This is a genomic window from Caballeronia temeraria (genome assembly GCF_001544795.2).
Taxonomy (GTDB): Bacteria; Pseudomonadota; Gammaproteobacteria; order Burkholderiales; family Burkholderiaceae; genus Caballeronia; species Caballeronia temeraria.
In genome coordinates, this window is record NZ_FCOI02000003.1 from 56,553 (window position 1) to 169,230 (window position 112,678).

Below are 112,678 nucleotides of genomic sequence, written 5' to 3' on the forward strand. Positions count from 1 at the left end.
CGAGCGCAACGCGCACTGAGCGCCGGGCGGGCGCGATGCGCTTCGCCCCGCTCATTCAGCCGGAACGATGCGGTTCGAACGTGCCTGACCGACGAACGCTTCTGCACATCTTCATCGCGTAACCCGTGCAGCAGCACGATCTTCGCCGCGATACTCGCGAGCAGCGAAAGCGCGCCGATGGTCTCGAGCAAGGCGGGAATCATGATGGTCTCCCTTTACGTCGGCGCACCGGTCAGCGGTGCGAAAGCATCGGCCCGTAAGTCTTCACGAAAAAGGCAATCGTGATGGCGGCACTGACGACCAGCGTACCCGCGCGGATCCAGTGCGGCGGCGCGCGCCGGCCGATTTGCGCGCCGCTGTAACCGCCCGCGATCGCCGCGAGGAGCATCGCGATCGTCTCGGGCCAGCGCACCGCCTGCGCTGCCGCGAAAGTCAGCACGGCCACCGAATTCGCTGCGCTCACAAGCAACGTGCGCGGCGCATTCAGGCTCTTCAGGTCGCGCGAATCGAGCAGTCCCCAAACCGCCATCATCATGATCCCGACCGCGCCGCCGAAGTAGCCGCCATACACGCCGAGCGCGAACTGGAGCGACAGAACCGACGCCGCGCCGATATGCCAGCGCCGCCGCAGCGTCTCGCCGAGCTTGCGGCCGAACGCAAGCGTGACGCTCGCGCACAGAAGCAGCCACGGCAACACGAAGGAAAATGTCCTGGACGACGTGGACAGCAGCAGCGCCGCGCCGACGAAACCGCCGACGAGCGTCGTCACGAGCATTCTGCGGATCGATACCGAGCCGACCGGGCCGAGTCCTTCGCGATACGCCCACGCGCTCACCACGCCGCCCGGAAAGAGCGCAACCGTGCTCGATGCGTTCGCCTGAACCGGTGGCAAGCCCGCTGCGATCATCGCGGGGAGGCTGACGAACGAGCCGCCGCCGGCCAGCGCGTTCATCGCACCCGCAAGAAAACCGGCGCCTGTGACGAGAAGAAAGGGTTCCATGCGACAGATGCTAACGACGCTGCCCGCCGCTTACAATCTGGCATTTCCAATGCGAGGCTTCGGTTGATCCGAAGGATGCGCGATGCGTTTCGATCTGACCGACATGCGGCTTTTCCTGACCGTGATCGAGCGCGGCAGCATCACGGCGGGCGCGCAGGCCATGCACCTCGCGCTGGCATCGGCGAGCGAGCGCATCGCGGGAATGGAGGCGGCTCTCGGCGCGCCGCTGCTGGAGCGCAACCGGCGCGGCGTGCAAGCCACCGCCGCCGGCGATGCCTTCGTGCGCCACGCGCGCGCGATTCTCGGCCAGGTCGAGCAGATGCGCGGCGAACTCCGCTCGTTCGCGACCGGTCTGAAAGGCCGCATCCGGATGATGTCGAACACGGCGGCGCTGGCCGCCTTCCTGCCGCCGCGCCTTTCGCGTTTTCTTGCTGCGTACCCGGATCTGTCGATCGATCTCGACGAACGTCCGAGCGTCGACATCGTGCAGGCGCTCGCGGAAAGCCGCGCGGATCTCGGCGTCGTTTCGGATACCGCCGATCTCGGACGGCTGGAGACGCATGTGCTCGCGCAGGATCAACTGGTGGTCGTCGCCAACCGCGCGCACCGGATTGCGGGAGCGAGTGCGGTGGCGTTTGCGGAGATTGTCGGCGAGGCGTTCGTCGGGCTGTCGGATGCCGCGCTCGAATTGCATCTGGCCGAGCGCGCATCGCGGCTCGGCAAGCAGATCAGCTATCGCATCCGCATGCGCAGTGTCGACAATGTCGGCATGCTCGTCGAGGCGGGCATCGGGCTCGCGATTTTGTCCGAGGCATCGGCGCGCATGCTGGAGCGGCCCGCGCTCGCTGTCGTGCCGCTCTCCGAGCCGTGGGCCGCGCGCCGCCTGCATCTGTGCACCCGCGACTTTCGCGCGCTCACGCCGCACGCGCGCCTGCTCGCGGATACGTTGATGGACGGCGCCGCCGCGAGCTAGAACGGCCGCCCGACGATGAACGGATCGACCGCGCCGATAGCCTTCAGATCGCGATTCGCATACGGCAGCTTGTGCAGCACATAGCGCAACGCATTGAGCCGCGCGCGCTTCTTGCAATCGGAGCGCACGACAGTCCACGGCGTATCGGCGCTGTCGGTATGCGCGAACATGGCTTCCTTGGCGTCGGTGTAAGCGTCCCACTTGTCGAGCGACGCGAGATCGACCGGACTCAGCTTCCATTGCTTGAGCGGATGAATCTCACGCTCCTTGAAGCGGCGGCGCTGTTCCGCCCGGCTCACCGAAAACCAGAGCTTGATGACGTGCGTGCCGCTTTGCGAAAGATGCCGCTCGAACGCGGGCACCTGCTGCATGAAGTCGTCGTATTCGCGCTGCGTGCAGAAGCCCATCACGCGCTCGACGCCCGCGCGGTTGTACCAGGAGCGGTCGAAGAGCACGATTTCGCCCGCCGTAGGCAAGTGTTCGACGTAGCGCTGGAAATACCATTGACCGCGCTCGCGCTCCGACGGTTTTTCCAGCGCGACCACGCGCGCGCCGCGTGGATTCAGATGCTCCATGAAGCGTTTGATGGTGCCGCCCTTGCCCGCCGCGTCTCGCCCTTCGAAGAGAATCATGACGCGCTGGCCGGTGTCGCGCACCCACGCCTGCAACTTCAACAACTCCACCTGAAGCCGATACTTCTGCTTCTCGTACGCGCGCCGCGACATCAGATTCCGGTACGGATAGCCGCCATCGCGCCACGACGCCGACAGTTCGTCGTCGGGATGGACAGCGGCGTTGCCGGTTCGCAGCATGGCGTCGCCATCGAAGAGATGGGTGCGCAGGGCCGACACTTCATCCGGCGACATACCGCCGATCAGGGTTCTGACGGTATCCACGAGCGATTCCGCCTGTGCGCCGTCTTGCGAGTCGAATCGCTTCAGGATGTCATCCAGGCTATTCGTCAGCAGGCCGTGCGCCGCTTCGACCGCGCGGCCCGTTTCTTCCTGTTCGATGGAAAGCGGTTTCGTTCGTGCTGCGACGTCGCCATCGCTCGATTCAGCAGTGTTACCTGGCGATATCAACTTCATTCCTTCCTCAAGGTTGTTGCTCCGATGTCTCTGTCTCTCACGCCGCCTCGTCTTCAAGCGGCTTCGTGCGCCTTTCTCAGAACCGCGTAAAGCTTGTCCTTCAGCAGCAGCTTTTCTTTCTTCAGCGATTCGATGGCGAAGGTATCCGCGGGCGTCACACCCGTCTCCATGTTGTGGATCTGGTGGTCGAGTTCGTTGTGACGCTCGAAGAGCCGGGAGAAGTGGCTGTCCTCGGTCTTCAGACGCGAGATGAGATCGCGATACTCGGGAAACATGCTTGATCCTCCGGTCGTTGAAAATGAGTCGTTCGAAGTACATATTACCGAGCGGACGAACCCTTTTCTTAGACGAATATCAATCGACGGCGCGTTACAGCGTCGCAGATCGCGTTCGAATGCACTTAGGCAAAACCATCTTCCTATCGGGTATCTTCCTTGCACACAATGTTGGCGCTGGCCGGGCATTTGCGCGGCCGGCCGAACCAAGGAGGCCGTCATGAAGAAAGACCGCAATCGCGCGCCGGGGCGCGTCCTGCACATTGCGTTGATCGCCGGCGCTGCTGGTCTGTGCGTTGCCACGACAGCCCACGCGGATAGCCAGGCCGCAAAGAAGATGGGACAGATGGGCGTCATCAATCAGACATTGCAGCCGAAGCCCCTGAAACCGGCGACGCCCAACACGCCCAATGCCGCGACCACCACGCCGAACTACAACGCGAACTCGAACTACAACCCCAATGCCGGCAACACCGCCAACGGCGCCGTGCCCGGAACGCCGGGCGCCGCGGGCACGCCCCCGCGAAAGTAGCTGCACTTTCACCCCATTCGGGCCGCGCGCTGCATCGCGCCGCGGCCTGACTCTCCCTCTTTCGACAACGACGAACGCGCGCGCGTGCACGCGCACATTCGCGCACGTCCGATCTTTTATACTTGGCTCACGGCCCAGCGTCCAATGCGCACATTCCTGAGTCCATGAAAAAGATCAAGCCCGGTCTCGTGCTCGAACTCGTCGCCAATCTGCTGCTTCCGTGGCTTGCGTATCGGCTGGCGCTGCCGTATTGGGGCGATGTCGGCGCGCTCTACGCATCGGCCGCGCCGCCGCTCGTGTGGAGCATCGTCGAATTCGCGCGCTCGCGCCGCGTCGATGCGCTCTCCGCGCTGGTGCTGTTCGGCATCGCGCTGTCCATCGTGATGCTCGCGATGGGCGGCAGCCCGCGCATTCTGCTCGTGCGCGAATCGCTCGCGGCGGGCGCGACGGGCATCGTCTTTCTGATCTCGCTTTTTTTCGAGCGCCCACTCATCTTCTATCTCGCCCGCGCCACCGTCACGCGCGAGCAGGAAAACGGCGCCGAGCGCTTCGAGGCGTACTGGAGCGAAAGCGCTTCGCTGCGCCTGTCGTTGCGGCTCATGACGCTCGTGTGGGGCGTCGGACTTTCGCTCGAAACCGTACTGCGCTTCTGGTTCGCGTGGACGTGGCCCGTCGAGCGCTATCTTGTCGTGTCGCCGGTCGTGAGCTACGTGATCTACGGCGGCTTGCTCGCGTGGACGTTCTGGTTTCGCGCGCGGCTCATCCAGCGGCAGGGCGAAAACACTTCATCGCGAGACGGTCTCCTCGGCTAAATCAGGCGAGCGGCGCGCACGTCGCACTGGCGATGTGATCCGCGATCGCCGCATTCACCGCGCTTGCATGCGTGAGCGGACCCATGTGTCCCGCATCGGGCACGACGATCAGCTTCGCCGCCGGCATCAGATCGGGCAAGGTTTCCGCGATCAGGCGCGTCGGCGCGGGTGCGTGCTCGCCGCGCATCACGAGCGTGGGAATGCGCAGCTTCGCATACGCGCTCGCCGGCGTGGGCTCGTGGATCAGCGCGCGAAAATCGAGTGGCGCTTTCGGCACCCAGCGTGTGAGCATCGCCTGCACGGACGGCCGTAACGCGGACCACGCGCCGTGCCCGCCCCAATAGTCGACGAACGAACGGGCCGCGCCGCGCAGATCGCCCGCGACGACGCCCTCGGCGGTGCGCGCCGCGATCGTGAGAATCTCGGCGAACTCCGTTGCGCCGCGCGCGCCCATGCCCTTCAGCAGATGAAACGCCGATGGCTCGTAAAGCGTGATGCTCGCGACGCCGTACGGCCGCTCGAGCGCCGCGCGCAAAGCGACGCCGCCGCCATACGAATGCCCGACGAGATGCACCTTGCCGCGCTGGCGATCGATGATCTCGACCGTGCGTGCCGCTTCGTCCGCGAGCGTGAATGCCCGCTCGCCGCTCCACGGGCCGACGCTGTCGCAACCATAATGCTCGGGCGCGATCAGCGTATAGCGCGGATTGTCCGTATCGGGTGAATTGAGCCCGTCGAGCATTTCGCCGAGCTGACGCCATTGATTCGCGCCCGCGCCCGAGCAATGCAGCGCGATGACCGGCGCGGCGGTACGTTCGTCGTTTGAAGCTGTCATCGTTCGTTCTCGCTTGGTGAAAGGTCAGGCGTCGGCATCGCACGCGCGCATGCGGCGCTCCAGTTCGCCGATATCCACGCACGATGCGAGATAGGCATCGCGGCGGCTATGCTCGGCTTGATCCAGCAACATCCCGGTCCAGCGGATCAGATGCGGCACCATGATGTCTCTTCCGATATTGATTAGGTATCCCAACATAATTTGCTCCACTTTCGCCGACGGGTCCTGTCATGAAATGCCGGCAGAGCGATCGTGTAAAACCGGTGAATCCGAGGGTCGCTAAGTCGGCGGGTGCCGGCATGCAATGCAGGCACCGTGCCAGTTTCGCGAAACCTCGTGCTGCAAGGCCTGAAGCGAATCCAGCGGCGCGCCGGACGACACGAATGTCGGGCGCGGGCCAACGCTTCCCGTTCCGTCAGTCGGCGGACGTCGAACAGGTCGCCGGAGCTTGCCGGAAACGGCTCCTTGCGTGAGATACGGCGAAAACCGCGAAAATATTCCCGTCGCGCGGGGTCAAGCTTGGGCGTCGCCGCGCCGTAAACGGGTCTGATAGCCGCGCTTGCCCGTCGATCGGCCTCCTGCGGACGGCGCGATAAGATACGGCAGCGTTCGACCTTTGCGTCCTGCCATCGCTCATTCGGAGACAAACGGCGTGCACAGTCGCCATTCGCTCACTTTCAGGATGACGTTGTTCATCGTCGTCGTCTGCGTGCTTCTGGTCGGCACCGATCTCTGGCGCAGCGTCGCGGCGCGCCGCGTGCAGCTCGACGAGATGACGACGGCGACGTCCAACCTCGCGCGCGCGATGGCGCAGCATGCGAACGACACCTTCAAGGAAGCCGATACCACGCTCATCGGCATGGTGGAGCGCGTCGAGGAAGACGGCACGTCGCCGGAGGCGCTCGCGCGTCTGCACCGCTCGCTCGTGTCGCGCGTCGAGCAATTGCCCCAGTTGAACGGGCTTTTCATCTACGACAAGAACGGCGCCTGGATCGTCAACTCGCAAGCGAAGCTGGAATCGCGCTTCAATAACTCGGATCGCGAGTACTTCGAATATCACCGCACGCATACCGATCAGACTTCGCATATCGGGCCGCCGGTCAGGAGCCGCTCGACGGGCAAGTGGATCGTGCCGGTATCGCGCCGCATCGATGCGCCGGATGGCAGCTTCGCGGGCGTCGCGCTCGCCACCATCGACATCGACTTCTTCTCGCGTTTCTACGACAGCCTCGACCTCGGTCAGTCGGGCGCGGCGGTGCTCGTCCTGAATTCCGGCGTGATGGTCGTGCGCCGTCCGTTCGAGGAGCGCTTCGTCGGCAAAAATGTGAACGACACCGCGCTTTACCGATCGCATATCGAACAGGGGCGCTCGGGCGTGTTCACGACGCGCTCGTCGCAGGATCACATCACGCGTCTGAACAGCCTGCGGGAATTGCAGGACTATCCGCTCTTCGTCGCGGCGGCGCTCGCGGAAGACGAGATCCTCGCGCCGTGGTGGCGCGACACGCTCTGGCATGCCTCGGTGACGACCGTGCTTGCGCTCGTCATCGCGATGTTCGGCGCGCGGCTCGTGCGTCAGGTGACCGCGCGCACGCGTATCGAGCAGGCGCTCGCGCGCAGCCTCCAGACGACTCAGACCGTGCTCGACACCGCGATCAGCCCGATCATCACCGTCGATGAACGCGGCGCGATCCGCTCGTTCAACCTGGCGGGGGAGAAGGTATTCGGCTACAAGGCGAGCGAGGTCATCGGCCAGAACATCCGCATGCTGGTGCCACCGCCGCATCTGGATGCGTATAACGAATACATCATGCAATTCAAAGGCGATCACGGCGTCGCGACCGCCGATTGTGAACTCGCCGGGCAGCGCAAGGACGGCACATCGTTTCCCGCGCATGTCTCCACGGGCGCGATGCGTCTCGATGGCGCTCTGCATTTTGTATCTGTAATTACGGATATTTCCCGGCAGCGGAAGGAGCGCAGCGAGCTGGCGCACGCGCGCGACCAGTTGCTGCTCGCCGCGGACATCGCCGAACTGGGAATCTGGTCGTGGGATATTGCGACGGGCAAGCTGCACTGGAACGCGCGTATGTTCGAGCTCTATCAATATCCGCCCGCAATGCTCGACAACGGCCTGCATTTCGAGCATTGGCGTCTGCGCCTGCATCCCGAGGATCACGACACGATCATGGCGAATCTGCACGCGGCGGTTGCGGGACGCATCGACTCGCTAGCGCCGTTTCGCATCGTGCTGCCCGACGGCACCACGCGACGCATTCAGAGCGGCCTGCGCATCCAGCGCAACGCGAACGGCACGCCCGTTGTGATGACCGGCGTAAACTACGACGTCACCGATCAATACGAGCTGGAGTTCCACCTGCGCAACGCGAAGGAACAAGCGGATGCAGCGAGCGCGGCGAAATCGTCGTTTCTCGCTAACATGAGCCACGAAATCCGCACGCCGATGAACGCCGTGCTCGGCATGCTGCATCTCGTGCAGCTCACGGCGCTCAACGCGCGTCAGCAGGACTACGTGACCAAGGCCGAAACCGCGGCGAAGTCGCTGCTGAATCTGCTCAACGATATTCTCGACTATTCGAAGATCGAGGCGGGCAAACTGCAACTCGACAGCCATCCGTTCGAGCCGGAAAAGCTGATGGAAGAACTCGGCATCGTGCTTTCGGGCAATCAGGGCACGAAGGACGTGGAAGTGCTGTTCGATCTCGATCCGACCCTGCCGGCGATGCTCGTCGGCGACAGCTTCCGGCTTCAGCAGGTGCTCATCAATCTCGCGGGTAACGCGCTCAAGTTCACGTCGGCGGGGCAGATCGTCGTGAGCGTGCATCGGCGCGATGACGCGCATGACGATGCCACCGGCGATGCCGTGCGCGTGCGTATCGCGGTGAGCGACAGCGGCATCGGTATCAGCGAGGAACAACTCGAACGCATCTTCGAAGGCTTCACGCAGGCGGAAGCATCGACCTCGCGCCGTTACGGCGGCTCGGGACTCGGGCTCGTCATCAGCAAGCGTCTCGTCGCGATGATGGGCGGTCAGCTCGAAGTCGAAAGCCGCGTGGGCGAAGGCAGCCGCTTCTGGTTCGATATCACGCTCGGCGTGCAAACGACGGGCCTGCTCGTGCGTGACGATAGCGCAATCCTCGAACGCGGCGCGCGCATTCTCATCGCCGACGACAATGCGATCGCGGGCGAGATCATGTCGCGCACGGTGCGCTCGCTCGGCTGGCACGCGGACGTCGTGACGAGCGGCACGGAGGCGGTCCAACGCATCCTCGACGCTGCGCTGAACGATGCGCCCTACGACATCGCCCTGCTCGACTGGCGCATGCCGGGACTCGATGGCCTAAATACCGCAAAACGAATCAGCACGATGACGGGCCGCGCTACGCCGCCTCTCGTGCTGCTCGTCACCGCGTTCGGCCGCGAAGTGCTGAGAGAGTCGCAGGAAGGCGGCGCCGCGCCCTTCGCTGGTTTTCTCACCAAGCCCGTGATACCAAAGCAACTCGCCGCCGCGATCCGTGCAGCGTTGCCTCGTGGTATCGAAACGATGCCGCCCGATGCGCCGCCCGCGACGAACACCATGCGCCGCCTTGCAGGGCTCTCGTTACTCGTGGTCGAGGACAATGCGCTCAATCGACAGGTCGCCGAGGGCCTGCTGCTCGCGGAAGGCGCTTCCGTGACGCTCGCGCAGAGCGGCCGTGAAGGCGTCGATCGCGTCGTGGCCGCGAACATGCACTTCGATGCCGTGCTCATGGACGTGCAAATGCCCGATCTCGACGGACTCGAGGCGACGCGCCTCATTCGCGCGGACGGCCGTTTCGCCGCGTTGCCGATCATCGCGATGACGGCCAATGCATCCGGCGCGGATCGCGACGCGTGTATTCAGGCTGGCATGAATGAACACGTGGGCAAGCCGATCGATGTCGAACGGCTTGTTGCCGTGCTGCGCACACATGCAGGACACACGCCGATAACGTCGGATGCACAGCACGCGGTTGCGGATGAACATGAGTCGATCATCGAGCCGCGCGATTCGATCGTCGCGCGCTTCGGCGGTAACGTCGAGCTGATCCGCAAGTCGATCGACGGCTTCGGTGCACAGACCGCGCAACAACTGGCGCTGCTTGCCTCGGTGCTCGCAGCGCATGACACGCAAGACGCCGCATCGATACTGCATACGATAAAGGGCAGCGCGGGCACGATCGGCGCTGCATCGCTCGCAACACTCGCAAGCACGCTTGAGACCGATGCACAACTTCTGGATTCCGCGCGCGCAGAACTGCCGCGCATGCAGCGATTGCTTGCATTGAGCGTAGCGCAACTCGTCGATGCATTCGGGCTGCCGCAATCGCCCGCGGAACATGCAACGAACGCATCATCGCTCGAAGACGATGAGTGGCGTGCGCGTCTCGCTGCTATCGTCGAATTGCTCGATGCATCCAATCTGCAAGCGATCGGGCTCTCAGAGAATCTGTCGGCGCATGCGCCGAATGTGCATCGCGAAGACTTCGAGCAGTTTCTCGCGCGTGTGCGCGCACTCGATTTCGCGCGCGCTTCGGAAATCGCGCGCGATATGCTCGAGCAGGTTTGAGAGCGACGAGACGTTACGAGCTAGCGGCCTCGTCCGTCGCGAACGTATAGCGGAAAAGGATGGATGTTCGTGCCGCCCGACGATTCCAGCAGCGCGCGCAATTCTTCCCGCGCCTTGCGTGCCGAAGTCAGCGCGCCTTGCACGCGCGCCTGCAGCACGGCGGGTCTGGCCGGCTTTGCGATGACATCGGCCGCGCCTGCATCGAGCGTGCATTGCTCGGTTTCGACATCGCGCGCATCGCCCAGCACGATGATTGGCACGTGAGCGAGTTCCGACAACAACGCGCGCACGGCTGTGCAAGGGTCATCGCAGCAACGCGTATCCAGCACGATCGCATCGGGCTCTTTGCTTTGCGCGAGACGCAACGCCGCATCGCAATCTTTCACGAGGTCGAGTGCGCCGATAGCGTCAAGCGCATGACGATGCGCCTCGATCGTGTCGTTTCCAAGGATGCCAAATACGCGCACGCCCGTGGGTTTCGACGCCGCCGCCTTGCCCTCTTCGTGTCGACGCGCCAGCGCCTCCATCACGCGTTGCCGCAAACGAAGCTGTGCCCGCACGCGTGCTTGCAGGCGCGGCGCGACGAGCGGTTTGATCACGTAATCGGCTGCGCCTATGTTGAATGCGTCGACTTCGAGAGCGGGGGCATCGTGACTCGTGACGAAGATCACCGGCACGCGTGCGAGCTTTGTATCTCTCTTGAGGACCTCGCAGACGTCGAAGCCCGTCATGTTCGGCAGATTGGCGTCGAGAAGAATGAGATCAGGCGTCGACTCGCGCGCCAGCGCAAGCGCGGCCTCGCCGGTCGTGGCGAAGCGCTGGTTGGGGAATTCCGCGAGCATGCCCCCGATGACGCGAATCATCGCCGGATCGTCGTCGACGAGAAGCAAACGCGGCTGATACGTTGAAGCGGAGTTCTCTGCAGTATCCATGTTCGAACAGGTAATCATCAGACGATAAGCACTGGGTGAACTGTACGCCCGCAACGAGTGCGCGGCAAGTCCGAATTTAAATGAAGGTATTAATTATCTGATATTTCAGCGCTCGGAAATTTCGATTGTGCTGATAGTTGCAGCGCTGAACATATTCATAAGCGAATAAGTAATTTGTTCCTTGCCCTTGCCGGGCCGCTTTTTCAGGCCGCACAAGGGTTAGCCGATTAACGCACGCGCGTTCGATGGAATTTAGCACGGGCGTCTCGCAAAAAATGCTATGACGTTTTTAATCGATTCCGCCGATCAATGTAAACATTCAAAAACGGCTTATCGTTTGCGAGGCTTTTTAGTTTGCGGCATCCGGGCGCATACTCACTGACATATCTAAAAAAGCCGGGAAAAAGCCATGTACGGGGAAGCCAGAACGCTCTATTTCGTCGGTCGCGCGGTATCGGACGATCTGTCCGAGCGCTTGTGCGCTCGTGGCTGGACCATCGAGCGCATCGATCCCGCGAAGCCGCCCAAATCCGCCAAACACGGCAAACGTGCTGCGGCGGGTATCGTCGATCTCACATCCCGCGGCTTTGCCAAAGAAGCGGCCACACTCACCGGAATGCTCGCAAGTTATCAGATCGGCTGGGTGGCGACTGTCGATGCCGAGCATGTCGATAGCCCGGATATCTGCCGCCTGATTCGCGATTTCTGTTTCGACTACGTGACGGTGCCTTCCACCGCTGACCGCATCGTCGATGCAGTCGGACATGCATACGGCATGGTATCGCTGCACGACGCCGCAAGCGATCCGCGCAAGGAAGAATGCAAGGAAGGCAACATGGTCGGCTCTTGCGACGCAATGCAGGCGCTGTATCGCTCGATTCGCAAAGTCGCAATGACCGATGCGCCCGTTTTCATCTCCGGCGAATCGGGCACGGGCAAGGAACTCACGGCCGTCGCAATTCATGAGCGCTCAGTGCGGCGCGAGCAGCCATTTGTCGCGATCAACTGCGGGGCGATTCCGGCGCATTTGCTGCAATCCGAGCTCTTCGGTTATGAGCGCGGCGCGTTCACCGGCGCGAATCAACGCAAGATAGGCCGAGTGGAAGCCGCCGACGGCGGCACGCTCTTTCTCGATGAAATCGGTGATCTGCCGCTCGAAAGCCAGGCTAGCCTGCTGCGCTTTCTGCAGGAACGAAAGATCGAACGCCTCGGCGGACAAGGCTCGACCGATGTCGATGTGCGCATCATCTCGGCGACGCACGTCGATATGCAAACGGCAATGCTCGAAGGACGTTTCCGCGCGGACTTATACCATCGCCTGTGCGTGTTGCAGATCGACGAGCCGCCCCTGCGCGTGCGTGGCAAGGATATCGAAGTGCTTGCGAATCACATGCTCGATCGCTTCAGAAAGGACGCAAGCCGGAGGCTGCGCGGCTTCGCGCCATGCGCCATTGCAGCGCTGCATAACTACGGCTGGCCCGGCAATGTGCGCGAGTTGATCAATCGCGTGCGTCGCGCAATCGTCATGTCGGAAGGACGTCAGATTCTCGCAAGCGATCTCGAACTCGGCGAATATGCGGAAGCCGCACCGACGACGCTGGCGCAAGCACGCGAAGCGGCCGAGCGGCAAGCGATCGAAGTCGCGCTGTTGCGCCATCGCGGAAGGCTCGGCGAGGCCGCGGATGAATTGGGCATTTCGCGCGTCACCTTGTATCGCATGCTGACTGCTTATGGACTGCGCCCGAAAACGGAAAGACCGCTGGAGGCCTCGGGCGGATAGCGTCCGGAGTGCGTGAATCATGATTCGCTTAAGAACGCGTTAAGGAACCTTCATCGGCGCTTGCCACTCCAACCACCGCATCGTGAAAGCCTGAGGCGGCATTCGCGCAACATGCGCCGTTAGCCCCGTCACGCATTTCCTCTCGTAGCCCGCTGGCGTTCTCTCGCGCCGCCAGACCGCGCGCTACGCAGTCTCGTTTCATTCATATGCGCCCGCCCCAGGTGTCTCTGGCGCGCTCATATTGCGCTCATGCGCCATGCCATAACATCGACTCGCACGTTCAATGCGTCGCGAATGCATATTGGCGTGCCTAGCGAGTAACGTCGGATTGTCAGTCATGGTTTCGCATAACAACGCTTCTCTCGTTCGTCAATTCTCGAATTACGCAGTGCCCACCGTGCTCGCCGCATGGGTGTACTGCATGCACTCGGTCATCAGCGGCATTTTCATCGGACAGCATGTCGGCCCGGATGCGCTCGCCGCATTGAATCTGCTCGTCCCTTTGCTTTATCTGCCGTACGCATTCAGCGTGATGATCGGTGTGGGCGGCTCGACGCTCGTCTCCCGATTGCTCGGTGAGCGGCGCGAACGCGATGCCGCGGAAGCCTTTACACAAGCCCTCTGGCTGCTCGTGTTATGTGGCGTGACATTCGCACTGGCGATTCATTTTTATGCCGATACTTTCGTCCAATGGACAGGCGCGCGCGGTGAACTTGCGCGCCTCGCGAAAGACTTCCTGCATGCCTATGCGCCATTCGTTCTATTCCCGACCGCGTGCTATGCACTCGAACTGTTTTTGCGGATCGAAGGCGCGGCGAAGTTCGGGCTCGTCTGCCTGATCGCGGGCGGCATTGTCGATGTCGCCTTGACATGGTGGATGGTCGGCCATTTGCAATGGGGCATGCGCGGCGCAGCGCTCGCATCCGGCATTAGTCAGGCGCTCGCCTGCATGCCGATGCTCGCCTATCACTTTGTCAGGGCGCGGCACGTTCGGCCTGTCGCGCATGCCTTTGCGCGGCTCGACCACGCGTGGCGCATGGCGTATAACGGCGCGTCCGAGTTTCTTGGTGAGATCGCACCGAGCGTCACGCTGTTCGCATTCAATCACGCGATATTGCGCTGGCTCGGCGATACGGGTCTCGTTGCGTTCGCTGTCGTCGAATACATGACGATGATCGCGTCGGTCACGATGGTCGCGCTCGTGCAAAGCATGCAGCCGATCGTGAGTTTTCAGCGCGGCGCGGGCAATGCGCACGCCGTCTCGCGCGGCTTTTCTATCGGCATCATGGTCACAGCCGGCTTCGCGCTCGCCGCAGCCTTCGCCATTCTCACGCTCGCGCAACCGCTCGGCGCGCTCTTCGTGCCCGACAGTCCGGCAGCACAAGCACTGCTTCGCGATGCATTGCCGTGGTGCGCGCTCGCGTTCCTGCCCGCCGCGATCAATGTCGCGATCAGCGGGTATCTGACCGCGATCGAGGCGCCGCTTGCCTCGATGATCGTCGCCCTGTTGAGAAGCTGGTTGCTATTGTTATCGATGCTCTGGCTGCTCTCCGAGTGGTTCGGACCGCGCGGCATCTGGATGACGGTCGCCATGACGGAACTGGCGACGCTCGCCGTGAGCATTGTGCTGTATGTCAGGCGTGGCCGGCGATTCGATTTGCCCGCGCCCGCCACGGCAAATCAGGTGCTTTCGTAAGCGTTCGCGATCAAGCATCGCGCGTCAGATGAAAACGTCGATCGACCAATGCGAGCAGGCGTCTCGACAAGCGCGTCGCACGCCCTTGAATCAGCCGGTCCGACACGCGCGACAGGGCATAAGACACGACCAGCACCGCGATCAGCGTTGCGCCGAATAGCGCGAGCGACGTCTCTCCATTCTTCTGTCCGAAGGTGCGATCGAAGAAATGAAACGTCACGTAGACGCAGATGAAGTGCCAGAGATAAATGCCATAACTTTCGCGGCCGAGCGCGGCGGCCGCGCGCCGAACGAGCGTGCTGCGCGGCACTGCATGCTTGTTGTCGCGATCCCTGCGGGCTTGAAGCGAACACACGAACAAGAGAAACGCTACGGCACTGCATGCAGCGAACACGGGGGCGAGCGCGTGCGCCTTGTCGAGCCATACGCCTAGCGCAGCGGTCGCGAGCCCGAACCCCAGCGCAAGCGAAAAATACATCCACGATACGCGCTTCGTCACATCGGAAGCGCCGAGCAAATGCGAGCGAAACGCATACCACGCCCACATGCCGACGATGAAACACGGGCCTTGCACGGGCGGCCAGAAATAGCTGAACGTGTTGTTGGCGACATTGCAATCGAGCGTGCCGTTGCAATCGCTCATCGACATCACGGCATACGACACGCCGAGCAGCAATACCGTAGCCAGCAGCAGGCGCACGCGATTCATCGCCAGGACAAACAGAAGCGGCGCGATCATGTAGAAGAGCATTTCCACGCCAATAGACCATCCTCCCGGCACGACGTTATTGATCGCGGTCGGCGAAAGCGCGTGCAGAAACACCATGTTGAGCAGAACGTCCATCGGGCCGTGTGCGCCGAGAATCCATGCGCGGTCGATGCCCGATCGAGTCGCACCATAACTGATGAGGCCATAGACCGCGATCGCCGCGTAATACAACGGCGCGATGCGAAAGAAACGTTTGATATAGAAGCGCAGCGTGACATGACGCGCATCGGCGCAGCGCGCGTGATCCATTTCGAGCGTCATGAAGATCGTGATTGCGCTGATCACGAAGAAGAGCTGCACGCCGTATTGACCCATGCGCGCAATGAGCGACACGGCGCCCGGCAGATTGGGAAACTGAAACGACAGGTGTACTGCAACGACCCCGACGATCGCGAGCGCCCGGCCTGCGTCGAGCGCGGCAACACGTCCTTTATCCATCGATATTCTCCTCGCGGTTCATGCCGACCTACAAATAAGGCCGCGAGGCCCGTGGACAAATGCGCTTTCAGTGAAGTTCCGCCGAACGGCTCAATGAGCGGTAACTCTTACATCAGGAAACTTCATACACGTCTCGATACATTTCAGCGCTAGAGCGCGGGCGCGCCTTGCCTCAGGAAGCGCAGTATCCGGCTGACCACCGTGCCGGGCTGCTCCTGTTGCACCCAGTGACCGGCCCCTTCGATCAGATGCGTTGCGCGGAAATCGGTACAGGCGAGCACGCGCATCGCTTCGAAATCGCCCGGCCGCTGGTAATAGCCCCAGTCGCTTGCGCCCGCGATGAAGCATGACGGCACGTCGATCGTGCGTCCGGACCACGTCCGTAACGCAGCAGCAAAACGCGGATCGGTGCCGCAGCGATACCAGTTCAATCCGCCTTGAAATCCCGTGCGCGCGTATTCGCCGGCATAGATGTTTAAATCGCTATCGGACAGCCACGCGCAGGCCGCGAACTGATCGACGTCCGGCCTATGCTCCGCGACGGTCTGCGGCATCGTCGCGTCCGCGTTCATCACATAGTAAGTGGGCAGTATCGCCAGTTGATCGGCTGTGACGGATGCCAGCGGATGGGGATGATTTCCCGGCCAGTCTGCGCTCTTGACGTGGTAGTACGCACGCAGAAACGCTGCGAGCCCTTGCGGTGCGTGCCACATGTCATCGTTGGCCTGCGCGCCCGAGTAATACCATTGATAGTGCTTGCGCGGCGGATCGAGCGATGCAAGTCCCGCTATCGCTTCAGCCATAACCGATGAAGCCGTTTCCACGCGTGCGAGCTTTGCATCGTTCTTTGCAGTATTGAAGGCGAATGCGGGCGGCCCCGCGAAAGGCGCGCTCATCATCACGACCGATGCGAATATGTCTGGGCGAATCAATGCGCACCAGGCGGCGACTGGCGAGCCGAAGTCGTGACCGACCACCGATGCGACCCTGCGATAACCCAGCGCCGATACAAGACCCAGCACATCGCGCACGAGGTTCGGAAAGGTGAATTCGTCGAGATCGATATCGAAGGATGCAGCGCCGCCAACGGTGCGCCCATAACCTCGCTGATCCGGTGCCACGACATAGAGGCCCGCATCGGCGAGCGGCTTCATGACTTTGCGCCAGCTATAGGCAAGCTCTGGAAATCCGTGCAACAGCACGATGCAAGGCCGCTCGGGCGCATCGAATCCGGCTTCGAGCACATGCATCGACAGGCCATTGCCGTTGTCGATCATGCGCGCGCGAATGCCCTCCGGCAAAGGCAGATCCTTCAACGACTCGTTCATATACGTCTCCTTGCAAACGACTCATGCGTCGAGCAAAGCCGCGAAGCGATCCGCGAGCGTCGGGCGCGAGCGCATCGGCCAGATTGCGCTGAGTTCAAAGGGCGGCAGGTTATCGCCGTCGCGCACGTCGCAGAAGCGCACGCCGGCGAATTGCAGTGCCGTCACGGATTGCGGCAGCAGCGATGCACCACATCCCGCCGCGACGCAAGCCAGTACCGTCAGCGACCGATTCGCGTCCTGCACGACATTCGCCTCGCACCCCGCCTTACGAAAAGCACTCAGAATGCCCGCGCGGACGACCGGCAATTGATCGCTCGGAAACCAGACGAGGCCGGCATCGGATAGCTCTTTCAAACCGACTTTACCGTCAGCGCCGATAGAAAAAGACAACGGCAGCACGGCCAGCAGGCGCTCTCTGACAATCAGCTTCTCGCGCATGCGTCCACCCACGGCGACAGGCGTATGCAGCAAACCGATATCGATCGTGCCTTTCTCCAGCGCACTCGCCTGCTCCGCATTGCTCATTTCCCTGAGCATGAGTTCGACGTTAGGCACTTCTTCGCGCAGCGCAGCAATTGCGCGAGGCAAAAGGCTGAAAAGCGCCGCCGATGCAAAGCCGATCGTCAAACGCCCACCGCGTTGCGCACCGATTTCGCGTGCACGATGCGATGCGGCATCGATGCGCGCGACGCTCAATCGAATGTCCTCGACGATGGCGTCGCCCGCTGGCGTCAATTGCGCGCCGCGGCGTGTGCGCTCGAAGAGCTTCACGCCGAGGTCGCGTTCCATGCGTGAAAGCGCCTGACTCAAGGCGGGTTGCGCGATATCGAGTACTTCGGCCGCGCGCGTGACGCTGCCTGCATCCACGACTGCGAGAAAGTATTTGAGGTTGCGCGTCTCCATGTCTCGAGCATATCAAAATGCTATGAAAGATGAACGTATCCATAGTATGCGAGACCGGCATTCGTTTCTAGAATGCAGTGGCATATTGAACAAGAACCGGCTACCGCCAACAGGAGACACAAGATGAATTGGTACCGTGAGATTTCCACGGCGGAAAAACGCACGCTATGCGGATGTTTTGCCGGCTGGGCACTCGATGGCGTCGACACACAGGTATTCAGTCTCGTCATTCCGACACTTATCGCGACATGGGGCATCGGCAAAGGACAAGCGGGCTTGATCGGCGGGGCGACGCTCGTCGCGGGCGCATTGGGCGGGCTCTTTGCGGGCGTGCTTTCCGATCGCATCGGACGTGTGAAAGCCTTGCAGGTGACGGTTCTCTGGTTTTCGCTCTTCACGTTCCTCAGCGCATTCGCGCAAAATTTCGAGCAATTGCTCGTGCTGAAGTCGCTGCAAGGGCTAGGCTTCGGCGGCGAATGGACGGCGGGCGCGGTATTGCTGAGCGAGACCATACGCGCAAAACATCGCGGTAAGGCTATGGGCATCGTGCAAAGTGCATGGGGCTTCGGCTGGGCGGGCGCGGTATTGCTTTATACGATTGTGTTCTCGTGGGTTTCCCCCGATTGGGCCTGGCGTGTCCTGTTCGCCATCGGCCTGATCCCGGCGCTGCTCGTCATTTATATGCGCAGACATATCGAAGAGCCGCCACGCGAATCGAAAGTTGCTGAACAGGATCACGCCCAGCGTCAAGGTGCTTTCGCGATTCTCGCTGGCATCTTTCATCCTTCGGTGCTGCGCACGACGATCGTCGGCGGATTGATCGGACTTGGCGCGCATGGCGGATATCACGCCATCACCACATGGCTGCCGACTTACCTCAAAACCGAGCGCCATTTATCGGTGCTCGGCACAGGCGGTTATCTTTCGGTCGTGATCGCCGCGTTCATTATCGGATGCTTTGTCAGTGCCTGGCTGCAGGACAAGATCGGCCGCCGGAAGAATGTGATTCTGTTTGCGATCTGCTGCGCGATCACGGTGAATGTCTATGTCTTCCTGCCCATCGGCGATATCGGAATGCTGATTCTGAGCTTTCCGCTCGGACTGTTTTCCGCGGGCATTCCTGCGACGCTCGGCGCGCTTTTCAATGAACTCTATCCGCAAGGCGTGCGCGGCACGGGTGTCGGCTTCTGCTACAACTTCGGGCGCGTGGTGTCCGCCGTGTTCCCCGTGCTCGTCGGGCACATGGGCAATTCCATGCCGATCGGACAGGCGCTCGGCATCGATGCGGGCATCGCGTATGGACTCGTCGTCGTGGCTGCGTTGCTTTTGCCTGAAACGAAGGGGCGACGCATTGCCGCTGTACCCGGTCAAGCCGCGACGACTGAGCGCTCGCCTAAGCATGTCTGATACATCCATGACGCATTCACTTCACTCCACGCTCGTCGACGAGCATTGGCTCGAATCGACGCCCGCTTCAATCGAAACAATCGACAGTCACGCGCATGTGTTCGTGCGCGGCCTGCCGCTCGCGCCCCATCGCCGGCATGCACCCGATTACGACGCAACGCTCGATGCCTACGCCGAGCACTTGCGCATCAATGGCGTATCGCACGCCGTGCTTGTGCAGCCCAGCTTTCTCGGCACGGACAATTCGTTTTTTCTAGACGTGCTCAAGCGATATCCGCGACGATTTCGCGGCGTGGCCGTCATCGATCCGTCGATTGACGACGCCGAATTGCATCGGCTCGCGACGCTCGGTGTCGTTGGCATGCGGCTCAATCTTATCGGCGTCGCGTTGCCCGATCTGCGAGAAGCGCCTTGGCGCGCGTTGTTCGAGCGCATCAATGCACTAGGTTGGCATGTCGAGATTCATCGCGATGCTGTCGATCTGCCGATGCTCATCACACCGCTGCTCGAACAGGGCTGCACGATCGTAATCGATCACTTCGGCCGCCCCGATCCTGAATTCGGCGCGGACGATCCAGGCTTTCGCTATCTTCTGACGACGGCAAGAACCGGGCGTGTGTGGGTCAAGTTATCGGCCGCTTATCGCAGCGTGCACGGAGAAAACGGCACATCGCTCGGCATGACGCTCACGTCCGCCCTGCTCGATTCGTTCGGCGCGGCTCGGCTCGTGTGGGGCAGCGACTGGCCGCATACACAGCATCAAAGCCTGATCGACTACGGCACTTCACGCGATGCGCTCGACGACTGGATTCCGGACGCATCGCTGCGTACCATCGTGTTGCGCGATTCGGCGCGCGTCTTGTTCCGCTTCCAATGATCTTTGCGCGAGCGCTGAAGCGCATCGCGCGTTAGCATTGCAGACGCGGGCGCGCACCTGAGCGCCGAACATGAACTCTCTTTCCGGAACCGAAGCCATGACCACTCCCTCTTCCCGCCGCCGCGCGGCTTTCCGCGAACGGGTCAACGCGCGCAGTGCCCTGCTGCTGCCGGGTGCGTTCAACGCGATGAGCGCGCGTGTCGCCGCCGATCTCGGTTTCGAGGCGATCTATATCACCGGCGCGGGCGTGACCAACATGTCGCTCGGCATGCCGGACCTCGGCTTCGTCGGGCTGGCGGAAATCGCGGAGCATACGTCGCGCATTCGCGATGCAGTGGATCTGCCGCTGATCGTCGATGCGGACACGGGCTTCGGCAATGCACTCAACGTGCGTCACACGGTACGCACGCTCGAGCGTGCGGGCGCCGATGCGATTCAACTCGAAGATCAGGTAATGCCGAAGAAATGCGGCCATTTCGCGGGCAAAGCCGTGGTCTCGACGAATGAAATGGTGGGGAAGATACGCGCGGCAGTCGATGCGCGCGAAGACGATAACTTTCAGATCATCGCGCGCACCGATGCTTGCGCGGTCGAAGGCTTCGACGCGGCGATCGAGCGGGCCCGCGCATTCGTCGAAGCAGGCGCGGACATTCTCTTCGTCGAAGCTATCGAAACGCCGGAGCAAATCGCATCGCTGCCGAAGCTGCTCGATGCGCCGCAATTGATCAACATCGTGATCGGCGGCAAGACGCCGGTGACCGATCGCGCCGATCTCGAGCGTCTCGGTTTCAGTCTCGTGCTCTATGCGAATGCCGCATTGCAAAGCGCCGTGCGCGGCATGCAGACGGCGCTCGGCGCATTGAAATCGCAAGGACGGCTCGATGAAGATCCCGCTGTCGTTGCGCCTTTCGCGGAACGTCAACGGCTCGTGAACAAGCCGCTCTTCGACGAACTCGACCGCAAATACGCCGCAGATTGAATGCTGCGTTTTAGCGCGAGTACATTGCATTCCAGTCGGATTGCGATACGCGCGCGCCGCCCGATTGTGATGCGCCATTCGCCGCGCCGCCATAAGCCGTCGCGCCTTTGCGTGCGGCGAGTTTGGCTTCGGCTGCCTGGATCGCTTCGGGATAATGCGCCTGATCGCCGTCGCCCACGTGATAACCGACGCTCTGCAATGCCGCGAGCTCCGCACGCACCTGGGCGCGCGTGATCTGGCTTTGCGCGAACGAAGCAACGGGAATGACGAGAGCGGTGGCGACGAGTGCTGCGCGGATGATCGACTTCATGATGAAACTCCAGTGTGATGAGGTGCCTGGCTTCGAAGATCCTTCCGTTCGAAGCAGTGAGAGCAGTCTATGACGCTGGCGTTCGCGGGTTAACCCCTAGCACAGGAAAGCACCTTTCACTGAAACGCGCTGAATCGAGAATTTGCTATGCTGGCCGCCGGAATGAACGCAAATACGCAATGCGTTCAACTCATGGCGCAAAGCGCCCGTCAAACACTGGAGATACAGATGGCAAAAGGATATTGGGTCAGCGCGTACACGAAGGTCTTGAAGCCCGAGCAGCTTGCTGAATACGCAAAGATCGCAACGCAAGCCATTGCCGAAGGCGGAGGCCGTCCGCTCGTGCGCGGCGTCGCGTCGAAAGCGCAAGGCGAAGGTGTGCTCGAGCGCACCGTCGTCATCGAATACGATTCGCTCGATGCAGCCGTCGCCGCTTATAACAGCGCGACCTATCAGCATGCGCTGGAAGTGCTGGGCGATGCGGTCGTGCGCGATTTCCGCATCGTCGAAGGCGTCGCTTAATTCCGCTTCATCGGCCGATGTTCTCGGCGCTCAGGCGCCCACGGCATCGGCCAGTTCGTTCATGTCGTTCGCGACGACATCCCAATCGCTCTCGGCTTTCAGATCGACGGTCTGACCGGGACCGCGCTCATACGGACGCGCGATGAACGCCGTACGCAAGCCGCACTTTCCGGCTGCCGCGAGATCGTCGTTGTGCGCGGCGACGAGACATACTTCCTCCGGCTTCAGCATCAACACTTCCGCCGTGCGCAAATACGCTCGCGGATCAGGCTTATAGATCTGCGCGATCTCCGCGCCGAGAATCGCATCCCAGGGCAGACCGGCGCGCTTCGCCATATCCACCATCAGCCGGATGTTGCCGTTCGAAAGCGGCGCAATGATATGGCGCGCCTTGAGCTGCTGCAGACCCGTTACTGAATCTGGCCACGGATCGAGCCGATGCCACGCGAGATTCAACTCGTCCAACGACTCAGCGGGGACAGCTTTCGGATCGATGCCGAATTCCGGCAACAGGTCTACGAGATTTTCGCGGTGCAGCACATCGAGCCGTACGAACGGCCGCTCGCCGCTTATCACCTTGCGCATCGCGGGTACGTATCGGCTGCGCCATGCATCGGCGAATGCTTCGGGCTGGGCGTCGTTCGCGCCGTGGCGTTTTAAAAACGGTGCGGCTTCGCGCGCCACGCCACCACGCCAATCCACCACTGTGCCGAATACATCGAATACGAAAGCCTTTACGTTGTTCAACGTCACGCTGTTTCTCCCAACGAGTCATTCGTCTGATCGATTCACCGAAAGCCCATTTGTTCCTCGCGCGCAAGACTGATTGTCCATCGCAGGTGTACGCAACGAACTTCGAAAAGCCTAGATTACGATCCATCGGAGCCGTCGATCGGATCCGCAACAGACCCAAATCAATTTCTTTCGAGGTTCATCATGAGCAACGCGAACAAAGTCGCTATCGTAACCGGTGCATCACAAGGTATCGGCGCTGAAATCGTCAAGACATTCCTCGCGCAAGGTTATCGAGTCGTGGCGACCGCCCGGTCGATTCAACAGCCAGACGATCCGAATGTCGTCGCCGTCGCGGGCGATATCGGCGATCGCGCCACCGCGCAACGCGTCGTCGAGGCGGCGATCGCAAGATTCGGCCGCATCGATACGCTCGTCAACAATGCCGGCATCTTCATCGCCAAGCCGTTCACGCACTATACGCAGGAAGACTATGCCGCGGTCCTGAACGTGAATGTGAATGGCTTCTTCCATGTGACGCAACTGGTTATCGAGCAGATGGAGAAGAACAAGAGCGGGCATATCGTCAACATTACGACGACGCTCGTCGATCATGCGGTAAGCGGCGTGCCTTCGGTGCTCGCATCCTTGACGAAGGGCGGTCTGAATGCCGCGACGAAGTCGCTTGCAATCGAATATGCGAAGTCCGGCATTCGCGCGAATGCGGTGTCGCCCGGCATCATCAAGTCGCCGATGCACGCGCCCGAAACGCACGAGGCACTCGGCGCATTGCATCCGATGGGACAGATGGGCGAAATGAGCGACATCGCGAATGCCGTGCTGTATCTTGATTCCGCGCCGTTCGTGACGGGCGAGATCCTGCACGTCGACGGCGGTCAAAGCGCGGGACATTGATTCTCACTCAAGGAGATCGTCATGCCGATCGTTACGATACAGGTGACACGCGAAGGCAACACGCCCGGCACGAACGCCGTGACAGCCGAGGAAAAAAGGCAACTCATCAAGGGCGCGAGCCAGCTATTGCTCGACGTGTTGAACAAGCCTGTCGACACCACATTCGTCGTCATTCAGGAAGTGGATCTGGACAACTGGGGCGTAGGCGGCTTGACCGTGCCCGAATATCGACGGCAGAAGCAGGCGAAGGAAAGCTGACGCATCGATTTACCAGCATCGCCGCGTGAATAATCCTGGCGATGCTGGTTGTATCTTTATTGCCCTGGCGAATAGAGATCGAGCAGCTTCAACGTAACGCCATTGGTCCATCCGAAGCCATCCTGTAACGGATATTCGCCGCCGCCTCCGCCGCCCGTTCCGTTACCTTCCACGATGTACTTCTCCACGAGTTTCTGCTGCGTGTTGTAGACGTTATTCACGTCGGCGAGAAAACGCGTCCCGATCTGCTGCGCGAGATCGCTGCGGCCATAACGCTTCAATCCCTGCACTGCGATCCAGTGCAATGGAGCCCACCCATTCGGCGCATCCCATTGTTGGGTCGTGTTGTACGTGGTCGTCGTGAGTCCGCCGGGTTTCAGCAGAATCGATTCGACGGTTTCCGCGGTCTTGTGCGCGCGCTCCGGCCACGCCGCATTTGCGAAGAGCGGATAAAGCATCGCCGCCGATGGATTATTGCGCGGCTGCCCGAGCTTCCAGTCGTAATCGCCGTAGTATCCGTTCTTGTTCCAGAGATATTTGTTGATGGCGATCGCACGCTTGGCCGCGCGCCCGACAAACTCGCCGACACAACCAAAATCGCGCGTCTCGCCGCAACCGATCGCAATCGTCGTTTCGAGGTGGAACATCAGGCTATTCAGATCGACGGGAATGATGGATGTCGTGCGGATCGTCGCGAGCGTCATGTTATCGCCGAACCAGCGCGAACTGAAATCCCAGCCGCTCTCGGCCGCCGCACGCAGGTCACGATAGACTTCGTTCGCCGGACGATCCGCAACCAGTTTCGCTGTGGCTACGTCTTCCGAATAGGACTCATCGCGAGGGGTGTCCCGTTCATCCCAATAGCGATTAAGCACGGTCTTGTCCTGCAGCATGACGACGTTGCGCACTGCGCCGCCCGGCTGAAGCGTATCCGCGCCCTGCATCCAGTAGCTATATTCGCGGCGCAATTGCGGCAAATACTTCTGATAAACCCGCCCGCCTTCCTTATGCGCAGCGAGCGCGACCATGTAAGAAAAGAACGGCGGTTGCGATCGGCTCACGTAATAAGTGCGATTACCGTTCGGAATATGCCCGATCGTATCGATCAGATACGCGAAGTTATCGAGCATGTCGTCGACGAGATCCTCCCGGCCTGCTTCCTGAAGACCGAGCATCGTGAAATAGGTATCCCAGTAGTAGCCTTCGCGAAAGCGCCCGCCCGGCACGACGTATTGCTTGGGCATCGGAATCAGCGAACTATTGGCGGGCACGTTCGCGGTGGTCGTCAGACGCGTGAGCTCGGGCCAAAGCCAGTCGATATGCTCACGCAGCGACTGGTTCGGCGGCGGCGTGACGACCTGATCCGTCGGCGGCGTGAAGTATTGCGCGACGAAGGCCGCGAGCGAAAAGCCCGGCACCGACATCTGCTGATGATAGGCCTGCACAATCTGCGCGGGATCGATCTTGGGCACGGCATCGACGAAAGTCTTTTGGTCCGGGTAAATGTTCTGCGTCTGCACGGCGACGAAAAGATCGCCGTATAACTCGCTCGGCGGAGGCAGAAGCGTGTAGCCGGTTTGCGCGTCGGCAAAGGCGACATTGGCCGCCGCGCTCATGACGAGCCAGGCAGCGCTCAGCATTCCTCGTGCCTTGAACTGGAAGCGCCGCGACGCCTCGTGCGCCGCTCGACGCGATGACAGTGCGATCATGCTCACTCCTTCGAAGGGTGAATGAACCGGACTGGTCTCGCTCGTGCCGTTGTTGTTCTGATTGATTCACAGCACGGCGAAGCATCGCACGCTTGCACGATGGTGGCAACCCTCAGGCCACGACGAAAAAAGACTACTGAATCGCGAGCGCCTTGTGCGCTTCTGCCTGGAATTGCGTAGGCGTAACGCCGGTCTGCTTGCGAAAGTAGCGGCTGAAATACGCGATATCGGAAAAGCCCAATCCATGCGCGATCTGCTTGACCGACATGTTCGAATAGACGAGGTCGCGCTGTGCTTCGCGCAGCAGATGCTCATTGATCATTGCGAGCGGCGAACTCGATATCTCCTCGCGACAAACTCGCCCGAGCTGCGTGACGGTCATACCGAGCTTTTGCGCATAGAACTCCACCGGGCGGTGCTCGCGAAAATACGCGGCAACCAGTTCCCGGAAGCGCTTGATCTGCTGCGCGCGCCTTTCCGTCGATGCGACATGCGGTGCGGACGCGCTCTCGCACAACCGGACTGCGTGAATGAGAAGTGCGATCAATAGCGACATGCCCGCCGCCATGTGCCCGCGATTCGTCGCGCGGAATTCTTTCTCCAGCAATTCGAGGATCGGCACGAACGCGCTTTCCTTGACGGCCTGCGCACTCATCCGCGAAACCCCGGCGCGCTGCAACATCGAAACGAGACGCGGCGCCGCGATCGATGCCAGCGACTCGATCGATCTCTGCGCGACAGTGATGACGAGACCATCGATGTCCGGCGCGAAGTTGAATCCATGCACCGTTTGCGCGGGCAACATGATGACGCACGGCGGCTCGATATCGATCATGCTGTTCTCGATCAGCACTTGCCCGCCGCCGCCGCGAATGTACAGAAACTGCAAAAGCGCGTCGTGACGATGCGCATCGATATGCCAGTCGTTCGGCGCGCTGCGCTCGACGATCCATTCGAAGTTGAACGCGTCATACCACGGCGGACGCGCCGATTCTCCGTACAAGTTGTAGTTAGGGATTTTCCTCATGTCGTGCATCTCCTGATGCACAAATTGTCCTGTCGTCTGCTGCCTTTGTCCAATTTTTCCTGCAGGGCCGTGAATATACTTTTTTCACGGGCACGAATAACGGCGCCTTCATCGAACGGAATCAGGAGACAAGGATGACTAATCAGGTCGCGCGGGATCATACCGCGCAGCATTGGCTCAGACTCGAATCGAGCGTGTGCGCGGTGACGGGCGCGGCGGGCGGAATTGGCCGCGCCATAGCTTCGGCATTGGCGGATGCGGGCGCGCGCCTCGCGTTGCTCGATCGCGATGAGGCGGGTTGTAATGCTGCCGCGCAAGCATTGCGCGCTCGCGGTGTCGATGCCATCGCCATAACCTGCGATATCAGCGATGTGGCGAGCGTGAACCGCGCACGCGATCAGGTCGCGCGCACATACCGTCATGTCGATGTACTCGTCAACAATGCGGGCCTGTTGCGAGCGGGCGGCATCGAAGATATCGGCATCGATGCATGGAACGCGATGCTCTCCGTCAATCTCACTGGCTACATGCTATGCGCACAGGCATTCGGGCGCGGCATGCTTGCGCGCGGGACCGGAAGCATTGTGCATATCGCATCGGTGGCAGCGCATCATCCGCAGACGTGGAGCGGCGCATATAGCCCGAGCAAAGCGGGCATCGCAATGTTGTCGCGTCAGATCGCCGCCGAATGGGGCGCGCGGGGCGTGCGAAGCAATACCGTATGTCCCGGCATGATTCGCACGCCGCTTTCGAAGGCGTTCTATGAACAAGGCGATGTGGAAGCGCGCCGCAGTGCGATGACTGCGAGCCGGCGTATCGGCGAGCCTCGTGATATCGCCGAGGCCGTGGCATTTCTTGCAAGCCCACGAGCAGCCTATGTGAACGGTGCAGAGCTTTCGGTCGATGGCGGCCTCGAATGCATGTTGATGGACCTCGTTCCGCGTCCCGGCTTCGAAGCACCGCGTAACGCCTGAAACAAGGCGTTTCCTCTCACCGGTGCGCAACGCAACCCGGTTCAATCAAAGGACTGCACCATGACTACCGTAACGCGGTCGTCCGATCTCGCTTGCGACGTGCTCGTGATCGGTTCGGGCGCCGGCGGCCTTTCGACGGCCATTACAGCGAAGAAGCAAGGGCTCGACGTGATCGTCGTCGAGAAAGAGGAATACTTCGGCGGCACGACCGCGTTTTCGGGTGGCGTCTTGTGGATACCTGGAAATCGGCATGCAAAGGAAGCGGGTGTTCAGGATACGCGCGAGGCTGCCGTTCGGTATATGCGAGGCGAGACTGGCGCAATGTATGACGAAGCGGCCGTCGATGCGTTTCTGGACAACGGCCCGCGCATGATCGATTTCTTCGAGCGCGAGACCTCGGTCGCTTTCCTGCCAACGCTCTATCCTGACTATCATCCCGATGCGCCAGGCGGCGTCGACGTGGGACGTTCTGTCGTCGCGAAGCCATTCGATGCGCGCGCGCTCGGCAGAGATATCGTGCGCCTGCGTCCGCCTTTGAAGACGATCACCTTCATCGGCATGATGTTCAATTCATCGAGCGCCGACCTCAAGCATTTTTTCAACGCGACGAAATCGTTCGAATCCGCGTGGTATGTCGCGAAGCGCCTCGCGAGTCATCTCAGGAACTCGCTTTATACAAGCGCGGCGTGCAGATCACGAGCGGCAACGCCCTCGCCGCGCGTCTCGCCAAATCGGCGCTCGATCTCGGCATTCCGATTCATACCCGCACAGGCGCAGAGGAACTCATTACGGTAAAGGGCCGAGTATCCGGTGCAATCGTGATCGCGGATGGACGTGAGACGCGCATCACCGCGCGGCGCGGTGTCGTGCTCGCGTGCGGCGGTTTCTCGCACGATGTCGCGCGTATCGCAAAGGCGTATCCGCATGTGCGGCGCGGCGGCGAGCATGTATCGCCGGTTCCATCGGGCAATACCGGTGATGGCGCGCGCATGGCAGAGCGCGTCGGCGGACGAGTCGATATCCGCTATCCGCAGCCTGCCGCGTGGATGCCGGTCTCTCGTGTGCCGTTGAAAGGCGGCAAATACGGCGTGTTCCCGCATCTGCTCGATCGTTACAAGCCCGGCGTGATCGGCGTGACCCGCGCCGGCGTGCGCTTCACCAACGAATCGAATTCTTATCACGATGTCGGCGCGGCGATGATCGAGGCATGTCGCGATGAAAAAGAAACATCGATGTGGCTCATTTGCGATCACGCGACGATTCGCAAATATGGCCTTGGTTTTGCGAAGCCTGCGCCGATGCCGCTCAGCGCTCATCTGAAGAGCGGCTATCTGGTCAAAGGCCGCACGCTCGAAGAACTTGCAAGGCGCACAGGCATCAATGCGACCGCACTTGAGGAGACCGTGCGCGAATACAACCGCGACGCGCTTCAAGGCAAGGACACGGCTTTCGGGCGTGGCACCACTTCGTTCAACCGCTATCTCGGCGATCCTGCGCACAAGCCGAATCCCTGCGTCGCGCCCATCGGCGATGGTCCATATTACGCGCTCAAAGTCGTGATGGGCGATCTGGGCACCTTCGACGGCATCGCAACGAATCCGCACGGACAGGTTCTCAAGGACAACGAGCCCATTCCCGGCCTCTATGCCGTCGGCAACGACCGCGCGAGCATCATGGACGGCAATTATCCCGGCGCGGGCGTCACGCTCGGTCCAATCATGACCTTCGGTTATCTCACGGGATTGCATCTCGCCGGCCGCATCGATACACAAGCGCAGTCCAAGGAACTGAGGAGCGCAGCATGAGCAAGCCTTTCATCGATCATCGCATCTACACGATCAAGCCGCGCGGCATGGCGGAATTCATCGACGTATTCGATCGTCTCGCAATGCCCATTCAACTCAAGTATCTTGGCGCGCCCGTCGGCTTTTATATGAGCGATATCGGCGCGTTGAATCAGGTCGTGCATCTGTGGGGCTACGAAAGCATCGCGGACTACGACCAGCGGCGCACCGCACGCGACAACGATCCAGAATGGCCCGCTTATCTGCAGGCTTCGGCGCATCTCATCGTCGCGCAGGAAAGCCGCATTATCAGGCGCGTCGAGTTCAGGAGTCTTTCGCCTGCCGTGCGTTGATGCGCGGCATAGCGGCACGAAGAAGGCCGCACATTGCACTGATACATGAATGAATGGAGACATGAACGATATGGAAAAGAACCTTGGGACCATCGAGGTCCAGAGCTTCATCGACGGCGAACGCTTTTCGCCCTATCAATGGGTCATTCTGATCCTGTGCTTTCTGGTCGTCGCCGCCGATGGCTTCGACACCGCCGCGGTCGGTTTCATCGCGCCGTCGTTGATCGGTGACTGGGGCATCACGCGCGCCGCGCTGGGGCCGGTGATGAGTGCAGCGCTCGTCGGACTGGGTATTGGTGCGCTTGCAGCAGGACCAGCCGCCGATCGCATCGGACGCAAAGCAGTGCTCGCGCTCTCCGTGTTTTTCTTCGGCGTGTGGAGTCTCGCGTCGGCTCAAGCGAGCTCCGTCGAAACGCTGACTGCATGGCGCTTTCTCACCGGCCTCGGGCTCGGCGCGGCTATGCCCAACGCGGTTACGCTGATGTCCGAGTACGCGCCCTCGCGCATTCGTGCGGTCGTCGTGAATACGATGTTCTGCGGCTTTTCCGTGGGGCTTTCTATCGGCGGGCTTTGTGCCGCGTGGCTCATTCCGCATTTCGGCTGGCAAAGCGTGCTCGTCGCCGGAGGTCTCGGTCCTATCGTCCTCACGGTGCTGCTGCTCGTTCTGTTGCCGGAGTCCGCGCAATTCTTGGTCGTGAGAAAGCGTCCCGCGCAAAAGATCGCGCGTGTCCTGCGCCGCATCTCGAACGATCCACGCCTTGACGAAGATGCGCGCATCAGCTTCATCGCCGCCGATACGCGCGCCGGCAGTGCTGAAAAATCTTCGCTTGGAATCATCGTCTCGCGGCCTTATCGCTTCGGCACGTCGATGTTATGGCTCGCTTATTTCATGGGCCTGATGATCTTCTATCTGCTCACCAACTGGCTGCCCACGCTCTTCAAGGACGCTGGCTTTTCCGCCGAACGCGCCGCGCTCACGACGTCGCTCTTTCCGCTCGGCGGCATACTCGGCAACTTGTGTCTCGGCTGGGTGATGGACAAGGCGAACCCGCGACGCGTGAATGCATGCGCTTACGTGCTCGCGGCCGCGATGGTGTTGACGATCGGACGCGGCGTCGCGGACCAGTTCTGGCTTGCCGTGCTGATCTTTCTCACGGGCACGGCCGTGACGAGCGCGGTCACGTCGATGTCGGCGCTCGCAGCGTCGTTCTATCCGACACGAAGCCGCGCGACGGGCGTCGCATGGATGCTCGGCATCGGACGCATGGGCGCCGTTGCGGGTGCAATGACCGGTGGCCTGCTGATGAGCATGGGTCTGCAGTTCGGCGCTGTTTTCACATTGCTCGCGATTCCTGCGTTCATCGCCGCGTTTGCATTGGGTGCGTTGAGCAGGCATGAAGCGTCGCCTGAATCGCGCCAGGTCCATCAATCCGCGCACGTGCCTACCGAGTGATATCAGATGCAAGCGCGACAACATTGACGATGCCGTGCCGCGCCATCTTCTTATAAGGACAAAAGCGCTCGGTGTTGCGCACGAGTTCCTCCGCGACCATGCGTTCGACGCCAGGCATATGCACGCGCGTGTGTGCAGTGAGCACGAAGAGTCCGTCCATCGGATCGCGGGCGAACTCAACGGTGACGGACACGCTGGCCGCCTCTGTGACGATGCCGGCGCGCGCCGCCAGCAATACCATTGCGCCATGAAAGCACGCGGCATAAGCGGCAGCGAACAACTGCTCCGGGTTCGTGCCGCCGCCGGAACCGCCGAGCGCTTCGGGCATGCGCAGATTCAGGCCGAGATTGCCGTCGTCGGAACGCGCCACCCCCGAAGCGCGGCCATGTTCCGCATCGCCGCCCGTCACCGTGACGGTCGTCGAATACAACGCTTGTACATCATGGCCCCGATACCTGTCGAGCAAGCCGAGGGGCGGCGGAATGAGCGGCGCCATGACGAAACGGTCGCCTAGTGCGCGGCTGGTGAGTGGTTCTGGCTTTGCCTGAACCATGCATCGAAGTTCGCCGCACCGAGATGCGCGTGCGCGCCCGGCAGCAGCGTATCCGCGGCGAGCTGTGCGCCGAAGTAGAGCGTGCTTTCATCGGCGATGACGTTGCGTGCATCGCCGGTCGCCTTGAAATAGCGCTGCATCAGATCGCAAAGGCGCGACTTCTCCGGACCTGCGATTTCCACAACGCCGTTCATCGGCGCATCGACCGCGCAATCGGCGACGGCATTCGCGACATCGTCCGAAGCGATTGGCTGAATGTATGCGTCCGACAAATGCACCGTATCTTCATTGGCGCACGCTTGCGCTATAGCACCGAGGAACTCGAAGAACTGCGTCGCCTGAACGATCGTGTACGGCACGCCCGATTCGCGTATCAGCTTTTCCTGCGCGATCTTGCCGCGAAAATAGCCGCTTTGCGCGAGGCGATCCGTGCCGACGACCGATAGCGCCACATGATGCGCGACGCCCGCCGCTTTCTCCGCTGCGAAGAGATTGCGTCCGGATGTCTCAAAGAATTCGAGCACGGCCTTGTCTTCGAATGAAGGCGAGTTGGCGACGTCGACTACCACGCGTGCGTCCTTTAGCGCTTCATCGAGGCCCTCCCCCGTTATCGTATCCACGCCCGATTTCGGCGATGCCGCGATAACATCGTGGCCGCGCGCTCGCAAGTTCTTCACGACCTTACTGCCGATAAGTCCGCTTCCGCCTATCACTACGATCTTCATGATTGCCTCCGTTGAACCGATGCGCCGAACATGCTGCACGTGAGGCATGGTAGACGCGCGAGTTTGCATGCGGTAGCCCCGCCGATGGACGTACGATGTTGCCTTCGATGCATCAATCAGCGCAAACGAGATTCGACGTGTTCGTGATAGTCGTCGTCAGACAATGCAGATCGAGTGCACGCGTATGCTCGGTCATGTAATCGACGAATACACGCACACGCGCGGGCAATTGCTTGCGGCTCAGATAACAAAGATAGTGGCCGCCGTCATCGAGCGCATGTTGTGCGAGACACATGACGAGGCGCCCGGCCTTGAGCGCATCGCACACGAGATACGCGGGAAGTTGCGCGATGCCTTGCCCGTCGAGCACCGCTTGCAGCATCAGATCGATGTCGTTGAATGTTTGCCGCGCGACAGGCGAGCGCTTCTGCGCAAGGCCATCGACTTTGAATTCCCAGTCGGCGATGCGCCCGGCCGATGCCCTGTAATTGATGCAGCGATGTTTGTCGAGATCACCGATATGACGCGGCAAGCCGTGTTCGCGCGCATAGCCCGTTGATGCGCATACGATCATCTGCATCGGAATCAATTGTTTCGCGACGACTTCGCTGTCTTCCATATGCCCGTCGCGGAAGGCGACATCGATACGGTCTGCAGTGAAATCGCATGGACGATCGTTGAGCAGCAATTCGAGCGCGATGTCCGGATAGCGCGCATTGAATCCGGCGAGAAGCGGCGCGACCACCTTGCGTCCGAAGCCCGGCGCCGATGCGATGCGCAAGTGCCCGCGCGGCGGACCGTGGCGCAGTTCGCGCATGTCCTCGAGCGCCTGCACGATGCGCTCAACGCCCGGCTGGCAATTCTTGTAGAAGAGCTCGCCCTCGCGCGTGAGAGACGTGCTGCGCGTGGTGCGAAGAAAGAGACGTGCATCGAGCTGTGCTTCAAGCTTCTGAACGTTACGGCTGACGGCGGAACGACCGATGCCCAGGCGGTCGCTCGCTTTCGCGAAGCTGCCTTCATTGGCGACGGCAAGAAAAGAAACGACGCCCGCATAACTCGTCACGAAGCTGTACGCGAGCGAATCGTCGGAATGGCACGCAAGGTCTGATGGCATGGCGGCATGAAACGTAGTGGCTCTGTATCACTAGACGTTCGCGCCGCCCGGTTTGTGACAGACGATCCCGAATTTTTATTTCACCGGCGTCAGAACCGGCTTGTCCTTGTCCTTGAGCAGCAGCACGATGAACTTCGCGCGCTTCGTATTGCTCGCATTGCGGCCAACGGTGTGAATATCGTCAGGACCTTCATAAAAAGTATCGCCGGGTTTGAGCGTCACAGCCTTGCCGCCTTTGACCTGCATGACGATCGAGCCTTCGAGAACATACACATACGCGTGCGCATCGTGTCGATGAACCGGATCGACCGCGCCCGGCGGATATTCCACGCTGATCATCAGCGCTTCTTTGCCCTGATATTCGGGAAGCGGCTTCGTCATGAGCTCCTTGACGATCGCCTGCGGCGCGGCCCCTGCCGTATTCGCGACCAGCGCCGCGCATCCGATGACGAACGCAAATCCCACGCGTTTGACGCTTTGCATGATGCTTTCTCCAAGGATCGAATGACGGCGCTCACGCATTACGACAGGTTTGCCTTGTCGAGACCGAAGGCTTTATCGGACGACCCCGGCACTGTCCGGAACGCGACATTCGCACGATTCCAGCCATTGATCTCCATGATCGTGTACGTGAGATCGGACAACTCTCTCTCCGTGAACTGCTCGCGCACGCGCGCAAAAAGCGCGTCGGAAACGCCGTCTTCGGGAATGCGCGTCAGCACTTCGGTCCATGCGAGCGCGGCGCGTTCGCGCGGCGAGAACAGCGTCGACTCGCGCCAGATCGCCACATGATGCGTGCGCAAGTCTCGTTCGCCATGAATCTTCGCTTCCTTCACGTGCATATCGACGCAAAAGGCACAGCCATTCATCTGCGATGCGCGAAGCGTGACGAGATCGCGGGTTGTCTGTTCGATCGAGCACTCGCGCAACGCCTGGCTAAACTCGTAGAACTTCTTGAACAGCTCGGGCGATTGTTGAACGTAGTTGATTCGCTGCGTCATGATGACTCCATGCCTGGTTGAGGACGTTGGCCGGCGCTTCATGTCCGGCATGGATGTCATCGTAATTTTGCGCGGCGCGTCCCGGTAGACCCGTGAGCGTGCGCACGCTATTGCCTCGCGCGCATCAATCGCTCGTCGATCAAGCATTGCCATGACGAGCCGCGATGCGCTTCAGCTTCTCGGGGTTACGCTGCACCAGAATGCGTACGATACGGTCGTCTTCGATCTCGTATGTCTGGGCGGATTCGAGCTTGCCGTCGATGAAGCGCAAGAGCGCCCATTGCTCGTTGAGCATGACGAGTTCGATATGCACGCCTTTCCCGTAACGCAGAAATGCCGCATAGAAAAGCTGTGCAATGCGCTTGCCGCCGAGAAGCGGCTTCGGGAAGCTCTGCACGTGGCCGCCGCCATCGCCGACGAGCATCGCATCGTCCGAAAGCATCGCGTGAATGGCCGCGAAGTCGCCGAGTTCGATCGCGCGCGCGAAGGCATGCAACACGCGCCTGTGAATCTCGCGTGGCACTGAACGACGCGGCCGCTCCTCACGCAACTGTGCCTTGGCACGGCTCACGAGTTGCCGGCACGCCGCCTCCGTCTTACCGATGATGTTCGCGACTTCCGGGTAGTCCGCGTCGAAGACCTCGCGCAACAGGAACGCCGCGCGCGCTTCGGGCGTCAGGCGTTCGAGCAGCATGAGAAACGCGACGGACACGTCGTCTGCGTGCTCCGTGACTTCTTCGGGCGTCGCAGGCGGCTCGGTCATCTGCGGCTCGGGCAGCCAGATGCCGGTGTAATGTTCGCGCTGCACTTTCGCGGCGCGCAGCCGGTCGATCGAATGCCGCGTTGTCACGGCGACGAGCCACGCTTCCGCGTTATCGATAGCTTCGCGAGCCGTCGCATGCCAGCGCAGCCATACGTCCTGCACGATATCCTCGGCCTCGGCGACCGAACCGAGCATGCGATACGCGATGCCCTGCAGACGAGGGCGCAAGCGGTCGAATTCGCGCGTGGCGTCATCCATGAAGGCGGTTCCTTGTTCGTATGCAGCGTGCTAAGCCATCGACTTGAAAGGTGATCGTATATTACGCGTGCGTGCGCGCCCGTGTATTGCTGATAGACCGCGACCCTGCGCTAAAGATATGAGTAATTCGTCCGTTAATAACGAAAACCCGGAATCGAATGCCTCAAGCTCCATTCGTTCATGACTAATATGACTCGCATCATCGTGGCGACGGTGATCAGCAATGGTTTCGTCGCCTACGACTTCACCGTATACGGCTTTTCGGCGGCGATCATCGGTCGGTTGTTCTTTCCCGCGCACGATGCCGCGTCGTCCCTTTTGCTGTCGCTCGCGACGTTCGGCGCCGGCTTCGTCATGCGTCCGATCGGTGCAGTGCTGATAGGCCGTTATGCCGACCGTCACGGACGCGAGGCCGGCATGCGCCTGTCGATCGCCTTGATGGCGCTGGGAACGTGGCTGATCGCATGCTTGCCGACACATGCCGCGATCGGCGCGAGCGCGACTGTGCTGATCGTGTTCGCGCGGCTGTTACAAGGGCTCGCGACGGGCGGCGAGATCGGACCGGCGTCGGCGCTGCTCATGGAAGCCGTGCCTTATGAACGGCGCTGCTTCATCGTCAGTTGGCGCGGTGCGAGCCAGGGCGCGGCCGCGTGTTTGGCGGCGCTGGTCGGTACGTGCACGTCCGCGCTGCTTTCTCCCGAGCAACTCGCGCAATGGGGATGGCGCGTGCCCTTCGTCATCGGCGGTTTGATCGCGCCGCTTGGATGGTTTCTGCGCCGCATGCCGGGCGACGCATCGGCTGCAACGCTTCAACCCGCAGCCACGCGAACGCCGCTCGCGACCGTGCTGCGCGAGCATGCGCGACCGCTTGCATGCGGTATTCTGATGATGGCCGCGCCGTCGTCGAGCATCTATATCGCCGTGCTGTACATGCCGAGCTATCTCACACATACGCTGCAGCGGGGGCCCGCGATCAGCTTTCTGATCGCGTCGCTATCCGGTCTCGTGATTCTGATCGTGACGCCGCTCGTCGCGCTCGCCGCAGATCGACTGGTAAGCCGCAAGACGCTGCAATATGCCTCGCTCGTGGCTGCGCTCGGCACGGCCTGGCCCGCGTTTCATGCGCTCACGCATGGCGCGCCGGACGCGCTCGCGCTCGTCATCATCCTGCTCTATGTCGCGATCGCGCTGAACAACGCGGGCGCGGCATCGGTCCTGATGCTCGAAGCTTTTCCGAAGCATCGGCGTGCGGCGGCCCTCTCGGTGATCTATACCTTCGGCGTCGTCATCTTCGGGGGATTTTCGCCGCTCGCGGTTGCGTGGCTCATCGGCGCAACGGGCAACGTGATGACGCCCGCGTGGTATCTGCTCGCAGCGAACTGCATGACGCTCCTTGCGCTCAACCGCTTCCCTGAACGCCCCTCGAGTGTGCGGCGCGCGTCCGCGTGAGAGGATCGCGTGACATCGTGTGCATGAGGTCGAGCGCGCGCAGGCGCATCTCCAGCGGCGTCACATCGAATGCGCGGCGGAATGCGCGCGTGAAGTCCGACGCGCTCTTGAAACCGAGACCGAATGCAATATCCGTGATCTGCAGGTTCGGAAAGCGCGCAAGCTCATCGGCTGCCTCGCGCAAGCGGCAATGTCGAATGTATGCGCCGAGCCCGCCTTCCTGCTCGAACCATCGATAAAGGGTTGCGCGTTTCAACCCGAGCGCTTCGACGATCGTCATCGGCGTGAGATCGGCTTCGTGAAGATGCGTTTCGATGTAACGCTTCACCCGGCCTTTCATCGCCACTTGCAGCGCGGCGCGTGAATCGTGCAACGCGTGCGGATGCTCGGCGAATGCGGCGAGCAGCAGTTGTGCACCGGCATCGAGCGCATCGATGGTATCCGGCCGGTCGAGTTGCGGCAATTCGCGCGCAGTCGCATCGAAGTGCTCGAACACGAAGCGCGCGAGCGGTGCGTCGTCGGGCAATACGCGCCCGTGCAGCGCATCGCAGTCGGCAATATGCGCGGCGACGATCGCGCGCGGCACGAACATCGTCAACACGCGGCATGCCGGACGCTCGATGCGAAAGCGCTGATTCAGATCGAACGCGACGATGCCGCGCACCGAACCCAACGCGCTGCGCTTCACGCTGAGACCGCTGACATGGCCGGTCTCTCCCTCGGCATAGACGTGAAACGCGAAATCGCGGCGGGTGTCGGTCGAAACGCGCGCGATCGATCGCTCCAGCACCAGCGCGTCGGTACGCGCCTCCGTGAATACAAGGCCGCCCGCCGCGTATAAATCGATGCGGCCGGCAAAGCCGCGCGCGATCTGCTCCTTGTCAGGCACGACATCGACCACATGCCCGACGCGATCACGCCACGCGAGCAATTGCCGCTCGCGGGCAAATGCCTGCGTCGAAAAGCGAGTGAATAACTTCGGCGGATCGGAATCGGCGGGCATGAATGGCAAACAATGTCGGTCGGATCTTCCTTGCTCCGGCGTACGTCATGTGCGCCGGCAAATGAGACGCATGGTATAGCGAATTCAAAATGCAGGTATATCGTGCTCACCGAGGAGCAGCGTGTGCGGCGTCGCGGGCGGTTCAGGTCGGCGATTCCTTGCCGTCATCCCGCCGTCACACGGCTGTCTCCCACATAAATAAGGTTTACGGCTGATCAAGACCAAAAATACAGCCGCATGCAACACGCAATCAAAGACGTTCGGGGCGTCACAATGGAAAAGACGAAAGTCCTGCAAGTCAGTCGCAACGCGCCGGCCACGCGAGCGACCCTCAAGCCGGCGCGCCTTGCCGACGCGCAACTGGATCATCTCGAGCACATGATCCGTTCGTTCGCGCTTTCGGGCGATCCGAAAGCGTTGGCCAATCTCGACCACACCTACTGGCAAAGGCGGCTCGCCGCGCTCGGCGAGGAAAGCGATCTCGTCTCCACGCAACGCGCGCGCGTGCTGCGTTTGCTGGATCTTCTCGTGCAGGACCGGTCCACAGGCGCAGACAAAGCCGCCGCTTGATGCGTCACTGATCACGCATGCGGAATTCAGAACACAGAAAGGCATTTCGAATGCAAAGCGCAAAATGCCAACCGCTTCGACAGATTTCAGCGTAGGGCCAGCCTGAGAGAGCGCATTCGATGCAGGGTCTTTTTGACCGGCGCGTCGAAAAGTGCTATTACGACGGGGCTTCGCGTCCCACGCATGATTCGCAAACAGGCGATGTCATGCGCGGGTCGCGAAAGCTCTCAGTAATCGCATCGCCATGAGCTCGATGCGCGTCAGCACCTGCGCTCGCGATTCCCGCGCTCGCCGGCATGACGACGCTGCACGCGTTGCTGCCGCCGCATTCCGGTCCGCTGATCGCGGTGAGCGCATTGCATGCCGATCTCAGTCTCGCGCTGGGCCTCGGCCTCATCGTCGCGTTGCCCGCCGTGATTCTCGCGGGGCCGCTCCATCGCATCTGGCTGTCGAAGCGACTGCATATCGAGGAGCCGAGGAAATGGGCAAGCTCTGCACCGCCCTCGGTGTGGGGGGCGGCCTGAAGTAGATGCTCGTCAATGCGGGCATCAGCGCGACCATCGGTAGGATTGCGGTGGGCACGCATTCGCCACTGATTCTCCTCGCATGGCTGATCGCGATCGCGCTGCGTCAGGCGACGGGCTCGTCCACCGTCGCGACGACGACGACTGCGGGCATCGTCGCTCCGGTCGTGAGCGGACTCGCGACGACGCACGATTCGCTGATGGCCTTCGCAATCGGCGCGGGTTCGGTGTTCTTCTGCCACGTCAGCGACGCGGCTTCTGGATGGTGCGCAAGTACTTCCGGTTCAAGCTGAAGCACAGGGTTGCGGCGTGCTCCGTGTTGCAGACGATCGTGTCGGTGGTGGGCCTCGTGCTGACGCTCGTGTTGTGGAACGTGCCGACCTGAAGGCTTCGACGCCAACTAACGCACGCCGATCTTCCACACCGTGACTTCGTGATACTCGTCGCCGGGCTTGAGCTCGGTCGACGGGAACGCAGGACGATTCGGCGAGTCCGGGAAATGCTGCGTTTCGAGCGCAAAGCCATCCGTTTGCCGATACGCCGTCCCCGATGTGCCGATGGCGCTGCCATCGAGACCATTGCCCGTGTAGAACTGCAGGCCCGGCTGCGTGGTGTACACATCGAGCACGCGGCCGCTTTGCGGATCGTAGGCGCGCGCCGCAAAGGCCGGCTCGCCATTGCGCTGGCCGTTCCTGTTGAGCTTCCAGTTGTGATCGTAGCCGCGCGCATAGCGCATCTGCTGATTCGATGAACGCAGCCGCGCGCCGATCGGCGTCAACGCCCGCAGATCCAGCGGCGTGTTCTCGACACTCGCGATCTCGCCGGTCGGAATCGAATCGGGGCGCGTGGGCGTATAACTCGATCCCGCGATCTGAACGAGCTGTCCTTCGACATTGCCGCTGCCCTCGCCCGCGAGGTTGAAATAGCTGTGGTTCGTGAGATTCACGACGGTCGGCTTGTCGGTCTTCGCGCGATAGTCGATGCGTATTTCGTTGTCGTCGGTGAGCGTGTAGGTCACATCGACCGTGAGCGTGCCGGGAAAGCCGTTCTCGCCATCGGGACTCACATAGCGAAGCTGCACGCCCGCACCCTGCGCGCCCTGAAACGTCTTCACCACGGTCCAGACCTTTTCGTCGAGTCCATGCGGGCCGCCGTGCAATGTATTCGGCGGTTCGTTGACGGGCAGTTTGTAGCTGTGTCCGTCGACCTCGAACTTGCCATCGGCGATACGGTTCGCATAGCGCCCGATCAGCCCGCCGAAGTGAATCTTCCCGTTGTACTTCTCGTAGTCGTTGAGCGAGCCGAAGCCGAGCACGATGTCCGCGCGACGTCCGCGCCGGTCCGGCACGTCGAGACGCGTCACGATGCCGCCGTAGCTGATGCAGTTCATCGTCACGCCGCGTGCATTCGACAGCGTGAATTGCTGGACGGTTTGTCCTTGCTGCGTTGCGCCATACGGTGCGGAACTAATGGACGCAGCGAACCCATTCGTCGACATCATTGCCGAGCCTGCAACGGCGATAAAACGGATGAGCGTATTTTTCACGTCCTGCATAAGCGGTATAAAAGTTGAACGATCGATACGGCATTTCGGAGAGCGAGTCGAGCATCGGCTGTACCTGAAAATGCAGGCACGGCCCATGCGAATCGTATTCGCGTTTAACCGCATTTGCAGCCAGGGAGCTATTCATGAATGAGCAAACCGAACGCGATACGCCGCCGAAGCAGACACCCGAAGACCCGAATGTGGCGGACCGTCGTCTCTCCGAAGAACAGAAGCGCGCGATGAAGAATGAGCCCGAGCAGCCAAAGCGCCCGGACGAAAGCAAGGGAGAGAAGCTGCCAAACCCGAAGGACGTCGGCGAAGCAGGCTGAATCGGCCACGCGCGCCGTCCCGTGCATGGACGAGGATGCGCGCGTATTCGTTAGATGAATTGCTCTTTTCCTTAATACGTACAAATTACACGTTGAGCTATTGCGCGATGCGCGCCTGACGTCGTCACGCGCTGGGGAGCATCGCTTTTGTTGTATGGTATCCCTAAGCTATCGCGGCCTTTCGATAGTGCGCCCGGCGACGCTTTCGCCGCTATAAGGAAGCAAGGACGCCCATGCACGATCCTGCTCATTTCCTGCCATCGTTCGTATGGCGTGCGGCGCGAGACGGGGTGATCCAGTACGCCAATCCGTGGGCTTGCCGTTATCTCGGCATTTCGTTTCCAGAACTCGTCGGGCGGCATTGGAAAGCTTTTGTTCACTCCGACGACATCCCGCCCGTTTTAGATGCACTGCGTCAAATGCGCGACGGCACACTGCTGCGTAATGTCGATGTGCGCCTCTTGCGCAACGACGGTGCATTCCGCTGGCACACGCTGCATCTTCAGGCACGACGCGACGAGGAGGGAGAGATCGGCGAAACCGTCGGCGTGGCGATCGACATTCACGAATGCCGTCACGCATGGGCGATGTACGAAGCGAGCGAGCGGCGTCTGCAGGCTGCTTTCGCGGGCGCGCGCATGGGTGCATGGGAATGGGACATGAAGACGCGCGTCGTGCGCATGACCGCACAGCTCGCCGCGCTGTATTCTTTTCCGCCCGGAACCGAAGCGGTTCTTCTTTCGGAAGTGTGGGACCGCGTCGCGCCCGAATATCGCGAGCCGTTTCAGCGCAAGCTGACCGAGGCATTGCGCGATGGCGGTCCATTCGAATTCGACTTCGTGCTCGAAGGCGATCAGGGAAAACGCCGCTGGCTGCGCATGCGCGGACATCCCGAGTTCGACCGTCATGGCGTGCTCACGCGCGTTTATGGCGTGAGCTTCGACATCAGCACGCAACGCGCCGACGAAGATCGCCTGAGTCTTTCCGAGCGACGCTATCGTGCGCTCGTCGAGACGACAGGCGCACTCGTCTGGTCCGCCGACGCAAACGGCGAGATCCGTCCTTCGGGCGGCGAATGGGAGCAGTTCACGGGCACATCGCCGGAAGTGCTGTCAGGTTGGGGCTGGCTCGACTACATTCATCCCGACGACCGCGAACGCACGCATCAGGCATGGCTCGAAGCATTGCGCGAAGGCGTCGCGCGCACGCTCACGTTTCGCATGTATCGGCGCGATGGCGTCTATCGTATGGTGCAGGCACACGCCGCGCCGCTGTACGACGACAAGGGCAATCTGCAGGAATGGTTCGGCACGACGACCGACATCACGCCGCGTTTCGAAGCACAAGCGGCGATCGAAGCGCGCAGCTTGCGCCTGACCGTGGCGATGCAGGCGGCGAACGTTCATATCGCATCCATCGAACTCGCAACGTGGACGCTCTCCATCGAAACCGGCGGCGAGCGCCAGATCACCGAAACGCTCAGTTACGAAGCGGCGCTCGCGCGCGTGCATCCCGATGACAGCACGACGCTCGATCGCTATGTGCGCAGCATTGCAGCGGGTGAAGACCCCGATGGCCATTTCGAATTTCGCGTACGTAACGTGCACGGCGAACAATGGATGCAAGGCAGCGCCCTGCTTCAACGCAGCAAGGACGGCGAGCCGCTGCGCATCATCGGCAGCGTGATCGACATCACCGAGCGCAAGCACATGGAGCTGATGTTGCGCGAGGCGGGCCGCCGCAAGGACGAGTTCCTCGCCATGCTCGCGCATGAGCTACGCAATCCGCTGGCGCCATTGCGCACGGCCATTGCGCTCTTGCAGAAGGATCAGGATGGCGACACGCATCTGCACGACCTCATCGATCTGATGCGCAGGCAGGTCGAGCATATGACGCGCATCGTCGACGACTTGCTGGAAGTGTCGCGCATCACGCAGGGACGCATCGCGCTGCAACTCGAACCGATACTCGTGGGCACGGCGGTCTATCACGCGGTCGAAGCGATCGCGGGCATGGTCGAGTCGCGCTCGCAGAACATTCACGTCGATGTGTCGGATGCGACGACGTGGGTCTGCGGCGATCCTACGCGGCTCTCGCAGATCCTCGTCAACGTGCTGAACAATGCGAGCAAGTACACGCCCGAGCAAGGCCGCATCACCGTGAGCGTCCAGGCGCTCGACGAGTCGGTATCGATCATCATCGCCGATACGGGCACCGGCATTTCCGCGGACCTTCTGCCGAAAGTATTCGAGCTCTTCTCGCAAGGCGAACGCACGCTCGATCGTTCGAATGGCGGGCTTGGCATCGGGCTTTCTCTCGTGAAGAAGCTCGTCGAGATGCACAAAGGCACAATTACCGTGCAAAGCCCCGGACCCGGTCTCGGCACGACCGTCACCGTGCGGTTGCCGCGTTTGCATCATCACGAAAGGCACTCCGCGCTCGCGCTTTCGGAGCAGGGCGTGCGCGAGGCGCGCACGGCGCTGCGGATACTCGTCGTCGACGATAACCGCGATGCCGCCGATTCGCTCGCGATGTTATGCGAATCCGAGGATCATGTCGCGCGTGTCGCGTATTCGTCGGCGGAAGCACTGGAAGCGGCGCCGCAATTGCAGCCCGATGTGGCGTTGCTCGATATCGGCCTGCCCGACATCGACGGCTATGAGCTCGCGCGTCGCCTGCGTCGCAAAGGAAACACGACGCCCTTGCTGATCGCGATCACAGGTTATGGACAGGCGGAAGACCGGTTGCGCGCGCAATCGGCGGGTTTCGATTATCACTTCGTGAAGCCGGTGAATGTGGAAAGCCTGCTGAAGTTATTGTCGTCGCTCACGATCACGCGCTGAAGATCCTCGCTCTACAATGAGCGCTCGATCAACGCCTTCGAGGACGTCATGACGCACAAGCCCATTAGCCGCTATCCCGTTCCCGATCCGCAAGACTGGCCCGGCGATATCCGCGCGCGCATTCTCGAGGTGCAGGACAAGGCGGGCTTCGTGCCGAACGTGTTTCTCACGCTCGCGCATCGGCCCGATGAATTTCGCGCGTTCTTCGCTTATCACGATGCGCTGATGCTGAAGGACGGCGGCTTGAGCAAAGGCGAACGCGAGATGATCGTCGTCGCGACGAGCGCGGTGAACGATTGCCTCTATTGCGTCGTCGCGCACGGCGCCATTCTGCGCATCTATGAAAAGAACGCGCTCGTCGCGGATCAGGTCGCGGTGAATCATCGCAAGGCGGATATCACGCCGCGTCAAAAAGCTATGCTCGATTTCGCGCTGAAGGTATGCCGCGCTTCCGGCACGGTGGATGACGCGGATTTCGCCGTTTTGCACGCGCACGGTTTCAGCGATGAAGACGCATGGGATATCGCCGCGATCACGGCATTCTTCGGATTGTCGAATCGCATGGCGAATATCATTTCGATGCGGCCCAACGACGAGTTCTTCCTGATGGGACGTGTGCCGAAGGAGGCGAAGTAAGCGCTCATGCGTCTGCCTCCGCTCAAATCCATCATTGCGTTCGAAAGCGTCGCGCGCACGAAGAGCGTGAACCGCGCCGCGGATGAACTCGGCCTCACGCCGTCCGCCGTCAGTCATCAACTGGCGAATCTCGAGAGCATCGTCGGGCGGCCGTTGTTCACGAGGCTCGGTCGTGGCCTCGTGCTCACGCCGACCGGCACGCAATATCTTTCCGACGTCACCGGCGCGCTCGCCGAACTGAATCGCGCAACCGAGCGCGCATCGAGCGAAACGTCCGTCGAGATTCTGCGCATCCATTCGAGTCCTAGCTTCGGCCTCATGTGGCTATTGCCGCGTCTTGCCGCGTTTCAGGAAGCGAATGGCGACATTCAAATGAATCTCGCGTGCTCATATGAAGATGTGTCGTTCACATCGGGCTATTACGACATCGCCGTGCGTCATGGCTATGCGCATTGGACCGATGTCGAAGTGAAGACGCTGCGGCATGAAACCATCGCACCCCTCGCATCGCGCGCGTATCTGGAGCGCTTTCCCGTATCGTCGCCCGATGATCTGCTGGACCGGCGTTTGATTCTCTCCGAGTCGCCGCTCGTGCAATGGCAGCAGTGGTTCGGCAAGTTCGGCGTCGCGGTGAAGCGCAAGGCATTCGACTTCTCGTTCGACCGTTCGTACATGTCGCTCGAAGCGGCCGCGCTCGGTCATGGCATTGCGCTCGAAAGCACGATGCTCGCTTCGGGACATCTTCAACGCGGCTCGCTCGTGCCCGTGTTCAGCAGCGAATATGCGGTCGAAGTCGGCGCGCATCATCTGGTTTACCCGAGCCAGAATGCCGGATTACCGCGCGTGGCCAAGTTCCTCGCGTGGATGGATCAGCAAATCGAACGACGCATCGATACCTGAAAATTTCTCAGCAATAGTTGAGCCAAACTGCGTTGATCGTCAGGTCGAAGGCGGAGACACTGCGCCTACACCAGACAATCAACGGAGACAACGATGTTGCTCGAGAACCATGTAGTGATCGTCACGGGCGCGGCTTCGGCGCGTGGAATCGGCAAGGCGACGGCGAAGGCGCTCGCGGCGCAAGGCGCGCGCATCGTCGTGCTGGACCTGAAGGAAGCCGATGCGCAGAGCGCCGCCGACGATCTCGGTGAAGGCCATCTCGGCCTCGCGTGCGACGTGACCGACAAAGCCGCATGCGTCGCCGCCGCGAATGCGACGATCGAGAAGTACGGGCGCATCGACGCGCTCATCAACAACGCGGGCATCACGCAGCCGATCAAGACGCTGGAGATCGGCGCGGATAACTTCGATGCCGTCGTCGACGTGAATCTCCGCGGCACGCTGTATATGTCGCAGGCCGTGATTCCGCAGATGAAAAAGCAGAAGAGCGGCAGCATCGTGTGCATGTCGTCGGTATCGGCGCAACGTGGCGGCGGCATCTTCGGCGGGCCGCATTACAGCGCGGCGAAGGCCGGCGTGCTCGGTCTCGCGAAGGCGATGGCGCGCGAATTCGGCGCGGACGGTATCCGCGTGAATTCGATCACGCCGGGCCTCATTCAAACCGATATCACGGGCGGCAAGCTCACGCCTGAAATGCGCGCGGACATCATCAAAGGCATTCCGCTCGGCCGCCTCGGCGATGCGGCGGATATCGCCAATGCCTGTCTCTTTCTCACGAGCGATCTTTCGTCTTATCTCACCGGCGTCACGCTCGATGTCAACGGCGGCATGTTGATTCATTGATTGCACGCACGCGCACCTGGAAACCAGGGCGCCGAACATGGATGGAGACACCTATGAAATCAAAGTTATCCGCGGCCGCGGTAAGCGCCGAATTCGCATCGTCCGATGATGCGACCAGCTTCGAAGCAAAGACCTATGCCAAGGTCGGACGCCGCCTGATTCCGTTTCTGATGCTGTGTTATCTCGGCGCGTATCTGGATCGCGTGAACGTCGGCTTCGCCAAGTTGCAGATGCTCAATGATCTGCGCTTCAGCGAAACCATCTACGGGATTGGCGCGGGCATCTTCTTTCTCGGCTACTTTCTTTTCGAGGTACCCAGCAACGTCATCCTGCATAAGGTGGGCGCGCGCAACTGGCTCGCACGCATCATGCTGACGTGGGCCGTGATCTCCGCGAGCTTCGTGTTCGTCAAATCACCGACCATCTTCTACGTGTTGCGCTTTCTGCTCGGCGTCGCCGAAGCGGGCTTCGCGCCGGGCGTGATTCTCTATCTCACGTACTGGTTTCCCGCCGCGCGTCGCGCCAAGGCGCTCTCGCTGTTCTTCATGGCGATTCCGCTTGCGGGCATCGTCGGCGGGCCGCTGTCCGGCTACATCATGCATGCGTTACAGGGCGTGCACGGGCTTGCAGGATGGAAGTGGCTGTTCATGCTCGAAGCGCTGCCTTCGCTCTTTCTCGGTGTCGCGATCCTGTTCTATCTCGACAACGGCATCGCCGGCGCGAAGTGGCTCAACGACGATGAAAAGGCGTTGCTCAGACGCAATGTCGAAAAGGACAACGCGCAGACGGTCAAGCATGTATCGATCCGCGCGTTCATCGGCGATCGTCGTTTGTGGTTGATGGCCGCAATCTACTTCTGCGTCGTGATGGGTCAGTACGGACTCACGTTCTGGCTGCCGACGATCGTTCGTCGCACCGGCGTGGCGGACCCGCTGTGGGTCGGCATTCTCACCGCGATTCCGTATCTCTGCGCGATCGTTGCGCTGCCTCTGATCGGCGCAAGTGCCGACAAGCGCCGCGAACGCCGCCTGCATCTCGCGATTCCGATGCTCGTGTCCGCAGCCGGCTTCGCCACCTTGCCGATGCTCGGCAGCGTGGGCGCATCGATCATCTGCGTGAGCATCGCGGCGGCGGGCATCCTCGCGTCGTCGTCGCAATTCTGGTCGCTGCCAACGGCGGTGCTCGGCGGCATGTCGGCGGCAGCGGGCATCGCGGCGGTCAACTGCTTCGCCAATCTCGCGGGCTTTTTCTCGCCGGCTATCGTCGGCTGGCTCAACGACTTCACGGGCAAATCGACCGCGGGCCTGATCTTCATTTCAATAGCGATCGTGATCGGCTCGGTGCTCGTGTTCTTCGTGCCCGCCAAAACGGTCAACCGCTGATTCCATCCATTCAAGGGGACAACGCATGAGCACTCCAGTCATCGAGGAGGTGACGCTCGCCGAGCGCGCCTATCGTATCCGTCGCAACGCGCTTCTGATGGGCGAAGTGCAGGGCCAGGGCTATATCGGTCAGGCACTCGATATCGCCGATGTACTCGCCGTCGCCTACTTCGGCGCAATGAACTATCGCCCGGAAGATCCGGAATGGGAAGGCCGCGACCGCTTCCTGCTGTCGAACGGTCACTATGCGATCGCGCTGTACGCCGCCTTGTTCGAAGCGGGCATCCTGCCGCAAGAAGAACTCGAAACCTATGGCAGCGACGACAGCCGTTTGCCGATGTCCGGCATGGCGAGCTACACGCCGGGCATGGAAATGTCGGGCGGCTCGCTCGGGCAAGGTCTCACGATCGCGGTGGGCCGTTGCCTCGGCCTCAAGCGCAAGGGCTCGAAGTCCTTCGTCTACACGCTCTTCTCCGATGGCGAACTCGACGAAGGCTCGATCTGGGAAGGCCTCATGTCGGCGGCGCACTGGAAGCTCGACAATCTCATCGCAATGGTCGACGTGAACAATCAGCAAGCCGATGGACCTTCTACGCAGATCATGTCGTTCGAGCCACTCGTCGAAAAGCTAGAAGCGTTCGGCTGGTACGTGCAGCGCGTGGACGGCAACGATATCGACGCCGTGAAAGCGGCCTTCGACAACGCGCGCAATCTTCAGGACGCGAAGCCGCGCATCATCGTGTGCGATACGAAGATGGGCTGCGGCGTGCCCTTCCTCGAACAACGCGAGAAAAACCATTTCATCCGCGTCGATGCCCATGAATGGCAACTGGCGCTCGAAGCACTCGAAGCAGGGAGACAAGCATGAGCACCCGTCTGAAAACGTCCGCGATGATCGCGTCGATCGCAAGCGAAGGACAGGTCACGCGATCTGCGCCCTTCGGCCATGCACTCGTCGAAGAGGCGCGCACGAAGACGAATATCATCGGCATGACAGCCGATCTCGGCAAGTACACGGACCTGCATATCTTCGCGAAGGCGTTTCCCGAGCGTTATTATCAGATGGGCATGGCCGAGCAATTGCTGATGGGCGCGGCGGCGGGATTCGCACATGAAGGCGCGCAGCCGTTCGTCACCACGTATGCGGTGTTCGCGACGCGCCGCGCGTATGACTTCATCCATCAAACGATCGCGGAAGACAATCTCGACGTGAAGATCGTCGCCGCGCTGCCCGGACTGACGACGGGTTACGGCCCGAGCCATCAGGCCGCTGAAGACCTCGCGTTGATGCGCGCGATGCCGAACATGACCGTGATCGATCCGTGCGACGCGCTCGATATCGAGCAGATGGTGCCCGCAATCGCCGCGCACAAAGGGCCGGTCTATGCGCGTCTGTTGCGCGGCAATGTTCCCGCCGTGCTTGACGAATACGGCTATCGGTTTGAATTGGGGAAAGCCAAGCTTCTGCGCGATGGCCGCGACGTTCTGATCATTTCATCAGGCATCCTGACGATGCGCGCGTTGGAAACCGCCGAGGCGTTGCAAGCCGATAGCGTCGACGTCTCCGTGCTGCACGTGCCGACGATAAAGCCGCTCGATACGGAAACGATCGTCCGCGAGGCGAAGCGTTCGGGGCGTCTCGTCGTGGTGGCTGAGAACCATACGGTGATCGGCGGACTGGGCGAAGCGGTGGCTACTGCGCTGCTTACCGCGGGTGTTGCCCCCACGTATCGTCAGATCGCGCTGCCCGATGCTTTCCTCGATGCAGGCGCGCTGCCCACGCTGCACGATCGCTACGGTATTTCGACGAACGTAATGTCGAGCACGATCAAAGGCTGGCTCGCGTAACACTTGCATGCCGCGCGGTTCAACGGATCGCGCGGAGCGTTCGTCACTTCTTTTTGCGGCCGCCTTTCTTCGCGGCCGCAATCTCTTTCGCGACGATCACGCCCGGTCCGTTCATCTCTTCCATCCACGAAAGTGCATCGACGTAGGCGAGAAATTGCTGAAGATAACCCGGCGATACTTCGCGCATGAACGACAATGAACGATGCACGAGACTGCTCGAATTGAGCGGTCCCGCATTCTTCGGCACCTGCGCGAGCGAATCGCGCAATTGTTTTTCCGCGCTGACTTTCGACCATACCGCGCGAAAATATTCGAGCAGTTCCGCGTGCGATGTCTCGTGCATCGAAGACGCCTTCGCGATGTCGTCGACGAGCGTGGCAAGCGGTCCGCGTTCGCCGCCATCTTTAGATGCATCGGGCCATGCCGCGCGTTCGATATCGATCCGATACGCATCGAGCAATCGTGCGATACGCTGATCGAGCAGACGACGCGTCTCGCCTTCATACGCGGCCGCGCGCTTGTCCAATGCATCGATGAGATGGAAGCGCACGGGGTTTGCGCGATCGTCGCCGTTCGCGCGCCACGCGTCGAGCATCGCACGTGCGGGCGTCGCGTCAGTCATGAGCCTTTACCGCGCCATCCGAAGAACGCGGCACAGCGGATATCTCCACGCGGCGATTCTTCGCGCGCCCGACTTCATCGGCGTTGGAACTCACAGGCTGCTCCGAGCCGAACGCCGCCGCGAACACGGACGATGCAGGCACGCCCGCATCGATCAAGGCGCGCGTGACCGTCAACGCGCGTTTGGCCGAGAGCTCCCAGTTATCGGCGAAACGCCGGTTGCCTTCATGGACCTGTTGATCGTCGGCGAAACCGCTCACCATGAGGATCTCCTCATGCGCGCGCAGATACGTGGAAAGCGGCCCCGCAAGGCTCTTCAGCACATCGCGGCCTTGCGGCTGCAACTGGTCGGAGTTGAGCGCGAAGAGCACGCTGCCGCTGATGCCGATGCGCCCGTTCACGAGCGTCACGCGGCCCGATGCCAGCGGCCCCGCGAGCGCCTGTTCCAGCGTCTTGCGGCGTTGCGTTTCCTCCTGCCGATGCCTCACCTCTTCGTCGAGCTTGTTTTCGAGTTGCAACTGCACGCCGATCACGCCGACGAGTATCAACACGAACGCGCCCAGCAGCACCGACATCAGATCGGCGAACGCGGCCCAGATCGGCGCGGCGTGTTCCGCGCCGCCGTCGATTTCCTCGTTCATGCCGCGCGCGCTCCGGACACGCGTTGTCCCGCGATATGCTGCAAGTCCTCGACGATCTGCTTCTGCGACATCATGCTCAGATCGATGACTTCCTTCGCCTGCGCAACGTAATACGCGAGTTGTTCGTCGCTGCGAGCAAGCGATTTGTCGAGCGCGCTTTCGATCCGTTCGAGATGCGCGACGAGCTTGTCGTTCGATTCGCCGAAGGTCTGCACGGCCGCGCCGAACGCATCCGAGAGGCTCGCCATTTCGACGGCGCTGGTCGTCACTTGCGCGGCCATCGAACCGAGCTTGCCGGCTTCCGTTTCCACGGTGCCGGTGAACCGCGCGCCGACGCGTTCCAGCAACGTTGCCGATGTATCGACCAATGCGTCGATCGCGGCGCGTTGCTCGTTCGACGCGAGATTCACGGCATCGAGCAGCGTTTCGACCGTGGCCAGCAGACGGCTGCGCTCATCGAGCATCGCAGTGTCGCGGACCATCGAATCGGATAGCTTCTGACGCATTTCGGCGACGACTTCGGCGGCGGCCTTCGGCGCTTCCGATGCGGCCTGCACGAGCCGCTCGATCTCCGCGATGGTCGCGTTCGCATGCGTCTGCGATTGCGTGGACATGTCGCGCGCGGTTTGCGCGAGCGCGTCGCAGATGTCCTTTTGACGATTCGCGGCAACCGCGCTGGTTTCCTGCCATTGCTCGCGTAACGAGCCGGCCATCGTGTCGAGCGCGCCACTCCATGCAGCAAGGCGCGCTTCGCCCTGTTGCGCGAGTTCGGCGCGCAAGTCCGCATGCGATCGACCGACAGTTTGCACGAGCGCCGCTGCGTGTTGCTCGAAGGTCGCGGTGGCCGTCCTCAATGCATGCTGGTTCTGCGCGGCGGCCTGCTCGCTGGCGCTTGCGTGCTGTGCGAGCGCATCGTTCCATGCTTGCGACATGTTGCCCGTCGCGGTTTCGAGGCGCGCGGCAACATCGTCGATCAAGCCGGACGAACGCGTATCGAAAGTCTGTGCGAAGCGTTCCATCGATGCATCCATGCGCGCGACAAGCGCATCGCTCGATTGTTCGTGCTTCGCCACCGACGACGCCATCGCGCCCGACACGCGATCCATTTGCGCGGACACGCCGTCGACGAGATTCGTCGCGCGCGCTTCGAATGCATGCGCGAAGCGATCGAACGACACGCTCATCTCGCCGACGAGTGCCGCATTCGATTGCGCGTGCTTCGCGAGCGACGCGTTCCAGATATCCGCGACCTTCGCCGACGATGCCTCGAAGCCGCTCGACAATCCCTGCAACTGACGCGCAACCGCTTGCTCGACGTTGCCATGCAACGCGGTGACTTCGCGCGCGATGCCGTCCATCGTCGCCTGCATGACCGGTTGCAACGCGGCGCTCGCGGCGCGAGCGCTATCGGCGACGCTTTGCTTCAACGACAATTCGACCGAGTTCGCCAATCGTCGATACGACGTCTCCGCTTTCGCATGAAACTCATCCTGACTCGCGATCTGGCGCTCGCTCGCGGCGCGGCTTTGCTGTTCGATCGCGATGGTCATCGACTGAAGGCGATCGACGAGCTTCGGCATCAATTCGGTCTGAAGCTGCAGCAGCTTGAAGGTTTCGTCGCGCTGATGCGCTTGCGTGAACACGCGCAACGTCGTCGCGATCTTCGCGTCGAGTTGCTGCGTGACGTGCAGACGTTCGCGACGGCAAAGCGCGGACAGCAGACCGAGCATCGCGGATGTCGCGACGCCCGCGATCGACGTGCCGAACGCGAAGCTCAGGCCCGTGACCGGCGCAGCGAGCGATGCGCGGATCGCCGTGAGATCCGATGCGCTTTGCAATGCCGTGCCGGTGCCGCGCAACGTGGCGACCATGCCGAGCAGCGTGCCGAGCATGCCGAGCAACACGAGCAGGCCGACGAGATACGGCGCGAGCACCGGACCGGGCAATGCCGCGCGCTCGCCTTCGACGCGCAGACGCACCGCATTGCGCAGACTCGGATGAAGGTTATCGAGCCACACGGTAAAACTGCGCGGGGCGCTCGCGAGTTGCGCGACGGCCTGTTCGAGCGAGCCGGTGACCTGCTGATAGCGGCGCAATTCCGCCGCGCCCGCGAGATAGCAGCCGGCGATCACGAGCGTCACGGCAAACGCGATCGCATTCGACGCGATATACGCAATGCCGATGCCGAGCACCGCGGCAAGGCCAACTGAGAAAACAACGATGTTCAAAAGATTTCGGGGCATAGCGAGCCAGTTAGCGGGGGCGAAGAGCCACGAGCAAGCCTTCGATCGGTTGAAAACGAACATCCAGTTCGGCGAGCAGCACGCTTTGCAGATCCTTGCGGAACACGTCGAGCCATGCGTTGGGCGCGGACGTTTCCGTAGCAGCATGAGCGCTCTTGAGGCGCTCGAAATGCTTGCCGAGCAGAGCGGGCACGTTGCTGAGCAGACTGCGCTCGCGCGCGCTCAGTGCCTGTTCTATCATGGCATCGACGACGGCGAGGCGCGCCATGTCGGACGATTTCGTCGCGAGCATCGATCGCAAACGCGTGCGCAGCGCGCCGATGTCGGATTCCATCGCCTGTTGCAACGACATATAGCGCTGACGAAAGTCAGCGTAGTCGACGGGCGGATCGTCCGGCGACGGCTGCACCGGAGCACGATGCCTGCGGCGCGCGGCCGCTTCCTCGCGTGCGAACGCGCCCGCGAGCGAGCTCCGAACGCGCGCGCACTCTTCTTCCACATCGCGGGGGACGGATCGCGCGCCGGACATGGCGGGCGGATCGGCTGCGAGCGCGGTGGACAGCGCAATCGCATCGGTCCAGCCAAGCCATTGGCTCAGGCGGTCCGCGAGCGATTGAGCGGGTTCTTGAACGTCGAGATCGGCAAAATGTGCCAGCAGGCGAACGAGCGCCGGGCCGCTGAATGCCGTGCGCTTCGTGCCTTGCACAGGATCACCGGGGGCAAAAGGACGTTATTTTACCTGCGCGGGCGAATTCGATGCCTCGTTTCGTGTCGAGTGACGACAACACCGCATCAAGGCGCCTTCGCCGGCATGAACTCAAACGGCTGCGTCGCGACGAAGCTTCCCGCCGTTTCGCCCGAGAAGACCTGCCCCGCGTCGATGGTCAGCTTCATGACAGGCGCGCCCGGATTCAGGTTGAGTTTTTTCAGCGACACCCAGAAGGTATCCGGGCGCGTGGCGGAATCGAAGTAATAGACGAGGTTCTGCTGATCGGACACCGTGCGCCATATCGTGGAAGAAAGATTCGGCTGCTCCGGCGTGCTGATGCCAAGCGGCACGCTCACCGAGCGCATCAGGCTCATCACGCTCGCGACCGCCTGAAACGCATACGCCTTCTGCGGCACGCCCGCCATGTAGTTCGGATCGGCGCGCTTGGGAATGGCTTCGAGTAGAAACGACGTGCGCACGAAGCGGTCCGCCGCGCGGTTCGTGCCCGGCAAGAATTGCATTCCGCCGACGCTCTTCCAATAGGTATCGATGGCAAGCTGGTCATCGTAGATCGGCGAGTTCGTCATGACCTTGTACTTCTTGCTCTGATGGATGATGAGCTTGCCGTTGAGATACTCGAAGATCGCCGAATCGCCGTGTGCATCCGAAAGCGAAAGATGGATCGTCAGCGGTTTGCCGTTGGGCAGCGGCGGCGCGATGATCTGAAACGGCTCGCGGGATAACACATACACCGCTTGCCCGACGGTCGCAAAGTTATCGAGCGCGTATTGCGCCCACAGGCTGATCGACATCGGATCGCGTTTTGGATCGGGCTTGCCGTAATCGGTCTCCGCGAGATAGAGCGCATTGGCGACAAGTCCGCGTTCGTTCATGCCATCGACCGTGCCGATTTCGTAACCCGACACCACCACGCTGCCGTACTTCGATTTCCATTTGATCGAACGGGGACCGGCATTACCGTCTCGCTCGATGCCCGCGGGCATTACCCACAGATTCGAACGCATGTCCTCGGACCAGTCCATCGAACGGCCTGTTATCACGAGGCCTTTGTCGCCGACATAAAGTGCACGCGTGCACGCGAGTGCGAACGAACTCGAGATCAATGCGAGTGCGACGAGGCACGCGAACTTTCGAGTCAGACGGGTCATGGGCGTGTTCCCTTTGTCGTTCGTCGAGGATCGTTCCGGGCAAGCAATATTGGAATCCCTCTGCTTTGTAAAGCACGCGGCACGCAACAAAGCGCGTTTTTTCATGATTGATCGACAGGTTGAATTTACCCAACAAAATATAACCGGATCATATTTTAAGTATTTATTTCCGATCGCCGTTGAGGGAGGGAGGAGCAAAATTCGACTCGCGCCAATTCGCTCGGCATCGGAACGACGGGTCTCATTACCGCCAGCATCGCCCAAGAACTGTGCGACTTGTCCGATCGATATAGCTTTTAGGATTACTTCGAGATAAAGCAGAAGCGACACAATAATCGTGAATCGCGATGCGAGCGTCTCAGGCGCGGCTATGATGGATGCTTCGAATTGTTCATTGCATGCATCATGCAAAATGCCATCGCCCCGCCGATCAGACGCCTCACGCCCGCCGACGCACAAGCGTTCCGCGACGTTCGTCTCGAAGGCCTGCAACGTCACCCCGCGTCGTTCGGCGCTTCGTATGACGACGAACATACGCGGCCGCTCGAATGGTTCGGCGCACGGATCGCGGATCACGCGGTTTTCGGCGGTTTTTCCCGCGATGGCATGCTTGCCGGCGTAGCCGGACTGCTCGTGCCGCCGGGCGCGAAGCTCAGGCACAAGGGCATTCTGTGGGGCATGTACGTGCGCGAAAACGCGCGCGGCACGGGCCTGGCCGCTGCGCTCGTCGAGAGCGTGCTTGCGCATGCGCGCGGGATCGTCGATGAAATCAAGCTCGAAGTCGCGCCGGACAATCTCGCGGCGATCCAGCTATATCGTGCGGCGGGGTTCGTCGAGTATGCGCGCGAGCCGCGTGCGCTGAAGATCGACGGCGTGTATCACGACTCGGTCCTCATGACGCTCTGCTTCGCGCGCGTCGCATAACGCGGGGATCAGGAAGAAGGAAAGCCCAGCGTCGTTGCCTTGGCGCGCAAGTCGGCGAAGCGGCCGCCCGGGGTCGCCGTCTGCGATGCGCCTTCCGCTGCTTTCGCCGTCTGCGACTTGTCGACGGTGCCGATACCCGTTCCGCTCGCGGGCGTGTTCGAGCACGCGAGGCCGAACGGGCCCTGGGCGACCGTGAGCGCGGGTGCATCGGTGCGCGGCGCGTCGGTGAGATCGAGCGCATAGGCCATGTTGAAGGTCGTCGGATCGCTCGCACGCGTGCCCAGCGGATCGAGCCCGAAGCGCCACGCGATCAGTTGATGAATCGAACTCGGATCGAACGGATAGCGCGACACGTTGTTCGCGCGCACGCGCGGTCCTAGCAACATGCAGGGCACGCGAAAGCCCAGGCGCCCGTCGTTGCCGAGCTTCTGTTCCGCCGACGACAACGACTTGACCGGCGGCGCGACATGCTCGAAGAAGCCGCCCCATTCGTCATAGACGATGATCATCAGCGTCTTGCTCCAGTTCGGGCTCGTGCGCAGGGCTTCGTAGATTTGCGCGAGCAGCACCTGGCCGTTGCGCACATCGGCATGAGGATGATCGTCGTTGGACGTGCCGTTCGCCTCGCCGCCGAAGCTCGGATCGACCATACAGAACGACGGCAGATTGCCGCCCGCCGCATCGGACAGGAATTCGGAAAAGAGCTTCGAGCGGTCCACATAACGCGTGCCATAAAGCGCCGTGAACGGCACGTCGTGGAAGTAGTATTTCGACGTGACGTTCTTTGCATCGAGCCGATCCCAGATCGTCGATAGCGACGATGTATCCAGCGTGTCGCTCAGACGATCCGTCTCGCCGCTATGCAGGTACACCCGGTTCGGGAACGTATCGGAGAGAATGCCGCTCATGTAGTAATCGCAGACGGTGTATTGCGTCACCGCCTGCCGATAGAACTCGAGATCGCTGCCCGTGAAGTAACCGATCGGCAGCAGATCGCCGCGCGTCTTGTTCGTATCGGGCGTCAGCAGGAAGCCGTTCATCGCGCCATTCGCCAGATGCGTGCGGCCGGCGTCGTATTCGTGATTGGGGTCCGCGAACTGGCAGCCCTGAAAGCCAAACGCCGGGTTGCCGGAAAGCGAGAATGTCGATTGTGTCTCGCCGAAAGCATCGGTGAATTGCTTGCCCGCCTGCACGCCCTCCACGCCCGGCACCCAGCCCAGCATGTGATCGAAGGAGCGGTTCTCCATCGTGACGAGGACGATGTGATCGATGCCCGACGTAGCCGCCGCAGGCAACGTCGGACGCGGCAGATTCGCGCGATCGGGCGGAATGTTGCCGATAGGGCTCGTCGGCGTGACGGTGCCGGAATCGTCGTCGCTGCCGCCGCCTCCGCATGCTGAAAGCATCGCCGTGCCGGCAAGCGCGGCAAGCAGACGGCGGCGTATCGCGTCGGGTTCGTTCGTGGGCTTGTGTGCCATGACGGCGCTCCGTGTGAATGTTGTTATCGAACGCCGTTCTTGTGCAACGCGGTTGCGCCTCGGAACAGCGAACGCGAACGGCTTGTGGGTGCCGGGTCGCAGCACGCGGCGTTCCCGGTGCCTTTCACTCGTGTGACGGAGTCTTTATGCGGGCTTCACGACCGGACTGCTTGCGCCGTCTTTGACGGGCGCATCGAGCGAATAAGCGTCGACATCATCGATGCAGCCGAGGTTGACGCGCCACTCATCCGGATTCGAGCGCGTCTGATGGAACGTGTAAATTCCACAGCGCTTGCAAAAGAAGTGCTTTGCGACCTGCGTGTTGAATTGATAAAGCGTGAGTTCATCCTCGCCCGACAGGATGCGCAACTTCTCCTTGACGAACGGTGCCGACATCACCGCGCCGCGCCGCCGGCAGAAGCTGCAATTGCAGCGAACGGCCGGCTCCGGCGGCGTGTCGACTTCAAAGGTGACTGCGCCGCAGTGGCACGCGCCTTTCAGGGTCGTCGGGTTCATCGGCGGTTCGTCTCCTTGGCGGTGTTGGTTCAGGCCGCGTCCTCCACATACTGCGCGAGTCCGCGTCCGAAGGACCAGTCTTCGCGGCGATTCGGCGCGAGCGCGATCATCACGTCATCGGGCCGCAGTCCGGGCGATGCCGCGAGCTTGGCCACCAATGTCTTATAGAACGCTTTCTTCGTCGCCGTGTCGCGCCAGTCGCTCGCGGTGATGTGGATGAACACGACGTCGTCGCTTCGTTCCATGCCGAGATAACCGGCATCGTAAATGAAGTGATCGCGCTCGTGTTCTTCGATCAACTGGAAGCGATCGTCGGCGGGCACCTTGAAGGCTTCGACAAGCGCTTCATGCACGCCGTTGGAAATCGCGCGGATATGGTCGCGCGGCTTGCCTTTCAAAAGTGAAATCCTGACGAGCGGCATGATGATGCTCCTTCGCAATCGAGTTCGGATGAACCTGACTCTACGCCGCACTATGCATTCTGAATATTGAATACTTTCGCATCGACCGTTCGATGAAACCGGATCATCGCGCGCGCAATGCGTCGACGATATTCATGCGTGAGGCGCGCATCGCGGGCAGGAATCCGCCGACCAGTCCCATGACGAGCGAGAAGCCGAGCGTCTTCGCGACGACCGAAGGCGTCAGGATGAAGCGGAACGACAGATCCGCGAAGGTCTGAAAATTGGTCGTCGAGAACGAAGCGAATTGCATCAGCGCCGCGCAGCCCAGCCCGGCCACGCCGCCGACCAGCCCGAGCAACAACGCTTCGAGCAGGAACGCGCCGAGCACGTCGAAGCGCTTGAAACCGAGCGCGCGCAAGGTTCCGATCTCCGCGACGCGATTCGCCACCGATGCGTACATCGTGATCATCGCGCCGATCATTGCCGCGATCGAGAAGATGATCGACAGCGTGAAGCCGAGGATATTGATGAAGCTCGACAGCGCCTTCGACTGATCGCCGTAGAACACCTGTTCGCGCTTCGCTTCGTCGGCGAGGCGCGGGTCCACGTCGATATCCGCGCGGAAGCGCTCGAACGCATCGCTGCGCGCGAGTCGCACGACCATCGACGAAAAGCTCGTGCGCCGGAACGATTGCATCAGCTGATCGACATCGCCCCAGATTTCCGAATCGAAGCCGCTGCCGCCTGCATCGAAATGGCCGACGACGGTCCAGTCGCGCTGCGCGAAACGCAGATGATCGCCGATGCGCGTGCCGCCGAATCCCTTCGCGATGCTGCTGCCCACGATGATTTCCGACGATCCGCGCCTGAACATGCGCCCCGCCGTGAGTTTCACTTGCGGCCGCAATTGCACGCCCATCGGCGACACGCCGCGAATCACGACGTTGGCGGGCGTGTTGGTGCCGAGCTTGGTGAGCGAGATCAGCACGACGGTTTCTTTCGACGCGAGCGGCTCGCCATCGCCGTTCATCGCAACCGATGGATGCATCTCCATCACGTTCGCCTGATTGCGGTCGATCGCGCTTTGTATCTCCGTTTCCGCGCCTTTGCGAATCACGACGACGTTGTCCGGTTCGCCCGTCGACACGAGCGTCTTCCTGAGGCCCGCATCGAGCATCAGCACGGTCGCGAACACGAACACGACGAGCGCGAGACCGCCCGCGGTCAGCATCGTCGTGAGGCGGCGTGCCCAGAGATTGCGTGCGACGTACGAAACGGGAATGGCCATCGCGCGTCCTCAGCCGATCGCCCGCAGGCCTTCGACGATGCGCACGCGGCTCGCCTGCACCGCCGGCACGATCGCCGCTGCCATCGCGACGGCGAAGGCGCATGCGGCCTGCAGGAGCATCGTCTCGCGCGACACCATGAACACCGGGAAGACGCCGCCCGTCGCGTGCTTGAAGACCTCGGCCATCGGCGGTGTCGCCAGAATGCCGATGCCGCCGCCGATTGCGCAGATCGCCATCGATTCACCGAACACGAGCATCGACAAGAACGCTGGACCGAAGCCGAGCGCCTTCAACGTCGCGTATTCGGTGATGCGCTCGCGCGCGCTCATCGCCATCGCGTTTGCCATCACAGCCATAATGATCAGGATGACTACATAAGATACGACCCGTATCGCCGCGATAATCTGATTGGACATCGCGACGAAGCCGAGCTGAAACGCCTGCTCGGTTTCCGTCAGCGTTTCGGCGAGCGAGTTCTTGAACACGTTGTCGATGTTGCGCGAAACGGCCGCGGCTTCGTCCGGATTCTTGATGCCGACCACATACACGCCGACCTGATCGACGTTGCGCTTGGTCTTCTTGCGGATCGTCTCGTTGAGATAGTCGTAGTGAAAAATCAGTTGCCGCGTGATCGTCGATTCGTCGCGGCCTTCCATGATGCCGCGCACGACGAAGTCCCACGTGCCCGGATAGATCGTGCCCTTGAGCGGAATCACGTCGCCGACCTTGAAGCCGTATTGATCCGCGAGCTGCCGGCCGATCAGCGCGCCTTTGCGGTCACGCTGATAATCCGCGCGCTGCTGATCCGAAACAATGAACTCGGGATAAAGATCCAGATAATTGTCCGACACGGCGAACTGCGCGAAGAAGTTCTTCGGATCGCGATAAACGCCGCCGAACCAGTTCGAGCGCGCGACGAGCGTCACGCCGTCGACGCCGCGTATGCGGTTCTCGTAGGCAAGCGGCAACGGAAACACGAGCGAGATCGCATTGCGCGTGACAAGACGCGCATTCGATGCCGCCGCCGCGCCCGCGTACCACGCATCGACGACGGTATGCAGCAGACCATAAGCCAGCACGGCAATGGTCAGTCCGAGCACCGTCAGCGTGGTGCGCAGCTTGTGCCGCAGCGCGTTGCGCAGGATCAGCTTGAGCACGAACATGATGGCTCAGGGTGTGGTTCCATCGATCAGCTCGCCTTTCTCCAGATGCACGAGCACCTTTGCCGCGCCGGCCGCGTGCGCGTCGTGCGTCACCATGATGATCGTCTTGCCGAGCTTGTCGTTGAGACGTTGCAGCATCGCGAGGACATCGGCGGCGGAGTTGCGGTCGAGATCGCCGGTCGGCTCGTCGGCGACGATCAGCTTCGGGTCCGTGATCAGCGCCCGCGCAATCGCGACGCGCTGCTGCTGCCCGCCCGACAGCTCCGACGGATAGTGGCTCATGCGGTCGGCCATGTTGACCATGTCGAGCACCATCGCGACGCGTTCCTTGCGCTCGTGGCGCGTGAGGCGCGTGAGCATCAGCGGCAGTTCGACATTTTCGAACGCGGACAGCACCGGCATCAGGTTATAGAACTGGAAGATGAAGCCGACGTTCGCCGCGCGCCAGTCTGCAAGCGCAGCCTCGGGCAGTCGCGTGATATCGAGCCCGCCGACGCGCAGCTCGCCGCTGTCGGGCCGGTCGATGCCCGCAATCAGATTGAGCAAGGTGCTCTTGCCCGAACCCGAAGGCCCCATCAACGCGACGAAATTTCCTTCCGCGATAGAGAGCGTGATGTCGGTCAACACCGGCACGATCTGCACGCCGCGCCGGTAAGACTTAGCGACGTGGCTGATCTGGACTAGAGTCGTCGTATTCACGCTATTTCTTCGCCAGCGTGACTTTGGCGCCGTCCTTGAGCTTGTCGCCGGGAGCGAGCACGAGCACGTCGCCGGGCTTCACGCCTTGCACGGCCATCAGATCGCCGATGCGCTCGCCCGTCGTCACAGGCACTTCGCGCGCAGTGTCGTGTTCGACCACGTAGACGACCTTCTTGCCGTCGCGCGTGACGACCGTCGATGGCTGCACCGCGACCACAGCCTTCTTCTCCTGCGGCGGCACCGGCTTCGACAGGAACGCGACTTTCGCGGACATGTCGGGCAACACGCGCGCATCGCGATCGACGAAGCGTACTTTCACGAGCACGGTGGCTTTCGAGCGATCGACCGTCGGCACGATGCGCGACACGCGGCCCGCGAAACGCACGTCAGGCAGCGCATCGAGCTGAATCTCGCACGGCTGTTCGACGGTGATGCGCGCGATGTTCGACTCCGCCACGTCTGCTTCGACTTCGAGCGTTTTCATATCGGCAATCGTGACGACCGCGCCCTTGCTGTCCGACGCCGACGAGAACGGCGTGATGTTGTCGCCGACGTTCGCGTGCTTTTCGAGCACGACGCCGTCGAAGGGCGCGCGGATCACCGTCTGATCGACGGCCACTTGCGCGGCCTGCGCGTTCGCTTGCGCGGAGACGATCGCGGCTTCGTCGCTGTTGATCGACGCCCTGGCCTTGTCGAAGCGGGCGAGCGCCGCGTCGTACTGCGTCGCCGGAATCGCGCCTTGCGGGGCGAGAATCTTGTAGCGTTTGAGATCGACCTCGGCGTTTTTCAGCTCGGCGCGCTGCAGCTCCAGATTGGCCCGCGCCACCTTGACCTGAGCTTGCGCCTGCGCCAGCGACGCGGCCACATCGTTACTCTCCAGCCGCGCGATGATCTGGCCTTCCTTGACCGGCGTGCCTTCGAGCACGCCGAGCCATTCGACACGCCCTTGCCCTTTCGATGCAACCGCCGCTTTGCGCTGCGGCACGACATAGCCGGTGGCGTTCAGAAGGGTATAACTCTGCGACGGATAAACGGACGTGACAGTGGCCGTTTCCACCGCTTGCGGTCCGGTGAGACGAAACGCCACGCCGATGAGCGCGAGCAGAATCGCAACGACGATGACATAACGAAGCCAGTTACGCCGGCGCCGCGGCATGGCGGCAGACGGTCCCCGGTCGATTTTGAGTTTTTCTAGATCGTGTTCGGCCAATTTTTGGACTTGCGCCGCAGGATGGGCCCGCGGATCGGGATGCGGTGAAGGAATGGCCAGTATAGCGCTCCCGATTGTTGCGCTTACGAAGCCTTTACTTAACTGCCGGCAGCCGACTTTCGCCGCGCGCGTATACGCGACTCCTGTTCGAGGCGCGAGTCACCTGGCCCGCAAGGCCATATCGATTACGGACGCCGCCAGGCGCCGCGTTCCAGCTCGGCGAGCACGCTCTCGAGCACGGCATCCCAGTCGCCGGACTCGTCCTGATTGAAGATGCGCATGTCCGGATACCAGTGCGTGTCTTCCCGATGACGCATCCAGCGCCAGCACCCTTCATGCCGGTTGAGCAGCCACACGGGCTTGCCCAGCGCACCGGCAAGGTGGGCCACCGACGTGTCCACACAGATCACGAGATCCAGCGAGGCGACGAGCGCTGCGGTATCGGCGAAATCATCGATCTCGCTCATCCAGTCGACGATGCGCGCGCGCTGTCGGCTCTGCAGGCACTTCGCGTCGTTCACCGGCTTCTGCAGACTGATCCAGCACGCGTGCGGCCACGCAATCAGCTTGTCGATTTTTTCGGTCGGCATGCTGCGTTGCGCATCGATCTCCGGAATCACACTGCTGCCGGCCCATACCAGACCGATCCTCGGCCACGCCGCGTCGCTCAGCCGGGCAAGACGCTCCGACCATCGATGCGCCGCGTGCGCATCCGCCTGAAGGTAGGGAATCGACGCAGGAATGGTGTCCATATCGGTGCCGAAAGCCAACGGCAGGGACAGGAGCGAAACGTACTTGTCCCATTGCGTCAGATGAACTTCGTCAGCCTCAAGATAAACGAAGTTCTGTAGCGTTCCGAACGACTGAGTCAGCAGCCGGCGAAGCGACTTCGGCCCCATGAAAGCGATCTGAGAGAAACGCTCCGCTGCCATCGGAATATAGCGACAAAAATGCAGCGTATCGCCGAGACCTTGTTCATGCAGAATCAGCAGTCGATCCCGATCCGCTCGCACGGCTTCGCCTTTCCATTGAGGAATCGACAAATTCGGGCCGCCTTCCATCGACTTTCCTTCGCTCGTGCGCCCGAGAAGCCACCTGTGTTCGAAATACGGCCACGCTTCCTTGTATCGGCCTAACGTGAGTAACGCGAAACCAAGGTTTGCATGCGCTTTCAAGTTGCCAGGCTGGATTTGCAAGGCCCGGTCGAGATGCTCGATCGCCGCGTCGAACTCGCCGAGCGACGCCAGCACCGCACCCAGATTGTTGAGCGCCTGGTCATGAGCAGGATCGAGTTCGAGCAATTCCCGATAGGCCGCGGCCGCTCGCTCCGGTTGGGCGTCCATTTGCAGCGCGCGACCGTAGTTATACAGCAGCACGATTTTGTCGACGCCCGGCTGCCATTGCGCCGCGCTCTCGAGTGCGGCCCGGGCGCTCTCTGAGGCGCGACCATAAGCACCCGCTCGCGTCTGTATCACACTCAGCGTATTGAGGAACGCCGGATTCGGCGAGCGTCTCGCTGCTTGCGCGACCCAGCGTTCTGCATCCGGCACGTCGTCGAGAGCAAGTGCGATCGCACCGCGCAAATGAAGAATCTCTGCGTTTTCCGGATCGATGCTCAGACATCGCTCGCACCAATGCAAGGCTGCCTGTCCCTGACCTGCCGCGTAGGATTTCACCGCCGATTCATACAGCGATTGCAAGTCTTCCTGCATGACGCCGAATACTCCGATTGTTCCAAAAAATCGCAATCTCGTGCTTTGCTTTCGCATCGCCACGATGCACAGCGTATTTTATGCAACCGCCCTTTATCTTCCAGTGCCCGATTTTGAAAAAATGGGTAGCGACCCGGCAACGGCATACGCGTCGAAATGCAAACAGAGCGATGCGTGCGGCTCGCTTCTTAAGAATCCAGCGCGACGCGCTCCGGCTCATCCGGTTCGAACCAGTCGGGATTGCGTTCCGAGATCGGACGCAGCGGCACCAGAATCTCACGCAGATGCGCGCGCATCGCGTTCTCGGCGCCATCGGGATCATGCGCCTTCAGCGCGCTCACGATGCGCGCATGCTGCCTTGATGAGCAGATCGAGCGGCGATACGTCCGGCAGGCCATGAACGATGTTTTCCCTGCATCGCTGGCACGCCATCCGGGTCTTCGCGAAGCGCTCGTGCGCGCCGCAACTCACCTGCAGAATGGCGCGCTCGCGGCAATCGATGAATATGCGCAGTTGGATTGAATTCATTATCACGCATGCAAAATGCCCGATCCGCGCACTTCGATTTAAGATAGCCACTTCTATCGTGACCGGCTCGATGCGCCAGGAGTAGCAGGTGGATTTATTGAAACGTGGACGTAGCACCGCTTTCTTCGTCGCCTGCGCATTGATATCCGGTTCGTGGTCCGCTCTTGCGGCCGCGCCGCATAGCGGCCATGCGGCGAGCGCTTCTGAGATTGCGAGCGGCGCAACGACGCAAGGCATCATGTCCGTCGATGCACTCGCGCCGAACTTCGCCGGCGACGATCCCGAGCAGGTCCGCGACGCGCTCGCTGGCCGTCCCGCTCCGGGACAGTCAGCATCGATTACGAGCCGCGTACGGGCGTTTCTTTCGCGTCCCTTCAACAGGACGCAGCAGGCCGCGAGTCAACCGGGCGCGCAAGTCGATCGCACGTTCACTTTCGTCATTCCGGTTTCATACGGCGTGCGCTATCTGTCGAAGAAGAAGGTGCTCACCGTGAACGTCTCGTTAGCCGCGCCCGAAACGCCCGGCGCGATTCTTCTCAAGGAGACGGTGAAGGGACAAAGCGGCCGCAAGCTCGTCGTCGCGGCGGAAGCCAAGGAAAAAGGATTCGTTCAGACCGTCGATATCATTCAGTTGAAACCGGAAAACGGAATCAGGACGACCGTCAGCGGCCGCACCTTGCTTCCGAATTTCGATCGCGAGCACGGCAGCGACGACTTCGCGATCGTTCTTATCTGCACACTCGCCCCGCCCTATCTGACCGACGACGTCGAGCACAGCGCCCCCACCGACGAAGAACCCACCGACATCACGCGCAGAACCTCGACGTTGAATGGCCGTGTCGATGCTGCGTGGCTCATCGATCGTAAAGAAGGCACGATCATCACGAAGCATCTGCGCTTCGTGAAGTAGCGTGCGCGCTCGTCAGTACTCGACTTCCGAATCCAGCGGATATACGGGCCGCTTCACATTCTCGAACTTGAAGAGCGCGTAGTCGGAACTCGTGACGCCGCGGCTATCGCATTCGACGAGCCCGCCCGAAATCGGCACGAACACGGGCCGGCAATACATGCGCGACTTGAGAATCAAGAACCGCGCGTCGCGAGGATCGATGCCGACGCTCTCGAACACGCCCAAATCCCACGGTTCGTGCGTGCGTTCCGTCACAAGGATGTGAGCTGCCGGTGTTTCGATCACGGCCGCCCGGCCCATATAAGCGCGTTGCCCCGTATAGGTCGGGCCACTGATAATGTATTCGCCATCGGTCAGCGCGCGCACGATGCCCGTCACCTCGAATGGCGGCTTTCCTCGCGAGGCCACGCTTGCAAGCTTGTTGCCCACGCCGATCGTCACCGTTGCACCTTCACCCGCTGCAAACAGGCTCGCTACCGCCTCGGGATCACACAAAGGTCCGACGACGATGCCATCGAGACCTTGCTTCAACGCTTCTTCGAAGGCATCGGTCGTGTCGCATGTGCCACCCGACATGCAGTTATCGCCATGATCGAGCAACAGCACGGGCTTATCGGTTTCGCGCGCACGCGCTGCGGCTTCGCTGATCGACTGGGCGAGCGGCGCGCTGCGATACACGAACGCGTCGCGCTCGTCCCAGATCTGCCGCGCGATCCGATCCGCCACGTCTTGCGCCTGCGCCCGGTTGCCATCGGCCACCACGACGACGCTGATGCAAGGCGCCGCGATATCCGCAAGCGAGAAACCCGACAATACCGACACCGCCAGCACGCCATCTTCACCTTCGGCGGCGCGCGCGGCATCGACGGCGCGTTTCATGGCGCCTTCTGCCGTCGAGCTCTTCAGCGTATGCGTAAGCAGAGGCGGCCGCGCCCACGCGATCACAGGCTTCGCTTTCTCATGAATGAGATCGAGCAGCAGCCGCGCCGCATGCTCCCCGCTCTCATACATATCCACGTGCGGATACGTCTTGAAACTCGTGATCACGTCCGCGTTGTCGATCATCTTCTGCGTGACGTTCGCATGCAAATCGAGCGTTACGGCGATCGGCGCGTGTGGCAGCGCGCGTCGCACACGTTCGAGCAGATCGCCTTCGCCATCTGGGGAATTCTCCGCGACCATCGCGCCGTGCAGATCCAGCATCACGGCATCGCAGCCCTCGGCGGCATCGACGATCGATTGGCAGATCGCGTCATAAGCCCCGGCGGCAACACGCCCGCTCGGATTCGCCGACGCCGATATCGGCGTCACGATCTGCGCGTGTTCACGCTTCGCGGCGTCGATGAACGCGGACATCGCCGTGCGCATGCCGGCATTCTCGCGATACGCGTCATGGCCATAACATGGACCATTGCGCCCGAACGCTTCGAGCGGCGTCGCGACCGGCGAGAACGTATTGGTCTCGTGATTCATCCGCGCGATGAGGATCTTCATGCTGCTTCTCCTTCGGATGCGTTCGCTGCACGCAGCATCGCCTGCAGAAGAACATTGCAGCCGGCTTCAAGATGATCGGCGCGCGCGTCCTCTATTTCGTTGTGACTGATACCGTCCTTGCACGGCACGAAGATCATCGCGGCCGGCGCTACGCGCGCGAGATAAACGGCGTCATGGCCCGCTCCACTCACGACATCCATCGATGTCAAGCCAAGCGCATCCGCACTTTCGCGCACGGCAGTAACCAGCGACGCTTCAAACGGTTGCGGCGCAAAGTAGACAACTTCGTCTACCTTGACCGGCAAGCTCGCTTGCGCACACGTTTCGCGTAACGCGCGGTCCATGATGAGGAGCGTGGCATCGTCGGCGGCGCGCAGATCGACGGTCAGCTTCACACGTCCGGGAATCACGTTGCGCGAGTTCGGATGCACGTCGACCCAGCCAACCGTGCCGCGTCCATGCGGCGCGTGTTCCAGCGCGATGCGGTTGACCGCCCGAATCAGATCGGCCGCGACGAGCAAGGCATCGCGGCGCAGCTCCATCGGCGTGGGGCCCGCATGCGCTTCCATGCCTTCGATCGTCACGTCATACCAGCGCTGACCCAGCGCGGCCTGCACGACGCCGATCACCTTGTCGTTCGCCTCCAGCACCGGCCCCTGTTCGATATGCGCTTCGAAATAGGCGCCGACGTCATGCGCCGCGACGCGCTCGCCGGCATAGCCGATAGACGCAAGCGCATCGCGCACGGACACGCCTTCACGGTCTTTCTGCTCGAGCGCATGGTCGAGCGTGAACGCGCCCGCAAATACGCCCGAGCCCATCATCACCGGCACGAACCGCGAGCCTTCCTCGTTGGTCCATACCGCGACTTCGAGCGGCGCCGCCGTGCGCACGTGGTTATCGTTCAGCGTGCGCAATACTTCGAGACCGGCCAGCACGCCATAGTTGCCGTCGAACTTGCCGCCGGTTGGCTGTGTATCGATGTGACTGCCCGTCATGACGGGCGGCAGATGGCCACGCGTGCCCGCACGGCGCGCGAAGATATTGCCGATCGCATCCACACGCACCGTGCAGCCGATATCCTTTGCCCATGCGATGAAAAGATCGCGGCCCTGCTTGTCGAGTTCCGTGAGCGCGAGACGGCACACACCGCCCTTCTCCGTCGCACCGATGCGCGCGAGGTCCATCAGACTGTTCCAGAGACGCGCACCGTCGATGCGCAAGCCGGCCTGCGCCGGCATATCGTGAACTTGCATTCGAGCTTCCTGAGCTGAGTGTTGCTGATATGACATTCAGACGACGCCGACGCCGAGATAGCGATCCTTGATCGATTCATCGGCGATAAACGCATCGTTCGCGCCTTCGTACACGATACGCCCTTGCTCGATGATGTAATGGCGATCGGCGAGTTGCGTGCACACTTCGAGATTCTGTTCGACGAGCAGAATCGCGACGCCCGCCTGCCGAATGAGCTTCAATTGCGCAACGATTTCCTCGACAATAACCGGCGCAAGCCCTTCCACCGGTTCATCGAGCATCAGCAAACGCGGATGATTCATCAACGCGCGGCCGATCGCGAGCATCTGCTGTTCGCCACCGGAAAGTTGTCCGCCACCGTTCGTGCGCCGCTCCTTGAGCCGCGGAAAGATGCGATAGATATCCGCGAGCTGCCACGGCGAATCCTTGCGCGCACCGAGTCGCAAGTTCTCTTCGACGGACAGGAGCTTGAATATCCCGCGATGCTCCGGCACGAAGCACACGCCGCGCGAAGCAATCTTATGCGGCGGCATTTTTGCGAGCTCGACGCCCTTGAACTTCACGCTGCCGCGCCGAGGCGTAACCACACCCGCAATACTTTTGAGCGTGGTCGATTTACCCGCGCCGTTGCGACCGAGCAGCGTGATCGTCTCGCTCTCGCCTATCTTGAGCGACACGCCCTGAAGAATATGACTCTTTCCGTAATAACCGTGAATGTTATCGACATCGAGCATCATGCGCGTCCTCCGGTGATCATGTTGCCGAGATAGGCGCTGCGAACGCGCTCGTCACCGCGAATATCGGCAGGCTTGCCTTCGACGAGCACACGGCCTTGCTGCATGACCGTGATCGTGTCGGAGATGTCCATCACGATATCCATGTTGTGCTCGATCAGCACGACCGTGTAGTCATCGCGCAAGCTGCGGATCAGATGCTTCATGTCGTCGAGATCGTCGATGCCCATGCCCGAGGTCGGCTCGTCGAGAAAGATCGCCTTGGGCCGCGCGGCCAGCGCCATGCCCACTTCAAGCCGCCGCTGCTGACCATGCGATAACGCGCTCGCCTGCGCTGACGCCAGGCGTTGCAGCGCAAGACGTTCGAGAATGCCATCGACGGTATCGCGATGTTCGAGCGCGCCACGCGGCGGCGTCCATGCGTTGAGGGCGCGCTTCGAATCCACGCCTTGCGCAGCGAGCCGAAGGTTCTCGCGCACCGATAGATTCGCGAAGAGGCTCGTCACCTGAAACGAACGCGCGATACCGCGCTTCACGCGACGATGATCCGGCTCTTGCGTAACGTCATGACCGTCGAACACGATATTGCCCGCGGTGATCGGCACCGTCCCTGTCAGCACGTGAAAGAGCGTGGTCTTGCCTGCGCCGTTCGGCCCGATCACGGAATGCACCGTGTTCCTGGCGATGCGCAGATTTACATCGGTTAGTGCCGCGAACTTGCCGTAGCGCTTCGCGACGCCCTTCGCTTCCAGTATCGGCGCGCTCATGCCGGCTCTCCTCGGTCGCGCTTCATCGCGCGCCAGATGCGTTCACCCAGTCCCCACAAACCGCGCTGCATAAAGAGGCTCACCGCGATCAGCACGAGGCCCAGCAACAGAAGCCAGCGCGGCCAGAGCGTCGAAAGCCAGTCGGCGAAGAGCACATAGAACGCCGCACCGAGCACCGACGAAAAGAGATTGCCCGTGCCGCCGATGACCGTCATGACGAGGATCATCTCGCTCGTGTGATAGTCGATGTTCGATAGCGGCGCGATACCCGTCATCATCGCGTGCAATGCGCCGGCAAGGCCCGTGACCGCACCCGATACGACGAATGCCGCGAGCTTGAAACGCTTGACGTCGTAGCCGACGGCAGCGGCGCGTGCTTCGTTGTCGCGAATCGCGAGCAGTGTGCGGCCGAAGACCGAATGCGAGACCCGCAGCATGAGCCAGAACGCGATCAGGAACAACACCGCGACGAACGCGTAATACTGCCAGGGCGATGCGATCGTGACGAGCGAGCGCCCGAAGATCGACAACGCCGGCCGCGGGATATCGAGCAGGCCGTTATCGCCGCCCGTGAGATCGGGCGTGGTGTAGGCGAGAAAGTAGAACATCTGCCCGAACGCGAGCGTGAGCATCACAAAGTACGCACCGCGCTGACGGATCGAGAACCATCCGACGACGGCCGCCGCGATCGCGCCCGCGATGATCGCACCCAGCAATGCAGCAGGCACCTGAAGCCCCGACTTCGTGAGGATCAAACCCGCGCTATAACTTCCGAGGCCAAAGAAGATGCCTTGCCCGAAGGACAGCAGTCCGGTATGCCCGAGCAACAGATTGCAGCCGAGTGCGGCGAGCGCATAGACAAGCACTTCGGTTGCAAGGGAGCCGGAACGTATCGTCATCGGCAGAATGCAGACGACGACGACCGCCAGCAGCAAAAAGCGATAACGATGCAGCGAATGCCTGAGGGATCGTCTTGGCAGGCCCATGTCCAATGTCTTCGAATCCAGTTTGGAATTCATGCGGTCCTCCCGAGCAATCCATTCGGACGCAGCAGCAAAACCGCAGCCATCGCCACATAAATCATCAGACGCGCGCCTTCGGGCCACAACGTGCTCATCACGCTCTGCACGATGCCGACGAGCAATCCACCGACGAGCGCGCCGAGAAAATTCCCCATGCCGCCCACGACCACGACGACGAACGCAACGCCGAGCGCTTCGATGCCCATGAACGGATCCACCCCACGTATCGGCGCGGCAAGCACGCCAGCAAGCGCCGCCGTACCCGCACCGAGCGCAAAAACGAGACTGAAGATGCGCGTGACGTTGATGCCGAGAAGCGACACCATCTCGCTCGATTCACTGCCCGCACGCACCGCGCTGCCGAGCCGCGTGCCTTCGAGAATCCACCAGAGAATTCCTGCAAGCACTGCCGTGAATGCGATCACGAAAAGACGGTATTTCGGGTAGATGAAACTGCCCCACATTACGACGCCATTGAGCACGTCGGGCACCGGAACGTTATCGCCGAGCGGTCCCCACGCGATGATCGCGCATTCCTGAATCACGAGTGCGAGACCGACCGTCGCGAGAATATGAAACTCGTGCTGCTGGGCATAGACATGTCGCAACACGATCTTCTCGACGATCCATGCGACGACGCCGACAACAATCGGCACGACGACGAGCGCGCTCCAAAAGCTCATCGACCATTGCATCGCCTGGTAGCAGAAATACGCCCCCAGCAGATAGAATGCGCCGTGCGCGAAGTTCACGAAGCGAAGCAATCCGAACACGATGGACAAGCCGACCGCGAGCAGAAAATACAGCATGCCCACGCCGATGCCGTTCACGACCTGCAACAGATAAACGTTCATGGCCTTGCATCAGAAAGGTGGCGCCGTGAATGCGGGATTCGCCCGCATTCGCATGAGAACAACGTGAGTCAGAGCTTCACGCGATCAGGCGAGTTTGCACTGCGTCTTATCGAGCGGCAGGAACGATTGGCCCGAACTCACGATGTCGGCGTAATCGTCCTTGTCCTTCATCTTGCTCTTGGGCTTACCCTTGAGAAGATAGTAGTTTTTCAATACCTGATGATCGCCCGCGCGAATTTCCTCGGGTCCGGTGAGGCCCGAGTACTTCATGCCTTGCAGCGCCGCGACAACTTTATTCGGATCGGCCGTGCCGGCTTTTACGATGCCATCGAGCAGAATCTTCGTGCAGATGTAAGATCCCGCAAGGCTATAGTTCGGGTTCGCCTTATAAACTGCGTTCACGCGTTTGACGAGATCGTGATTGAGCGGCGTATCGATTGCATGCCAGTATTGCGCGCCGAAATACACGCCCTCGCAGATATCCGGTCCGAGTGCTTCGAATTGCTCAAGACCCGACGCCCACGCCATCAGAATCGTGCAGTTGTTCTTCATACCGAAGCTCACGGCCTGACGCAGCGTATCCGACGATTGCGAGCCGAAGTTGAGGATGAGAAGAACGTCCGGCTTCGCGGCAACCGCATTCGTCAGATAACCGCTGAATTCCTTTTCATTGAGCGAGTGATAGCTATTGCCCACATGCTCGATACCTTTCTCTTTGAAGATGTTCTTCGCCGCGGATAACAATCCGTCACCGAAGACGTATTGCGGCGTGATCGTGTACCAGCGCTTCGCATTGGGCATCGATTGAATCAGCGGTCGAACCGTTTGCTCGATCGCGCCAAAAGTCGGCACCGACCAGCGAAACGTCGCGCTGTTGCAGTCCTTGCCGGTGAGTTCGTCGGCGCCTGCCGTCGTGATGAAGATGCCGCCGGCCTTCTCGGCCTCCTTGCCCATCGCGAGCGCTTCAGAAGAAAGAATGCCGCCGGCGAAATAGCGCGCATTCTTCTGTTGTGCGATTTCCTGCACGCGCCGCACGGCGGTTGCGGGTTTTCCCTCGGTATCGAGCGTCGTATAGGCGAGTGGTTGGCCGAGCACCTTTCCGTATTGATCGATCGCCAGCTTCATGCCGAGATCGGCGTACTTGCCATTGGCCGCGAACGGACCGGACATCGGCACCGGACACGCGAACTGGATCGGCGAGCCCTGCGCGAAGGCGCTTCTAGTAACGAGCGCTTCGAACGATCCGGGAATGGCCGACAGCGCGGCCAGCTTCAACATGTTTCGGCGATTCAAAATTGACGCTCCTTGAGAAGATGACCTGCGCAGCCGCACCGCATTTTTTTCGTGGTAGGTTCGAGCCTCGGCTCGGTTCATTCTATTTATCATGATAAATAGAATGAACCTGATGCTAGGAACAATAAATTCGGGTGTCAATAAGGCAATATTCCAGTCTGCGATTTCGCGTTGCACGCGCGTACAAAGTGGACAAAGACAGGGAGCATCGACATGGTGATGGAGCACGCAAAGCGCGCCGGGCCGGCGATCGAGATCGCGCAGCAGGCGATCAAGCAGCCGAAGCGCGCAGACCTGGTGGCGGAAGAGATCAAGCGGCTGATCACGGAAAAGAATTTGAAGCCCGGAGACAAACTGCCGCGCGAAGTCGAATTGCAGCAGCTCTTTTCAGTGAGCAAGAGCACGATACGCGAGGCGCTCAAGTCGCTCGAAGTGCAAGGCCTCATCAAGGTGACGACGGGACCGTCGGGCGGCGGCACGATCGTCGAAGTGCCACTCGATCGGACCTTGCAGCTCTTGCAGAACTATCTGTTCTTCAAGGATGTGACCATCGACGATATCTATACCGTGCGTCAGTTGCTGGAGCCCGAACTCGCGGCGGGCGCGGTGCCGCATCTCACCGATGAAGACTTCACGGCACTCGAAGCGAACATTGCGTGTTGCGACGAAACCGCCGCGACGCACGCGAATCGCGATATCGTGCGGCAACGACAGGAAGACGTGAACTTCCACGATATTCTCGCCGCGGCGAACCCCAATCCGTTTCTGCGCTTCACGTGCGAGTTGATCAACGAGATGATCCGGCAACTGATCGAGTTCAGGAACGATACGCCGCAAGCAGAGCATGAGCGCTTCGGACGCGCGAATGTGAAGATTCACAAGGCGATCACCGAAGCGGCACGGGCCCGGGACGCGGGCAGGGTACGTGAACTGATGGTCGTTCACATGACCGAGGCGCCGCGCTATGTGAAGCGCATGAAGGGCAAGTTGCGCGGGCGGCTCATTCTCGATTCGGAGATCCGTAAGCGCATGGGCTCGCGTGGCGCTTGATTCGCTAACGCCCGTGCGAAACCGCTGCCGCGCGAGCGACTACAATCGAAGCGAATGAACGCGCAGAACCATGCATCGAATGCACGTCAGAGACAGATCAACCCATAGAACATGGAGTTTCCCGACGCAATGCGTGTCGCGCCTCAGGGCCGCGTCACGCGGAGAACGTGAATGCCCGCCAGCCTGAAGGCCGTTCGCAAGACCGGGCGCATTGTCAGCCGCCGCCTGATACGACGCAACAGCACCGCCGCGATGCGCTTCGCCGAAGCGTTTTCACGCTTTCCGGCGCTCGCCGGATTTATCGGCACCGCCATTGCCATCGCCATGGCGGTGTTGTCGTTCGCGGCGCTGTGGCAAGGGCGCGCCCAGGCGCTGCAAAACGCGCATCAGGCAGCGGACAATCTCGTCGCGACCTTGAGCGCCGATATCGCGCGCAATATCGAATCGAGCGATCTGTCATTGCGCACTATCGTCAGCGGCGTGCAAAACCCCGCGGTCATGGCGCTTTCACCCGATCTGCGCAAGCTCGTGCTCTTCGACGGCGCCACCAGTATGAACTCCGTCGGTGGCGCGTTCGTGATGAATCGAGATGGACGCATCATCGTCGAACGCGATCCTTCCGAGCATACCGAGTTGCTCTTCAACGATCGCAATTACTTCAAGGTCCACGCTGAACATCCCGACGCCGGACTCTATATCTCCGGACCTTATCTGTCGCGACTGCGCAATGGCACGGCCTCGCTCGCGATGAGCCGGCGCATTGATGCACCGGACGGCTCGTTTGCCGGCGTCGCGGTGATCGCGTTGAACATCTCGTACTTCAAGGATCTGATTTCGCGCGTGAAGGTCGGGCGGTCGGGGTCCGTGTTCATCGTGCAGCAGGACGGTGCCGTGATCGCGCGCAAGCCCGCGTTGCCTTCGGATGGAGCGGGCTACGTCGCGAAGTCGCCGACCTTCTCGGCGATGAAGGGCGCGCCCTCGGGTTCATACATCTCGCGATCTCCGCTCGACGGCGTCCGGCGTCTCTATACCTTCCAGCACGTGCCGGGCACGCAACTGATCGCGGCGGTCGCTCCCGCGGAGGATGACGTGCTCGCCGCATGGCGCGAGCGCAGCGTCGTGATCGGCACATTGACGATGGCATTCGGCGGCGGCTTCATCGTTGTCTCCTGGCTGCTCGCGATCTCGCTACGTTCGCGGGCGATCGCACAAGAAAAGCTGCAACGGCTTGCGGGTACGGATTCGCTCACCGGCCTGTGCAACCGCCGCGCACTGGACCGCCGGCTCGACGAAGAATGGCGGCGTGCCCGTCGCGCCGATCAGCCGCTGTCCGCACTGTTCGTCGACGTCGATCACTTCAAGCTCTATAACGATACCTATGGTCACGTCATGGGCGACGATGCGCTCATCGCGGTGGCCGACTGCATACAGAATGCCGCGAAACGTCCCGGCGATATCGTCGCGCGTTACGGCGGCGAAGAATTCGTGGTGGTCCTGCCGGGCGCCGCCGCGAACGGCGCACTCACCTTCGCCGAGCGTCTGCGCGCGAACGTGGAAGGACTCGCCATCCCTCACAGTGCGTCGCATAAGGGCGTGTTGACGATCAGCATCGGCATCGCCACCGCCGCGCCGCGTCATAGCGAGGACGCGCTCAAGCTTCTCAACAACGCCGACGCCGCACTCTATCTCGCCAAACGCACGGGACGTAATCGCGCGATACACGAAGACAGCGTGACCGGCGGCGGAGCCTGACGCGCGTATCATGCATCTTGAATGCAATCTGGCCTTATTCATGCCGCATTCAAGCTGCATATCCGACGGAGAAACCCGATGAGCGCATCGACCGCCGTACTCGCGATCCTGTTCTCCCTGCTGCTCGGCGCGATGATTCCGGGGCCGAGCTTCGTGATCGTGGCTCGAAATGCAATCGGCATATCGCGCGCCGATGGTCTCGCGACCGCGCTCGGCATGGGCGTGGGTGGCATCTTCTTCGGCGGCGTCGCACTCGCGGGACTCTATACGCTGCTCGTCGCGGTCGAGTGGCTCTATGTCGCGCTGAAGGTCGCGGGCGGCGTGTATCTGATCTATGTCGCATCGAAGATCTGGCGGGGCGCTACGCAGCCGATGCAGATGCCGGCCCGGGACGATGCGCCCGCACTGGCCGGTAGCGCGCGCAAGTCTTTCTGGCTCGGCCTCTCGACGCAGTTGAGCAATCCGAAGACCGCGATCTGGTACGGCAGTATCTTCGCCGCGCTCCTGCCGCAACATCCTCCGCTATGGTGCTACTTCGTGTTGCCCCCGATGGTCTTCATCATCGAGACGGGCTGGTACACCATCGTCGCGCTGGGCTTCTTCAGCAGGCGTCCGCGCGAGATGTACCTGCGCGCGCGGAAGTGGATCGACCGCATCGCGGCCAGCGTGATCGCGATGCTCGGCCTGCGTCTCGTTCTCGCGGCCGGCAAGACAGGACTTTGATTTCGCATGCAAAACGCATAACGCAAAACACCAATGCACATCTTGCATGCAGAAAACAAAATGCCGGACGCGCCTTGAAGGACGTCCGGCCTTCTTTCAGGCAGGCTCAACGCGTCCGGATCACAGCGGATGCAGTTTGCCGTCAAGTTCCATCGTCCACTTCGAGCCGTCCTTGAACGTCAGCACGCCGTTCTGAGCATCGATATGAATGGGCTTGCCGGCCGGCTCGTTCTTGTCGCCTCCGACGATACGAGACATCTCGGAAGAGGAAAGCTCCTGGGCATGTTGAAGGTCGTCGAGCTTCAGGTTCGTCATGGCATTTCTCCTTGCGGTGCGTGAGCGAGAATTTCATCTGATTCGAATCGAGCGTATGTCGGCGCTCGCCCGGTCTTTTGCATTGGATATGCCAACGTGCTGCCCTTCACGCTTCGACGCCCGCAGCGCCTTGCTCCGCTTGCCTGAAGCCTTCAGAGACACGCGATCCATCTACGCCCCTAGTCAGACCTAGGCCAACACACTCGCGCTTGCGTGTCGGCGCGGCGATGACACAGGAAACCTTTCGTTTAGCCGACGCGATCGATGGACGCGCTGATTGGCTCAGGACTTGCTTTTACCTGCGCTCAAACATCCGGCGATACGACCGGACTTGCACAAGGAGGAGACGATGCAAGACGATAACCGCGCGATCGCGGCTACCCACGATGAACGAGAAAGCGCCTGGCTGATTCCGGCGATCCGCAAGGCACACGAACGCTCGGAGACGTTCGGCCTGAACGCGTCGACGCGGCCCGACTATGACGTGCTGACCGAAGGCGAGTTACTGCTCAAGCTCGAACAGAACCGCGTGCTGTGCGCGCACGCGACGCCAGTGATGGAGACACTGCGCGAGCAGATCGTCAACACGCAAAGCATGATCGTGCTGACCGATGCGCAAGGGCTCATTCTCCATTCCACCGGCGATGACGACTTCCTCGCACGCGCCGAAAAAGTCGCGCTGAGGGCCGGCGCGAACTGGGCCGAGGAACGGCAAGGGACCAACGCCATCGGCACGGCGATCGCGGAACGGTCTCCGACCGTCGTGCACGGCGATCAGCACTATCTCGCCGCGAATCGTTTTCTCACCTGTTCCAGTGTGCCGATTCTCGATCCCTACGGCGATCTGATCGGCGTGCTCGACGTCACGGGCGATCATCGCAGCTATCATCGCCATACGATGGCGCTCGCGCGCATGTCCGTGCAGATGATCGAAAACCATCTGTTTTCCAGCGCTTTTCAGGGCATGCTTCAAATCGCATTTCACAGCCGCCCCGAATTTCTCGGCACGCTGATGGAAGGCATCATGGCGTTCACCTGCGATGGGCGCTTTCTCTCCGCCAATCGCAGCGCGCAATTTCAGTTCGGCCTGCCGCTTTCGGCGCTGCGCGCGCATACGCTGTCGTCGCTCTTCGGACTCACGAGCGCGCAACTGATCGATCGTTCGCATGCGAGCCGCGCGCCGCATATTCCACTCGATCTCAACAACGGCGCCGTCGTGTGCGCCCGCGTGCGCCTGAACCGCGCTCCGTTCGCCGAAGTGGCATCCACGTCCGTCGCCATAAAGTCCGCGCCGCGCACATCGGCTGCGATGAACGCTTCGTCGAAACTCGCATCGCTGGACACGGGCGATCCGCGCGTGGCTGCGGTCATCGGCAAGGTACGAAAGGTCATCGGCAAAGACATACCGATACTCATCACGGGCGAAACGGGCACCGGCAAGGAACTGCTTGCGCAGGCCATACACAGCGATTCGCCGCGTCGCGCCGGGCCATTCGTCGCAGTGAACTGTGCATCGATACCGGAGAACCTGATCGAATCGGAACTTTTCGGTTATGAAGAAGGCGCGTTCACGGGCGCGAGACGCAAGGGCGCGGCGGGCAAGCTGCTGCAGGCCAACGGCGGCACGCTCTTTCTCGACGAAATCGGCGACATGCCCTATCCGCTGCAAGTGCGCCTCTTGCGCGTACTGCAGGAACGCGTCGTCGATCCGCTCGGCTCCAGCAAGTCGATACCGGTCGATGTAGCCATCATCTGCGCGACGCATCGCAACTTGCGCGAGATGATCGAGCAGAACCGCTTTCGCGAGGACTTGTACTATCGCCTGAACGGGCTCGTCGTCAAGCTGCCGCCTTTACGCGAGCGCACCGACCTTGCCGCGGTGATCACGAAGATGCTGCACGCGGTGAGCGCCGATGAAGCATGCGGCATGCGCCTGTCCATCGATGATGAAGTCATGACGCTCTTCGAGCATTACGCGTGGCCCGGCAACTTCCGTCAACTGTGCAATCTGCTGCGTACCGCCGCGGCAATGGTGGACGACGATGGCTGCATTCGTCGGGAGCATTTACCGGACGACTTCTTCGATGAACCTCGCGTTGCTAAGCAAGGCATGTCTGAAGCATGCGCTTCATCGGCGCTCGCTTCGGGGCGCTTGCAGGAAGTCACGGCATCCGTGATCGCGGCGGCGCTCGCGCGGCATCGCGGCAATGTTTCCGCTGCGGCGCGTGCGCTGGGCGTTTCTCGCAACACGATCTATCGCAAGATGCCCGCTTGTTCACCGATGGAGCAATGAGTTGTTCAATGCGGTGTTCCACTTCGAAACACCCCTGTCACGAAGAAGAACAGCGCGGTCACGATGACGCGCGTCATCGAAATGGAACTGAAAGCCGCGCAGCGTGCACATGCACTGTCTTTCATCGAAGGCATGGTCTTTGCATTTTCGACGTCCGATTGCGAAACGGTTCGCGATCCAACTCGAACATCATCAAGGAGATGAACATGCAATGGACGACGCCTGCCTTCACCGATCTGCGCTTCGGCTTCGAGATCACGATGTATATCGCAACGCGCTGATGCTTCGATGATCGCAACGCCCGGGTTGCTTCCAACCCGGGCCTGCGCCCTTCTCTTTCGCACATGAATTCTACGACCGCGCATGCGGGCGCATCCACGCGCCCGCGCTTGCGTGCGCCATTGAAGCTGCACTGGCATGCGGACATGCGCTCTTGCGAGATCGAGCATGCGCACGGCAGCGTCGAACTGAACCGAAGCGCAGGCGAGATACTCGCGCGCTGCGATGGCACGCGCGAGCTCGACGACATCATCGGCGAACTCGAAACGTCGTTCGACATTCGAGGTCTCGCTGCGGACGTCTATCGCTTCATCGACAAAGCACGCCGTCTCGGCTGGCTCGACTGATTCGCGTTGTCACATCAGGCAACACGTCGAACGTTCCACTGCTCCACGATGCAACACCCATGCATGAGCGCCTCATCGCACTTGCATGCAGGCCCTCACGCTCGATAGCCGCATGCAGCAAGCCATTCGCGCGCATCGGACATCAATGGCACATGACTTGCCTTGATGACGCTGCAACCGTTTCGCACCGCTATCGAGATTCAAAAGGACGTTGCACCGACAATACCCAGGAGACAACGATGAAGATTCGCTTCAGTCCGGCCATGCGCATCGCCGCCCTTGCAGCAGGCGCCGTTGCTGCATTCAACGTAGCGCAGCATCAGGCCATCGCAGCAAGCGGCACGCCGGCGCAGTATCCGGATGTCAGCTATGAACGTCTCGCGAGCGCGCAAGACGATCCGGGCTGGCTCACGTATTACCGCACGTACAACGGTCACGGGCACTCGCCGCTCAAGCAGATCGACACGAACAACGTGAAGAACCTGAAGCAGGCATGGAGCTATAAGTTTCCGAAGGACTTGCAGCAAGGCTTCGAGGCGACGCCCATCGTCAACGGACGCTTTCTCTTCGTGACGACGCCGAAGGACAACGTCTATGCATTCGATGCAGCCACGGGCAAGCAGCTCTGGAAATACGAACCGAATCTCGATGCTCGTTCGTTCAAGACCGCGTGTTGCGATGTCGTCAATCGCGGCGTCGCGCTGTACGGCAAGAACGTCTATGTCGCGATGCTGAGCGGCGAAGTGGCCGCGCTCGATGCGCAAACGGGCGCGCTCGTGTGGAAGAAGGCCATGTTCGATCCGGGCGTCGGCTACGCATTCTCGCTTGCGCCACTCGCGCTCGATGGTGCGCTCGTCGTCGGCAGTTCGGGCGGCGAATACGGCGCGCGCGGCTTCATCGCGGCACTCGATCCCAACGATGGCAACGTGCTGTGGAAACGCTATACAGTGCCCGGCGCGAAGGAACCCGGCGGCAACACATGGCCCGACGGCATGCAGGAACACGGCGGCGCGCCCGCATGGCTCACGGGCACGTATGACGCGGCCAGCAAGACACTCTATTGGGGCGTCGGCAATCCGGGACCGTGGCTCGCCGATCTTCGCCCGGGCGACAATCTCTATTCCGACTCGCTGCTCGCGCTCGATCCGAAGACCGGCGATCTCAAGTGGCACTATCAATACACGACGCATGACACGTGGGACTACGACGGCGTCAACACGCCGGTGCTCGCGAACATCAAGTATCAGGGCAAGGACTACGACGCCATCATTCATGCGGACCGCAATGGCTTTTTCCATGCGATCGACCGCAGCAACGGCAAGCTGATCTATGCGCGGCCCTTCGTCACTGCCACCTCGGTCACGGGCTATTCCGACGATGGCAAGCCCATCCAGGACGCAGCCAAGTATCCGAAGACAGGCACGACCATCGAAACATGTCCGAGCTTCCTCGGCGGCAAGAACTGGTGGTCCGTGTCATACGATCCGCAGACGCATCTCGCGATCGTGCCCGCTCTGCATGCGTGCATGTCTCTCTCGGGCAAGTCGGTGAACTACATGGAAGGTCTGCCGTATCTCGGCGAAGGCTTCGAGATCAAGCCGGAACCGAACAGCAAGGGCTATGGCGAATTGCAGGCCATCGATGTCGATACCGGCAAGAAAGTATGGAGCCACTGGAGCAAGCTGCCCTGGAATGGCGGCGTCGCGACGACGGCGGGCGGACTCGCATTCAGCGGCTCGCTCGATGGTCATCTCTACGCGTTCGACGAAAAGACCGGCAAGGTCTTGTGGCAGAGCCCGAAACTCGCGAGCGGCATCATCGCGCAGCCCTCGGTGTATGAGATCGACGGCAAGGAATATGTTGCCATTCTCGCGGGCTATGGCGGAGCGAATCCGATCTGGGGCGGACCGATGGCGAAGGCCGCGGACAAGGTGCCGCGCGGCGGCACGCTCTATGTCTTCGCGCTCAATCGCACCTGACCCATCTGACCGAACCGCAAGCGTGCATCGCCGCGCTTGCGGTCTTCATCGACATCACCGGACGCTTCGACATGAATCATTCCTTCAACTTCATTCGGGCAGCGGGCATGCTGGCCGCATGCATCGCACTCGCACCCTCCGCTTCCGATGCGGCCGTGAAGATCTGCACGTTTCCCGGCAGCCCGTCGGCGGCGCTGGATCGCAGCGTCGCACAAGCCGCGTTCACGCGCGCCAATATCGCGGCGACAGTCGTATCGCACGGTATCGGCGAAGGCGATGACGACGGCGTGTCGCTTCACGAGCTCGACAAGACCCTCGCACGCGATTGCGATGTGATCGCGGGCTTTCCGCGCTCCACCGTCGCCGATGCATCCGGCGGCAAGATGCAGTTCTCGCGCGGTTATCTGCGCGCGGGCTATGTCAGCATCGAAGCACCCGGCGCCGAACTGAACGATGCCGCGAAGCGCACGGTCGCCGCAACATACGCGAGTCCCGCGCAACTGATCGCCGTGCAACAGCACGACGTGACGCTCGATCTGGAGAACACATCGGCATCGACGGTCGATGCCGTGGCGAACGGACGCGCACAACGCGCAATCGTGTGGTATCCCGCTGTCGTCGCTTATCGCATGGCGCATCCGGAACGCAGATTCTCGATCGCGACCGCGGATTCCCCCTACGCGGACTGGCATCTCGCAATCGCGTTCGGCGAAAGAAGTGCCGCGTTGCGGCCACGCATCGACGACGCGCTCACGTCGATGAACAACGACGGCCGTCTGCAAGCACTGACGAAGCAATGGGCATTGCCCGCGCAGCGCGTATCGTCGTCGATGCACTCGGGCATCATGCTCGCGGATATGAACGCAACGCGCATGGGCCGCGTCATCAAGGTCGCGAATGAAGAAGGCGTCGAGCCTCCAACCTTCGAGCAAGCACAAACGACGCATGGCAAGACGCTTTATTCGAGCTCGTGCGCGAAGTGCCACGGCGCGCAGTTGCAAGGTGTGACGGCACCCGCGTTGCAAGGTCCTGCGTTCGCGCCGCCGTCGAATTCGCATCTCACGGTCGGCGGCATCTTCACCTACATGGCGACGAACATGCCCGCCGATCGTCCCGGCAAGATGAAAGATCAGGACTATGCGGACATCATGGCCTTTCTGCTCATGTCGAACGGCTACAAGCCAGGCGGCGCGAAGATGACCGCCGACAGCGCGCGCGCATCGAAACTTCCGCTCAACGCCGGGCCTGCCCGATAAGCTCACCATGCAAACGCCGGCCGCGCGTCTTTCAATACATCACACTGTGACATATAATTGAATTGTCGCGCGAGCGGATCGAGCGGCGCAATGTGCAAGTTAGCCGGTTCCGAGCCGGCGGGAGGCCAGCGTCGTGCTTATCAATAACGATTTCGAAATCGGCTATCTTGTCGTGGTTTTCGCTTTGCTCGGCGTCATCCTGGTTGGCGCGCTGCTCACGGCGCTGCATCTGGATCGCTGGCATCCGAAGCTCATCAGCGCAGCCATCGGGGCGCTACTCGGGCTTGCGCTGATCGAAGCGGTGCCGATACTGACCTGACGACACACCCTGACGTTTCGTCGAGACTTCGGTTCGTCGCGACGCAAGGGCGGCAGCATGCTTGGCAATCGGGCATGTTTGCCGCCTTGTTTCCTTTCTCCCCTCTTTCCGCTGCGCGCCGTGCGCATTGGCATAATGCAGCACGGGGCGCGTGCGTGCGTCCTCTCTTCGCGCCTGTTCCGTTTCGCCACCGACCGAGACCGCATGACTGCGATTGCCCGCACTTCATACCGTGTGCGCGCCTTCTTCGGCGCGCCTGAAGCACGCCGCCTCCTTCGCACGCTGATGAGCTGCGCGATCAGCTACGCCGCCGCTCGACTCGCCGCGCTGCCCGAAGGATATTGGGCGCTCATCACGACCCTCGTCATCGTGACGCAACCGAGCCTTACGCAGGCCGTCGATATCGCACGCGATCAGATCATCGGCGCATTCATCGGCGCAGTGGCGGGCGTGCTCGGCATCGTCGCGATGGAGCGCGGCGCGCCGCCGCTCGCCGTCTTCTCGGTCGCGCTCGTGCCGCTTGCCGCGTTGAGCGCAAAGCGGCCCGCGTTCAGGCTCGCATGCGTGACGCTCGTCATCGTCGTGCTGATACCCGCTGGACCGGGCTCCCCTTTCGAGCGGCCCATGCATCGCGTGCTGGAGATCCTGATCGGCGCGGCATCGTCGTTTGTCGTGTCGGCGCTTTGGCCCAATCGCGCGCTCACGTCGGCACATCGCTGCGTCGCCGATTCCTTGACGAGTCTGGGTCAGTTGATTGGTTTGTATCTGTCGGGAGAAAAGGACGAAGCCCTCGCGACGCGCCTGGAAACGCAAAGCACCGATGCGCAAAAAGCCTTCGACGACGCTTTGAAGGAAGCCGAACGTGAACACATCATCGTGCTCGTGCAGAATCATCGCTCGGATGCCATCGACAAGGCCGCGCCTTTTCTGCGGCGCTTGCATAGCGATGCGCTTTTTCTCGCGAAAGCGGTGTCACGCCTCGATCGCGAAACCTGCGCGGCGCGGCTGGGCACGACGGGTCGCGAACTACAGGCATTGTTCGAGACCCTCGCGAGCGTGCTCGCATCGAATCGTCAGGACGATGCGAAACTCGCGCGCGCACGCTCTGCGATGAACGAACTCAAGAGCATGCTCGCAACACAGGAAGCGACGCACGGCGCGCAGGAAGTGGCGCAATTCGTGATCGGTCTGATCGTCGCGGATCTCGATGCGTTGATCGGCACGATCTATCCGTCGAAGGAACAATCGGTCTAGCGTGAGAGACCGCGTGCATCGATCGGCCATATATCGGTCACGCGATCGCCTCGATAGCACACGTATTCGTCGTAGAGATTCACAGTCGGATCGCAATGGCCCGGCGGCAGTAGCAAACGCTTGCCGACGAGATCTGCAAAGTCGCCTTCGCTATCGCGCTGCGCTTGCAACATGCCGTGCTCGTCGTTCGCGGAGATATAGGTCAGCGCGGGCCCGGCGCTCGCATCGAGCCAGTTTGCGCAGCGCGGCAAGCCGGAATCCACGGCAAGTCCTTTCAGGCCGACATCGCATACGGCCATGCCAGGCCGCGTCGCGCTCATGACCGTCGACAGCACGAAAAGGCTGTGACGCCAGCGCATTTCGCCGCCCCAGCCGATGCCGCCATAGTCTCCATCCATGAACAGATATGAGCCGGGCTGCAGTTCGGTGAACACGCCGCTCGCGGCATCGAACTCGACTGTGCCCGTGCCGCCGCCCGTCACGACGCCGCAACGAACGCCACGCACATCGAGCGCGCGCACATAGTGTGCGGCGATATCGGCGGCGCGGTGTGCTTCGAGCTTGCGTGCGGTCCAGTCCGCGACGTGCTGAATGCCGCCGTGATACGCCTGCAGTCCTGCGAAGCGCAGTGCGCTCCGGGCCGCAATACCGTCGACGAGCGCGAGCAGCGCATCTTCGCTCGTTACGCCGCAGCGATGTTGCCCGGCATCGACTTCCGGCAGCACGTCGATGGTGACGCCCGCACGCGCCGCTGCGTCGCCGAGTGCCTGCACTTGCGGCAACGCATCCACGCATACCGAAAGACGCACGTGCGATGCGAGTTCGACGGCCATCGCGAGTTTGTCCGCGCCAACGAATTCGTTGCTGACATGGATGCTCTCGATGCCCGCCGCCGCGAACGGATAAGCCTCCGACAGCTTCTGACAGCACACGCCGACCGCACCCGCCCCGATCTGACGTTTCGCGATCTCGCTGGACTTGTGCGCCTTCGCATGCGGGCGCAACGCGACGCCATGACGTGCCGCAAATGCTGCCATCGCGGCGAGGTTGGCGTCGAAAGCGTCGAGATCGATCGTGAGGGATGGCGTGGCGACCGATGCGAGCGAGTCGCCCACGCGGGCGGCGGGTGGAGGTGCGAGCGTCATGGCGGGCCGTGTCGATAAAGTTGGATCAGGCATCGATCATAGCGCTGCATTCTGCATGATGAATGCATAAAACCATTCGCTCGCGCTTTGCACTCATGCCGGGACGTCCGTTTCCAGAATCGCGCCTTCGTCCTTGAGCGCCTGGATGCGGGCCTCGTCGAAGCCGTATTCCTCCAGCACTTCGCCGGTGTGCTGCCCGAGCAGCGGCGCAGGACGCGAAGCCTTCGTGCATCCCTCGGAGAAGTGGATCGGCAAGCCGATGCCGCGCATCGGGCCTGCGAGCGGATGCGCCGTTTCGACGATCATCCCGCGCGCGATCGCCTGTTCATGCGAGGACGCTTCCGGCACGCTCAGCACCGCGCCGCTCGGCAAGCCGATCCGGTCGAACGAAGCGAGCCATTCGTCTGTCGTGCGTTCGACGAGACGCCTGGTCAGTATCTCGACGAGCGCGTCGCGATGCTTCAGGCGACCCGCATTGGTCTGGAAGCGCTCATCATCCGCGAGACCCGGAATGTTCAACACGCCGACGAGACGCTCGTAGTTGCTCTGATTCGCCGCGCCGATGTTGACCCAGCCATCTTGCGTGCGAAATGCCTGATACGGTGCGCTCGTCGGATTGGCCGAGCCGGCTTTCGGCAACACGGTGCCATCCGCGAAGTAATTGGCGAAGGCCCAGTACATTTGCTGCAGGCCGGCTTCGAAGAGCGACGTGTCGACCATCTGCCCGAGTCCCGTTGCCTGCTTTCTCGCATAGGCCGCGCTGATGCCCAGCGCCGCCAGAATGCCGGCATTGATATCGGTGACGGGCGAGCCCGCCTTGATCGGTGCCTGCCCCGGCTCGCCGGTCATGCTCATCAGACCGCTCAACCCTTGGGCGATGAGATCGAAGCCGCCCTTGTCGGCCATCGGTCCGCTTCTGCCATAGCCCGATATCGCGCAATAGATGAGACCCGGGTTCACCGTCTTGAGCGCTTCGTAGCCCATGCCGAGCTTTTCCATCGTGCCGCGCCGATAGTTCTCCGTCACGACATCCGCGCTCGCCAGCATTTTTCGCAGCACTTCCTTGCCGCCGTCCGTCTTCAGATTGAGCGCGATGCCGCGCTTGTTGCGGTTCACGATCATGAACGACGCGGATTCGCCGCTCGGCAGAATAGGCGCGAAACGGCGGCAATCGTCGCCATTGGGGATCTTCTCGACCTTGATGACGTCGGCGCCCATGTCCGCGAGCATCATGCCGCAGATCGGTCCCGACATGATGTGCGCGAGCTCGATCACGCGCATGCCTTCAAGCGGTCCCGCACCAGCCGTTGCCGCCGCCGCAGCGTTAGTGTCTGACATGTCAACGTCCCTTGAATTGCGGTTTGATCTTGTCGAGGAAGGCCTGATAGCCGGCGCGGAAGTCGTCGGTGCCGAAGCACGCGAAGCCTTCGTCCCGCTCTTCGGCTGTGAGCGGTGCAGGGTCCATCACACGGCGCACGAACTGCTTGTGCCAGCGTGCGACGAGCGGCGCGCCATCCGCAATGCGCCGCGCGGTTTCGTATGCATGCGCCGTCACTTCCCCATCTGCGACGACGCGCGTGACCAGCCCTTTCGCCAACGCTTCCTTCGCGTCGAAGATGCGGCCTTCGAGAAGAATCTCGAGCGCAACGGCGGGCCCCGCCAGACGCACGAGCCCTTCCATTTCCGCATGCGCCATCACGAGGCCGAGATTCTTGATGGGCACGCCGAAGCGGCTCGACTCGCCGCAAATGCGCAGATCGCACATTGCCGCAATTTCGAGGCCGCCGCCGACGCAGATGCCATGAATCATCGCGACGATCGGATGTCGGCACTCGCGTAATGCATGCAAAGTGCGATGCATGATCGCGCCATATGCGCGCGCCTGCTCGACATTCGAGCGGTCCGTGCGAAATTCCCCGATGTCGTTGCCCGGCGAGAACGCCTTGTCGCCCGCGCCGCGCAATACGATGCAGCGCAGCGTGTCGTCGCCGGACAGCGTCTCGATAGTCTCTCCGAGCGAGCGCCACAAGTGTTTCGTCATCGCGTTGAGCTTCTCGGGCCGGTCGATCACGACCGTCGCGACATCGCCGTCGCGCTCGATCAGGATGGATGGTTCCGCCACATCGCCTCCGTGAATTGAATGCTGCATGCTGAATGCGTTATTCGATTCGGTTCAATGCATTCAAAATGCATTGAACCGCTGCGTCCGCCGGATCACACGAATTTGCGCGCGTCCGCCGGGTCTTTCGTTTCCTCGTCGACTTCGAGCGCGCGATCCGGGCGCATCGTGAACGAGAGGATGATGCCGACGGCCATCAGGATCATCGAAACGGTGAACGGCAGGTTCCAGTTGCCCGTCCGGTCGATCAGCCAGCCGCCGACGACCGGGCTGATGATCGCCGCCAGCGCCGAACCGGAATTCATGATGCCGGCCGCGGTGCCCGAATGCTTCGGCGCGATATCCATCGGCACGGACCACATCGGACCGATCGTCATCTCGTTGAAGAAGAAGCCGCCTGAGAGACACACAGCCGCGAGCGTGATGGAGATGTCGGAAACCAGCATGATCGGCGCGAGCGACAGCAGCGTCAGCAACATGCACACGCCGACCATCACGTTGCGTGCAAGGCGAACGTTGCCGCTCTTTCTGAGGATGCGGTCAGTAAGCGAACCGCCGAGCCAGTCGCCGAGCACGCCCGCGAAGAACACACCCGACGCGAACAGTGCCGACTTGCCGAGCTGCATGTGATAGCTATGCAGGAAGTACTGCGGAATCCAGCCGAGAAAGAGCCACAGCACCCAGCCATAGCAGAAGTACACAGCCGTCACGGGCGCCATGCGGCCGAGCAGCGTGCGCCACGGCACCGGGGTGCGTTGCTTCACGCCCGAATAGGTCGCGAGCGTCGCGCATTCGCTTTCCGTGATGCCCGGATGATCGCGCGGGTTATCGCGGAAGTAGAAGACCCACGCCAGCGCCCACAGAAAGCTGATGATCCCGGTAATGATGAACGCGCCACGCCAGCTCGTCGCGACCATCAGCCAGACGATCAGCGGCGGGGCCACTGCATTGCCGATTCGTGATGCTGCATGCGTAATGCCTTGTGCAAAACCGCGCTGATCGGCGGGCATCCAGTTGGACATTGCGCGCGTCGCGGTCGGGAAGGTCGCGCCTTCGCCGAGGCCGAGCAGCACGCGCGCCACGATCAACGACACGAAGCCGCCTGCGAGACCGGTCAGCACAGTGGCGCCCGCCCAGATGATGGCGCATAGCGCTAGCGTGCGGCGCGGCCCGAAGCGGTCGCCCACCCATCCGCCGATGATCTGAAACACGAGATACGGATACGCGAATGCGGAAAACACGAAGCCGACCTGCGTGTGCGAGAGGCCCAGTTCCGCGCCGAACTGGGCCGCCGCCGTACTGACATTGACCCGGTCGATATAGGTGATGAAATACATCGCGCATAGCAGCAGCAGAACGCGCGTGGTGGCTCGACGGAACATCATCGTCTCCTTGTTGGCCGCGTGCGTGCATCGACGCGCCCGAATGTCGGGCGGCGACCGATATCACGGCATGCGGAACTTCACGTGAATACGTCGGATGAGGATTGCGGCTCGATATGAGCCTGCGTGTTTGAGCCTGTCTATTGCGTTCTGCGGCGCAGCTTGCGTATGCGTGGTTTGCGCGGTGATGTCATCGTTCGTCTCCTGGTCGCGGCTCGTTCGTGTCCGCTGTTTTGCTTCGGTGAATGAAACTCTCGTCTTGCTGTCGTCAATCCTTTGCGTCGAGGGCCATCGCGAGCACGCGCGCGACATGCAGCGCCTCTCTTTGCGCGCCATCCGCGATCTGATGACGGCAACTCGTGCCGTCCGCCACGATCAGCGCATCGCTTGCGGCACGCACTTCAGGGAGCAAGGACATCTCCGCCATCGCCTGCGATGCGTCGTAATGCTCCGCTTCATAACCGAAGCTGCCCGCCATGCCGCAGCATGACGATTCGATCGTCTTCACATCGAGCCCTGGAATCCAGCCGAGTACCTCTTCGATGGGACGCACGGCATCGAATGCCTTTTGATGGCAATGGCCATGCAATAGCGCTTTCGGCCGATCCAATGTTTTCAGCTTCAATTGCAATCGCCCCGCCGCGTCTTCTCGCACGAGAAATTCTTCGAACAAGAACGATGCTTGCGACAGCTTGCGCGCGGCATCGCCATAGCCATAACCGAGGAACTCATCGCGTAACGAAAGCAGGCACGAAGGTTCGAGACCCAGGATCGCGACGCCGCGCTCGACATACGGCATGAGCGCATCGAGTGCACGGCGCGCTTCGGTCTTCGCTTCATCGACGAGACCCGCTGATAGAAACGTGCGTCCGCAACACAGCGGTCGTTCGCCCGCCTTCACGTTCAGATGGACCGCGTAGCCCGCCGCTTCGAGTACCCGTTTTGCAGCGCGCGCATTCTCGGGCTCCATATAGTTGTTGAACGTGTCGACGAACAGCAGAACTTCCTTGGTCGCAGAAGCAATTGGTTGCACCGAAGCATCCGCGAGAAACGATCTCGTGAAGCACGGGAATGCTCGTTGCGGTGCGAGGCCGAGCTTGGACTTGAGCCAGCGCGCAACGCGCGGCATATTGGTTTCGAATGCGTTCGACAGCGCGGGCATACGGCTCGCATATGGCGCGTAGCGCGGCAGAAACGCGATCAGCCGCTCACGCAAACGCACACCATGACGTTCTGTCCATGCGGCACGCGCCTCGATCTTGATGCGCGCCATGTCGACGCCCGTCGGGCAATCGCGCTTGCATCCCTTGCACGACACGCACAGATCGAGCACGTCCTTCACATCCTGACTCGCGAGCCCGTCGTCGCCCAACTGTCCCGACAATGCGAGCCGCAATGTATTTGCGCGGCCACGCGTGAGATGCTGCTCGTCCTTCGTGATGCGATAGCTCGGGCACATCGTGCCTGCATCGAACTTGCGGCAATGGCCGTTGTTGTTGCACATCTCGACCGCTTTCGCGAGGCCGCCCGACGAATCGCCACCCGATCCCGGCGCGCCCTGCTCGCCCGTCAATGGATCACGCGTAACGTTCCAGGCGGACCAGTCGAGATGCGGCGTCAAAGCGCGCTCGCGATAGGAAGGCGGAAAGCGAAAGTTGCGCGCATCGTCCATCTTCGGCGGAGCCACGATGCGATCGGGGCTCATCCGGTTCTCGGGATCGAAGAGCTGCTTGATCTCGCGAAACGCCTCGTTGATGCGCGGTCCGTATTGCCATGCGACCCATTCGCCGCGACACAAGCCATCGCCGTGCTCACCCGAAAATGCGCCCTTGTATTCGCGCACCATCTCAGCGGCTTCCTCCGCGATCGCGCGCATCTTGACGGCCCCGTCGCGGCGCATATCAAGAATCGGCCTCACATGCAGCGTGCCGACGCTCGCATGCGCATACCACGTACCCTCGGTTTCGTGCTTCCTGAAGACCTCCGTCAATCGACTCGTGTACTCCGCGAGATGTTCGAGCGGCACCGCGCAATCTTCGATGAAGGACACCGGCTTGCCATCGCCCTTCATGCTCATCATGATGTTGAGGCCGGCCTTACGTACTTCCCACAGTGCCTTTTGCGGACCGGCATCGGGCATCTGCACGACCGATCCCGGCAAGCCCAGATCGCTCATCAACTCGACGAGTTGCGCAAGCTTTGCCAGTTGCACATCGCGATCCGTGCCCGCGAATTCGACGAGCAGGATCGCTTCCGGCTCGCCAACCAACGCCTTTTCGATGACGGACCGGAACGCGGGATTCGACATCGCGAGATCGATCATCGTGCGATCGACCAGCTCCACCGCCACCGGTCCAAGCTTCACGATGTGCTGCGTCATGTCCATCGCATCGTAGAAGCTCGGGAAGTTCACGACGCCGAGCGTCTTGTGCGAAGGCAGCGGCGCGAGCGTCAATGTCAGTTGACGGCTGAACGCGAGCGTGCCTTCAGAACCGACCAGCAGGTTCGCAAGATTCGGCTCGCCGTCGCTGCTGAAGGCGAGCGGGCTCTGACAGTCGAAGAGATCGAGGTTATAGCCCGCCACGCGCCGCAGCACCTTCGGGATGCGTTCGCGCATTTCCTGTTGCTCGCGCATCGCAATGCCGCGCACGCCGTCGACGAGATCGCGCGTGCGTACATCGGTCGTCATCGACGAGAGCTTGCCGAAACGCGTTTCGTGTCCATCGGCGAGGATCGCGTCGATTGCGTCGACGTTATGCACCATGATCCCGTATTCCATCGATCGCGAGCCGCACGAGTTGTTGCCGGCCATCCCGCCGATCGTACACTGCGCGCTCGTCGATACGTCGACCGGAAACCAGAGACCATGCGGCTTGAGCCACGCATTCAGATGATCGAGCACGACGCCCGGCTCGACCGTCACCGTGCGCGCCTCCTTGTCGAAATGAACGATGTTGTTGAGCCACTTCGTCGTGTCGATGACGAGCGCCTCGCCCACCGTCTGCCCGCATTGGCTCGTGCCCGCGCCGCGTGCAAGCACGCTCGCATGGCTGTCGCGAGCGATCTGCAACGCGAGGCGCAAGTCGTCCTGATCCTTCGGCACGACGACGCCGAGCGGCATGATCTGGTAGATCGATGCATCGGTGGCATAGCGCCCGCGCGATGCGCGATCGAACAACACGTCGCCCTTCAACTCGCGTTGCAGTCGCGACTGCAGCGGCGTCGGCGTGGACGCAGCACGCGCTGAAGCGGGCATCAGATGGATCGGCTTGACGAGCCGGTCGGTGGGGGAATTGAGCATCGTCGCTGTCGGTGAGTGCCAGGTCCGTGTGCGGTATCTGACCTTATGAATGCGTTATGCGAAATGCATTTCGACGGCAGGCAAGCCTTCGATGGTGCCCACCGCCGTGCCCAATGCAGCAGGAAAGGCGATGCCGGTGTATGAACCCGCCGTCAGCACGGTCCCGCGTTCGACCGCGAGCCCGCGTGACACGCTGTGATTCACCGTCCATGCGAGCAGCCTCCGTGGATCGCCCGCCGGATTCGCCGGAACGCCCTCGAAGAGCGGCGCACCATCGAAGGTGAACGTCATCGCGGGCGATACGAACGGAAACGCCGTGTCGTAAGGCACGCCCTCGCCCACGATCAACGCGCCGTGATTCTGCAAGTCGGCGAGCTGCCACGGCTTCTCGACGTCGGGCCACGCGGCGAAGCGGCTCGCCACCACTTCGATGGCCGCATGCACCGACTCGATTGCGGCGATCACGTCTTCATCGCTGTATGGCCCGCTGTTCGCGTCGAAGCGCCGGCCGAGCCGGAACGCTACTTCGAGTTCGAGACCGGCCTTGCCGAACGACTGCATCGAAAGACGCGCGCCGGTTTTATGCATGCCATCGGCGGGAAGAGGTGCGCCGTGGATCGGGCCGACGTGCGTCTTGGCGCCCACCTTCCATCCGCCGATATCCGCGTTCAGCGCGCGTAGCGTCGCTTCCTGCGCGGCGTAGGCATCGTCGGCATCTGCCGGGCGCGTGTCTTCGGGCAATACGTCGAGCTTCGCGCGATGCCCGCGCGCCTCGACGAACAACAGTGCGAGCGCGTCGACGTCGAAACCGGCGCTCATGCGGCCGCCTTCAGCGCGGGCTTTGCGACGTGGCTCGTGAGATAGTCCATCGCCGCCGCGACACCACTGCCCCGCAACGCGATGCCCGACAGCTTCAGTCCCATCTCGCAACCCGTGAGCGCGGCCATCAGCGTGAGATCGTTGCAATCGCCGAGATGACCGATGCGGAACATGCGGCCCTTCACCTTGCCGAGGCCCGTGCCGAGCGACATGTCGAAATGTTCGTAGATGAGCTTGCGCACCGCATCGGCATCGACGCCTTCGGGCGTCATCACGCCCGTCAGTACCGCCGAATACACGGCGGGATCGGCGCATTGAATCTCGAGTCCCCATGCGGTGACCGCCGCGCGACATGCGGCCGCGAGCCGTTGATGACGCGCGAACACGTTGTCGAGCCCTTCGCCCAGAATCATGTCCAGCGCCTCCGAGAGACCGTAGAGCAGGTTCGTGTTCGGCGTGTAAGGCCAGTAACCCTGCTTGTTCATCTCGATGATGTCGGTCCAGTCCCAGAATGCGCGCGGCAGCGTAGCGCGTTTCGATGCCTCGCGCGCCTTCTCCGATACCGCGTTGAAGCTGATCCCCGGCGGCAGCATCAGTCCTTTCTGCGAGCCGGAAACGGTTACGTCCACGCCCCATTCGTCGTGGCGATAATCAGCCGACGCGAGGCCCGAAATCGTATCGACCATCAGCAGCGCGGGATGCTTCGCGGCGTCGATCGCGCGTCGCACGGCGGCGATATCCGAGGTCACGCCTGTCGAAGTCTCGTTATGAACGACGCACACGGCCTTGATCACGTGTTGCGTGTCTTCACGCAGGCGTTTTTCGATCATGTCGGCCTGCACGCCGCGCCGCCAGCCTTCGATGCCGGGCAACCCGAGAAACTCCGGCTTCAGCCCGAGGCTCTCCGCCATCTTCTTCCACAGCGTCGCGAAGTGGCCCGTCTCGTACATCAACACCGTGTCGCCGGGACTCAGCGTGTTGCACAACGCCGCCTCCCACGCACCCGTACCGGACGCCGGATAAATGACCACTGGCTGGCTCGTCTTGAAGATTTTCTTGATCCCGTCGAGCACGTTGAGACCCAGCGCGCCGAACTCCGGCCCACGATGATCGATGGTCGGATAGCTCATTGCCCGCAGGATGCGATCGGGCACGGGACTCGGCCCCGGGATCTGCAGGAAGTGACGGCCAGCGGGATGGGAATCGAGCTTCAACATGGGTCGGCGTCCTCTGAAAATGTAATTTTGCATGCAAAATACAATAACGCAGCGCCCCGGACGCGTAAAGGAATACCTAGGCCAAACGGCCTAGGGATAACCCGCTGGCGGTTTTTCCCGCTACCGCTGGGTTAAAATTGCCGCAAATGGAATTCGAGGTATTGAATGCAAAATCCCGATCTGCCCGAAATGCACGTTTCGTCCTCGCTGCCGCGGGTCGAACGCTTGCGCCTGCACGACACGGTCGTCGATCATTTGCGCGGCTTTATCGTCGAGGGACTGCTCGCGCCCGGCGTGAAGCTCAATGAGCGCAAACTCTGCGAGACGCTCGGCATTTCGCGCACGCCGCTGCGCGAGGCGTTGAAGGTGCTCGCCGCCGAAGGATTGATCGAGATTTCGCCGAACCGGGGCGCATCCGTTTCGCAAATGAGCGAGTTCGAGATCCGCGAGATGTTCGAATTGATGAGCGGGCTTGAGGCTTTTTCGGGCGAACTCGCTTGCGAGCGGATCACACCGCTGGAGATCGCCGAGATCAAGGCACTGCATTACGCGATGCTCGCGTGCCGCGCGCAGAACGATCTCTCCGGCTACTACAGCCGCAATCAGGCGATTCACGACAAGATCAACGAAGCAGCGCGCAACACGGCGTTGCGTCAGACCTATGTGTCGATCAACCGGCGTCTGATGGCATTGCGCTTTCGTTCGAACTTCCAGACGCCGAAGTGGGACAGTGCGATTCGCGATCACGAAGAAATGATCGAGGCGCTCGAAACTCGCGATGGCCGGCGCATGGGCGAGATTCTGCGCAAGCATCTGTTATCGAAGCGCGACGCGGTGCTGGCCGAGCGTACCCTGACGACGGTAAAACCCACGCCATCGAGAAAGCGCGCGGCAGACAAACCGGCACCGGATGGGCGCTAGCGAATAGAACGGCCGCGCGATTTCCCGGATGGTGAAGCAGGATTCGGCACCTACGGCCGTCCGGGCTTTCGATCGGAGGAAACGTTGACCAAGACTCAAGGGGCATGCATCGCGCTCGGGGCGGTGCTCGTCGTCGCGGGCTTCTCCTCCTACCACTCTCCGGACTTCGACACGGCGCAGGCCGAAATGGACCGCCAGACGGTCGACTGTCTCACGCGCGGACTCACGCACGGCGAGAAAGCCCACATCGCCCAGCTAACCGCGGTGCACGACCGCGAAGGGCTTCATCCCATCTACAGCGACGTCCTCGCGCGCTGCGTCGTGCGCTCCGATCAATGGGAGCGCCGCCCGCAACTAGTTACGAGCGCGCGCCAGGTCCCGTCTCAAGATCCCGAATTCAGGCAGATGCTGAACATGCACACGATGGAACTGGCGACGCGCCGCTGATCCGGCGCGCGTCGATCAGGTCGTTAGTCCGCTGCCCGCGCCGAGTTGAACTTCGGCGCGCGTGTTCGCGGGACGCGCGCTCAACACGGCGATTTCATGTTGCGTGTAGTGCTTGACCGGCGCGATAGCCGCGAGCGCAGCGGTGATGACGATGGCGACGATGCTGATCGAGATGGCGTTCATGTTCGGCTCCTTGGGCTTTTCGAGGTCGATTCGTTGCTTCGATGTGAAGCATTGTCGTCGGAGAGAGTTAGCGACGAATGAGCATCGCCGCGCGGCGGTGAGGCGGGCTGCCAGAGTAAGATCGGCATGCATTCCACCATCGCGCATACGGCATTCAAAATGCATTCGACCATCGACACATCGACCGCCATGCTGGAACTGCCCTTCAAGCGGCCCTTCGACTGGACACGCATGCTGAAATTCATCGGCGGTCGCGCGTCGGCGGGCGTCGAGTCGGTCGAGGGCGGCGTGTATCGGCGGGCGATCGAATGGCAAGGCGCCGACGGCACCGTTGAAGTCAAGCCGCATGAACGCAGGCATCGGCTCGTCGTGACTGTCGGGGGCGCGGTGGCGCGGCACGCCGAAGATCTCGCCACGCCCCTCGCGCGCATGTTCGATCTGCATGCCGATCCGCTCAAGATCGCCCGCTGCCTCGGCGGCGATCCGGTGCTCGCGCCGCTCGTCGAGGCCGCGCCCGGACTGCGTGTGCCGGGCGCGTGGTCCGGCTTCGAGCTCGTGGTGCGGACCATCGTCGGGCAACAGGTGAGCGTCAAGGGCGCGTCGACGATCATGAATCGCATCGTGCAGCGCGCGGGCAGGCGGATCGAAGGTCATCCGCACGAAGGCACCGCGTGGCGCTTTCCCACGCCCGCCGAACTCGCCGCCGCCGATCTCGACAAGATCGGCATGCCGACCAAGCGTATCGAGACCGTGCAGCGCTTTGCGCACGCCGTCGCAACCGGTGCGCTTCCCCTCGACGAACCGGGCGCCGACCTCGAACGCCTGAAACGCGACATGCTCGCCATGCCGGGCATTGGACCGTGGACGGTCGGCTACGTCGCGATGCGCGCACTACGCGATCCCGACGCGTGGCCCGATGCCGATCTCGTCCTGATGCAAGCGATCGCGCGTCGCGACCCATCGCTTGCGAAGCCTGCCCAGCAGCGCGCGCGCACGGAGCGCTGGCGTCCGTGGCGCGCCTATGCGGCGATGCATCTGTGGAACGGTGTGGCGATGGAAACGGGACTCGCGCGCGGCGGCTGAGATCGCACGCATTGTTGTTGCGATCCGTCATCGCATCTTGCATGCAACATCACGCATGCAAAATGCCGGCTGCACGGCGGCCGTTCAGAGAACCGCGCCAATCATTTCGTTCTATTGTCTAAAAAATGGACTAATCTGCTTCGAACGGCCGGGCGCCGCCGGAGCCGCGCATCCGCATGCGCGGCGCACGGAGAGAAAGCGAAGAAGCGCTGACGAATCACCATCGGGAGACGCTCATGAGTGCAACATCGCAGACGACCGCCTCGCCCGATGTGTCTATCGCCCCGCGCGTACAGAAAATCGTCGTCGCGATACACGGCATCGGCAATCAGTTGCACAGCGACACGGTACGCTCCGTCGCGAGTCAGTTCGGCGCGCGCTATGACCCGCCGCTGCCCGTCATGCCGCTCGGCTACTTCGATATCGCCGGCGTCGGTGAAGTGGACGTGCGTCAGCTCGATCTGCCTCCCGGCGGCCCCTATACGGCCGAGCAGCGCGATTTCTATTCCGCACTGGGCTTCGCGGAAGTGTATTGGGCCGACATTCCGCGCGAAGTCGTGAAGCAGGACGACACGCTCGAAGAGAGCAAGGCGTGGGGACTCTCGATAGTAAGCCGCGCGCAGGCGACCTATATGCTCAACGTCGATGAGCGCAAGCTCGAGCCCGCCGATTTCTCGCTGGCATCGGGCGTCGTCGAGGAGGTCGTCGAAACGGTGGCCGTGATGCAAAGCCTGCTCGCGGTGACAGAGAAGGCCGGCATCTTCAAGTTCGATCTCGCGCCGATGCTGCGCGATTACGTCGGCGACGTGCAGCTCGTCGCGGATTTCAGGCATCATCGCGAGACCATTGTCTTTCGTTTCCATCGCGTGATGGAGCGGTTGGTCGCGCTCGCCACCGCGCGTTGTCAGTGCGCGCCCGAGGTGTATATCGTCGCGCATAGCGAAGGAACCGTAATCAGCTTTCTCGGCATCCTGCAGGCATTATCGACGCCGACCGTCAGCGATCCGAAGGACGGCAAGCAGATCATCAGCACCGACTGGGTGCAAAGCCTGCGCGGCTTCATGACCATCGGCTCGCCGATCGACAAGCACATCCTCTTATGGCCAAAGCTATGGGAAGGCATGGCGCTGAAGAGCGAATTGCAGGGCAATGCTGTGACGCAGATCGAGCGCCCCGGTGGCCCGATCACGTTGCCTTCGCGCATCAGATGGCGCAACTATTACGACTTCGGTGATCCTGTCGGTTTCGCATTGGATACTGCGCGCGCCTATCTCGACCGTCATGGTTGTCTGGCGTTCGAATTCGAGCGCGGGCATGACATCGGCTTCTCGCGTTATTGGTTACCGGGCAAAGCGCATACCGACTACTGGACCGATGGCGATGTCTTCGGCCACTTCATCGAGAACGTCGTGCTCGATAAGAACAACGCGAAAGCCCCGCAAAATAGGCGTTTTCGCGGCGTCGTGAGCGCGGCGATTCCTTATCTGTTGAGTTTCGCGCTGCATCTGCTCGCGGTGTTCTTCATCTACAAAGCGGTCACGGCGTCGTCTGATTCTGGCGCGGGCGGCACAAGCAGCGCGCCCGAGTTCATCTATCTCACGCGATCGGTGTTCGCACTCGCTTGCCTGTTGATGGGAACCACCGTCGCCGCACGCCTGCCGCGGCTCGTCAAGGCGCGCGGCTCGAAACGGACGGCCGCATGGCTACGCTGGCGCATCGTCGCGCTTCTCGCATTCGTCGCCGGCGCGCTGATCTTCTGGTTCGTACTATTGAGCGGCGTGGCTGCTTTTCTCGCGAGTCCGTTTGCGGATATGCTGCATCGGGATAGTGCCGATCCCGTGGTCGGCAAGGCCGTATTCGTGCTTGCGGGACTCGTCTGCGCGTTGAGCGGCTGGCTCGCGCCACGCAAACCGCATTGGGCAAGGCGTATTCTCGTCGCGCTCGGTACGCTGATGATGGTGCTGATCGTCGGCGTGAGACTATGGGGCGATCTTGCGGGCAAGCCTTTATGGCCCGTCGTGCTCGGCGGTGCGTTCTTTCTCTATGCCTGGTGGCTCGCGATTCTGATCTTCGATCTCGCGTTCGTGTGGCATCGCTATGTACGCAACTCAGTGGCTCTCGATACATTGCGCGCATGGCGAGAGAACGGATGCGATGCGCAGCCGAAACCCATCATGTCAATGCACACGAAGCCTTCGAACAAGTGATGCAAGTTCATTCATGCAACACGAGCTTCTGCACTCGCCAATTGAGCAACTCCGCGACGAACAACGTACCTTCCGCCGGACAGGCCATTTCATGAATCCAGCCGAACTGCTTCAATTGCTTGCCCGCTCGTCCGAGCACGCCAAGCAATTTTCCATCGAGCGATAACTTGTAGATTCTGCCGGGAAAGGCATCGGCGGAATACAACACCTGATTCGGCCCGGGCGAAATGCAAATCGCCCACGGCGATCCCGGCGCGAATGTGCCCGCTGCTATCGCCGCTTCATCAGGCATATTGCCGATAGCCGGACGCGCATCGGATGGCACGGGTACGTCGATCGTGAATTGGCGCTGGAAGTTTCCTTCGCCATCGAATACCTGAATGCGCCGGTTGCTGCGATCGGCGACATAGACCATGCCGTTCCTGTCCACGGCAATGCTATGCGGCGTATGGAATTGCCCCGGCTCCTTTCCGCGCTCGCCCCACGACTTGAGCCAGTTGCCGTCCTTGTCCACTTTCGCGACACGCGAGTTGATGTAGCCGTCGCTGATATAGGTATTGCCCGCAGCATCCCAAGCGACGTCCGTCACTTGCCGGAAACGCCCCGGCTCCGAAGGCAACGGCGGATTCGGATGCTTGAGCGGCGCGGTCTCTTCGTCCGATGCTTCCTGCTTGCGCCCGAACACCATCGCGACGCGGCCTTCAGGCGTGAACTTGATGATCATGTCCGAGCCTTTGTCCGTCACCCAGACATTGTCCTGCCGGTCCACTTTCACCGTATGCGCGAACGACCACGCATAAAGGTTATGGCCGATCTCACGCACGAAGCGTCCATTGCGATCGAATTCCAGTAATTGCGCCGCCGCTGCGCCGTATGCGGGACCGATGCTATTGCCACGCGATAGCACGAAGATATGCCCCGCCGAATTCAGCGCGACACCGGAACATTCGCCGAAGTACACATCGCGCGGCAAACGTACAGGATCGGGAACGGAATCGTAGGCAATCGACGGTACGTCGTTATCGGCGTAGGCCAGATGCGGAAAGAGTGCGAGCGCAGCGGCGCCTTGGCCCGCGAGCGCCAGAAAGCGGCGCCGGCTTGCGCCGCCGGGCGCCGTGTCGCAACATGGGCAATACATCGAGTGTCGAAGACTCACTGTTACCCTCCTCTTGTTCGTCGAGTGCAATGATGAACGTCGATGGCCGGCTTGCTTCGCGATGCGAGGGAAAGTGTAGTGCATGAACTGCATTATTCACATGCGAGTCTTTGTACAGCTTTCAATATCGAAAGGACATCATGGCTGACTCTGTGCAATACCAGGTTCGAATCCGGCTCGCGCCCGACTACGCGGCAATCGCGCGTCACGATCCCGCACACGAAAAGCTCGCGCCGATCAACGCGCTTCTGATCGAGCACGACGCTCAATTGAAATGCCAGTACGACGCCTTTGCCGACTACGTCGCGCAAGCGGAACGCGATGGCATCGAGCACTATCCGCTCTATCGATGGACGCGCGAAACCATCGAGAATCCCGCGAAAAAGGAAAGATATCTCGAAGCATTCACGCTCTATGTGAATGGCGATGAAGTCTATGACAAGGCACTCGCCGACTCCCTTGAAGCCGATCTTCATGCGCTCGCAAGCGATGCGATTACCGATATCCGCAAGTTCGATACGAATCCCGCGCACAATCCTCAACCGCCCTCTTATGACAACTCGTGAGGTTGACGCCGCGCAGCGCTCACGCTAAGGTTTGGTAAATAAACCAAACTCGGAACGCACGCCGTGCAGGATCGTCGACAAATCATTCTCGAGGCCGCCCTCGCCACCTTGCGTGAAGAGGGCTATTCGGGTTTCACGCAACCGCGCGTTGCTGCGCGCGCGGGCGTGCGACAAAGTCATCTGACTTATTATTTCCCGACACGTCTCGCCTTGATCGAAGCCGTTGCGCGTGCCGCAATCGACGGTCAACTCGCCGCCGTCGATTCCTTCGCGGGCGAAACATCGCTCAAGATCACCGCTGCATCCATTGCCAATGTTGCGATACGCCACGAGAACACACGTGTCTTGATGGCGCTCGCGCAAGCCGCCGACGAAGAGCCGACCATACGCAGCCTTTTTCGCGAACTCGCGGAAGGCGTCGCGGTGCGCATCACGAGCATGCTCGAAGCAATGGGCCTCGCTGTCACGAAAGAACATGTGTCGATGGTGCACGCGCTCGTCGTCGGGCTCGCGGTGATCGACCTCGCAGTCGGGCGCGCGGACGGCAAGCGCCGCGCAACCACTGCGATCGAAAACTTGTTTTCGCTCTTGCCGCCTGGCGAATCGAAAGCGTCTTGATTCAGGCTTGACGCGTATCGAGCCATTCGACGATATTACGCACCGTATCGCCATAAAACGTGCGATACAGTTCCTCCGATACATAGCCGATATGCGGCGTCGCCAGCACATTCGGCAGCGAGCGTAACGGGTCGTTCAAGGAGAGCGGCTCTTCATCGTAGACGTCGATGGCAGCGCCCGCGAGCCTGCCCGATTTCAAAGCATCGACGAGCGCCGCGCTATCGATGATCGGTCCGCGCGACGTGTTCACGATGCGACTCGTCGGCTTCATCTGTGCGAACTCCTGCGCGCCGACGAGATGATGCGTGCGTTCGCTCAGGCGCACATGAACGGAGAGCACGTCCGAAGTCTTGAAGAGCGTGTCCTTGTCGACGAGTTGCACGCCCTTTTCCTCGGCACGCTCGCGCGTGAGATTCTGGCTCCACGCGATCACATTCATGCGAAACGCGCGGCCGATCACACCGACCGCCGAACCCACGCGCCCGAGTCCGAGCAGTCCGAGCGTCTTGCCCGCCAATTCATTGCCCAATGCCGTCTGCCAGCCGCCTTCCTTCAACGAACGATTCTCCTCGGGTATATTGCGCATCATCGCGAGAATCAGCGCCCAGGTAAATTCGATCGTCGGCGTCGAGACGTAGCCCGTATGGCGCACTTCGACGCCACGCTCGCCCGCGGCATTCAGATCGATCGATGCGTTGGCCGCGCCCGTCGACGCGATCAGCTTCAGGTTCGGCAGGCTTTCGATCAGTTCGCGAGGGAACGGTGTGCGCTCGCGCATCGCGCAGACGACATCGAACGGACGCAGACGCTCGAGCAATGCGTCACGCTCGGCGATGTGATCGTTGAACACGGTGATAGCCGCGCGCCCTTCGAGTGGCGACCAGTCAGCCATGGAAAGCGCGACGTTTTGATAGTCGTCGAGAACGGCGACTTTGATTGGATTAGATGTGGCCATAATGAATTTGATTGTTGTGACGAATAAATCGGACAGCAGCAGCAAGTGTGACGCAATGCGCGAATTCATGCCGCGCACGATGTCGAAGCAGTGCAGTTCAAAGCCGACGCGTAGCATCTGATAATCTTTAGCGCTCCACGCCCGAACTTCGCAAACATGACCGATTCAGCAGCAAGCATCGACACCACGCTCACCGTCGAATTGAACTTCGCCGCTTATCCGGTGCGCGTCGAATATCAGTGGTTGTATCCCGAACGCGCCGATGCGCCCATTGCATTGTTCCTGCACGAAGGCTTGGGTTCGATCGCACTATGGAAAGACTGGCCGCGCACGCTTTGCGATCGCCTGGGTTGTCGGGGTCTCCTTTATTCGAGGCCCGGCTATGGTCGCTCGACGCCGCGCCCATCTGGAGAAAAATGGTCGGTCGAGTTTCTGCATACGCAAGCGCACGAAGTATTGCCCGCGTTGCTCGATGCGCTGCGCATCGGCTCGGAGGAACGAGCGCGCATGTGGATCATCGGGCATAGTGACGGCGGCACGATCGCCCTGCTCTATGCAAGCGGATTTCCGGAAGCGCTTGCCGGCCTTGCCGTTCTGGCGCCGCATGTATTCGTCGAGCCGATGACAGTGGAAGGCATCGAAAAGGCCCGCGTCACGTATGAAACGACAGCCTTCAAAGATACGCTGAAGGCTTATCACGACGATGTGGATTCAGCCTTTTACGGATGGAACGATGCATGGCTCAACCCCGCATTCCTGCATTGGGATATTACCGCGGAGATATCGTCCATCAAAAGGCCTTTACTCGCCATTCAGGGCTATGACGATGAATATGCATCGATGTTGCAACTCGACAAGATCAAGGCGGCCGTCGATCATGCGCAACTCGTGAAGCTGACCGGGTGCCGCCACTCGCCGCATCGCGATGCAACGGATGCCGTGAACGATGCGATCGCCGCTTTCGTGCAAACGCATCGGAGTTGAATCAGCGCTTGATCGCCAGATAAGCGCGGCTGATTGCCGGCCGCGTATGCACCCACAGGCGCGATGCCAGCCACGACGCCGGGCGGTCGCGTACTTCGAGTCGTTTGATCGTGCGCTCGGCATCGTCAGATGCATTGCGATCCAGCGGATTCGCCGCGACGTTCGTACCCGTGTGGCACGTATAGAAGTGCCTGAAGCCCGCGTTTAACGCGACTTCCCGATAGTCGTCGTCGTAATAGCCTTGCGGCCAGCACAAATGATCCGATGCTTCGCCGAGACGCGTGCGCAATACGGCTCGCGCGGCACTCAGATCGTGCTGCAGAGCCTTGCGCTTTTCATCGGTCGATACCGAGACCCGATCCCATCGCACATGCGAATGCGTATGGCTATGAAATTCGAACGTACCCGCTTCGCGCATCGCCTCGATTTCGGACCACCGAAGGATCACGTCGTCGGCCTTTCCATTTTCGATTGCGCGCTCACCCGCATGATGATCGAGCAAGTGCGGAAGCTTCGATGATGCGTCTGCAGCATTCGGACGCACAGCGCCCTCGCCGGGCCAACTGCTCACGAGAAAGCACAAGGCCGTGAAGTGGTGGCGTTCCAATACCGGATGCGCATGCACCCAGTTGTCGAGATAACCATCGTCGAACGTGATGACGATCGATTTCGCGGGCACGTCCTCGCCGCCGAGAAAGGCCGCGAGTTGCGCCGCGCCGATCGTGCGATAACCCGCGCTCGCGAGATAGTCCATTTGCGCGGCGAAGTTATCCGGCGTCACCGTGATCATGCCGGGTGACGTGCTGACGTGGTGATACATCAGCACGGGAACGGCGCGTGCACGTTTCGCGTTCATCCGCGATGACCTCGTTCGTGCAATGCGCGTTGATAGAAATTCGCCGTTTCGTGCGCCATGTCGCGCACGGTGAAGCCACGTTCGGTAATGCGCAGACTTTCGTCGCGAAGACGATTGCGCAACAGTGGATCGTCGATCATGCGTGTGATCGCAGCACGCAACGCGACCGGATCATGCGGCGGCACGAGCAACCCGTTCACATTGTCTTCGATGAGTTCGGGCACGCCATCGACATGGGTGCCGATAACGGGCAAGCCTGCGGCCATCGCCTCGATGAACGCCTGGCCGAGCGCTTCCTGATGCGTCGGCAAAACAAACAGATCGGAGCCACGAAAGATGTTCGGGATATCGGTGCGAAAGCCCAGCAGATGAATGCGATTGGCGAGCCCGAGGCTATCAACGATACCCTTGATGCTGTCGAAGCGAGGACCATCGCCCGCCATCACGACATGCAGATTGGGATGCGTGTCCATGAGCGGGCGCACTGCGGCGATCAGATCTTCATGGCCTTTCTTGTCGCGCATGATCGCGACCATGCACGCAACGAACGCGTCGGGTCCGAGACCGAGTTCGCTGCGCAAGGTCGAATGCGCAACGTGCTGCGGCTTCGGGATGCCGTCGTAGATCGTCTGCACGCGCTTCTCCGCGACCCCGGCGGAAATCAGATAGCGACGCACGTAATGGCTCACGGCGATCACGCGATGAGGAAGCCACGTATAAGTCGCAAGCGACGAGATCGGCAGCGCCAGATGCCGCGTGCGCACGATAAGCGGCGTGCCCGCCAGCCGCCCGGCCGTGCCGGCGACGAGGCTGTCGTGACCGCTATGAGTATTGAGCACGTCGAATGCGCGGCGGCGCAATAGCGCCTTGACACGCAGCATCGATTGCATATCGCCGCCGCTGCGCATCGGCGCATGATGAACGGCGAAACCGAGTTCAGTGCAATGTTGCCCGAGGCGCGCGTCGCTCGGACAAATCAGCTCGACGGTATGGCCGCTTTCCCGTAATGCGACCATCTCCTTCAAGGTCCGTATCTCCTGCCCGCCCCATCCCTTCGAGGACTCGCTATGTAAGATCTTCAAACTCTGGTTCTCCACGGCTCCCGACACCATGACTGTCGGAAATATTTCGTAATATTTAGATCGGCTTTCGGATTTAGCGGCGATTAAGTTAAATGCAAGGAAATGGGTCGAGCCTCGAACGAGGTTTATCGGCAAAGAGACAGCGCTTGCACGCGAGATGACCTCACGATGCGGAGACGCTCTATATAGCCACGCGATGGACCTTTAGCGCTAACGCTTGACGCACGCGTTTCGTTGACGCGAAGCTGGCAATTTCGTCAGTTTGGGCCTTTGACAGCTTACCGCGAAATAGGCGCACTTTCGCATTAAGCCGATGACTATCAAGCCCTTAAGCGCGCGATAAGAATTGAATAGAAGCAGCAAACGTTTGTTTTTCGTTTGCCTAAGCAAAACGTCATTGGACGTTATCTCGACAGGACATTCCACCGATTTCAGCGTTCTCTGAAATAAGAGCTTCGCGCGGCCTGCATGTGCTTTTGCCGTCCTTAAACCATGTTCGAACGATCGATACGACTGATCGGTCAATCCTTCCGGACCGGCAAGCAACGCGCTAACGTGATAGTTTCGACTGCTATCTCTGGAGAAACTTATGCTGCTCTCCGATGAAGAACTGGCTCGTCTGCAATCTGTCGCGCCATTCCTGCGAAGCGAAGCCCATGCGGCGCTCGAACTCGAAGCCAACTACGAAGTGACGATGGAGCTCGAATCGCATCTGCAACCCGGCTTGCGCATTCGCGCACCTGAGTCGACGCAAACAAGCGCGGCTACCGACGCGCCACCTTACGCGCTCGATCTGTTCGTCGGTTTGCCCTTGAACGAGTTACGCGCGCTCTCGCATGCCGACGATGCCGCACGCGACGCCGAGATCGCGCGTTTCGGCGCGCGCTTCTCGCCGCGTCTTCTACGTGCGATCGCGAAGATGACGCCGCACGAGATCGACCTGGATGCGGGCGTTCAAAGCGAAGCGGGCACGTTATCAGTCATGCTCGACGAAGAATAGCGAACGACGCGCGCCCTCAACCCGCGTCCTGCGTCTTCGACGACGCTTCATGCGCGCGCCGCAGCCGCTCGCGACTGTTCGACAGATGCATGCGCATGGCCGCGCGCGCCGCTTCGGGGTCGCGGCGCTCGATCGCATCATAGATGTCTTCGTGCTCGCGATTCACGCGATCGAGATAGCCCGCCGGATCGTTATGCGCGAGCGCCGCTGAATTCACGCGCGTGCGCGGAATGATCGTATTGCCCAGCTGGCTCAGAATGCTGTGGAAGTAACGGTTACCGGTTGCCTTTGCGAGTTCAAGGTGAAATGCCACATCGGCGGCAACGGCATTGCCCTCGCCCGCTTCGATGAGCCGTTCGAAGTCATCGAGCGCGCGGCGCATCTGGGCGAGGTTTTCATCGGTGCGGCGCATTGCGGCGAGACCGGCTGCCTCCGCTTCCAGGCTGATGCGCAATTCAAGGATCGCCATCACGTCGCGCACGGTGAGATCGCCGACGGCCTCGATCTGGAAACGGTCCTGATCGCCAGCTTCGAGCACGAAAGTACCGATGCCATGTCGCGTGTGCACGAGACGCGCCGCCTGCAACCGTGAGATGGATTCACGCACCACGGTGCGGCTCACGCCGAGCTGCGCCATGATTTCCGATTCCGTCGGCAGCTTGTCGCCCGGTTGCAGTGCGCCGCTGCGGATCCGCTCGGACAACTCGGCGACAACTTCTTCGGTGAGATTGCGGGAGCGGCGAAGCGCGCCGGACGCGAGTGCTTGGGACATGGAAAGGCCGATCGTTGTGTGCTCGATGGAGCAATTATAGGGCGCGGGACAGCTTGTACGATGTCTGTCGATTTCACATTGAAACGTACTCGCGGTGAGCCGCAACTTCTAGACGCAATATTCGCTTTAATGCACTTCCGCGCATCATGTCGGACGCCGCTTTGTCCTTCATGAAAAACTCATCGTAATCATACGATTAGGGACAAAACAAAGCGTTGATAAACCGTTTGTTGCGGCGTAAAGTTCAAGTACCGCATGAAGTGAAACCAAACCGGCCAGACGGCATTCGCAGCACGCGGGCGCTCGCCGCTCATCTTGGCGGCAATCGGTTGCCTTCATCGTCCGGCTCGCGAGTCAATGCCGCATCCGTTGGATTCGCCATCATCTCGCGCCATCGCGAGCTGAACACAGCGGTACACCGGTTTATCGCCGCGCGTGTCTATGCGCTTCACCACACGCCTTGCGCCGCTCGCGCGCCTCGCTCATCGATCAGGCGAAACCCGGTGGACATCCGTATTCACATTCGCGGTTTTCACGGCGATACTGAGGCGCAGCATCGAAGGTGGCAGGCAAGGAGACGAGCAAATGATGCGTGAAGTGACCGGAGCGTTCCACGGCTCCCGTAAGCTGGATGAAGCATTGGAGGATCTGCGCGCGGAAGGCATCGCGGCCGACCGGGTGCGCGTGGCGACCATGAGCGGCTTTGCCGACTTCCATACTGCGCAGACGCAGAGCAACAACGCGCAGACGCAATGGATCGCGGCGGAATACGCGGGGCACGGAGAACACTTGGGCGTCGTCGATACGCACGACTACCCTTTCGGACTCGACATATCGAGCGACGACATCCTTCCCTCGTTCGGCGCGGACGGCGGCGACGCGGACCTGGCGTGCGGGATCACGCGCGTCATCGTCAGCATTCGCGACGAAGCGGAAATGCGCGCGGTATGCGATATCTTCTCCCGCCTCGGCACCGACGATATCGACATCGAAAGCGCCGTGGCCTGATTCGCAACGCCCCGATCACTGGGGCGTCGTTGTCGCGGGCTTCGCCTTCTTCTTGTGCTTGAAGTGAGAGCCGCCCCGGCGCGCGCTGCCGGGCGCGGACGTGTTGTCGCCTCCAACGGTCGGTCCGGCAGTCGCCGCGCCATGCGCATTGCCGCCGCCCGAACCACCGTTGCCGTTCCCGCCTGACTGCGCCATCGCGACGCCCGACACGCCCAGCGTCACGCCCGCCGTCAGCGCGATCAACCTCCGCAATCCATGTTTCCTCATTTTTCCTCGTCGATCAGGTTCGTCACTGGCCTGTGCATTTCGCATGCAAGATGCATAACGCAAAATGCCATCTGGTATATGGCATGCTGCATGCTCCTTTCTAAGATTCCATCGCCGCATCGGTCAGAAATCCCGCCTACTCATGGATGTCCGCAAAACCCAACGCGAAAGAGCCGAACACGACGATGCCGCGTCTGCATCGCGGGCAGGTTTCGTGCGCGTTCGCGGCGCACGCGAGCACAACCTGAAAAATGCCGATGTCGACGTGCCGCGCGACGCCCTCGTCGTCTTTACCGGCGTGTCCGGCTCGGGCAAATCGTCGCTGGCATTCGGCACGCTCTACGCCGAGGCGCAGCGGCGCTATTTCGAATCGGTCGCGCCCTACGCGCGGCGGCTGATCGAGCAGGTCGGCGTGCCGCAGGTCGATTCGATCGAAGGCTTGCCGCCCGCCGTCGCGCTTCAGCAGCAGCGCGGCGCGCCGAACGCGCGCTCGTCGGTCGGCAGCGTGACGACGCTATCGAGCCTCGTGCGCATGCTCTATTCGCGCACCGGCAGTTACCCGCCGAAGCAGCCCATGCTCTACGCGGAGGATTTTTCGCCGAACACGGTTCAGGGCGCGTGCCCCGTGTGTCACGGCCTCGGCCGCGTCTACGAAGTCACCGAAAAGTCGATGGTGCCCGACGACTCGCTCACCATCCGCGAACGCGCCGTTGCAGCGTGGCCGCCCGCCTGGCACGGGCAAAACCTGCGCGACATCCTCGTGACGCTCGGCTACGACGTCGATAAGCCGTGGCGCGATCTGCCGAAGAAAGATCGCGACTGGATCCTCTTCACCGACGAGCAGCCAACGGTGCCGGTGTACGCCGGCCTCACACCCAAAGAGACGCAAGCCGCGTTGAAGCGCCGCGCCGAGCCGAGCTATCAGGGCACGTTCACCGGCGCGCGCCGCTACGTGCTGCATACCTTCGCGCACACGCAGAGCGCGCTCATGAAAAAGCGCGTGTCGCGCTTCATGATCGGCAGCGATTGCCATGCGTGCCACGGCAAGCGGCTCAAGAAGGAAGCGTTGTCGGTGACGTTCGCGGGGCTCGACATCGCCGAGTTCGCGCGTCTGCCGATGAGCCGCCTCGCCGATCTGCTCGCGCCCATCGCGCGCGGCGACTGGCCTGCTGCCGACGAAGCGCCGACAGCCCCGCTCGCGAAGAAAGACCGCGTCGCTGCGACGGCGAAGCGTGTGGCGGCAGGCGGCTCCGCGCACAAGGCCGCGCCCGACGTGCGCCGCACGGCCAATCTCTCCGACGAGAAGCGCGCCGCGGCAGAACGCATCGCCGCGGATTTGGTGGAGCGGCTCGGCACGCTGATCGATCTCGGCCTGGGCTATCTGTCGCTGGATCGCGCGACGCCAACGCTCTCGTCCGGCGAGTTGCAAAGGTTGCGGCTCGCGACGCAGCTCGCATCGCAACTCTTCGGCGTCGTGTACGTGCTCGACGAACCGTCCGCGGGCCTGCATCCCGCCGACAGCGAAGCGCTCTTCGCCGCATTGCAGCGCCTGAAGGCCGCGGGCAATTCGCTCTTCATCATCGAGCACGATGTGAATACGATGCGGCGCGCGGACTGGCTCGTCGATGTCGGTCCGGCAGCCGGTGAACGCGGCGGACATGTGCTCTATAGCGGGCCGCCCGAAGGTCTCGCATCGGTCGAGGAATCGCAGACGCGCAAGCATCTGTTCGCGCCGAAGCAGACCGTCGAACGCATCGCACGCGAACCGCGCGGCTGGCTTCGCATCGAGGGCATCACGCGCAACAACCTGCATGGCATCGACGCCGCGTTTCCGCTCGGCGCGTTCACGACCGTCACCGGTATCTCGGGCTCGGGCAAGTCGAGTCTCGTCAGTCAGGCCTTGCCGGAGCTCGTCGCGGAGCGGCTCGGACGCGCGCTCGACGATACGGACGAAGACGAGCAGGACCCGCTCTTCGCGCAAGCCGATGCGTCGGCCGGCGGGCGCATCGTCGAAGGCATGGAGACGATACGGCGTCTCGTGCGCGTCGATCAGAAGCCGATCGGCCGCACGCCGCGCTCAAATCTCGCGACTTACACCGGTCTCTTCGATCACGTACGCAAGCTCTTCGCCGACACGCCCGCCGCGCGCAAGCGCCGCTACGGCGCGGGACGCTTTTCGTTCAACGTCGCGCAGGGACGCTGCCCGACCTGCGAGGGCGAAGGCTTCGTCAGCGTCGAACTGCTGTTCCTGCCGAGCGTCTACACTTCGTGCGCGACTTGCCACGGCTCGCGCTACAACCCGCAGACGCTGGAGATCGAATGGCAGGGCAAGAATATCGCCGATGTGCTCGGCATGACCGTCGATACCGCATGCGAGTTCTTCGCTGGTGAACCCAACGTGATGCGCGCGCTGGCCGTACTGCGCGACATCGGCCTCGGTTATCTGCGGCTCGGGCAGCCCGCGACGGAACTCTCGGGCGGTGAAGCGCAGCGCATCAAGCTCGCGACGGAACTGCAGCGTGCGCATCGCGGCGACACGCTCTATATCCTCGACGAACCCACGACAGGCCTTCATCCCGCCGATGTGGATCGCCTGATGGCGCAACTTCAAGGGCTCGTCGATGCGGGCAATACGGTGGTCGTCGTGGAGCACGACATGCGCGTCGCCTCGCTCTCCGACTGGGTCATCGATATCGGTCCCGGCGCGGGCGAGGATGGCGGACGGATCGTCGTGACAGGCGCGCCTGAGAGCGTCGCGAGATTCGTGGACAGTAGAACGTCGTCTTATTTGAGAATGACTCTAGGCGATTGATCTAGATTCGTGCTCTTAGCATCCGTTATTTGTTGAAAAGTTGACGTGCTCAAACGCCGAACTCTAAGACCAAGTTGACGGAGGCCGGCCCCTCCGTCAACTTCCGAACCCACTCCACGCTGACGCCCTAATACAACCCAATCCATCGCCAGACATAAAACCGGACAACGCCAACCAGTTCATGCAACGCGCTGTTCGAATCGAACCATCCTTTCGGGTGCGGGCGCCACCATGTGAATTGCGGACGGATATAAGCAACCGTGGGCTGCGGATGCAGACCGAAGGCCTCGAACGCGAGCATCGCCCGATGCATATGCAGCGACGACGTAATCAGCACCGACGTGTCGTATTGCCGCGACCTGAGTATCCTCTCCGTATTTCGCGCATTCTCATAAGTGTCGAGACTCGTGTTCTCGAGAATGAGGTCCGCGCGCTTCACGCCCGCATCGAGAAGCAGAGCGCCATAGACATCCGCTTCGCTTTGCTCGTGATGTTGGGGATTGCCGCCGCTCACTATGACGAAGCACGCCTTCTCCATTTCGACGCAGCGCTTATAAAGCGACGCCGCGAGATCGATCCGCGTCATCGAGTCGCCCTTTGGCACCAGACGCCGTTCCCGATCGTATTTGGTCCCGCCGCCAAGCACGATGAGCGCCGTGCGCGATCCGAGCTTAGGATGGTTCATCGACGTGTAATGATCGTTTGCGAGCCGCACGAGCGGCCCTGGAAGCCAGCTTCCGAGCACCCAGAAGACCGCAGCAGTGACGAGCAGGACCATCCCGCGTCGCTTCTTCCAGAACAAAAACAGCGCAACACAAAAAAGCAACAGCGATATCAGTACCAATTACCTCACCTCAAAATGATTGTTTCAGGTTGCTTTCATTGCCGATTCGTTTTTACGAGGCGTGCATTAAGCAACACGCAGGAGTTACCTCTTTAAGGCTCGCGCCTTGCTTATAAGAGTGTGAATCATGGCATCGAAAAGCGACGTGCTGGATATCGCACAAAACGCAGGTT

At 61.4% G+C, this 112,678-nt stretch carries 109 protein-coding genes and 2 pseudogenes (1 of these 111 running past the window's edge); 51 read left to right on the forward strand and 60 right to left on the reverse strand.

Going from position 1 to position 112,678, the window contains the following annotated elements:
- A protein-coding gene (locus AWB76_RS05200; protein WP_244173228.1) for a hypothetical protein crosses the window boundary here: on the forward strand, window positions 1-19 show its 3' end. Its footprint begins 446 nt before the window's first position; the window shows 19 of its 465 coding nt (coding positions 447-465); its start codon lies off the left edge, out of view; its stop codon occupies window positions 17-19.
- Between the two features lie 213 nt (window positions 20-232).
- Here the strand turns inward: AWB76_RS05200 and AWB76_RS05205 are convergent, their stop codons facing one another.
- Window positions 233-1,000 carry a sulfite exporter TauE/SafE family protein gene (locus AWB76_RS05205; RefSeq protein WP_061159070.1) on the reverse strand — a complete coding sequence of 256 codons (768 nt, stop codon included), beginning with the start codon at window positions 998-1,000 and terminating at the stop codon, window positions 233-235.
- 82 nt (window positions 1,001-1,082) lie between these two features.
- On the opposite strand from AWB76_RS05205, the gene AWB76_RS05210 reads away from it, so the two are divergent.
- Window positions 1,083-1,973 (forward strand): LysR family transcriptional regulator, encoded by an 891-nt coding sequence (locus AWB76_RS05210; protein WP_061159071.1) that lies wholly within the window; start codon window positions 1,083-1,085, stop codon window positions 1,971-1,973.
- On the opposite strand, the gene ppk2 is transcribed toward AWB76_RS05210, so the two are convergent.
- Entirely contained in the window at window positions 1,970-3,061 is a 1,092-nt protein-coding gene (gene ppk2, locus AWB76_RS05215) for a polyphosphate kinase 2 (RefSeq protein ID WP_061159072.1), read from the reverse strand. The genes AWB76_RS05210 and ppk2 overlap by 4 nt on opposite strands.
- Before the next feature lie 53 nt (window positions 3,062-3,114).
- Window positions 3,115-3,336: an HP1242/YdcH family protein gene (locus AWB76_RS05220; RefSeq protein ID WP_061159073.1), complete on the reverse strand. Its 222-nt coding sequence runs from the start codon at window positions 3,334-3,336 to the stop codon at window positions 3,115-3,117.
- A gap of 220 nt (window positions 3,337-3,556) precedes the next feature.
- Between AWB76_RS05220 and AWB76_RS05225 the strand changes: the two genes are divergently transcribed.
- On the forward strand, window positions 3,557-3,868 hold the full coding sequence (locus tag AWB76_RS05225; protein WP_061159074.1) for a hypothetical protein: 312 nt from the start codon (window positions 3,557-3,559) through the stop codon (window positions 3,866-3,868).
- 164 nt (window positions 3,869-4,032) lie between these two features.
- Complete coding sequence (locus AWB76_RS05230; protein ID WP_061159075.1) at window positions 4,033-4,680, forward strand: VC0807 family protein; 648 nt, start codon at window positions 4,033-4,035, stop codon at window positions 4,678-4,680.
- 1 nt (window position 4,681) lies between these two features.
- On the opposite strand, the gene AWB76_RS05235 is transcribed toward AWB76_RS05230, so the two are convergent.
- Complete coding sequence (locus AWB76_RS05235) at window positions 4,682-5,515, reverse strand: alpha/beta fold hydrolase (RefSeq protein ID WP_061159076.1); 834 nt, start codon at window positions 5,513-5,515, stop codon at window positions 4,682-4,684.
- Between the two features lie 24 nt (window positions 5,516-5,539).
- Complete coding sequence (locus AWB76_RS38905) at window positions 5,540-5,713, reverse strand: DUF3563 family protein (protein ID WP_244173229.1); 174 nt, start codon at window positions 5,711-5,713, stop codon at window positions 5,540-5,542.
- A 454-nt stretch (window positions 5,714-6,167) separates the two neighbouring features.
- Here AWB76_RS38905 and AWB76_RS05240 point away from each other — a divergent pair, with 454 nt between their 5' ends.
- A complete protein-coding gene (locus tag AWB76_RS05240; RefSeq protein ID WP_244173230.1) occupies window positions 6,168-10,124 on the forward strand; it encodes a response regulator in 3,957 nt (1,318 codons plus the stop codon).
- Between the two features lie 20 nt (window positions 10,125-10,144).
- Here the strand turns inward: AWB76_RS05240 and AWB76_RS05245 are convergent, their stop codons facing one another.
- Window positions 10,145-11,056, reverse strand: coding sequence for a response regulator (locus AWB76_RS05245; RefSeq protein WP_061159078.1), 912 nt, complete (start codon window positions 11,054-11,056; stop codon window positions 10,145-10,147).
- 409 nt (window positions 11,057-11,465) lie between these two features.
- Here AWB76_RS05245 and AWB76_RS05250 point away from each other — a divergent pair, with 409 nt between their 5' ends.
- Together AWB76_RS05250 and AWB76_RS05255 are read left to right on the forward strand one after the other, a co-directional pair.
- Window positions 11,466-12,836 (forward strand): sigma-54 dependent transcriptional regulator, encoded by a 1,371-nt coding sequence (locus AWB76_RS05250; protein WP_061159079.1) that lies wholly within the window; start codon window positions 11,466-11,468, stop codon window positions 12,834-12,836.
- 337 nt (window positions 12,837-13,173) lie between these two features.
- Complete coding sequence (locus AWB76_RS05255; RefSeq protein WP_061159080.1) at window positions 13,174-14,532, forward strand: MATE family efflux transporter; 1,359 nt, start codon at window positions 13,174-13,176, stop codon at window positions 14,530-14,532.
- 10 nt (window positions 14,533-14,542) lie between these two features.
- Here AWB76_RS05255 and AWB76_RS05260 read toward each other — a convergent pair whose 3' ends face one another.
- The 3 genes from AWB76_RS05260 to AWB76_RS05270 all read right to left on the reverse strand — a co-directional run bounded on the left by AWB76_RS05260 (window position 14,543) and on the right by AWB76_RS05270 (window position 17,970).
- Window positions 14,543-15,739, reverse strand: coding sequence for an acyltransferase family protein (locus AWB76_RS05260; protein WP_061159081.1), 1,197 nt, complete (start codon window positions 15,737-15,739; stop codon window positions 14,543-14,545).
- Between the two features lie 149 nt (window positions 15,740-15,888).
- Window positions 15,889-17,067: an alpha/beta fold hydrolase gene (locus AWB76_RS05265; protein WP_061159082.1), complete on the reverse strand. Its 1,179-nt coding sequence runs from the start codon at window positions 17,065-17,067 to the stop codon at window positions 15,889-15,891.
- 21 nt (window positions 17,068-17,088) lie between these two features.
- The gene (locus AWB76_RS05270) at window positions 17,089-17,970 is read right to left on the reverse strand and encodes a LysR family transcriptional regulator (RefSeq protein WP_061159083.1); all 882 of its coding nucleotides are present in this window, start codon (window positions 17,968-17,970) and stop codon (window positions 17,089-17,091) included.
- 123 nt (window positions 17,971-18,093) lie between these two features.
- On the opposite strand from AWB76_RS05270, the gene AWB76_RS05275 reads away from it, so the two are divergent.
- From AWB76_RS05275 to AWB76_RS05285, 3 genes are all read left to right on the forward strand, one after another.
- A complete protein-coding gene (locus AWB76_RS05275) occupies window positions 18,094-19,377 on the forward strand; it encodes an MFS transporter (RefSeq protein ID WP_061159084.1) in 1,284 nt (427 codons plus the stop codon).
- Entirely contained in the window at window positions 19,370-20,254 is an 885-nt protein-coding gene (locus AWB76_RS05280) for an amidohydrolase family protein (RefSeq protein WP_061159085.1), read from the forward strand. Before AWB76_RS05275 ends, AWB76_RS05280 begins: the two co-directional genes overlap by 8 nt.
- 97 nt (window positions 20,255-20,351) lie before the next feature.
- Entirely contained in the window at window positions 20,352-21,233 is an 882-nt protein-coding gene (locus AWB76_RS05285) for an isocitrate lyase/PEP mutase family protein (protein WP_061159086.1), read from the forward strand.
- 10 nt (window positions 21,234-21,243) lie between these two features.
- On the opposite strand, the gene AWB76_RS05290 is transcribed toward AWB76_RS05285, so the two are convergent.
- Window positions 21,244-21,543, reverse strand: a complete 300-nt coding sequence (locus AWB76_RS05290) for a DUF4148 domain-containing protein (protein WP_061159087.1) — start codon at window positions 21,541-21,543, stop codon at window positions 21,244-21,246.
- Between the two features lie 228 nt (window positions 21,544-21,771).
- Between AWB76_RS05290 and AWB76_RS05295 the strand changes: the two genes are divergently transcribed.
- Window positions 21,772-22,065: a DUF1330 domain-containing protein gene (locus AWB76_RS05295; RefSeq protein WP_061159407.1), complete on the forward strand. Its 294-nt coding sequence runs from the start codon at window positions 21,772-21,774 to the stop codon at window positions 22,063-22,065.
- A 30-nt stretch (window positions 22,066-22,095) separates the two neighbouring features.
- On the opposite strand, the gene AWB76_RS05300 is transcribed toward AWB76_RS05295, so the two are convergent.
- Entirely contained in the window at window positions 22,096-22,818 is a 723-nt protein-coding gene (locus AWB76_RS05300) for a haloacid dehalogenase type II (RefSeq protein WP_061159088.1), read from the reverse strand.
- A gap of 183 nt (window positions 22,819-23,001) precedes the next feature.
- Between AWB76_RS05300 and AWB76_RS05305 the strand changes: the two genes are divergently transcribed.
- On the forward strand, window positions 23,002-23,712 hold the full coding sequence (locus tag AWB76_RS05305) for an SDR family NAD(P)-dependent oxidoreductase (protein WP_061159089.1): 711 nt from the start codon (window positions 23,002-23,004) through the stop codon (window positions 23,710-23,712).
- A 21-nt stretch (window positions 23,713-23,733) separates the two neighbouring features.
- Entirely contained in the window at window positions 23,734-23,970 is a 237-nt protein-coding gene (locus AWB76_RS05310) for a tautomerase family protein (RefSeq protein ID WP_061159090.1), read from the forward strand.
- A gap of 56 nt (window positions 23,971-24,026) precedes the next feature.
- On the opposite strand, the gene treA is transcribed toward AWB76_RS05310, so the two are convergent.
- Window positions 24,027-25,679, reverse strand: coding sequence for an alpha,alpha-trehalase TreA (gene treA / locus AWB76_RS05315; RefSeq protein ID WP_096031256.1), 1,653 nt, complete (start codon window positions 25,677-25,679; stop codon window positions 24,027-24,029).
- A 133-nt stretch (window positions 25,680-25,812) separates the two neighbouring features.
- Window positions 25,813-26,706: a helix-turn-helix domain-containing protein gene (locus AWB76_RS05320; RefSeq protein ID WP_061159408.1), complete on the reverse strand. Its 894-nt coding sequence runs from the start codon at window positions 26,704-26,706 to the stop codon at window positions 25,813-25,815.
- A gap of 134 nt (window positions 26,707-26,840) precedes the next feature.
- Here AWB76_RS05320 and AWB76_RS05325 point away from each other — a divergent pair, with 134 nt between their 5' ends.
- The 5 genes and pseudogenes from AWB76_RS05325 to AWB76_RS05340 all read left to right on the forward strand — a co-directional run bounded on the left by AWB76_RS05325 (window position 26,841) and on the right by AWB76_RS05340 (window position 31,270).
- Window positions 26,841-27,680, forward strand: a complete 840-nt coding sequence (locus tag AWB76_RS05325; protein ID WP_061159092.1) for an SDR family NAD(P)-dependent oxidoreductase — start codon at window positions 26,841-26,843, stop codon at window positions 27,678-27,680.
- Window positions 27,681-27,740: 60 nt separating this feature from the next.
- Window positions 27,741-28,043, forward strand: a pseudogene (locus AWB76_RS42640) (FAD-dependent oxidoreductase); the annotation flags it as partial.
- A gap of 257 nt (window positions 28,044-28,300) precedes the next feature.
- Window positions 28,301-29,485, forward strand: a complete 1,185-nt coding sequence (locus AWB76_RS05330; RefSeq protein WP_279616387.1) for an FAD-binding protein — start codon at window positions 28,301-28,303, stop codon at window positions 29,483-29,485.
- Window positions 29,482-29,817 carry an NIPSNAP family protein gene (locus AWB76_RS05335; RefSeq protein ID WP_061122847.1) on the forward strand — a complete coding sequence of 112 codons (336 nt, stop codon included), beginning with the start codon at window positions 29,482-29,484 and terminating at the stop codon, window positions 29,815-29,817. The genes AWB76_RS05330 and AWB76_RS05335 overlap by 4 nt, the downstream gene beginning before the upstream one ends.
- Window positions 29,818-29,887: 70 nt before the next feature.
- On the forward strand, window positions 29,888-31,270 hold the full coding sequence (locus AWB76_RS05340) for an MFS transporter (protein WP_061159409.1): 1,383 nt from the start codon (window positions 29,888-29,890) through the stop codon (window positions 31,268-31,270).
- Here AWB76_RS05340 and AWB76_RS05345 read toward each other — a convergent pair.
- The 6 genes from AWB76_RS05345 to AWB76_RS05370 form a co-directional block, all read right to left on the reverse strand.
- Complete coding sequence (locus tag AWB76_RS05345) at window positions 31,260-31,766, reverse strand: Ohr family peroxiredoxin (RefSeq protein ID WP_061159093.1); 507 nt, start codon at window positions 31,764-31,766, stop codon at window positions 31,260-31,262. The two genes, AWB76_RS05340 and AWB76_RS05345, sit on opposite strands and share 11 nt — an antisense overlap.
- Before the next feature lie 14 nt (window positions 31,767-31,780).
- Window positions 31,781-32,548: an SDR family oxidoreductase gene (locus tag AWB76_RS05350; RefSeq protein ID WP_061159410.1), complete on the reverse strand. Its 768-nt coding sequence runs from the start codon at window positions 32,546-32,548 to the stop codon at window positions 31,781-31,783.
- A 112-nt stretch (window positions 32,549-32,660) separates the two neighbouring features.
- Entirely contained in the window at window positions 32,661-33,662 is a 1,002-nt protein-coding gene (locus tag AWB76_RS05355) for a LysR family transcriptional regulator (RefSeq protein ID WP_061159094.1), read from the reverse strand.
- Window positions 33,663-33,737: 75 nt separating this feature from the next.
- Entirely contained in the window at window positions 33,738-34,145 is a 408-nt protein-coding gene (locus tag AWB76_RS05360) for a cupin domain-containing protein (protein ID WP_061159095.1), read from the reverse strand.
- Between the two features lie 38 nt (window positions 34,146-34,183).
- Window positions 34,184-34,663, reverse strand: a complete 480-nt coding sequence (locus AWB76_RS05365; protein ID WP_061159096.1) for a carboxymuconolactone decarboxylase family protein — start codon at window positions 34,661-34,663, stop codon at window positions 34,184-34,186.
- A gap of 139 nt (window positions 34,664-34,802) precedes the next feature.
- The gene (locus AWB76_RS05370; protein ID WP_061159097.1) at window positions 34,803-35,684 is read right to left on the reverse strand and encodes an RNA polymerase sigma-70 factor; all 882 of its coding nucleotides are present in this window, start codon (window positions 35,682-35,684) and stop codon (window positions 34,803-34,805) included.
- A gap of 180 nt (window positions 35,685-35,864) precedes the next feature.
- Here AWB76_RS05370 and AWB76_RS05375 point away from each other — a divergent pair, with 180 nt between their 5' ends.
- On the forward strand, window positions 35,865-37,133 hold the full coding sequence (locus AWB76_RS05375; protein ID WP_061159098.1) for an MFS transporter: 1,269 nt from the start codon (window positions 35,865-35,867) through the stop codon (window positions 37,131-37,133).
- Here the strand turns inward: AWB76_RS05375 and AWB76_RS05380 are convergent.
- Complete coding sequence (locus AWB76_RS05380; RefSeq protein WP_061159099.1) at window positions 37,084-38,136, reverse strand: helix-turn-helix domain-containing protein; 1,053 nt, start codon at window positions 38,134-38,136, stop codon at window positions 37,084-37,086. The two genes, AWB76_RS05375 and AWB76_RS05380, sit on opposite strands and share 50 nt — an antisense overlap.
- A 273-nt stretch (window positions 38,137-38,409) precedes the next feature.
- On the opposite strand from AWB76_RS05380, the gene AWB76_RS05385 reads away from it, so the two are divergent.
- Window positions 38,410-38,706 (forward strand): hypothetical protein, encoded by a 297-nt coding sequence (locus AWB76_RS05385; protein WP_061159100.1) that lies wholly within the window; start codon window positions 38,410-38,412, stop codon window positions 38,704-38,706.
- 248 nt (window positions 38,707-38,954) lie between these two features.
- A pseudogene (locus AWB76_RS40060) lies at window positions 38,955-39,615 on the forward strand (GntT/GntP/DsdX family permease); the annotation flags it as partial.
- Window positions 39,616-39,630: 15 nt separating this feature from the next.
- Here the strand turns inward: AWB76_RS40060 and AWB76_RS05400 are convergent.
- The gene (locus AWB76_RS05400) at window positions 39,631-40,731 is read right to left on the reverse strand and encodes an aldose epimerase family protein (RefSeq protein WP_244173231.1); all 1,101 of its coding nucleotides are present in this window, start codon (window positions 40,729-40,731) and stop codon (window positions 39,631-39,633) included.
- Window positions 40,697-40,921 carry a hypothetical protein gene (locus AWB76_RS41490; RefSeq protein WP_167357728.1) on the reverse strand — a complete coding sequence of 75 codons (225 nt, stop codon included), beginning with the start codon at window positions 40,919-40,921 and terminating at the stop codon, window positions 40,697-40,699. The genes AWB76_RS05400 and AWB76_RS41490 overlap by 35 nt, the downstream gene beginning before the upstream one ends.
- Here AWB76_RS41490 and AWB76_RS05405 point away from each other — a divergent pair.
- The 8 genes from AWB76_RS05405 (at window position 40,920) to AWB76_RS05440 (ending at window position 49,557) form a co-directional block, all read left to right on the forward strand.
- Window positions 40,920-41,105 (forward strand): hypothetical protein, encoded by a 186-nt coding sequence (locus tag AWB76_RS05405; RefSeq protein ID WP_061159103.1) that lies wholly within the window; start codon window positions 40,920-40,922, stop codon window positions 41,103-41,105. The two genes, AWB76_RS41490 and AWB76_RS05405, sit on opposite strands and share 2 nt — an antisense overlap.
- A gap of 233 nt (window positions 41,106-41,338) precedes the next feature.
- Entirely contained in the window at window positions 41,339-43,948 is a 2,610-nt protein-coding gene (locus AWB76_RS05410) for a PAS domain-containing hybrid sensor histidine kinase/response regulator (RefSeq protein ID WP_061159104.1), read from the forward strand.
- A gap of 48 nt (window positions 43,949-43,996) precedes the next feature.
- On the forward strand, window positions 43,997-44,584 hold the full coding sequence (locus AWB76_RS05415; RefSeq protein ID WP_061159105.1) for a peroxidase-related enzyme: 588 nt from the start codon (window positions 43,997-43,999) through the stop codon (window positions 44,582-44,584).
- A gap of 6 nt (window positions 44,585-44,590) precedes the next feature.
- Window positions 44,591-45,484, forward strand: a complete 894-nt coding sequence (locus AWB76_RS05420; RefSeq protein ID WP_061159106.1) for a LysR substrate-binding domain-containing protein — start codon at window positions 44,591-44,593, stop codon at window positions 45,482-45,484.
- A 93-nt stretch (window positions 45,485-45,577) separates the two neighbouring features.
- Entirely contained in the window at window positions 45,578-46,327 is a 750-nt protein-coding gene (locus AWB76_RS05425; RefSeq protein WP_061159107.1) for an SDR family NAD(P)-dependent oxidoreductase, read from the forward strand.
- Between the two features lie 53 nt (window positions 46,328-46,380).
- The gene (locus AWB76_RS05430) at window positions 46,381-47,709 is read left to right on the forward strand and encodes an MFS transporter (protein ID WP_061159108.1); all 1,329 of its coding nucleotides are present in this window, start codon (window positions 46,381-46,383) and stop codon (window positions 47,707-47,709) included.
- 25 nt (window positions 47,710-47,734) lie between these two features.
- Window positions 47,735-48,577: a transketolase gene (locus AWB76_RS05435; protein WP_061159109.1), complete on the forward strand. Its 843-nt coding sequence runs from the start codon at window positions 47,735-47,737 to the stop codon at window positions 48,575-48,577.
- Window positions 48,574-49,557: a transketolase family protein gene (locus AWB76_RS05440; protein WP_061159110.1), complete on the forward strand. Its 984-nt coding sequence runs from the start codon at window positions 48,574-48,576 to the stop codon at window positions 49,555-49,557. Before AWB76_RS05435 ends, AWB76_RS05440 begins: the two co-directional genes overlap by 4 nt.
- A 43-nt stretch (window positions 49,558-49,600) precedes the next feature.
- Here AWB76_RS05440 and AWB76_RS05445 read toward each other — a convergent pair whose 3' ends face one another.
- The 5 genes from AWB76_RS05445 to AWB76_RS05465 form a co-directional block, all read right to left on the reverse strand.
- Window positions 49,601-50,179, reverse strand: coding sequence for a DUF2894 domain-containing protein (locus AWB76_RS05445; RefSeq protein WP_061159111.1), 579 nt, complete (start codon window positions 50,177-50,179; stop codon window positions 49,601-49,603).
- A complete protein-coding gene (locus AWB76_RS05450; protein ID WP_061159112.1) occupies window positions 50,172-50,819 on the reverse strand; it encodes an OmpA family protein in 648 nt (215 codons plus the stop codon). The genes AWB76_RS05445 and AWB76_RS05450 overlap by 8 nt, the downstream gene beginning before the upstream one ends.
- The gene (locus tag AWB76_RS05455; protein ID WP_061159113.1) at window positions 50,816-53,062 is read right to left on the reverse strand and encodes a DUF802 domain-containing protein; all 2,247 of its coding nucleotides are present in this window, start codon (window positions 53,060-53,062) and stop codon (window positions 50,816-50,818) included. Before AWB76_RS05455 ends, AWB76_RS05450 begins: the two co-directional genes overlap by 4 nt.
- A gap of 10 nt (window positions 53,063-53,072) precedes the next feature.
- Entirely contained in the window at window positions 53,073-53,768 is a 696-nt protein-coding gene (locus tag AWB76_RS05460; protein WP_061159114.1) for a DUF3348 domain-containing protein, read from the reverse strand.
- A gap of 86 nt (window positions 53,769-53,854) precedes the next feature.
- A complete protein-coding gene (locus AWB76_RS05465; protein ID WP_061159115.1) occupies window positions 53,855-54,940 on the reverse strand; it encodes a linear amide C-N hydrolase in 1,086 nt (361 codons plus the stop codon).
- A gap of 405 nt (window positions 54,941-55,345) precedes the next feature.
- On the opposite strand from AWB76_RS05465, the gene AWB76_RS05470 reads away from it, so the two are divergent.
- Window positions 55,346-55,864, forward strand: coding sequence for a GNAT family N-acetyltransferase (locus AWB76_RS05470; protein ID WP_061159412.1), 519 nt, complete (start codon window positions 55,346-55,348; stop codon window positions 55,862-55,864).
- 8 nt (window positions 55,865-55,872) lie between these two features.
- Here the strand turns inward: AWB76_RS05470 and AWB76_RS05475 are convergent, their stop codons facing one another.
- The 10 genes from AWB76_RS05475 to AWB76_RS43300 all read right to left on the reverse strand — a co-directional run bounded on the left by AWB76_RS05475 (window position 55,873) and on the right by AWB76_RS43300 (window position 65,103).
- Entirely contained in the window at window positions 55,873-57,342 is a 1,470-nt protein-coding gene (locus AWB76_RS05475) for an alkaline phosphatase family protein (protein ID WP_061159116.1), read from the reverse strand.
- 144 nt (window positions 57,343-57,486) lie between these two features.
- Complete coding sequence (locus AWB76_RS05480; protein WP_061159117.1) at window positions 57,487-57,858, reverse strand: GFA family protein; 372 nt, start codon at window positions 57,856-57,858, stop codon at window positions 57,487-57,489.
- A 29-nt stretch (window positions 57,859-57,887) separates the two neighbouring features.
- Window positions 57,888-58,280: a tautomerase family protein gene (locus tag AWB76_RS05485; protein WP_061159118.1), complete on the reverse strand. Its 393-nt coding sequence runs from the start codon at window positions 58,278-58,280 to the stop codon at window positions 57,888-57,890.
- Window positions 58,281-58,383: 103 nt separating this feature from the next.
- Entirely contained in the window at window positions 58,384-59,550 is a 1,167-nt protein-coding gene (locus AWB76_RS05490; protein ID WP_061159119.1) for an ABC transporter permease, read from the reverse strand.
- 9 nt (window positions 59,551-59,559) lie between these two features.
- Window positions 59,560-60,714 carry an ABC transporter permease gene (locus AWB76_RS05495; protein WP_061159120.1) on the reverse strand — a complete coding sequence of 385 codons (1,155 nt, stop codon included), beginning with the start codon at window positions 60,712-60,714 and terminating at the stop codon, window positions 59,560-59,562.
- Between the two features lie 6 nt (window positions 60,715-60,720).
- On the reverse strand, window positions 60,721-61,413 hold the full coding sequence (locus AWB76_RS05500) for an ABC transporter ATP-binding protein (protein WP_061159121.1): 693 nt from the start codon (window positions 61,411-61,413) through the stop codon (window positions 60,721-60,723).
- A 1-nt stretch (window position 61,414) separates the two neighbouring features.
- Window positions 61,415-62,569: an efflux RND transporter periplasmic adaptor subunit gene (locus AWB76_RS05505; protein ID WP_244173232.1), complete on the reverse strand. Its 1,155-nt coding sequence runs from the start codon at window positions 62,567-62,569 to the stop codon at window positions 61,415-61,417.
- Between the two features lie 239 nt (window positions 62,570-62,808).
- Window positions 62,809-64,335, reverse strand: a complete 1,527-nt coding sequence (locus AWB76_RS05510; protein WP_061159123.1) for a tetratricopeptide repeat protein — start codon at window positions 64,333-64,335, stop codon at window positions 62,809-62,811.
- A 188-nt stretch (window positions 64,336-64,523) separates the two neighbouring features.
- The gene (locus AWB76_RS05515) at window positions 64,524-64,733 is read right to left on the reverse strand and encodes an FCD domain-containing protein (RefSeq protein ID WP_061159124.1); all 210 of its coding nucleotides are present in this window, start codon (window positions 64,731-64,733) and stop codon (window positions 64,524-64,526) included.
- Window positions 64,654-65,103 carry a hypothetical protein gene (locus AWB76_RS43300; RefSeq protein WP_510183481.1) on the reverse strand — a complete coding sequence of 150 codons (450 nt, stop codon included), beginning with the start codon at window positions 65,101-65,103 and terminating at the stop codon, window positions 64,654-64,656. The genes AWB76_RS05515 and AWB76_RS43300 overlap by 80 nt, the downstream gene beginning before the upstream one ends.
- On the opposite strand from AWB76_RS43300, the gene AWB76_RS05520 reads away from it, so the two are divergent.
- Window positions 65,102-65,773: a hypothetical protein gene (locus AWB76_RS05520; protein WP_244173233.1), complete on the forward strand. Its 672-nt coding sequence runs from the start codon at window positions 65,102-65,104 to the stop codon at window positions 65,771-65,773. The genes AWB76_RS43300 and AWB76_RS05520 overlap by 2 nt on opposite strands.
- Window positions 65,774-65,785: 12 nt before the next feature.
- Here the strand turns inward: AWB76_RS05520 and AWB76_RS05525 are convergent, their stop codons facing one another.
- From AWB76_RS05525 to AWB76_RS05555, 7 genes are all read right to left on the reverse strand, one after another.
- Complete coding sequence (locus AWB76_RS05525; protein WP_061159126.1) at window positions 65,786-67,267, reverse strand: M81 family metallopeptidase; 1,482 nt, start codon at window positions 67,265-67,267, stop codon at window positions 65,786-65,788.
- On the reverse strand, window positions 67,264-68,523 hold the full coding sequence (locus AWB76_RS05530; RefSeq protein ID WP_061159127.1) for a Zn-dependent hydrolase: 1,260 nt from the start codon (window positions 68,521-68,523) through the stop codon (window positions 67,264-67,266). Before AWB76_RS05530 ends, AWB76_RS05525 begins: the two co-directional genes overlap by 4 nt.
- A gap of 36 nt (window positions 68,524-68,559) precedes the next feature.
- Window positions 68,560-69,261 (reverse strand): ABC transporter ATP-binding protein, encoded by a 702-nt coding sequence (locus AWB76_RS05535; protein ID WP_061159128.1) that lies wholly within the window; start codon window positions 69,259-69,261, stop codon window positions 68,560-68,562.
- Complete coding sequence (locus tag AWB76_RS05540) at window positions 69,258-70,025, reverse strand: ABC transporter ATP-binding protein (protein ID WP_061159129.1); 768 nt, start codon at window positions 70,023-70,025, stop codon at window positions 69,258-69,260. Before AWB76_RS05540 ends, AWB76_RS05535 begins: the two co-directional genes overlap by 4 nt.
- Window positions 70,022-71,044, reverse strand: coding sequence for a branched-chain amino acid ABC transporter permease (locus AWB76_RS05545; RefSeq protein WP_061159130.1), 1,023 nt, complete (start codon window positions 71,042-71,044; stop codon window positions 70,022-70,024). The genes AWB76_RS05540 and AWB76_RS05545 overlap by 4 nt, the downstream gene beginning before the upstream one ends.
- Complete coding sequence (locus tag AWB76_RS05550) at window positions 71,041-71,901, reverse strand: branched-chain amino acid ABC transporter permease (RefSeq protein ID WP_061159131.1); 861 nt, start codon at window positions 71,899-71,901, stop codon at window positions 71,041-71,043. The genes AWB76_RS05545 and AWB76_RS05550 overlap by 4 nt, the downstream gene beginning before the upstream one ends.
- Window positions 71,902-71,985: 84 nt before the next feature.
- Complete coding sequence (locus AWB76_RS05555; protein ID WP_061159132.1) at window positions 71,986-73,194, reverse strand: ABC transporter substrate-binding protein; 1,209 nt, start codon at window positions 73,192-73,194, stop codon at window positions 71,986-71,988.
- A 213-nt stretch (window positions 73,195-73,407) separates the two neighbouring features.
- On the opposite strand from AWB76_RS05555, the gene AWB76_RS05560 reads away from it, so the two are divergent.
- From AWB76_RS05560 to AWB76_RS05570, 3 genes are all read left to right on the forward strand, one after another.
- Window positions 73,408-74,244 carry a FadR/GntR family transcriptional regulator gene (locus AWB76_RS05560; RefSeq protein ID WP_061159133.1) on the forward strand — a complete coding sequence of 279 codons (837 nt, stop codon included), beginning with the start codon at window positions 73,408-73,410 and terminating at the stop codon, window positions 74,242-74,244.
- 171 nt (window positions 74,245-74,415) lie between these two features.
- On the forward strand, window positions 74,416-75,996 hold the full coding sequence (locus AWB76_RS05565; RefSeq protein WP_063936303.1) for a sensor domain-containing diguanylate cyclase: 1,581 nt from the start codon (window positions 74,416-74,418) through the stop codon (window positions 75,994-75,996).
- A gap of 78 nt (window positions 75,997-76,074) precedes the next feature.
- The gene (locus AWB76_RS05570; protein WP_061159134.1) at window positions 76,075-76,719 is read left to right on the forward strand and encodes a LysE family translocator; all 645 of its coding nucleotides are present in this window, start codon (window positions 76,075-76,077) and stop codon (window positions 76,717-76,719) included.
- A 120-nt stretch (window positions 76,720-76,839) separates the two neighbouring features.
- Here the strand turns inward: AWB76_RS05570 and AWB76_RS05575 are convergent, their stop codons facing one another.
- A complete protein-coding gene (locus AWB76_RS05575; protein WP_061159135.1) occupies window positions 76,840-77,034 on the reverse strand; it encodes a hypothetical protein in 195 nt (64 codons plus the stop codon).
- A 349-nt stretch (window positions 77,035-77,383) separates the two neighbouring features.
- On the opposite strand from AWB76_RS05575, the gene AWB76_RS05580 reads away from it, so the two are divergent.
- The 7 genes from AWB76_RS05580 (at window position 77,384) to AWB76_RS05610 (ending at window position 84,761) form a co-directional block, all read left to right on the forward strand.
- Window positions 77,384-79,327: a sigma-54-dependent Fis family transcriptional regulator gene (locus tag AWB76_RS05580; RefSeq protein ID WP_061159414.1), complete on the forward strand. Its 1,944-nt coding sequence runs from the start codon at window positions 77,384-77,386 to the stop codon at window positions 79,325-79,327.
- A 206-nt stretch (window positions 79,328-79,533) separates the two neighbouring features.
- The gene (pqqA, locus tag AWB76_RS05585; protein ID WP_008347847.1) at window positions 79,534-79,608 is read left to right on the forward strand and encodes a pyrroloquinoline quinone precursor peptide PqqA; all 75 of its coding nucleotides are present in this window, start codon (window positions 79,534-79,536) and stop codon (window positions 79,606-79,608) included.
- 63 nt (window positions 79,609-79,671) lie between these two features.
- Entirely contained in the window at window positions 79,672-79,953 is a 282-nt protein-coding gene (gene pqqD, locus AWB76_RS05590) for a pyrroloquinoline quinone biosynthesis peptide chaperone PqqD (RefSeq protein WP_061159136.1), read from the forward strand.
- 239 nt (window positions 79,954-80,192) lie between these two features.
- Window positions 80,193-81,932: a methanol/ethanol family PQQ-dependent dehydrogenase gene (locus AWB76_RS05595; RefSeq protein ID WP_061159137.1), complete on the forward strand. Its 1,740-nt coding sequence runs from the start codon at window positions 80,193-80,195 to the stop codon at window positions 81,930-81,932.
- Between the two features lie 71 nt (window positions 81,933-82,003).
- Entirely contained in the window at window positions 82,004-83,188 is a 1,185-nt protein-coding gene (locus tag AWB76_RS05600; protein WP_061159138.1) for a c-type cytochrome, read from the forward strand.
- 133 nt (window positions 83,189-83,321) lie between these two features.
- Window positions 83,322-83,507, forward strand: coding sequence for a hypothetical protein (locus AWB76_RS05605; RefSeq protein WP_061159139.1), 186 nt, complete (start codon window positions 83,322-83,324; stop codon window positions 83,505-83,507).
- A 204-nt stretch (window positions 83,508-83,711) separates the two neighbouring features.
- A complete protein-coding gene (locus AWB76_RS05610) occupies window positions 83,712-84,761 on the forward strand; it encodes an FUSC family protein (protein ID WP_061159140.1) in 1,050 nt (349 codons plus the stop codon).
- Here AWB76_RS05610 and AWB76_RS05615 read toward each other — a convergent pair.
- The 7 genes from AWB76_RS05615 to AWB76_RS05645 form a co-directional block, all read right to left on the reverse strand.
- On the reverse strand, window positions 84,758-85,906 hold the full coding sequence (locus AWB76_RS05615) for a DSD1 family PLP-dependent enzyme (RefSeq protein ID WP_061159141.1): 1,149 nt from the start codon (window positions 85,904-85,906) through the stop codon (window positions 84,758-84,760). The genes AWB76_RS05610 and AWB76_RS05615 overlap by 4 nt on opposite strands.
- Window positions 85,907-85,999: 93 nt before the next feature.
- The gene (locus AWB76_RS05620; protein WP_061159142.1) at window positions 86,000-87,244 is read right to left on the reverse strand and encodes a CaiB/BaiF CoA transferase family protein; all 1,245 of its coding nucleotides are present in this window, start codon (window positions 87,242-87,244) and stop codon (window positions 86,000-86,002) included.
- A 1-nt stretch (window position 87,245) separates the two neighbouring features.
- Window positions 87,246-88,055 (reverse strand): enoyl-CoA hydratase/isomerase family protein, encoded by an 810-nt coding sequence (locus AWB76_RS05625; protein WP_061159143.1) that lies wholly within the window; start codon window positions 88,053-88,055, stop codon window positions 87,246-87,248.
- 65 nt (window positions 88,056-88,120) lie between these two features.
- Complete coding sequence (locus tag AWB76_RS05630) at window positions 88,121-89,410, reverse strand: MFS transporter (RefSeq protein ID WP_061159144.1); 1,290 nt, start codon at window positions 89,408-89,410, stop codon at window positions 88,121-88,123.
- A gap of 265 nt (window positions 89,411-89,675) precedes the next feature.
- On the reverse strand, window positions 89,676-92,708 hold the full coding sequence (locus AWB76_RS05635) for an FAD-binding and (Fe-S)-binding domain-containing protein (protein WP_061159145.1): 3,033 nt from the start codon (window positions 92,706-92,708) through the stop codon (window positions 89,676-89,678).
- A 54-nt stretch (window positions 92,709-92,762) separates the two neighbouring features.
- Window positions 92,763-93,527, reverse strand: coding sequence for a 2-keto-4-pentenoate hydratase (locus tag AWB76_RS05640; protein WP_061159146.1), 765 nt, complete (start codon window positions 93,525-93,527; stop codon window positions 92,763-92,765).
- Window positions 93,524-94,744 (reverse strand): pyridoxal-phosphate-dependent aminotransferase family protein, encoded by a 1,221-nt coding sequence (locus tag AWB76_RS05645; protein WP_061159147.1) that lies wholly within the window; start codon window positions 94,742-94,744, stop codon window positions 93,524-93,526. Before AWB76_RS05645 ends, AWB76_RS05640 begins: the two co-directional genes overlap by 4 nt.
- 165 nt (window positions 94,745-94,909) lie before the next feature.
- Between AWB76_RS05645 and AWB76_RS05650 the strand changes: the two genes are divergently transcribed.
- Both AWB76_RS05650 and AWB76_RS05655 read left to right on the forward strand, forming a co-directional pair.
- The gene (locus AWB76_RS05650) at window positions 94,910-95,665 is read left to right on the forward strand and encodes a GntR family transcriptional regulator (RefSeq protein WP_061159148.1); all 756 of its coding nucleotides are present in this window, start codon (window positions 94,910-94,912) and stop codon (window positions 95,663-95,665) included.
- A gap of 84 nt (window positions 95,666-95,749) precedes the next feature.
- Entirely contained in the window at window positions 95,750-96,112 is a 363-nt protein-coding gene (locus AWB76_RS05655; protein ID WP_061159149.1) for a hypothetical protein, read from the forward strand.
- 15 nt (window positions 96,113-96,127) lie between these two features.
- On the opposite strand, the gene AWB76_RS41495 is transcribed toward AWB76_RS05655, so the two are convergent.
- Window positions 96,128-96,295, reverse strand: a complete 168-nt coding sequence (locus tag AWB76_RS41495; RefSeq protein WP_167357731.1) for a hypothetical protein — start codon at window positions 96,293-96,295, stop codon at window positions 96,128-96,130.
- Window positions 96,296-96,454: 159 nt separating this feature from the next.
- Here AWB76_RS41495 and AWB76_RS05660 point away from each other — a divergent pair, with 159 nt between their 5' ends.
- Entirely contained in the window at window positions 96,455-97,378 is a 924-nt protein-coding gene (locus tag AWB76_RS05660) for a DNA-3-methyladenine glycosylase family protein (protein ID WP_061159415.1), read from the forward strand.
- A 236-nt stretch (window positions 97,379-97,614) separates the two neighbouring features.
- Entirely contained in the window at window positions 97,615-99,585 is a 1,971-nt protein-coding gene (locus AWB76_RS05665) for an MFS transporter (protein ID WP_061159416.1), read from the forward strand.
- Between the two features lie 7 nt (window positions 99,586-99,592).
- On the opposite strand, the gene AWB76_RS05670 is transcribed toward AWB76_RS05665, so the two are convergent.
- Window positions 99,593-100,741 (reverse strand): peptidyl-alpha-hydroxyglycine alpha-amidating lyase family protein, encoded by a 1,149-nt coding sequence (locus AWB76_RS05670; protein WP_061159150.1) that lies wholly within the window; start codon window positions 100,739-100,741, stop codon window positions 99,593-99,595.
- A 140-nt stretch (window positions 100,742-100,881) separates the two neighbouring features.
- Here AWB76_RS05670 and AWB76_RS05675 point away from each other — a divergent pair, with 140 nt between their 5' ends.
- Both AWB76_RS05675 and AWB76_RS05680 read left to right on the forward strand, forming a co-directional pair.
- Window positions 100,882-101,307, forward strand: coding sequence for a hypothetical protein (locus AWB76_RS05675; RefSeq protein WP_061159151.1), 426 nt, complete (start codon window positions 100,882-100,884; stop codon window positions 101,305-101,307).
- Window positions 101,308-101,370: 63 nt separating this feature from the next.
- Window positions 101,371-101,925, forward strand: a complete 555-nt coding sequence (locus tag AWB76_RS05680; protein WP_061159152.1) for a TetR/AcrR family transcriptional regulator — start codon at window positions 101,371-101,373, stop codon at window positions 101,923-101,925.
- Window position 101,926: 1 nt separating this feature from the next.
- On the opposite strand, the gene AWB76_RS05685 is transcribed toward AWB76_RS05680, so the two are convergent.
- Window positions 101,927-102,880, reverse strand: a complete 954-nt coding sequence (locus tag AWB76_RS05685; RefSeq protein ID WP_061159417.1) for a D-2-hydroxyacid dehydrogenase family protein — start codon at window positions 102,878-102,880, stop codon at window positions 101,927-101,929.
- Window positions 102,881-103,036: 156 nt separating this feature from the next.
- Between AWB76_RS05685 and AWB76_RS05690 the strand changes: the two genes are divergently transcribed.
- Window positions 103,037-103,864 carry an alpha/beta fold hydrolase gene (locus AWB76_RS05690; protein ID WP_061159153.1) on the forward strand — a complete coding sequence of 276 codons (828 nt, stop codon included), beginning with the start codon at window positions 103,037-103,039 and terminating at the stop codon, window positions 103,862-103,864.
- A 1-nt stretch (window position 103,865) separates the two neighbouring features.
- Here AWB76_RS05690 and AWB76_RS05695 read toward each other — a convergent pair whose 3' ends face one another.
- Together AWB76_RS05695 and AWB76_RS05700 are read right to left on the reverse strand one after the other, a co-directional pair.
- Window positions 103,866-104,720: a polysaccharide deacetylase family protein gene (locus AWB76_RS05695; protein WP_061159154.1), complete on the reverse strand. Its 855-nt coding sequence runs from the start codon at window positions 104,718-104,720 to the stop codon at window positions 103,866-103,868.
- Window positions 104,717-105,802, reverse strand: a complete 1,086-nt coding sequence (locus tag AWB76_RS05700) for a glycosyltransferase (RefSeq protein ID WP_082864367.1) — start codon at window positions 105,800-105,802, stop codon at window positions 104,717-104,719. The genes AWB76_RS05695 and AWB76_RS05700 overlap by 4 nt, the downstream gene beginning before the upstream one ends.
- 589 nt (window positions 105,803-106,391) lie before the next feature.
- Here AWB76_RS05700 and AWB76_RS05705 point away from each other — a divergent pair.
- Window positions 106,392-106,802: a hypothetical protein gene (locus tag AWB76_RS05705; protein WP_061159156.1), complete on the forward strand. Its 411-nt coding sequence runs from the start codon at window positions 106,392-106,394 to the stop codon at window positions 106,800-106,802.
- Window positions 106,803-106,818: 16 nt separating this feature from the next.
- On the opposite strand, the gene AWB76_RS05710 is transcribed toward AWB76_RS05705, so the two are convergent.
- Window positions 106,819-107,574: a FadR/GntR family transcriptional regulator gene (locus AWB76_RS05710; RefSeq protein WP_061159157.1), complete on the reverse strand. Its 756-nt coding sequence runs from the start codon at window positions 107,572-107,574 to the stop codon at window positions 106,819-106,821.
- Between the two features lie 585 nt (window positions 107,575-108,159).
- Here AWB76_RS05710 and AWB76_RS05715 point away from each other — a divergent pair.
- Window positions 108,160-108,582 carry a hypothetical protein gene (locus AWB76_RS05715; protein WP_061159158.1) on the forward strand — a complete coding sequence of 141 codons (423 nt, stop codon included), beginning with the start codon at window positions 108,160-108,162 and terminating at the stop codon, window positions 108,580-108,582.
- A gap of 15 nt (window positions 108,583-108,597) precedes the next feature.
- On the opposite strand, the gene AWB76_RS05720 is transcribed toward AWB76_RS05715, so the two are convergent.
- Window positions 108,598-108,825: a hypothetical protein gene (locus tag AWB76_RS05720; protein ID WP_167357729.1), complete on the reverse strand. Its 228-nt coding sequence runs from the start codon at window positions 108,823-108,825 to the stop codon at window positions 108,598-108,600.
- Between the two features lie 166 nt (window positions 108,826-108,991).
- On the opposite strand from AWB76_RS05720, the gene AWB76_RS05725 reads away from it, so the two are divergent.
- Entirely contained in the window at window positions 108,992-111,661 is a 2,670-nt protein-coding gene (locus tag AWB76_RS05725) for an excinuclease ABC subunit UvrA (protein ID WP_061159160.1), read from the forward strand.
- A 127-nt stretch (window positions 111,662-111,788) separates the two neighbouring features.
- Here the strand turns inward: AWB76_RS05725 and AWB76_RS05730 are convergent, their stop codons facing one another.
- A complete protein-coding gene (locus AWB76_RS05730; protein WP_244173236.1) occupies window positions 111,789-112,439 on the reverse strand; it encodes a YdcF family protein in 651 nt (216 codons plus the stop codon).
- Between the last annotated feature and the right edge of the window lie 239 nt (window positions 112,440-112,678).

Excerpts from the sequence above, each read along its gene's own strand:
- AWB76_RS05335 (WP_061122847.1), top strand. The coding sequence starts at position 29,482 with ATGAGCAAGCCTTTCATCGATCATCGCATCTACACGATCAAGCCGCGC.
- AWB76_RS05435 (WP_061159109.1), top strand. The coding sequence starts at position 47,735 with ATGAGCACTCCAGTCATCGAGGAGGTGACGCTCGCCGAGCGCGCCTAT.
- AWB76_RS05235 (WP_061159076.1), bottom strand. The coding sequence starts at position 5,515 with ATGACAGCTTCAAACGACGAACGTACCGCCGCGCCGGTCATCGCGCTG.
- AWB76_RS38905 (WP_244173229.1), bottom strand. The coding sequence starts at position 5,713 with ATGTTGGGATACCTAATCAATATCGGAAGAGACATCATGGTGCCGCAT.
- AWB76_RS05550 (WP_061159131.1), bottom strand. The coding sequence starts at position 71,901 with ATGAACGTTTATCTGTTGCAGGTCGTGAACGGCATCGGCGTGGGCATG.
- AWB76_RS05485 (WP_061159118.1), bottom strand. The coding sequence starts at position 58,280 with ATGCCGCTCGTCAGGATTTCACTTTTGAAAGGCAAGCCGCGCGACCAT.
- AWB76_RS05230 (WP_061159075.1), top strand. The coding sequence starts at position 4,033 with ATGAAAAAGATCAAGCCCGGTCTCGTGCTCGAACTCGTCGCCAATCTG.
- AWB76_RS05350 (WP_061159410.1), bottom strand. The coding sequence starts at position 32,548 with ATGAAGATCGTAGTGATAGGCGGAAGCGGACTTATCGGCAGTAAGGTC.
- AWB76_RS05225 (WP_061159074.1), top strand. The coding sequence starts at position 3,557 with ATGAAGAAAGACCGCAATCGCGCGCCGGGGCGCGTCCTGCACATTGCG.
- AWB76_RS05425 (WP_061159107.1), top strand. The coding sequence starts at position 45,578 with ATGTTGCTCGAGAACCATGTAGTGATCGTCACGGGCGCGGCTTCGGCG.
- AWB76_RS05475 (WP_061159116.1), bottom strand. The coding sequence starts at position 57,342 with ATGGCACACAAGCCCACGAACGAACCCGACGCGATACGCCGCCGTCTG.
- AWB76_RS05595 (WP_061159137.1), top strand. The coding sequence starts at position 80,193 with ATGAAGATTCGCTTCAGTCCGGCCATGCGCATCGCCGCCCTTGCAGCA.
- AWB76_RS05285 (WP_061159086.1), top strand. The coding sequence starts at position 20,352 with ATGACCACTCCCTCTTCCCGCCGCCGCGCGGCTTTCCGCGAACGGGTC.
- AWB76_RS05650 (WP_061159148.1), top strand. The coding sequence starts at position 94,910 with ATGCAAAATCCCGATCTGCCCGAAATGCACGTTTCGTCCTCGCTGCCG.
- AWB76_RS05675 (WP_061159151.1), top strand. The coding sequence starts at position 100,882 with ATGGCTGACTCTGTGCAATACCAGGTTCGAATCCGGCTCGCGCCCGAC.
- AWB76_RS05355 (WP_061159094.1), bottom strand. The coding sequence starts at position 33,662 with ATGCCATCAGACCTTGCGTGCCATTCCGACGATTCGCTCGCGTACAGC.
- AWB76_RS05280 (WP_061159085.1), top strand. The coding sequence starts at position 19,370 with ATGTCTGATACATCCATGACGCATTCACTTCACTCCACGCTCGTCGAC.
- AWB76_RS05625 (WP_061159143.1), bottom strand. The coding sequence starts at position 88,055 with ATGCAGCATTCAATTCACGGAGGCGATGTGGCGGAACCATCCATCCTG.
- AWB76_RS05635 (WP_061159145.1), bottom strand. The coding sequence starts at position 92,708 with ATGCTCAATTCCCCCACCGACCGGCTCGTCAAGCCGATCCATCTGATG.
- AWB76_RS05620 (WP_061159142.1), bottom strand. The coding sequence starts at position 87,244 with ATGTCAGACACTAACGCTGCGGCGGCGGCAACGGCTGGTGCGGGACCG.
- AWB76_RS05580 (WP_061159414.1), top strand. The coding sequence starts at position 77,384 with ATGCAAGACGATAACCGCGCGATCGCGGCTACCCACGATGAACGAGAA.
- AWB76_RS05245 (WP_061159078.1), bottom strand. The coding sequence starts at position 11,056 with ATGGATACTGCAGAGAACTCCGCTTCAACGTATCAGCCGCGTTTGCTT.
- AWB76_RS05535 (WP_061159128.1), bottom strand. The coding sequence starts at position 69,261 with ATGATGCTCGATGTCGATAACATTCACGGTTATTACGGAAAGAGTCAT.
- AWB76_RS05610 (WP_061159140.1), top strand. The coding sequence starts at position 83,712 with ATGACTGCGATTGCCCGCACTTCATACCGTGTGCGCGCCTTCTTCGGC.
- AWB76_RS05375 (WP_061159098.1), top strand. The coding sequence starts at position 35,865 with ATGACTAATATGACTCGCATCATCGTGGCGACGGTGATCAGCAATGGT.
- AWB76_RS05705 (WP_061159156.1), top strand. The coding sequence starts at position 106,392 with ATGCTGCTCTCCGATGAAGAACTGGCTCGTCTGCAATCTGTCGCGCCA.
- AWB76_RS05695 (WP_061159154.1), bottom strand. The coding sequence starts at position 104,720 with ATGAACGCGAAACGTGCACGCGCCGTTCCCGTGCTGATGTATCACCAC.
- AWB76_RS05520 (WP_244173233.1), top strand. The coding sequence starts at position 65,102 with ATGTCCGTCGATGCACTCGCGCCGAACTTCGCCGGCGACGATCCCGAG.
- AWB76_RS05320 (WP_061159408.1), bottom strand. The coding sequence starts at position 26,706 with ATGAGGAAAATCCCTAACTACAACTTGTACGGAGAATCGGCGCGTCCG.
- AWB76_RS05470 (WP_061159412.1), top strand. The coding sequence starts at position 55,346 with ATGCAAAATGCCATCGCCCCGCCGATCAGACGCCTCACGCCCGCCGAC.
- AWB76_RS05575 (WP_061159135.1), bottom strand. The coding sequence starts at position 77,034 with ATGACGAACCTGAAGCTCGACGACCTTCAACATGCCCAGGAGCTTTCC.
- AWB76_RS05325 (WP_061159092.1), top strand. The coding sequence starts at position 26,841 with ATGACTAATCAGGTCGCGCGGGATCATACCGCGCAGCATTGGCTCAGA.
- AWB76_RS05405 (WP_061159103.1), top strand. The coding sequence starts at position 40,920 with ATGAATGAGCAAACCGAACGCGATACGCCGCCGAAGCAGACACCCGAA.
- AWB76_RS05525 (WP_061159126.1), bottom strand. The coding sequence starts at position 67,267 with ATGAAGATCCTCATCGCGCGGATGAATCACGAGACCAATACGTTCTCG.
- AWB76_RS05290 (WP_061159087.1), bottom strand. The coding sequence starts at position 21,543 with ATGAAGTCGATCATCCGCGCAGCACTCGTCGCCACCGCTCTCGTCATT.
- AWB76_RS05305 (WP_061159089.1), top strand. The coding sequence starts at position 23,002 with ATGAGCAACGCGAACAAAGTCGCTATCGTAACCGGTGCATCACAAGGT.
- AWB76_RS05445 (WP_061159111.1), bottom strand. The coding sequence starts at position 50,179 with ATGACTGACGCGACGCCCGCACGTGCGATGCTCGACGCGTGGCGCGCG.
- AWB76_RS05505 (WP_244173232.1), bottom strand. The coding sequence starts at position 62,569 with ATGCCGCGGCGCCGGCGTAACTGGCTTCGTTATGTCATCGTCGTTGCG.
- AWB76_RS05570 (WP_061159134.1), top strand. The coding sequence starts at position 76,075 with ATGAGCGCATCGACCGCCGTACTCGCGATCCTGTTCTCCCTGCTGCTC.
- AWB76_RS05310 (WP_061159090.1), top strand. The coding sequence starts at position 23,734 with ATGCCGATCGTTACGATACAGGTGACACGCGAAGGCAACACGCCCGGC.
- AWB76_RS41495 (WP_167357731.1), bottom strand. The coding sequence starts at position 96,295 with ATGAACGCCATCTCGATCAGCATCGTCGCCATCGTCATCACCGCTGCG.
- AWB76_RS05455 (WP_061159113.1), bottom strand. The coding sequence starts at position 53,062 with ATGCCCCGAAATCTTTTGAACATCGTTGTTTTCTCAGTTGGCCTTGCC.
- AWB76_RS05210 (WP_061159071.1), top strand. The coding sequence starts at position 1,083 with ATGCGTTTCGATCTGACCGACATGCGGCTTTTCCTGACCGTGATCGAG.
- AWB76_RS05545 (WP_061159130.1), bottom strand. The coding sequence starts at position 71,044 with ATGAATTCCAAACTGGATTCGAAGACATTGGACATGGGCCTGCCAAGA.
- AWB76_RS05660 (WP_061159415.1), top strand. The coding sequence starts at position 96,455 with ATGCATTCGACCATCGACACATCGACCGCCATGCTGGAACTGCCCTTC.
- AWB76_RS05270 (WP_061159083.1), bottom strand. The coding sequence starts at position 17,970 with ATGGAGACGCGCAACCTCAAATACTTTCTCGCAGTCGTGGATGCAGGC.
- AWB76_RS05410 (WP_061159104.1), top strand. The coding sequence starts at position 41,339 with ATGCACGATCCTGCTCATTTCCTGCCATCGTTCGTATGGCGTGCGGCG.
- AWB76_RS05260 (WP_061159081.1), bottom strand. The coding sequence starts at position 15,739 with ATGGATAAAGGACGTGTTGCCGCGCTCGACGCAGGCCGGGCGCTCGCG.
- AWB76_RS05560 (WP_061159133.1), top strand. The coding sequence starts at position 73,408 with ATGGTGATGGAGCACGCAAAGCGCGCCGGGCCGGCGATCGAGATCGCG.
- AWB76_RS05415 (WP_061159105.1), top strand. The coding sequence starts at position 43,997 with ATGACGCACAAGCCCATTAGCCGCTATCCCGTTCCCGATCCGCAAGAC.
- ppk2 (WP_061159072.1), bottom strand. The coding sequence starts at position 3,061 with ATGAAGTTGATATCGCCAGGTAACACTGCTGAATCGAGCGATGGCGAC.
- AWB76_RS05690 (WP_061159153.1), top strand. The coding sequence starts at position 103,037 with ATGACCGATTCAGCAGCAAGCATCGACACCACGCTCACCGTCGAATTG.
- AWB76_RS05360 (WP_061159095.1), bottom strand. The coding sequence starts at position 34,145 with ATGCAAAGCGTCAAACGCGTGGGATTTGCGTTCGTCATCGGATGCGCG.
- AWB76_RS05265 (WP_061159082.1), bottom strand. The coding sequence starts at position 17,067 with ATGAACGAGTCGTTGAAGGATCTGCCTTTGCCGGAGGGCATTCGCGCG.
- AWB76_RS05540 (WP_061159129.1), bottom strand. The coding sequence starts at position 70,025 with ATGAGCGCGCCGATACTGGAAGCGAAGGGCGTCGCGAAGCGCTACGGC.
- AWB76_RS05365 (WP_061159096.1), bottom strand. The coding sequence starts at position 34,663 with ATGACGCAGCGAATCAACTACGTTCAACAATCGCCCGAGCTGTTCAAG.
- AWB76_RS05640 (WP_061159146.1), bottom strand. The coding sequence starts at position 93,527 with ATGAGCGCCGGTTTCGACGTCGACGCGCTCGCACTGTTGTTCGTCGAG.
- AWB76_RS05515 (WP_061159124.1), bottom strand. The coding sequence starts at position 64,733 with ATGGCCTGCCGGACGTATCGCCGCTCGATCTGCTCATCAAGGCAGCAT.
- AWB76_RS05430 (WP_061159108.1), top strand. The coding sequence starts at position 46,381 with ATGAAATCAAAGTTATCCGCGGCCGCGGTAAGCGCCGAATTCGCATCG.
- AWB76_RS05380 (WP_061159099.1), bottom strand. The coding sequence starts at position 38,136 with ATGCCCGCCGATTCCGATCCGCCGAAGTTATTCACTCGCTTTTCGACG.
- AWB76_RS05370 (WP_061159097.1), bottom strand. The coding sequence starts at position 35,684 with ATGGATGACGCCACGCGCGAATTCGACCGCTTGCGCCCTCGTCTGCAG.
- AWB76_RS05400 (WP_244173231.1), bottom strand. The coding sequence starts at position 40,731 with ATGATGTCGACGAATGGGTTCGCTGCGTCCATTAGTTCCGCACCGTAT.
- AWB76_RS05510 (WP_061159123.1), bottom strand. The coding sequence starts at position 64,335 with ATGCAGGAAGACTTGCAATCGCTGTATGAATCGGCGGTGAAATCCTAC.
- AWB76_RS05205 (WP_061159070.1), bottom strand. The coding sequence starts at position 1,000 with ATGGAACCCTTTCTTCTCGTCACAGGCGCCGGTTTTCTTGCGGGTGCG.
- AWB76_RS05480 (WP_061159117.1), bottom strand. The coding sequence starts at position 57,858 with ATGAACCCGACGACCCTGAAAGGCGCGTGCCACTGCGGCGCAGTCACC.
- AWB76_RS05295 (WP_061159407.1), top strand. The coding sequence starts at position 21,772 with ATGGCAAAAGGATATTGGGTCAGCGCGTACACGAAGGTCTTGAAGCCC.
- AWB76_RS41490 (WP_167357728.1), bottom strand. The coding sequence starts at position 40,921 with ATGAATAGCTCCCTGGCTGCAAATGCGGTTAAACGCGAATACGATTCG.
- AWB76_RS05730 (WP_244173236.1), bottom strand. The coding sequence starts at position 112,439 with ATGGTCCTGCTCGTCACTGCTGCGGTCTTCTGGGTGCTCGGAAGCTGG.
- AWB76_RS05565 (WP_063936303.1), top strand. The coding sequence starts at position 74,416 with ATGCCCGCCAGCCTGAAGGCCGTTCGCAAGACCGGGCGCATTGTCAGC.
- AWB76_RS05495 (WP_061159120.1), bottom strand. The coding sequence starts at position 60,714 with ATGTTCGTGCTCAAGCTGATCCTGCGCAACGCGCTGCGGCACAAGCTG.
- AWB76_RS05600 (WP_061159138.1), top strand. The coding sequence starts at position 82,004 with ATGAATCATTCCTTCAACTTCATTCGGGCAGCGGGCATGCTGGCCGCA.
- AWB76_RS05340 (WP_061159409.1), top strand. The coding sequence starts at position 29,888 with ATGGAAAAGAACCTTGGGACCATCGAGGTCCAGAGCTTCATCGACGGC.
- AWB76_RS43300 (WP_510183481.1), bottom strand. The coding sequence starts at position 65,103 with ATGATGCCTTGCGTCGTTGCGCCGCTCGCAATCTCAGAAGCGCTCGCC.
- AWB76_RS05250 (WP_061159079.1), top strand. The coding sequence starts at position 11,466 with ATGTACGGGGAAGCCAGAACGCTCTATTTCGTCGGTCGCGCGGTATCG.
- AWB76_RS05345 (WP_061159093.1), bottom strand. The coding sequence starts at position 31,766 with ATGGCGCCGCTCATTCCGCCGCCCCTCGGCTTGCTCGACAGGTATCGG.
- AWB76_RS05255 (WP_061159080.1), top strand. The coding sequence starts at position 13,174 with ATGGTTTCGCATAACAACGCTTCTCTCGTTCGTCAATTCTCGAATTAC.
- AWB76_RS05440 (WP_061159110.1), top strand. The coding sequence starts at position 48,574 with ATGAGCACCCGTCTGAAAACGTCCGCGATGATCGCGTCGATCGCAAGC.
- AWB76_RS05490 (WP_061159119.1), bottom strand. The coding sequence starts at position 59,550 with ATGGCCATTCCCGTTTCGTACGTCGCACGCAATCTCTGGGCACGCCGC.
- AWB76_RS05725 (WP_061159160.1), top strand. The coding sequence starts at position 108,992 with ATGGATGTCCGCAAAACCCAACGCGAAAGAGCCGAACACGACGATGCC.
- AWB76_RS05530 (WP_061159127.1), bottom strand. The coding sequence starts at position 68,523 with ATGCAAGTTCACGATATGCCGGCGCAGGCCGGCTTGCGCATCGACGGT.
- pqqD (WP_061159136.1), top strand. The coding sequence starts at position 79,672 with ATGAATTCTACGACCGCGCATGCGGGCGCATCCACGCGCCCGCGCTTG.
- AWB76_RS05275 (WP_061159084.1), top strand. The coding sequence starts at position 18,094 with ATGAATTGGTACCGTGAGATTTCCACGGCGGAAAAACGCACGCTATGC.
- AWB76_RS05385 (WP_061159100.1), top strand. The coding sequence starts at position 38,410 with ATGGAAAAGACGAAAGTCCTGCAAGTCAGTCGCAACGCGCCGGCCACG.
- AWB76_RS05615 (WP_061159141.1), bottom strand. The coding sequence starts at position 85,906 with ATGACGCTCGCACCTCCACCCGCCGCCCGCGTGGGCGACTCGCTCGCA.
- AWB76_RS05665 (WP_061159416.1), top strand. The coding sequence starts at position 97,615 with ATGAGTGCAACATCGCAGACGACCGCCTCGCCCGATGTGTCTATCGCC.
- treA (WP_096031256.1), bottom strand. The coding sequence starts at position 25,679 with ATGATCGCACTGTCATCGCGTCGAGCGGCGCACGAGGCGTCGCGGCGC.
- AWB76_RS05715 (WP_061159158.1), top strand. The coding sequence starts at position 108,160 with ATGATGCGTGAAGTGACCGGAGCGTTCCACGGCTCCCGTAAGCTGGAT.
- AWB76_RS05710 (WP_061159157.1), bottom strand. The coding sequence starts at position 107,574 with ATGTCCCAAGCACTCGCGTCCGGCGCGCTTCGCCGCTCCCGCAATCTC.
- AWB76_RS05420 (WP_061159106.1), top strand. The coding sequence starts at position 44,591 with ATGCGTCTGCCTCCGCTCAAATCCATCATTGCGTTCGAAAGCGTCGCG.
- AWB76_RS05465 (WP_061159115.1), bottom strand. The coding sequence starts at position 54,940 with ATGACCCGTCTGACTCGAAAGTTCGCGTGCCTCGTCGCACTCGCATTG.
- AWB76_RS05685 (WP_061159417.1), bottom strand. The coding sequence starts at position 102,880 with ATGGCCACATCTAATCCAATCAAAGTCGCCGTTCTCGACGACTATCAA.
- AWB76_RS05630 (WP_061159144.1), bottom strand. The coding sequence starts at position 89,410 with ATGATGTTCCGTCGAGCCACCACGCGCGTTCTGCTGCTGCTATGCGCG.
- AWB76_RS05220 (WP_061159073.1), bottom strand. The coding sequence starts at position 3,336 with ATGTTTCCCGAGTATCGCGATCTCATCTCGCGTCTGAAGACCGAGGAC.
- AWB76_RS05645 (WP_061159147.1), bottom strand. The coding sequence starts at position 94,744 with ATGTTGAAGCTCGATTCCCATCCCGCTGGCCGTCACTTCCTGCAGATC.
- AWB76_RS05450 (WP_061159112.1), bottom strand. The coding sequence starts at position 50,819 with ATGAACGAGGAAATCGACGGCGGCGCGGAACACGCCGCGCCGATCTGG.